Source organism: Pseudomonas sp. P5_B3 (assembly GCF_056400405.1).
Genome location: NZ_JBFULI010000025.1, coordinates 1 through 81,593 on the forward strand (window position 1 = coordinate 1; position 81,593 = coordinate 81,593).

The window sequence follows — 81,593 nt, forward strand, 5'->3', positions numbered from 1 at the left end:
GAATTAGTTAGCCACGCAATCTCCTCATATGGCAGAAATCCGCCCAAAGCCTGGTAAAGAAAAACACCAGTCTGATATACATCCCCAGTAAAGCCATATCGATTTGAATCAATTGATTCAGGAGGCCTATAGAGCATTGAATGCTTCGAACCAGGAACAACTGAATTACCCTCAGGAATTTTCTTTATTGATCCAAAATCCCCAATAACCGCTACACCTTCATCTTTTATGTAAATATTTTCAGGTTTCAGATCTCGATGTAGAAGCCTTTGCTGATGCAGATGAGTTAGACCATTCAGAAGTTGACAGGTAAGGTCCAACGCAGCTAAGCTCCCTACATTTCGCTTTAGGTACTCATCTGCGTCCCCAATTTCATAGTATGGGGTGACAAAATATGCGTAAGAGGTATCAGCGTAACCAGCATCATAAATTTCAATTACATTTGGCGATCGTATTTCAGATAGTGCCTGGGGTTCAACATGCAATGACTTATCACCTCCCCAGTAGTAAAACTTTACTGCGACACGAATACCACTCACCCTATTTCTACCAAAAAATAAATAACCATTCGCACCTTTATTGGACTCTCGCTCTAGCTCTATATTCTGAGCCAACCGAAGCAAACACTCCCTTATCGGTTTCGGGAGAGCGCTACCAATATAAAAACTCATCTTGATGCACACTGAGCTGTAAAATATGCAACCTCCTGATACTTGTTCATACTATCAGGCCGAAGCCAATTATTCTTTTTTTGGTCTTTTGCTATCGTTTTACTGTGAACCACTATCACATCCGCATCCGGGCACAACTGAAATATCGCCTCCATCTTAAAAGTAATTCCGCCCCCAGCAAACCTTCCTGAGTCCTGTCTTTGCTTTATTGCAAATAGCTCTATATGTTGATCACGTGCAAATGCATTAACAGCCTCATAAAAAAACCTAGCCGACCGTCTATCCAAGCTATCACCAAAAGTTATCTTCTTGGTATTACACTCCTGCCAGTTACCGTCATCGACAATCGCAAATATAGCATCACCCCCACTAAGCTCAACCCCACAAATTTTCATTCGCACTCCCTGTATATATTTACATTGCAGTAAACTATATTCTTTCAAACCTCGCTTCCATTCCAATCAAACTAAACGCAACAGCATTTAACCCTGACATTTTACGYACGGCACCAGCCTCCAAACTCGGTGTTTCGATTAAAACTAGCACATTATATGAATACTGCTAGAAACCTACGACTACGCGATACCTGATTGCACATACGCGCGGAACGCAATTTCGAGGTTGCGGGAAAAAGGTCTGCACGATACCCTCCCACCGTCGCTGCCAATTCAGCGACCGGGTGTGGAAACCCGCGTAATTCAAGGCGCAACAGCGCCCCCATCACGTCTGCCGGCGCTTTTTTAATGCCTGCGGCGTGAGTTATGGCGGCTGTGCGTGGGACGTCTTCGGGCGTGCCGGTTTCCTTGATTCCCGGTTTTCCACCCTGCGCACAGCTGTCACCCATTCGTGTGGTAACGAACGTGGCAGCTCCTCGTATCAAGGAGTTGGATAATACGCAGTATCAATCCGTTTGAAATTTGGCTTTCCCCTCTACGCCACTCCCAATCGCGTAACCCCCTCCCCCATTGCCTCTCCATCCTCGGAGGTGGCCAATGACCGAACAACCCGAACTCAAAACCATCGGCCTAACACCGGCCATCTACTGCGCGGATCAAGCGCTGTTCCATGTCACGCGTGATGTTCCCCTTGGGGATGCGTTGGCGATGGCTTCTGATTTTCTGTTTCTGGCCAAGGCGCTGAGCAAGGATGCGGCTTATGCCAGGGATACGGACTATCACGCCTGGGCTGCGCATTATTTGACGGCGATGGGGAAGGCGGTGGTGGATGATGTGGTGAAGGTGCTGACGCGGAATCGTACTTCTACAACGACACCTAAGCAGCCGACGGCGAAATCCGAAGGATAGCGCCTGAGGACCGATGAGCCCCGAGTTATTCGGGGCTTACAAATATGCTGCGCTCGGTGACCAAAAACACGTGACGGCCCCCCTCCCTTGTAGTCAGATACGGCTATCGTTTGAATTGGCTATGTAGAGGCATTTTTGCTGGAATGGTTATGACACCAAAACGGAATCACACATGGAAGCGCTGATTAATCCGGACGTTCTGCGATGGGCGCGTGAGCGAGCATCCCTGAGCACGAGCACCCTGGCCAAAAGTCTTGGTACGCAGGAAGACAACGTGCTGGCCTGGGAGCAAGGCAAGAAAAAGCCCTCCTTCAACCAAGCCATGAATTACGCCCGACAGACGTACATCCCGTTTGGGTACCTCTACTTGTCTCAGCCACCAGTGGAAAGCCTTCCGCTGCCGGATCTCAGAACAATCAATGGAAAACGTGACCACGGATACAGTCTCTCCCTCATGGATACCATCAGGTGGGCCATGGAAAGACAAGAATGGTATCGCGACTACCTGATCAGCCAAGGCGTCACTGAAAATAGAATTGTCGGAAGGTTTTCGGTAAGCGACAGCGTGGCAGTAATCGTTGCAGACATCCGAGCGACCTTAGGCATACCGAACAAACCAACCCGCGGAGATTTTGATGACTACTTCAAGGACCTGATAAGCAGAATTGAAACAGCGGGCATCCTTGTAATGCGTAACAGCATTGTCAACAACAATACGAGCAGGCCATTGTTTGTAGAGGAGTTCCGAGGTTTTGCAATCAGCGATAAATTAGCGCCGGTCATTTTTATCAATACAGCCGATTGCCCTGAGGCAAGACTGTTCACGTTAGCTCATGAACTGTCTCATATCTGGATAGGTCGTTCTGGCGTATCTGACGGTGACCCTGCAAATCATAGATCGGAAGAAATCTTGTGTAATGCGGTAGCGGCAGAGCTATTAACGCCCGAGCGCGAATTCCTCGCCTCTTGGGAGGCTGACATTGAATGGCAAGAAAACATTCCCTCCTTAACAAAATTCTTCCATGTTAGTGGCTGGGTGATAGCCAGGCGCGCCCTGACTTTCAATCTCATAACACCATCCGAATATGGTGCATTTATTGCCAGAAAGATCGCTGAGCACAAAGCTCGCAGCAAGAATGGCACGCCGGCATACAACAGACTGCAGACAGGGCGAGTCAGCAAAACGCTTGCTACAGCAGTGGCAAGTGAAGCATTAAGTGGAAGAATGCTTTATCGAGATGCAGCGCGTCTGATTGGCGTGAAGCCGCACAAGCTATCTGACTATTCTAAAAAGAAACTTGGATTTTGAGTTATTTGCTAGACGCGAATTCCTACATACAGGCGAAAAATACTCATTACCGGATGGGTTTTTATCCTGGTTTCTGGGATTGGTTAGACAACGCTTATTGAGAAGCTGGGGCAGTCAACTTCCATGCTCCAGAAACAAGAAGGCCCGAACGTAATGCCGGACTGAGCCAGCACCAGAGGATCGGGCGCGATTGACATCAATGCTGCCGCAGCCAAATGACCAAGTCAATGTGTACGAAATTTGGCTTTTCCTTTCACACAAGTCCCAATCGCGTAACCCCCTCCCCCATTGCCTCTCCATCCTCGGAGGTGGCCAATGACCGAACAACCTGAACTCAAAACCATCGGCCTGACACCGGCCATCTACTGCGCGGATCAAGCGCTGTTCCATGTCACTCGCGGCGTTCCTCTCGGCGATGCATTATCCATGGCCTCCGATTTCCTGTTCCTGGCCAAAACCCTCACTGAAGATGCCGCCTATGCCAGAGACACTGACCGCCACGCCTGGGCTGCGCATTATCTGACCTCGCTGAGTAAGGCATTGGTGGATGATGCGGTGAAGGTGCTGACGCGGGACCGGACGGTTGTGACGACACAGAAACGGGCCGAGGCGAAGGCTGTGGATTAGTCGCTGTAAGACTGTGAAGTTAGCCCCGAGTCAATCGGGGCTTTCAATGCGCAGTCGGGTGAGCGCGATCATGGGGCGGTTCAAGGTGTGTTGATATGCAGTTTAGTGGCGAGGGAGATGATTCCCCAACAGCTATCACTACCCGAACGCCTCTTTCACCATGCTCTCGAACATGCTGTAGGCTGACCGCGCTTCACGAGAGTGATCTTCCCGAACAGCCTCCAGTGGTGTAATCCGCAAAGTCTCTACTTCAATAATGTTAGTGACGGCGTCATGCCGATAGTCCAGAAACACCGAAATGCCGTAGTCATCTCCACAAAGGCTATAGCAGACATTCATGTAATAGGGTTTCAGCAACGGTAATCCACGTCGCATATGGTGGATTGCCAATGCGCAGACACGTGCCTGACAAGTAGCCGCAAATGCCGACTTCGGCAGTTTCTCGGCATAGGCCGCGTCGCCAATGACATGCACGCCCGGCACCTGTAGCGACTCAAGAGTTTGCGTATTGACTGGACACCAGCCGTGATCCGCCGCCAGACCGTTGCGATGGGCAAAATTATCCGCGCGCTGAGCGGGAATGATGTTTATTACATCACCAGCAACAGGACCTGAGTCGGTCAACAGACGACGTCCCTCCCTGTCCAGCGCCCGCACGGTTCCTCCTTCCCTGGCGCCGATCCAGCGTATAACGCTGTCCTCGCTGCCGTAATCGTAAAGTTGCGTCCACGCCTGTTCGAACTGAGCCTGTTTGGCAAAACGTGGCTTGGCGTCAAGCACGATCACTTGCGACTTCGGCTTGTGGTTTTGCAGGTATTGCGCAATCAGACTGGCCCTTTCGTAGGGCCCTGGCGGGCATCGATAATCATCCTGAGGTGCGGCGATCAATACCGTGGCACCGTCGCGCATTTCCATTAGCTGGCGGTTTAGCAGGCGCAATTGTTCGCCACCACCCCAGGCATGGGGAAACAGTTGCTCATCTGCGGGTTCGTATCCGGCAATCGTGTGATGCCGGAAACCGATGCCCGTTGCCACCACGCAGCGGTCATAACCGAAAATGTGACCCGTACGGGTGTAGACCTGCTGCGTTTGAGGGTTGATCGAAATCGCGTGGTCGTAAACTACTTCTATCCCGCTCTCGACTAGTCTTTGGTAATTGAACTTCAACGATTGTTCGCTGCGTTTTCCGACCAGGAATTCAGCCCCCAAGGGGCAGCTATGGTACTGCGGGTTGGGCTCAACCAGGACGATACGAACTTCGGGGTCAAGCCGCTTCAGTGTGCGGGCAAAGGTCGCACCGGCAAAACCGCCACCGATGACTACAACCGTAAAGTCTCCTCGCCGGGTCGCTCCTGCGCTCATCGCCATCGTATAAAAGGTCGAGAGACCAATCCCCGTCGCCAACCACTTGAGTAGCCGTCTTCTTTCCTGATCCATCAGTGGTCAAGCTCCAGAGTCCAGTTTTCCAGATAGGCCAGAACACTTTGCAGTTCTGTGTCGCTCAATGCCGACACCGCTGCGGTCATGTCTGCTGACATCGTTCGCCTTCCCTTTTGCAAGTCGTCCATGACGGCGCGGGTGTATTCGATATTCTGGCCTCGTAACCGAGGCGAGGAATCAGCCTTGTCGTCATGGCACCCGGCACATTGACGTTTGTAGATAGACTCGCCGGGCGCTGCGTGGACATCGACAGTCGAACGCGCCTTCACGTTGATAGAGCTGAATCTGCTGGCCAGCAACCGCGCATGTTTCTCGTCCACCCGCTCCATTACCCGGTTCATGATGGTGCCCTTGAGGGAGCCGTCGCGGTATTGGGTGAGTGTTTGCAACAGATAGGCATGCGGCTGACCTGCGATCGACGGAATGATCCCGCCCTCCCTCAGCCCGGACGTACCGTGACAATTGATACAGCCGTTGCTGACCATCAGGCTGTCAACGGCTGGCTGCGCCAGTACCTGTCCCCAGAACTGAGTCAGCCAAATCATCACGACAGCGATCATTCTGAACATGGCGAGGCCTAATCTGTCAGCACATTGCTCAGGTACACCTTGCTGCTGGCGAGATACTCTTTGGGAATGTCATAACCACCATAGGCTTTGACATGCCCGTCGATATACCCTGCCAGCGCCTCACGGGACGCAAAAATCTTCTTCGCCCGCTCATAAGCCGCCATGTCCTGATAGATCATCAAATGAATCAGGGGCTCACCCGGCTCCGTCGGCACCAGGTTGATGACTTTCACGCCAGCCTTGGCACTACGGCCGTAGGTTTTCATATAGGTCGCCTGGGATTGGACGAACTGTTCCAGAAACTCTTTTTCCTTGCCTTGTGGTGGCTCGAAAACAATGGTCATCGCCTTACTTGTAACAACAGGCACCTCGACTGAAGTTGCTTGCGCATGACCGAAATGGGTGTAAAAGAACAACAAGCCCAACACTGCAGTAATATTATTCATATTCAATACCTGTCTAAATGGATTGATTGGATGAGCTTTTAATTACTTGTGCAATATGACCGATATCATTCGCCCACCCGATTCGCGGGTCGGATCGTCAGTCTCTCTGACCGCAACTTCAACAGGACTTACTTCTACCCGTCGATAATGTTCATAAATGACCTTCTGATAGAGTTCATCAAGCCATGGGTGAATGCAAAATAACGCCAGGCGTCCACCTTCAAGCAAAAGTGACTGTGCTGCAAACACAATGAATTGCAGGTTTTCTTCAATGACTGATTCGATGTCGTCATTGAAGGGATCGAAGAAAATCGCTGAAAAACGTTTATCCATTCCGTGCAGTTGCTGCCAGTAGCCGGGAATCAACTGCACACCGCTACGCCCTGTTTGCCACGCGTCGGCCCGATCCAGTATCTGCGGATGAGGTTCGACAATTGTGTGGCCGGCCGGCCGCGCTTGCTGAATCATGGTGGCGGAAATGCCCATGCCGAAACCGATTTCCAGCACTTCATCCCGGTCACTCAATGCCATACCATCGACCAGATGCTGGATCAGAGGGCGTTCCCACTCATGCATCACATAGGCGTCACCGATACGCAATGAATCGGTCGAGTAAAAAGCTCGGGCTTCAAGATAGTCTTTTCTGAGCGGTTCCATGAAATCTCCATTTCCTCGTGAACATCCATTTACCAATGGTCATCAAGTGACCAGTCTAAGTTCAGGCCTGGTGTAAAACGCGTCGGCCGCGCGGATATTGGATTGCAGTAACACCCACTGAAATCCTACGCCGAAACAAATGCGGCCAAATATGGCAAGCGCGTGTTCATCCAGATACAGTGAAAATGATTTGAGCAGAGCAACACCTTGCCCACTCAAACAGGCCACCACCAGTTCAAGCATCAACTGGTCGAAGTAAAGCACCATGGTTCGATTTTTTCCGGACTCGAGCATTGCCTGTAACCGGGCGGCGAATTTGTGATAAATCACGGCGAGAGAATCGCTGTTATCCAAGCCGGCGTGCTCATCCAGTAACCAATCCGCCTTGCGCGCTCCAAAGATCAACTCCGGGTCGTAATACTCTTCTGGCCATTCATATGTTTCCAACCCGCATTCAGCGGCCAAAACCAGATCCTGCTGATAACAGCGAGAGCAGCCCGAGACAAACAAGGCATCAGCATGCGCCGCCGCTATCGCTTGAAAGCTCTCAAGACTGGCGGGCATTCGCAGTTGCGAGGCGCGACGCATCAAAATCAGGGTCATCGATACCTCCCGCTGGACGCTTCGAATTTGATCAATTCGGCAATATGTTCCGCACTGCCAGCTCCGACGATGCAAGCCCTGACCCCCACATGGTTCAACGCATAATCCAGCGCCGGCGCCAGTGGAATGATGCCGCCAGCCAGACAGTGCAACGCGTACAGCGGCCAGCGATGTTTGATCGTTTGAAGATGAGCGAGGGTTGCAACGTCATCCATTTGCAGGAGGTTGACAGATGTCAGGACGCCATCGAACCTTAGATGCTCCAGCAGCCACAGGCATTGATCGGTCAGATTGAACGTCAACATCAACCATTGCGTGCCTGACACTGCTCGAGTGATGAGTCCTCGGACAATTTGCTCAATCAACGAGGTATGGCCTTGCGCCAGCAAAATATCGAGCCAGTCACCACCGACGCTGACCAGACGAGGCGCAAAGCGATTGATGATTTCGATGTCCGCGTCGATCTGCTCAAGATCCGGCAGGAATTCGTATTGCGACGATCTATAGTAATGGGTCGGGTTCTGTTGGACTTCACTGACGCTGAGCAGCCTCGCCGACGATTTGTCGATGACTTTAATCAGAAACCGGGAATGGTAGAGATGTCGAAACGTGACGTCCTTCAATGCTTGGCTGAAAGCCTGCGCCGTTACCCAATCGCCACTGCAAAGACCAAGCCCCGAACGCTGCGATACCGTCCTCGCCCAGCTCTCCACTTCTTTATTGGAGTACGGGCTGCCGTAACGCTGAAGGAAGCCGCGATCCCCCAAATAAATGTCGGGGTGTTGCGTGTCAAAGCTATTCGGGGAAGGCATCAGCGGACAATCTCCAGCAAGTCGATGGTGGGATCAAGGTCAAGCCTGTGGTCTATCAGCACCAATGTATTCGTGGAGGATTGGCCATAATTTTGCAGTCGCGTGGCTGCATCGACTGCAGCTGAAACCGTCAGTGACAGAAACACTTCATCCAGCAACACCAGTTGGCTGCCGTCGGCCGGAAGGGCTTCCAGCCATTCCATCAAAGCCCCAACCACATCGTTAGTCTTGAAGATCAGCTCCATGACCGTCGGATTGAAGTACCAGGTCTGTAATGAGTGGTCTGGGATCAAAGAGTCTTGCGCCACACTCTGGACTTCGATCACCCCGGCAATGCCTTTCAGATAATCGCTCTTGCCCGTTCCCGAAGCGCCCCGGAGCAGTTGCAGGCCACTTCTTTGCATTGTCAGTGGGAGGTAACCCCGTCGGGCGCTGAAACCGCTGATATGAATAGTCTTGCCATTGATCCGAACAGGAACCTTGAGTTTGTTCGAACTGAAACTCAGCAATCGATCAACCGAAATGGACTGCGATTTGAACCCAGTAATGGCAAGAAAGACATTGGACAAGTCTGAGCGCACCAACAACAACGCAGTGACAGCCAGAACAAAACCGGCGCCGGACGCCTGATGAAATGCGCCAAGCATGACGATCAAGACAATGGCCATATCGCTGAGCAAGGTACAGCTGGCGGCACAAATGGTGCGCGCAATCACACTGATCATGCATGCCTCATAGAAATGGGCCAGGCCTTGCAGAACGACAGTTTGGCGAGTCTGAGCCAGCCACCCGCCAAGCTTTTCGAGCCCGCTGATGCCTGCACCGGAAAGAGAATGACTGCCCTGCGTCGACCTGATCAGGGCATCGAATCCGGCGACGGTTGCTAATCTCGAGCGGTACAACTCGTTCATTGACAGTCGATAGAGGCAAACCAGTGCGCCAGTAAAAACGCCAGCCAGCATCAACCCCGACAGACCAAAACCGAACCACAGAGCACCGATGCTGCACGTCAGCAACGCACCGACCCACGCCATGTCGTGGGCGTACCAGGCGATACGTTCAAATGCGGTAGTGACATCACGCGACACAACCTGCAGGTGGTTGGTTCTGCCTCCAGCGCGCGTATCCCGCAGTCCTTCCCTGAGTGCCTGCGCCATACGCGCGCGCAGTGACGACTCGATATAAAGGCCGGCACAGATACCTGTTGCGATGCCCGCAATGACATAGGCCAGTATCCAGCCTGCGCCTGGATCGTACTCCGGCAAGGTGAGGTTGCCTGCGTAGCTCATCATCACGGCGGGAACCAACAAAGCGATCACGCCCCAGACGGACCACTTCAGAAGTTGCACGAGGCCGAAATATCCGCTCGATGCAGTCGACTGATTTTTGGGTTTGGGGGCATCCATTGCGCCTCCCTGGTACTCGTCGCTGCGCCGACTATCGAGCGCCTTTGATGCCGTGGTGCAAAAACGTATATCTGCGAAGGCAGACAACGTATCTCTGACAGCTAGTGCCGCGGCGCTGTCCAGTGATGAAAGATCGTTATCGATCAATAAGCACCGACCTTGCAGACGGGCAAGAAAAACGCCCCGAATTAGTTGCAAGCGCAAGCGCTGGCCACTGGAAAGATTGCTGGCGTCGAGATCGATGTATTTGTCTGCGACCTCGCGGGGCGTCTTGCCCAATTCCGGCACGAGCCTGAAATGCGTCATGAGCGCATGGACTTGCGTGGTGTCTTCGGGCAGAACACCAGGAATCAGACCCAGGAGTGTGGAAGGCCAGACTGGCCAGTTCTCATCGAAAAGGATCTCATATCGAGAGTCAGCGACACCGGACCGGGCGGGTGACTCTGAGCAGCAGTCAACGAACAGTGTATCCAGTTCGTCAAGGGATCGACCGACCGTTTTATAGCTTAGGTAAGCTCTTGGCATGCCGAGCATCGCCGACAACAACGGGATGGCCAGCCAGAAAACAGCGCCTTCCCAGGACAACAGATAAGCCGTTGCACCGATACTCGCCAACAGGATAAAAGGCACAAGACGCCCGAAGCCAACGATGTAACTGTCTGCACCGCGCAACAACGTATCTCGATTGCGCAGGCACAGCTCTTCATTCAGGGTGCTGCCAATGCGCTGCTGCTCGCTTTGGTCGGCGAACTGTTTGAGCAACGGCCCATGTTGCAGCCACTGCGAGCACTGTTCCGTTCGCTTGGTCACCTTATCCATGATCTTGTTGTAGTTACGATCAGCAAGCCTGGAGAGTCCGTAGGAGACCGGAATGAACACAGCAATCATTCCGACTACGGCGAGTCCCACAGGGCCGTACATTGCCACCACGCCCAACGTGGCCAACAGCAAAAACGAAGGGATCGCAAACAGATTCAGCGAAGCACCCACTCCGTCCATCACCACGGTGAGGTCACGCGAAGCCAGCCTTTCCAGCACTGGCAGCGCTACGCTGGGTCTCACATGCATCGAAAGCAAATGACCGAAAATGTTACAGAACCGCAAGTTGAAGTATCGTTCGGCATTGATTTGCCCTACTACCACCAGAAATGAACAGCCCCCCAACATCAGCAAGATGACACCATCGCCCACCGCGAAGCTGTCAATACCTTGCCCGCCTACCAGACTCGACAATTTATAGATGAACAGCAGCGCAATGATGTACTGCGAGACGAGCAGCAGCAGGTAAGTCACCGTCGCGAGTGGCGAAAGCCTGAAGGCGACGCGCAGAATGCCGCCACGCAAACGGCAGACAGATGTACTGTCTGTTTGTGTAAACTTGATCGGCGGGGTGAAGCAGTACATCCACTTCATTGGATGGCTCTTTCGACATAGTCGCGATGAGGCGAGAGCGCTTGGACGGCCTGGTAGCAACGGTGAATTTTGCGAAAGTCGTATTCATCAATCGAACAGCCGCGATAGTGACAGTAACGCTGAACGATCCAGGCCAAATCCGGAGCGCACTTCATGTGCGGCAAGATGAAATTTGCCGCCGACATGACGTCGAACCAGACCGTACGCTGCAGCGACCAGGTTTCCAGATCGATGATCCGTACCCCCTCCAAACTGATTATGATGTGTTCCGGCTTTACGTCTCCGACACTCACCGGGTGTCGTTCAAGACCGGAACCGGCCTTTGCGCAACAGCATGAGTCAGGCTCGAACGCTTCCGAAGCCCTAGCCACGGTCAGATTTGAAACAGCGGCCTGATGCATCAAGGCGTAGGCCTGAATAATTCGATCCAGATCCCGGCGTGTCGCTTGCGCGGAACGTCCCGGAACGTGACTGAGCACAACTGCATGCAGCGTCGCATCGTGATGCAGAATTCGAGCAATTGGCCCGCCGCGGAACACCAGGTAGCCTTCGACTTCAGCCTGATAAAGCCGTTTCTCGAGATAGCGCTTGATCACAACCTGCTGTGCGGAGCCAGCGATGCGGCCCTTCCAGACTATCGATTTGCTCGACCCAGCGATTTGTTCAAGGGGCTGAAAAAGCCTCATTCCCGTCAGACTATCCAGCCACGTCTGAGTCTCTTGGGTGAGCTGATGTGCGCAAGCATCCGCCATCGGCTCGAGCGTTACGTTCCGAAAAACGCCTGCGCCACTCATACGCCGTTGACCAGAGAAAATTGATAACTGCGCCGAGCACGTTCCTCATCCACCTGCTCGCTGTAAAACTCAAGCCAAAATGCCAACGGGCTGTCATAGCGATCACAGACGTACCATTGGGATGCTGAGATGTTGATCAGTTCCCACACTTGCAACTCGCCCATGATCAACCGACTGAAATCCGCAAGGTCAACCCGAATGCCAAAGGGATACTGCTTGATCGCCGAGGCGCCCAGGCTTTCGACGCGGACAAACTCGACTCTGGAAACATCCAGGACAAAATCGATGCTTTGCGAGCCCTCTACCACTATTTGAATTACCAGCCTGCGGGCGCCCAATGGACGCCCGAGATAATGTGTCTGCGCCATGAGCACTTGGCCATAGGCCGTAATCGTCCATGTCCTGGCCATCGCGTCGAGATGAACCTTGAGTTCTTGCAGGCTGACTACTTCCCCTGCATTACGGGGGGGACTTTCTTGTTGCTCAGGTGGGTCATCCGTCAGGCTAATCCAGTGTGCGTTGTCACCCGGAAGCGCGGTGTTCACGTCGAAACTGTCGCCTGGCGCCAGCGCATACACCTTTCTGAGAAGCGACATCTGGCTCGCGATCTGCGCCAACTGACGGTTGCTCCACAAATGGTGGATTTTCTGCTTGGGATCGATGTAACCGTTACCGGCAATCAGCAACGTGACAGGCGCCTCAATTCTTCTCGAGGGCCGCGTCACGATCTCGTCCAATAACCTCAGCCCTGATATTCGGCCGTATTTCGGGTCCGCGACCGGCAACAGGTTGTCCAGCCCGATAGAACAACCATCAGCACTGGCCTGAAAGTTGTTGGTGACCACCATCACATTGGGCGGCGCAATGGTTCCGGCGTTGGCCTCGACATAGAAGCTGTCCGCTATTCGCGTGTCAGACTGAATGAACAGCGCCCGATCCCCGCTATCGCGAAGGTAGATTGATGCCACGCGATTGTCCCAGAACAATACATCCGTGCGCGGCATGTAAAAACGACAACGCAGCTCTCCGACTTCGAAATCCTGCTGGGTTTCAATGCAGAAAACGTGAAAACCACACTCTTGGAGCATTTCTCGCGCGACTAGGGGAAACAGTTCAGGCACATACACTCGGGTGCTGTTGAGTTTGTGCCGGTATACATTGTGCAAATGCGCTAGGGTCGCGGGGTGGAAGTGCTGCAGGTGCTCGGTCGTGAAGATGATCGCCTCCACTGCCGGCATCTGCGCGATCGACACCGTCCGTGAGGGGATTATCCGAAAACTGCAATGCGGGTCAGAGCCAAAGCCTTCCCCCAGTACCGGATCAATAAGCACATGTGTGCTGCCGGCGGTTACCGACCAGCTCTGATGGCCGATATTAATCAATTGCATGCCTTGACCTCCAGAGAGCCCATGGCACGGGTGATGATTTTGCCCAGCAATTGCGGGCTGCCGTTTTCACCGTAATAGCTGTAGAAAAATGGAATCAGCCCGTCAAAAATCCCGTGTTCGAACCAGGATTTGATCGAGACGCCCACAACGTCCCAGATCTGCGTATCACCCTCGGCCACGCCCATGAAGTCCACCAGCGGCATGCAGACACCGTAGGGATATTGCGCCATAAGTGCGTCGAGATTGGTCATTGGCTCGGCTTCGAATCTGCCACTGCACATGTCCAATGCATAACTGTGGCGCAGACCAAGCGCCTGCGATAAGAAACTGAAAACTATCCGGCGCTGGCCAAGCTTCTTGCCGCGGTAATGCGACATCTGCAAAGCCTTGCGACCGGTGATAAACAACATCAGGCTTTTCGCCAACCGATCGAGCTCGTCCTGACAACGGCGCAGTGTTTCGAAGTACTGCGCGGGTGAGTCGAAATCGGGTAACACCGAGGTGGCGACCTCGATGCAGCGCTTGCTGTCGATAAAGGTTTCCAGCTCCTCGATCAACAACTTGTGTTGAAGGTGATTGACCTTGATCCAGTCAATTGATTGGCTGACCGGGTCCGGCGCATCGAGCTCGATGTTTTCGCCGGGCAGAAGACCAATGACGTTGACGTCCAGGCTGAGCTGATTGGCCACCTGGCTGAGCATCGGCTGTTCGGAAAAGGGAAACGCGGCAAAACCGTCGAAACGCTTTATGAATCCGCCTCCGCACATGGCGATGTGTTCGGGTTGCGCAGGAAAGTCCTCCAGATAGGTAGTCAGCACCGAATTCAGTACACCAAGCCCTAGCGGGCCGGTCTTTCGATTGCTGTTCGGAGCATTTTTCGCCCAGTTTTCCAGCGATTGAAAAGCCCCCGGTGGCGACACCCGCGAATTGTTGGAAACAATGATCAGCTTCGGCGGCGCCACTTTTTCTTCGACGATATCGTTCTTGAACAGCTCCGACACCAGCGCATCCACCGCGATGAACACACCAGTCACAGGCCCCGCGGCCTCTTGCAGGTGAATCTGCGTGACCCGACTTTCCCAGAACGCAGTCTTCGGATCCGCCGGATAGAACTTCAGGCTCAAGTCCTTGACCACCAACGGTTCGGTGCTGTCGATTTCCGTCAGGCGGAAACCCAGGTCACGAATGCACTGCTTGACCGGTTCCACGATCGTCGCCCCCACCACAAACTGCGCGCTGCGCGGCAACAAATTAAGGGACTGAATATCAAAATGGTCGGAATGCTCGTGGCTCAGAAAAATCAGGTCAACATCCGCGAGGGCGCGATGATCTACGGATCTGGGAGGATAGATGTCGATGCGATACTGATCGACCAGACCAAAATCCTCACACAGCAGAGGGTCGATGAGGATTTTCGTAGCACYGTGCTCAATCAGCCACGTTTGATGGCCAATAAAAGTTGCCCGCATACATCGTTCCTCTCTTAGAGACGATATGACCTTGTGAATAAAAGCGTAATTCTGGAAAAGCAGGAAAATCCCTTCCCGCTTTTCGTTCAATGTCACTCAGCGGTGATAGGCACAGCTTTGTGCTTTGGTTTCCGAGACTTTTACTCGGGACTTTTTGATGGTTTCACGTAGCGCCTGAAGTTCTTCCTTGGTGAAGATTTCCTGGGCTTGTGGGGAGGACTGCGCAGTGGTGGTTTTAGTCATGACAGTTTCCTTGTCGATGTTGCGATGAATGATGGCCAGCGAACGCATCCCGGTTCGCTGTTTCGAATAAATAGCGCCGATCTCTTTCATTGTGCAAATTAGAAATGCGAGGAAACGCACTACAGCGTCCTACACCGCGGGCCGTAGGACCACGCTAACTCATTGATATTTCGGAAAACTTAATTAATCACTGACTGCTGTTTTGAGTAATTACGAAACAACGTGAAATATTTTTCTAAACCGCTCCATCTGCTTGTCTGCTCCCGGTGCTACATCCTTATGTAATTTTGTATTAGTGGGTTCCTGTCTTCAGTGCTAAAGGCGACACCCTTAAATTCGAACTTGATATGGACAGTTGAAAATCAACCAGGTTTTTCGCAGCATGCTGGAACGGCTGCGTCATCATTTGCGTCCATCGCGAGCACGCTCGCTCCTACAGCGTTTTCAGCAGTTCTGAGCCTTGGTTTGCCCTAGGATCTGATGCTTTTTTTGTCATGTAATGCTTGCTATACATCAGCCATCGACAAGCCCTTCGGGCATTAGGCCAGTGTGTGAACGCCCCTTGCAGCGCTCATCTAGACTTAATGATAGTCGTAGACAGAACCGAACACGTCGCTCTGGTGCAGCCGAATCAAGGGCCGCGTGGCAATCTGGCTTTTATGCCCCTTTAGAGGTGCGGCGAAGACCGTGCCGGGCACAACAAGATGCCCGCTCAGGGTGCCCTGGCCGACGGTTTGTAGATGCCACGATACCGTGACGTGGTGTAAATGCCGCAGCCGACACTTTCGGACAACCGACAACCACCTGGTTTGTCCGTGACTGTGAGGATTGCTGAATGCCTGATGAGATGTTGCACCTGCCTGTGGTCAACAGTCTGCTGGAGCGCCACAAGGGCTCTGCGGGTGCGCTGTTGCCCATTCTTCATGATATTCAGGAGAGCATCGGTTACATCCCCGATGTCGCCGTCCCCGAGATTGCCCATGCCCTCAACCTGAGTCAGGCCGAGGTTCGCGGGGTGATCAGTTTTTACCATGACTTCCGTACCGCACCGCCCGCGCGGCATATCCTGCGGTTGTGCCGGGCCGAGTCCTGCCAGAGCCGCGGTGCCGAGCAGTTGGCCGCGCAGTTGCGCGAGCGCCTGCAACTGGACGATCACGGCAGCAGCGCCGATGGCAGCATCAGTTTGCGTCCGGTGTATTGCCTTGGTGCTTGTGCCTGTTCGCCCGCTCTGGAGCTGGATGGCCGGGTGCATGCGCGGCTCAGTGCCGAGCGGCTGGATGCCCTGCTCGACGCTTGCCGGGAGGACGCATGATGCCGACGCTCTATCTGCCTTGTGATTCTCTTGCCTGTGCCGTGGGTGCCGATGAGGTCGCTGTGGCCCTGATCACTCAGGCCCGGGAACGCAATCTGCCGCTGGAGCTGCAGCGCACCAGTTCGCGCGGTCTGTATTGGCTGGAACCGCTGCTGGAAGTGGACAGCCCGCAAGGTCGTATCGGCTTCGGTCCGCTGACGGCGGCCGATGTGCCGTCGGTGCTTGATGCGCTGCAAGGCGAGCCATCCACGCATCCGCTGGCCTTGGGCCTGGTGGAAGAATTGTCTTATCTGAAGTCTCAACAACGCCTGTTGTTCGCCCGCGCCGGCATTACCCAGCCGCTGTCGCTGGAGGATTACCGGGCCCACGGCGGTTTCGAGGGTTTGACCCAGGCCATCGCCATTGGCGGCGAGCAGACCGCGACGGCAGTGTTCGATTCCGGCCTGCGTGGCCGTGGCGGCGCAGCCTTCCCCGCCGGGATTAAATGGCGCACGGTGCGTGGCACTCAGGCTGCGCAGAAGTACATTGTGTGCAACGCCGACGAAGGCGACTCCGGTACCTTTGCCGACCGCATGTTGATGGAAGGCGACCCCTTCCTGCTGATCGAAGGCATGGCGATTGCCGGCATTACCGTCGGCGCCACCTACGGCTACATCTATGTGCGCTCGGAATATCCGGATGCCGTGGCCACGCTGCGTGCAGCGTTGAACATCGCCCGAGATGCCGGTTACCTGGGCGCCGATGTCGGCGGCAGCGGCCAGGCCTTCGACATGGAAGTGCGCGTCGGTGCCGGTGCCTACATCTGCGGTGAAGAAACCGCGCTGCTGGACTCCCTCGAAGGCAAGCGCGGGATCGTTCGCGCCAAGCCACCGATTCCGGCGTTGCAGGGGTTGTTCGGCCTGCCGACGCTGGTGCACAACGTGCTGACCTTGGCCTCGGTGCCGCTGATTCTGGCCAAGGGTGCGCAGTTTTATCGCGATTACGGCATGGGTCGCTCGCTGGGCACCATGCCCTTCCAGTTGGCGGGCAATGTGCGTCGCGGCGGTCTGGTGGAACGGGCCTTTGGCCTGACCTTGCGGGAGCTGGTGGAAGACTACGGCGGCGGGACCGCCAGTGGCCGGCCGTTGAAGGCGGCACAGGTGGGTGGCCCGCTCGGCGCCTGGGTGCCACCTTCGCAATTCGACACGCCGCTGGATTACGAAGCCTTTATGGCCATCGGCGCGATGCTCGGTCACGGTGGTGTAGTGGTGGCTGACGACACACTGGACATGGCCCGCATGGCACGCTTCGCCATGCAGTTCTGCGCCGAGGAATCCTGTGGCAAATGCACGCCTTGTCGTATCGGTTCGACCCGTGGCGTCGAGGTGATCGACCGCCTGCTGGCCGCGCCAGACCAAAACAGTCGTGATGAGCAGGTGATCATCCTCAAGGACCTGTGCGACACCCTGCAATACGGTTCGCTGTGCGCGTTGGGCGGCATGACGTCTTATCCCGTGGCCAGCGCCCTCAAGCACTTCCCCGCTGACTTCGGTCTGCAAGCCTCGGAGGCCGAGCAATGATCACTCTCTTCGACCCGAAAACCGATATCGACCTCGGTACGCCGGCCCGCGACAGTCAGGTACAAGTCACCCTGAACATCGACGGCCGCAGCATCAGCGTGCCCGAAGGCACCTCGGTGATGCACGCCGCCGCGTTGCTGGGCACCACCATTCCCAAACTCTGTGCCACCGACAGCCTGGAACCTTTTGGCTCCTGCCGCATGTGCCTGGTGGAGATCGACGGCATGCGCGGTTATCCGGCGTCCTGCACCACGCCGGTCAGCGAAGGCATGAGCGTGCACACCCAGACGCCCAAGCTCGCGACCCTGCGCCGCAACGTCATGGAGTTGTACATCTCCGATCACCCGCTGGACTGCCTGACCTGCTCGGCCAACGGCAACTGCGAGCTGCAAACCGTCGCCGGCCAGGTTGGCCTGCGGGAAGTGCGTTATGGCTATGAAGGCGAGAACCATCTGGAGGACGTGAAAGACACCTCCAACCCCTATTTCGACTACGACCCGAGCAAGTGCATCGTCTGCAACCGCTGCGTGCGCGCCTGCGAAGAAACCCAGGGCACCTTTGCCCTGACCATTACCGGACGCGGTTTCGAATCCCGCGTGGCCGCTGCCGGTGGCGAGAATTTCCTCGACTCGGAATGCGTGTCCTGCGGCGCCTGTGTGCAAGCCTGCCCCACCGCGACCCTGATGGAAAAAAGCGTGGTCGAACTGGGCCAGCCCGAACGCAGCGTGATCACCACCTGTGCCTATTGCGGCGTGGGCTGCTCGTTCCGTGCCGAGATGAAAGGCGACCAACTGGTGCGCATGGTTCCCGACAAGAACGGCCAGGCCAACCACGGCCACTCCTGCGTCAAGGGGCGCTTCGCCTGGGGCTACGCCACCCACCCGGATCGCATCACCAAGCCGATGATCCGCAAGCACATCAGCGACCCTTGGCAGGAAGTCAGCTGGGATGAAGCAGTGACCTACGCCGCCAGTGAATTCCGCCGCTTGCAGCAAAAATATGGCCGCGACTCCATTGGCGGCATCACCTCCAGCCGCTGCACCAACGAAGAAACCTACCTGGTGCAAAAACTGGTGCGCGCCGCCTTCGGCAACAACAACGTCGACACCTGCGCGCGGGTCTGCCACTCGCCGACCGGTTATGGCCTGAAGCAAACGTTGGGCGAGTCCGCCGGCACCCAGAGTTTCGACTCGGTGATGCAGGCCGACGTGATCCTGGTGATGGGCGCCAACCCCAGCGACGCCCACCCGGTGTTCGCCTCCCAGCTCAAACGCCGCCTGCGTGAAGGCGCGCGGCTGATCGTCATCGACCCTCGACGCATTGATCTGGTGGATACGGTGCATGCCCGCGCCGAGTATCACCTGGCCCTGCGCCCCGGCACCAACGTCGCCATGCTCAACGCCTTGGCTCATGTGATTGTCACTGAAGGACTGCTCAACCAGGCCTTTATCGACGCCCGTTGCGAGGGTAGCGATTTCGCGATCTGGAGTGAGTTTGTCAGCCGTGCGGAAAACTCGCCGGAAGCCCTTGGCCCTGTCTGCGGTGTAGCCGCTGCCGACATCCGTGCCGCTGCGCGCCTGTATGCCACCGGTGGCAATGCGGCGATCTACTATGGCCTGGGTGTCACCGAGCACAGCCAGGGCAGTACTTCGGTGATGGGCATCGCCAACCTGGCCATGGCCACCGGCAACATCGGCCGCGAAGGCGTGGGCGTGAACCCGCTGCGTGGACAGAACAACGTCCAGGGCTCCTGCGACATGGGCTCCTTCCCCCATGAGCTGCCCGGCTACCGGCACGTCTCCAACGAGGTGGTACGAGCGCAGTTCGAACAGGCCTGGAACGTCACCCTGCAACCCGACCCGGGCCTGCGTATCCCCAACATGTTCGAGGCAGCCTTGGGTGGCAGCTTCAAGGGCCTGTATTGCCAGGGCGAAGACATCGCCCAGAGCGACCCCAATACCCAGCACGTCACCGCGGCTCTGTCGGCCATGGAATGCATAGTGGTGCAGGACATTTTCCTCAACGAAACCGCCAAGTTCGCCCACGTGTTCCTGCCGGGCTGCTCGTTCCTGGAAAAAGACGGCACCTTCACCAACGCCGAGCGACGCATCTCCCGGGTGCGCAAGGTCATGGACCCCCTGGGCGGCAAGGCCGACTGGGAAGGCACGGTGGCCCTGGCCAATGCCTTGGGCTACCCGATGAATTACCAGCATCCATCGCAAATCATGGATGAAATCGCCAGCCTGACGCCGACCTTCACCAACGTCAGCTACGCCGAACTTGAGCGCCATGGCAGCCTGCAATGGCCGTGCAACGCCGAGGCACCAGACGGCACGCCGACCATGCACATCGAAGAATTCGTGCGTGGCAAGGGGCGCTTCATGCTCACCGGCTACGTGCCCACCGAGGAAAAGGTCAACAGTCGCTATCCGCTGCTGCTGACCACCGGGCGCATCCTCAGCCAGTACAACGTCGGCGCCCAGACCCGGCGTACCGACAACGTCGCCTGGCATGACGAAGACCGCCTGGAAATCCACCCGAGCGACGCCGAGAGCCGTGGCATCAACGAAGGTGACTGGGTCGGCATCGGCAGCCGCGCCGGGCAGACCGTGCTGCGTGCGCGGATTACCGAACGGGTCGCCCCGGGCGTGGTGTACACCACCTTCCACTTCCCGGAGTCGGGCGCCAACGTCATCACCACCGACAACTCCGACTGGGCCACCAACTGTCCGGAGTACAAGGTCACCGCCGTGGAGGTCAGCCGCGTGTACCACCCTTCGGAGTGGCAGAAGCGCTTCCAGGAATTCAGCGACGAACAACAGCGCCTGCTTGATGCTCGTCGCCAGGAACGCGGGACCAAAGCCGAGGTGCGCCGATGAGTACGGACAACCTGATCAAGATGGCCAACCAGATTGCCCAGTACTTTGCCAGCCAGCCGGACCAGCAACAGGCGGTGCTCAGCGTGCGCAATCATATGCAGATGTACTGGGCGCCCAGCATGCGCAAGGAATTGCTGGCCTGGCAGACGGAGCATCAAGGGGCGGATTTGCACCCGCTGGTGCAGGCGGCGGTGACTGGGGCGGGTTGGGAGGCTTAGTCTTGGACGATCCCGACCGAACAGCTAAACAACTGTAGGAGCGAGCCTGCTCGCGATAGCGGTGTATCAGCCAGCACAAATGCTGAATGTTACGCAGCCATCGCGAGCAGGCTCGCTCCTACAGGGGGATTTGTGTTGTGGTTGGGATTTGCCCTACTCATCCCCCTTCCGCGCCGCCGTCACGGTCACTTCAATCGCCCGCACACTGATCGCCGCGAACGTCGCGGTCATCAGTACGCCGTTGAAACCCAGCAACACTGCCAGCACTCGCGAGACGCCCAATTTGGGCACCAGTTCTCCATAGCCGATGGTCAGGCCCGTCACGAAGGCGAAGTAGACACCGTCATCCGGGCTCCATCCTTCCAGTTGGGCGATGATGAGGCCGAACGCAATGATCACTATCAGCAGTATCGAGAAGATCGGCCACACCACTTTGAAATAGAACCAGACGGCTTTGTAGAACTCGTGGCGGACGTTTGATGCACGGGTGAAGTTCATGTCGTGGGCTTCCTGGGATTTGACTGACCGGCAATTGAATACGCGGCGGTTCAATACCCCGTTCAGCTTGGCACAAGCGCTGAAAACCGCGACCGACGGGGCGTTATCTTTGGCGAGGACTATGACAAAGATGACGCCCCGCAAACTATCCAGAAACCGCCTGGTGACGGTGGATTCTTGTAGGAACGAGCCTGCTCGCGATGGTCGTTAACGATTACGCGTGTTTACTGGTTAAACGCGGCGCTCTCCAGTCCATCGCGAGCAGGCTCGCTCCTACAACAACAGCAGCAGCGGCAGGTTTATCCCTCAGTTCGCTTCAGTTTCCCGGATCAGCTTCTTGTTGATCTTGCCGACGCTGGTCTTGGGGATTTCGGTCACGAACTTGAACTGCTTGGGGATCGCCCATTTGTTGATGCGCCCGCCGTCAACGAAAGCTTGCAAATGCACCTCCAGAATCTTGCGGTCGAGGTAATGCCCCGGTTCGCAGACGACCATGGCCATCGGGCGTTCACCCCATTGTTCGTCGGCAATGCCCACCACGGCGACGGACATCACGCCCGGGTGTTCGCTGATCAGGCTTTCCAGTTCAAGAGAGCTGATCCACTCGCCGCCGGTCTTGATCACGTCCTTGATGCGGTCCTTGATTTCCACGCCGCCCAGCTTGTCGATCGAGGCCATGTCTCCGGTGTGCAACCAGCCGTTGTGCCACAGCTCCGCACCTTTGTCCGGGGCTTTCAGGTAGCCCTGGGTCAGCCACGGCGCGCGCACCACGATCTCGCCCAGGGACTCGCCGTCATGGGCCACGTCATTGCCGTCGGCGTCGATGATCTTCAGGTCGACCATCGGCACCGGCGTGCCGGTCTTGATGCGGATCGGCAGTTGCGCTTCGGCGGACAGTTGCAGGTCTTCATCACGCAGGTACGTCAGGCACAGCAACGGACAGGTCTCGGACATGCCGTAGCCGGCGTGTACCACCATGCCTTTGGCATTGGCTTCGCTGGCCACGCCCAGGGTCAGCGCGCTGCCACCCAGGAGCATTTTCCAGCCGTCGAAACGGGTCGCCTTGCCTTCCTCGCAATTGAGGATCATCTGCAAAATGGTCGGCACGCAGTGGGAGAACGTCACCTTCTCTTCGCGGTACAACCTGACCAGGCTGTTGGGTTCGTAGCGGCCGGGGTAGACCTGCTTGATACCCATCAGGGTCGCGACATACGGCACGCCCCACGCATGCACGTGGAACATCGGCGTGATCGGCATGTACACGTCATCGGAACGCAGCAGCGGCTGGCCCTGATAGGCGCCCAGGGTGCCGACGGCATTCAGGGTGTGCAGGACCAGTTGGCGGTGCGTGAAGTACACGCCTTTCGGGTCACCGGTGGTGCCGGTGGTGTAGAACAGCGTGGCGACCGAGTTCTCGTCGAAATCTGGGAAGTCGTACTGGTCCGGGGCCAGGGACAGCAGGTGTTCGTATTCGCCCAGCACCGGCAGCGAGGTCGTGGTCGCTTCATCGTCGGTGAGTTGCAGGTAGCCTTTTACGGTTTCCAGCCGTCCGTGGATCTGCTCGACCAGGGGCAGGAAATCATCATGCACCAGCACCAGGTCATCCTCGGCGTGGTTCATGGTGAACAGCACCTGCTCCGGCGACAGGCGAATGTTCACCGTGTGCAGCACCGCGCCGATCATCGGCACGGCGAAGAAGCACTCCAGGTAACGGTGGCTGTCCCAGTCGAGCAGCGCCACAGTGTCACCGGCCTTGACCCCGGCCGCCGTCAGCGCATTGGCCAGGCGGCGAATACGCTTGTTGAGGGTCTGGTAGCTGTAACGCAGCTTGTCGGCGTAGACGATTTCCCGACCCGGCTGGTAGCGCACGCCGGACAGCAGCATTTGCTTGATCAGCAAGGGATAGGCATAAGCGCCGTCGGCGGGCGGGATTATTTTTGTCGCCATCATGATTAAGGTTCCTTGTCCTTTCGATCAGAACTGATCGGCTTGCAGCTCGTAAAGGCAGTCGCTGCCGGCCTTGGCCGATGCGCTCAACGAGTGGATACGCGGCAGTAACCGGGCGAAATAGAAACGCGCGGTGGCCAGTTTGCTGATGTAGAAATCGTCCTCGGCATCGCCGCTCATGACGACCTTGGCCATGCGTGCCCACATGTAGGCGTACGCGGTGTAGCCGAACACGTGCAGGTACTCGACCGAGGCCGCGCCGATTTCGTTCGGGTTGTTTTGTGCCCGGTCGAGCAGCCACGCGGTCAGCTCGTCGAGGGTGTCGACGGCGGCGTTCAACGGCTGGGTGAACTCGCCGAGATCAGCGCCAGCGCTGGCGGTGAATTCGCGGATTTCCGAAGCGAACAAGCGGTACAGCGCCCCGCCGCTACCAACGATCTTGCGCCCGGCCAGGTCCAGGGACTGGATGCCGTTAGTGCCTTCGTAGATCTGGGTGATGCGCACGTCACGCACCAGTTGCTCCTGGCCCCATTCGCGGATGTAGCCGTGGCCACCGAATACCATCTGACCGTGCAAAGTGGTTTCCAGGCCCATATCGGTTAGGAAGGCCTTGGCCACCGGGGTCAGCAGCGATACCAGATCCTGCGCGCGTTGGCGTGTCGGTGCGTCTTCGCTGTACTTGGCGATGTCCAGTTGCAGGGCCACGTAGCTGGAGAACGCACGGCCGCCTTCGTTCAAGGCTTTCATGGTCAACAGCATGCGGCGCACGTCCGGGTGGACGATGATCGGGTCGGCCGCTTTGTCCTTGTGCTGCGCGCCGGTCGGTGCGCGGCTTTGCAGGCGGTCACGGGCGTATGCGACGGCGTTCTGGTACGAACGCTCACCCTGCGCCAGGCCCTGGATGCCCACGCCCAGACGCTCGTAGTTCATCATGGTGAACATGGCCGCCAGGCCCTTGTTTGGCGCGTCGACGATCCAGCCGGTGGCGCCGTCGAAGTTCATCACGCAGGTGGCGGAGGCCTTGATGCCCATCTTGTGTTCGATGGAACCGCAGGACAGCGCGTTGTTTTCACCCAGCGAACCGTCGGCGTTGACCAGCACTTTCGGTACCAGGAACAGCGAGATGCCTTTCGGCCCGGCCGGTGCATCGGGCAGGCGAGCCAGCACCAGATGGATGATGTTTTCGGTCAGGTCGTGCTCGCCGCCGGTGATGAAGATCTTGCTACCACTGACCTTGTAGCTGCCATCGGCCTGGGGTTCGGCCTTGGTGCGGATCAGGCCCAGGTCGGTACCGGAATGGGCTTCGGTCAGGCACATCGAACCGGTCCAGGTGCCGGCGTACATGTTCGGCAAGTAAGCCGCTTTCAGTTCTTCGCTGGCGTGGGCCTTGATCGACAGGCAGGCGCCGGCGGTCAGCATCGGGTACAGGCCGAACGACAGACTGGCCGAGTTGACCATCTCTTCGACCTGCGCCGAAATCGCCTTGGGCATGCCCATGCCGCCGTACTGCGGATCACCGCCGACACCCACCCAACCGCCTTCGGCGAAGGCTTGATAGGCCTGGGCAAAACCGTCCGGGGCGGTGACCGCGCCGTCGTTCCAGGTGCAGCCCTGTTCGTCGCTGGCGCGGTTCAGTGGCGCGATCACTTCGCCGCTGATCTTGCCGGCCTCTTCGAGGATGGCGGCGGCGGTTTCCTCATCGATCACCTCGGCCAGGCCGGGCAATTGTGCCCAGAGCCGGGACACCTGGAAAACCTCGTTGAGTACGAAGCGCATGTCGCGCAGGGGAGCTTTGTAATCAGACATCTTGGCTTACTCGGAAGTGGTCACGGCATGGGGCATGCCGGGACGTTCAGTGGATTCAGCGTTTTCGGTTACCGCGACAGAACCGGGCTGAGGGGCCCGTTCGCGCAGCAGGAACCAGGACAGGGCCGGAATCAGGATCAGCGCGCCGAGCATGTTCCACAGGAACATGAAGGTCAGCAGGATGCCCATGTCGGCCTGGAACTTGATCGGCGACCACACCCAGCACACCACGCCGGCGGCAAGGGTGATGCCCACCAGCCCGACCACTCTGCCTGTGAACGACACGGCATTGCGGTAAGCCTGGGACAACGGCAAGCCCTGGCGCTGGAAGTGCAACTGCACGCTGAGCAGGTACAAGGCGTAGTCGACGCCGATGCCCACGCCGAGGGCGATCACCGGCAGGGTCGCGACTTTCACGCCGATGCCCATGGCCACCATCAAGGCTTCGCAGAGGATCGAGGTCAGCACCAGCGGCAACAGCGCCACCAGCGTGGCGCGCCAGCTGCGGAAGGTGATCAGGCAGAACAGCGTCACCGCCGCATACACGTACAGCAGCATGGTGCGATTGGCTTCGCGCACCACGATGTTGGTCGCGGCTTCAATACCGGCAGTACCGGCGGCGAGCAGGAACTGGCGATCCGCGGTGCTGTTTTCCTTGGCGAACTTGTCGGCAATCGCCACCACCGCGTCCAGGGTTTCGGCCTTGTGATCCTTGAGGAAGGTGATCACCGGCATCAGCGAACAATCGGTGTTGAACAGCTCCGGCGAGTTGACCGAGGCCTGTTGCGCGGCGTAGTTGAGCACGTCCTGGTTGCGCTGGATGCTGTTGAGCTTAGGGTTGCCTTCATAAGTGCCGGCGGTGATCTGACGTACCGCGTTGACCAAGGACGCAGTCGCCTGCACACCCGGATACTGTTGCAGCTCCCAGGCCAGGCGGTCGGCGAGGACCAGGGTCTGGTAGTTCAGGCAGCCTTCCGGCGCGGTCTTGATCATCACCGCGAACAGGTCGCTGGACAGCGCGTAATGCTGGGTGATGTAGGCGTTGTCGCGGTTGTAGCGCGAGTCGGCGCGCAACTCCGGCGCCCCGCTGTCGAGGTCGCCGATCTTCAGGTTCAGGCTGACCACATAGCCGCCAATGCCCATCAAGATGGCGACCAGCACGGCACCGGTGGCCCACTTGGCGGTGGTGAAGCGATCGAGCGCGTCCCACAGTCTGCCGAAGCCTTTGTGCGTCTCTGCGCGGTTGTCGATTTTCAGCGCACGCTCGGCGGCCTTGGCGCCGACTCCGACGTAGGACAGCGCCACCGGCATCAGCAACAGCGAGGTGAAGATCAGTACAGCGACACCGATGCTGGCGGTGATTGCCAGGTCCTGGATCACCGGAATGTCGATCAACATCAACACGGCGAAGCCCACGGCATCGGCCAGCAGTGCGGTGACACCGGCGATGAACAGACGGCGGAAGGTGTAGCGCGCGGCGATCAGTTTGTGGGTGCCACGGGCGATGTCCTGCATGATGCCGTTCATCTTCTGCGCCGCGTGGGACACACCGATGGCGAAGATCAGGAACGGCACCAGCACCGAGTACGGGTCGATGGCGTAGCCGAGCCAGGCGACGATGCCCAGTTGCCAGACCACCGCGATCAGCGAGCAGCCGACCACCAGCAGGGTGCTGCGCACGCATCGGGTGTAGGCGTAGATGATGATCAGCGAAGTGACCACGGCCAGGCCGAAGAACATCATCACCTGGATCAGGCCGTCGATCAGGTCGCCCATGAGCTTGGCGAAGCCGATTACCCGGACCTTGTAATGGCCGGTGCCTTCGACCCCGGATTTACGCGCAGCGCTGTCACCGACGTATTCGATCTTGTCGCGCAACTGCTCTTCGAGCATCTGCGAGAAGGCGTGGTAGTTGATGCGTTGGCCACCGGCCGCGGCTTTGTCCATCAGCGGCACGATCAGCATGGTCGACTTGAAGTCGCTGGCCACCAGACTGCCAACGATGCCGGCGCGGGAAATGTTCTGACGCAGCTGTTCAATGTCGGTGGGCGAGCCCTGATAACTGTCGGGCATCACCGGGCCACCCTGGAAACCGTCCTCGGTGACTTCGGTCCAGCGCACGGCCGGGCTCCACAGCGACTTCATCCAGGCGCGGTCGACGCCTTCGGTGAGGAACAGCTGGTCGTTGACCTGCTTGAGCACGTCGAGGTATTGCGGATCGAAAATATCGCCCTGGGTGTTCTCGACCACCACCCGCACCGAGTTGCCCAGACCGCGCAGCGACTGGCGGTTTTCCAGGAAGTTCTGGATGTAGGGCTGGCTCTGCGGAATCATTTTTTCGAAGCTGGGGCGCAACTCCAGGCGAGTCACGGCCATGAAGCCCAGCACCACGGTGGCGAGCGCCATCAGCAGCATGAACAGCGGCCGGTAGTTGAACACCAGCCGTTCGAGGAGGTTGCCGGAGCGCTGGTCGAAATCCCGCAGTTCGCGGATCACCGGCATGGCGTCTTGTTTGATATTGCCCATGTCTGGGTTCTCGCTCTTAGGGTTCGAGGGCTGGGTCGGCGGACAGCGTCCGGGCACCACGGCTGCCGGCCAGCACCAAGGCGCCAGCGGCGGACTGGGCGGCACCGGCGACCGGGGTCGGTGCCGGTTGCCGCACCAGATGCAACTGCGCACCCGTCCCCTGGCTGACCAGCATCTGCCCGCCCTGGGTGAACAAGCGATAGTTGCCACGGGCATCGATCAGGCCCGCGGTGATGCTGACGTGCAGGCCGCTGTCCAGCGCAGTCCAGCTCTGGCCGCCGTCGGTGCTGCGCAGCACGTTGCCGCGCAGGCCGTAGATCAGCACTTCGCCAGGCTTGCCGAGCACGCCGAAGAAGCTGCCTTGATAAGGCGTCGGCATGGCATTGAAGCGTTGGGCGCTGTCGTCCCACTTGAGCAACAGGCCTTGCTCGCCAGCGATGTACACACTGTCACCGGTGGAGGCGATGGCGTTGAGGTGGAAACCTTGCGGGTTGTCAGTGCGGTCCTGGAATGGCGTCCAGGTCAGGCCACCATCGTCGGTGCGCAGGATCAGGTTGAATACGCCGACCACATAGCCGGTTTTGTCGTTGGCGAACCAGACGTCGAGCAGCGGTTTGTCCGCGCCCTGATCGGCTAGTCGTTGGCCTTCCATAGCCAACTGGGGCCATTGCTCATTGCCCGGTTCGGCGCTGGCCAGCGCCGTGTAATGCTTGACCAGCAAGGCGCCGATCTGGCGACCGTCGAGTTGCTTGTGCCAGGTCGCACCAGCGTCAATGCTGTGCAGCACTACGCCGTCATTACCCACCGCCCAGCCCTGGGTGGTGGTCGGAAAATTCACCGCAGTGAGATCGGCACTGACCGGCACGGCGGCCTGCTGCCAATGCTTGCCGGCATCATCGGAAAACAGAATATGGCCACGCTGGCCGACGGCGATCACGCGCCCGCCGGCGCGGGCCATGCCGGACAAAGGGCTGTTGATCGCCAAGGCGCTGACCCTGGCGGGCAGGTCCAGCACATCGACGTAATTGGCCGCCTGGGCGATGCCGTGCGACAGGCCGAGCACGACACCAAACGCCAGCCGCAAAATATTATTTTTATACGAACACATACTGCGTCCTCATCGGAAAACCGCGCCACACCTCGCGCCGTGCAGCTCATGTGGGAGCGAGCCTGCTCGCGATGGACCAGAGGGCGACGCGGGCATCCAGAAAGCACGCGTCATCGTTAACGTCCATCGCGAGCAGGCTCGCTCCCACAGTGGATCGTGCGAGCGTTTGCTTGCGGTTGGCTTAGCGAATGCCGGCGCCGGCCAGGGATTCCGAAGACCACTGCGCCTTGGAGAGCGGCTCGATGTACTTAATGCCGCCGTAAGGGCCGACTACACCGTTGATGTTGTACGAACCACCGACCAGGTCGTAGATCATGAAGGGCGTCGAATCCGGAACCTGCTTGTCGTAGCTCTGGCTCAGGAAGGCAAACGAACCACGATAGAGCTGACCACGGGCGTCATATTGATCCGAGGCCAGAGCGGTCCAGCTGTCTTCGTCGAGGTAGAAGCGGCGCTTGGCGTAGATGTGACGGGCACCGGCCTTGAGGTTGCCTTCGACGACCCATACACGGTGTTTCTCCCAGCGCACGAAGTCCGGTGCCAGGTGATTGGCCGTGGTCAGCGACTTCGGATCCTGCACGTAGGTCAGCTTGTAGGTGTTGTAGGGCACGATCATTTCCTGCTTGCCGACCAGTTTCCAGTCGTAGCGATCCAGTGCACCGTTGAACACGAACACGTCATCGTAGGTGCCCGCACCGGCGGTACCCGGGTTAGGCGTGTCGTAGGCCAGGCTCGGCGCCAGTTTCACTCGACGCTGGCCCGGCAGGTATTGCCAGGCGCGACGCGGCTGCTGCAACGGGTTGGCGGCGTCCTTGAGCATGATCGCCTCACCGGCCCGGCGCGCAGGGCCGGTGTACGCCAGCTTCATCTGGTAGTACACGTCGGCGCTGCTGATCGGCTGCGAGAGGTTTTCATAGATCGGGTAGGAGATGTTCGCTTGCCCGGTGGTCGCCAGGCTTGGCACACCGGCGGAGTCGACGTTCCAGGAGTCGTACTTGGAGCTGATGCTGACGCCTTGGTAGCGCAACAGGAAGTTCCACATCGCTTCGTTGCCCGTCTGCGGAATCGGGAACGGAATGCCCGGCAGCACGTTGTCGATGGCCAGGCCACCTTCCAGGGATTTGGCGCCGCTGGCGTTCTTCACGCCGTTATCCAGAATCGCTTGAGGCAGCGAAACGGTGCGATGCGTCGGGAACACGTCGACACGGAACGTCGGGAAACGCTTGGCCAGTTCTACCGTGGTCGCTGTGAGCAGGCCCTTGTACTGATCGACGTTCTTGCCGTCGATCACCAGCAGCGGCTTTTCACTGGCAAACGGATCCGGGCGCATGCTGTCGCCGGCCTTGAAGCTCGCCGGCGCAGTGGTCAAGCCACCGTTATAGGCAGGAATGGAACCATCAGCGTTCCCGGCTTTTTCAGCCCCTGCCTGTGTCAGGCTGGTGCCCAGCTTGGCAGCTTCCTGGGTTGAAACAGCGGCCTGTGCCTGGGCGGCAAGGACCATGGCCAGCGAAGCGGCCAACACGGTTTGTGCGAATTTCATCTTGTTATTCTCCTGCTTGCATTGAGCAAATCAGTGGTGAATCAAAAGGTTGTTTTCATCGTCAGGTACACGGCGCCACGGTCCTCAGTCGTGGCACCCCCTCCGGAGAAGGACGAGTAGCCACCGGCGAAACAGGCGTAGTTTTCGTTGCCGCTAAAGGCGTTGGGCGTGGAGCCGTCACCGCCATTCGGGCCGGTACTCACACCGCTGACATTGCATTTTTCGGTTTTGCCGAAGGAGTCCACGTACTTCAGGTCAACGAAGTATTTGTTGTACACAACGGCACCCACGCCCACGGCATAGTTGCCGGTGTCCTTGGCACCGCCACCGGAGACCGGCGACACGCCAGCGAGACCGACGTTGACCGACATCGGCGCGTTGAGGTCGACACCGGGAAACACCTGGTACCAGGTCGGCGTGAAGTTGACCGCGATGCCCCAGTTGTCACGGGTCGGCGCGTCGATGCCGCGATAGCTGTCCTTGCCCTTGTAGAGTGCCGAGTTCTTGTCATCGAGCTTGAGCAGGTTGCTGTAGTACAGCTCGGCAAGCACGGTTGCCTGATCGAACACCGGCGTTTTCGGCAGGGTCATCAGACCGTTGAGCGTCCAGTGCAAGGTGTCACCGGTGGCGCTCATGCTGTCGCCGCGGCTCGGGGTGTCGTAGACCACACCGGTGGCGTCGGTACGTGCAGGCAGCAGACCAAGCCCTTGCCCCAGGCCCAGCGGGCTGCGGGTACTGACGATCGCCGGGATACTGGCCAGCGGCATGTTGTGACGGATGTTCAGGTCCGAACCGACGCTGATCCCGCCCACGTCCTTGGACAGGCTCAGGCCAAGGATCTTGATGTTGTCGGCATAGGCCATCTGATAGGTGGCGGTGTCCAGCGAATTGAGGGTGTTGATCACCGCAGGCACTTGCCCTGCCGGCCGGGTGCCGTTGGGGTTGGCCGAGGTGATGCCCCTGGCGTCCAGAAAGGCTTGCGGCAGGATTTCCGAAGTCTCGCGGTAGTAGACGCCGAGGGTGCCATCGAGCCAGGCCGGTGACCACTTGGCCATGACGCCCCAGTCGCCGCTGCTGCCCGGTGTCAGGTCATGTCCGCGACGCACGTTGGTCAACGCATTGCACGGCGCCAGGCCACAACCCAGCGGACTGCCGGGCACCACGCCATTGGTGTTGCCGAGCAGGAACGATTGCGCACCAAAGCCGACCAGATCGGAACCACCGTAGTAAGTACCGGCTTCCGGCAGACGCGCGGCGTCCCAATCGAGGAAGTACTGGGCACCCACGGTCAGCTCGGGATTGACGGTGAACGACATCGACAACTGGTTACGCGGGACAAACAGTTCCTTGGCTTCGGTGCCCGGCGACGCGGCAAGCTTGGCCAGGTCGAGGCCGGACTGACCATAGCTGACCGAGTGCACCGGGTTGAGAATGGTCTCGCCCCAGAACACGTTGTGCTGACCGGCCTTGACGCTGAACATCGACTCCTCGCCCACTTCGGTGCTGTAGAACACGAAGGCATCGAGGATTTCGCCCGAAGGACCGCTGTAGTAGCGCTGGGCATAGTTGCTCAGGTGCGGGCTGCCATTGCCGACGTTGTCATGGGTCACCCCGGCCAGGCGCGGGTCGTTGGCGATCAGGCCCGAACGCGCATCGTTGCCGTTGACGAACGGGTTGGAATTGGAACCGGTGTTGTCATAGGCCTTGTCGTACCAGCTGGCGGCGCTGACGCGAAAACCCATGGCGTTCTTGTAGACCACATCCATTTCGGTCAACAGGTCGATACGGTTGGTGATGTTGGTGCCGGCCTTGCGGAAGTTGAAGTCGCCGTCGTTGTTGTTCGGCGTTCCCAACATGCGTTTGTCAGCGCTTTCGGTGCGTACGCCGTAGTTGTACTTCACGGTGTTATCCAGACGCGCGGTCCAGTCCGGATTGCCCAGATCGAGCTCGAACCCATGGGCCGTCGGCGCGATGACGGCCAGAATGGCCGAGGCCAGCAAGGTGTAGCGTGCTGCAGTGAAGCCGTGACTCTTATTGTTGTGCATTGCGTTGTCTCCGCCTTTTTGTATTTGTTTTAAGCGCAGCCGCCCTCGCGCAAGCCTCTGTGGGTTTGCGTTTAAGGAATGAGGGCAAATGCCGGTTGGCGTACTGCCAGTCCAGCTCCTTGTACTAGCGATCCAGCTCCTGGATGAGTGCCTCGGCTTGCTGCCAATGGCCAAATCCTGCGGCCGGATTGAGATGGCCGACATCGCCCAGATCGAGCAATTCAGCGCCCCAGCCTTCCGCCATGCGGGTGACCGCAGCAAGACTGGCCAGGTGATCGTTGGTGCTGCCGGTCACGATGCTGCGAAATGGCAGCGGGCCCAGGGGCAGAGGATTCCAGCCCTGGCTACGCAGGGTTTCGGAAGAAGGATAGTTTGCCGGCCAGACCGCATCGAGGTCCGGTGGCGCGGCCAGCAAGGCGCCCTTGATCGGACGGCTGTAGTGCGCAGCCCAGTGCGCGACCATCAGCACGCCGGCGCTGTGGGCCACCAGAATCACGGGCCCGTCGATCTGTTCGAGTTCGTGTTGAATCGCCCGCACACGGGCCATGCAATCGAGTTTGTCGGTCGTAAGCGGCGCAACACTGCGCACGTTGCTCAGCCTGGCGGCAAGCAATGTTTGCCAATGTTCGGCCACGTGCTCGCGCAGACCCGGAACGATCAGAATGGTGGCGGCAGTTTGCAGTTTGTCCACGGTCAACACCTTCGCTTTCTCGATAACTCGACTGGCTGTTTTCGCCAGGGGCTTTTTGTAGGGTCGACATTAAAGAGCGCCCACCCGAAGCGCTTTACATTGGACGTCAGGCACTTTTCTTTTGATGACAAATTGTCGGACAGCAGGACAGCGCGACCGCCGGTCGAAAAATCCCCCAGGTTGGCGCAAGGTCACTGTAATCAACGGATGAGCGCTGATGGCTCCCTGCAGCGTAGAAGATTGGTGACCGGACAGCATGAAAACCATCAACGACATGACAACTGTTCAACTGTTGATACGCTGGATATAGTCGCCACGCTCACGCCAACCGCCATCGGCCCAGGGAAGACTTTCGCATGACCAAGCTTGTTCGCGCCGCTGTCTTGACCAACTACCTGGAGGTCACCCAGTACCTGGGTTTCAACCCACGCGACGTGCTGGCCGCTGTCGGCCTGAGCAGAGCCCAACTGCAAGCCCCTGAACACCGTATCCAGATCGATGCCGCCGTGCGCTTGCTGGAAGACTCGGCCGCCGCCAGCGGCTGCCAGACCTTCGGCCTGAGCATGGCCGAGTCGCGCCAACTCTCGGACTTCGGCGTGGTCAGCCTGCTGCTCAGCCACCAGCGCACCCTGCGCGATGCCTTGCAGGTCGTGGTGGATTATCGGCACCTGATGAACGACTCGCTGGCGATCTTCATCGAAGAGGCCGGCAAGATGGTGATCATTCGCGAAGAGGTGGTCACCGAAACGCCCATGCCCAGCCGCCAGGCCACGGAGCTGGCCATCGGCGTGATGTTCCGGTTGTGCTCGGCCCTGCTCGGCTCGCACTGGCACCCCTACAGCGTCAACTTCATGCACCAGCCACCGGACAACCTGCACCTGCATCGCCGCTTGTTCGGCTGCAACCTGGAGTTCGGCAGCGAGTTCAACGGCATCGTCTGCCCGGACGTCAGCCTCGACATGACCAACCCCAACGCCGACCCGGCCATGGCCCGCTACGCCCAGGGCTACCTCGACTCGCTGCAGAACCACGAAGGCGCCTCGATGCTGTTCGAGGTGCGCAAGGCCATCTACCTGCTGCTGCCCATGGGGCGCGCCACCATCGAACAAGTCGCCCAGAGCCAGGGCATGAACGTGCGCACCCTGCAACGCCGCCTCAAGGACGACGGCTGCGCCTTCAACGACGTGATCAACGACGTGCGCCGCGACCTGGTGCTGCGCTACCTGGACAACCCGAACTACTCCCTCAGCCGCATTGCCGACATGCTTGGCTACTCGATGGCGAGTTCGTTTACGCGATGGTTTATCAGCCAGTTTGGAATGCCGCCGGCGACGTGGCGGGCGCAGAAACAGGCGGGGGCGAAGTCGTCCTGACAGCCCGGCAAAAAAAAACGGCGACTGCTGGCACAGTCACCGAAAGCGCGAAATTAAAATGCAATCCCTGTAGGAGCGAGCCTGCTCGCGATGAGGGAGTGTCAGTCGACATCAATGCTGAATCTCGGACCGCTATCGCGAGCAGGCTCACTCCTACAGGTTTTGTGTCTGGCTGAAGACTAGAGCCCCCAGCGCAGCAACAACAGCACCAGCACCACCAGGAACACCGTCTCCCCCACCATCAGCAGAATCGGTTTGATCCCGACCGCCGCCAGCTCCTTGAGGCGGGTCTTCATGCCCAGGGCACTGATGGAAATCACCAGGCACCAGCGCGACAGTTCGTTGACCGATCCCTGCACCGCAGGCGCTATCCAGCCGGTGCTGTTGATGCAGGCCAGAATCAGAAAGCCGACGGCGAACCACGGCAACAGCGGCGGGCGCTTGCCGGTCGGATCGGCGCCTTGCATGCGGGTGATCATCGCCGCGGTGACGATCACTGGCAGCAGCATGGCAACGCGCATCAGCTTGACCACTGTGGCCGTGTCGCCGGTCTCGGTCGACATGCTGTAGCCGGCGCCGACCACTTGGGCCACGTCGTGGATCGTGGCGCCGAGGAATACGCCTGCGACCTGCGGCGACAACTCCAGCCAGTTGGCGATCATCGGGTAGACGATCATCGCCATCGTCGACAACGCCGAAACACCGATGACCGTGAACAGTGTGGCGCGTTCTTTCTGCGGATGGTTCGGCAGCGCCGCCGCCAGTGCCAGGGCCGCCGAGGCGCCGCAGATGGCCGTCGCGCCGCCGGTGAGCATGCCGAACAGGCGCTGGAAACCCAGGGCCTTGGCCGCGACCACCGAAACGCTGATGGTCACCACCACCAGAATCACTACCAGGGCTATCGGCTTCCAGCCCAGCGCCGCCATCTGCTCCAGGGTGATGCGCATGCCCAGCAGCGCCACGCCGATGCGCAGCACCGTGCGCGCAGTGAACTCGATACCGGCCTTGCACGGGCCGTCATCGGCGAGAAAATTCAGGGCCATGCCCAGCAGCAAGGCGAACAGCATGACCGGCGCACCGTAGTGCTCGGACAGGAACGACGCGGCGGCCGCCACGATCAGGCTGACGATAAGCCCCGGTGCCAGTTCGCGCGTGCGACTGTGGATACGGGTAAGAGCAATGGCGCTCATGGCGCGTTCTCCTCGGATGCGATGACGATAAACGCCTGGCCGTCGATGTTCTCGACCGGGTAGTTGGTGACTTTGACCTGGGTGGAATTGAGCATGTAGCCGCTGCGCAAATCGAAGCGCAGGCCATGGGCGCAGCATTGAATCACCCGGCCCTCAAGGCGCCCGCCACACAGCGAGGCGCCCTGATGCGGGCAGCTGTCGTCGATGGCAAACAGCTGCCCGTCGACGTTGAACAGCGCCAGGCTTTTGTCATCGAATTCGAACAGCGCTCGGCCACCGGCCTGCGGGTGTTTGCCGGCAGGTACGGGAATGCGCCGGGTCATGCTGGCTGCCGCTCGCGGTCACTTTCCTTGAGGGCTTCGTTCATGGCCCCGAGCAGCGCCTGGGCAGGTTGCGCACCGATCACCGTCAGGCGACCGTCGAACTGAAAGCTCGGCACGCCACTGGTCGCGCCGGGGGATCCTGCAAATGGCGTGGCGTCGCCCTTCAGGCAATCGAGCACTTCGTTCGTGTCGACGCCGCAGGAGCGGGCAATGGCCAGCAAGGTCTCACGGCAACCGAGGTTTTCGCGTCTCAGGAAATAAGCGGCGAACAGGCGTTCGAGCAACATTTCACGCTGACTGGCATTGCCCAGTGCGCTGGCACGCTCGAACAAACGATGGGCGTCCGCGGTGTTGGGCATCGTCTCGATACGGCTGAGGTCGATGGCCAGTCCAACCGCCCCGGCAGCTTGCTGTACCTGGTTCTGACGCATGGCCACCGCGTCGGCATTGCCCAGGCGCTTGCGGTAGAAATCGGCGAAGGGTTCACTTTGTACCGGTATCTGAGGCAGCAACTGCACCCCGTGCCACGCCGTGGTGATCTGCACATCCGGGTGACGGCTGCGAAACTGCACCTGCGCATGCTCCAGTTGGCGTTTGCCGATCAGGCACCAGGGGCAGATAAAATCGAAAAACACATCAATACGTAAACGACGACTCACAACTTCACCTCTATCCCGGCTTCACGGACAGGGTCAGGCACGCTCTGACCCTGAAGGCGGGCAATATCTTTGTGGTAATGACACTTGGCATAAAAGAACACCGCCGCCGCCGCGAGGCTGACCAGTGGCACCAGTTGAAACGCGGCATGCAGACCGATGAGGTCGGACACACGGCCAGTCAGGAACGGCCCGGGGGCCAGCCCCAGCAGGTTATTGGCCAGGGTCAGCGTGGCGAACGCCGTACCGTGGACGGAGTAATGGGTCAGGTTGGCAACCATCGCACCGGCGGGGCCAGTGGTGCCGGTGGCAATCGCCATGCCCAGACAGATCAGCGCCAGTTGCACAGGCCCTGCCGATAATGCGAACGCTGCCGACAGCAGCAGGCAACTGCCCAGGCAAAAACCAATGGCCAGGCTGACCTTGCGCTCCGGCGAGTTCCGACACAGGCGGTCGCTGAGCATGCCGCACAGGATCATCCCCGCGCCGCTGCACAACACGATGATCGCCGCCATGCCACCGGCCTTGTCGGTAGGCATGTCGTAGTAGCGGTTGAGGTAGCTGGGAATCCACACCATCACTGTACCGCCGACGAACAACTGCAAGCCGCTGGCGACGTAGGTCGCCACCACCGAGCGGCTGGACCACAGCGTGCGCAGCGGACGCTTGACCGCGGCGGCCGTCTTGTTCGCAATCTGCGCGGCACGTTGTGGCGCAATGCGCGCTTCCTTGACGATGAGCGGATAGAGCACCGCCAGCACCAGGCCAAACAGCGACATGCCGGCGAACGACCAGCGCCAGCCCAGCTTGGCGGCAATCGCACCACCCAAAGCCATGCCCAACACCGAACCGAACATCCCGCCGGCCATGAAGGCACTGGCCAGGGTGGCGCGCATGTGTTTGGGGAACACCGAGATCACCACGGCGATGCCCACGCTGCCGTAGGCCGCTTCACCGACGCCGACCATGAATCGCGCGATGAACATCTGCTGGTAGTCCTGCGCCAGCGCGCAACCCAGGGTCGCCACGCTCCACAGGAACGCCATCAGCGCCAGGCTCTTGACCCGGCCGAAACGGTCGGCCATCAACGACAGGGGAAACGTCAGCAGGCCGACCATCAGGGCAACGATGCCGCTGAGCAGACCGAGCTGTCCGTCGCTCAACGCCCACTCAGTCTTGAGCAGCGGGAACACCGCGTTCAGTACCTGACGCGACATGTAATCGGAAATCAACAGGCCGAACGTCAGTGCAAAGACGATCCAGGCATATTGGCGCGCAACGCCGACTCCGCTGGAGTCGTCATCGTCAGCGGCGATTGGGTGAAAGGCCATGCAGCCTCCTCAAGAGCTTTGTTTTATTTTTGTTATCAAGCGTGTAACGGTCAGGCGGACGAGAGGTCACGGCCTCTCGTCCCGACCCTCGGTCAGCCGCGTTGCGGCACGCCTTTCTGCCCGGCCTTGCGGTTGGGGGCCATGCCGTTGGCCAACAGGGTTTCTTCGATGGTTTCGTACTGCACGCCGATGCGGTAGATCTCGCGGGCTTCTTTGCCGGTGGCGATTTCACGTCCCAGCTCATGGGCAATGCGCACGGTTTGCTGGATCTGTGCAACCGAGCCGAAACGATCGCCCTTGTGGTCAATGATAGTGTCTTCATTGCCTACGCGCGGGTGCATGCCCATGGCCATCGACATGGTGTTGAACGGCATGACGTTCTTGAGCAGCGATTCGGAGGTCACAGTAGAACCGTCCGGCGCGCGGTGGAGGAAGTTGAAGAAGTTGAACGGATTCGGACCATCGAAACCGCCGCCGATGCCGATCCAGGTCAGGTTCAACGGACCTTTGTAGACGCCCCTGCGCACCAGACGCTCAAGGGTTTCCAAGGCATGCATGCCGGTCAGCTGGAAGTGCGGCTGGATGCCGTTGTCCATCAGACGCTTGAGGTGCTCGGCAACCCAGGCCGGGCCAGCCGGTACGGTCATCTCGCTGTAGGCAGCCTGGATCATCGGGTTGGCCAGGGAGGTGCCTTCCAGGTATTCCGGATACAGCAGCTCCATGATGTTCATTTGCGTGGTGTTGATCGCGACCGTGACCTGATCCGGTTTCGGCGTCAGCTCGGCCAGCATGTGGCGGGTGTCGTCGGACAGCCACTTGGCCGCTTCGCCATCGCTTTCCGGAGCGAAGGAAATCGAACCGCCGACCTGGATGATCATGTCCGGCACGGCTTCACGTACACCGGCGATCAGCTCGTTGAACTTCGACAGGCGCTTGGAGCCCTTGCCGTCCAGCTCGCGCACATGCAGGTGCAATACGGTGGCCCCGGCTTCGTAGCATTCGACCGCTTTCTGGACTTGCTCATCCATGGTCAACGGGATGTCTTCCGGGAAGTCTTCGGGCATCCACTCCGGGCCGTACGGGGCCACGGTAATGACTACCTTTTCCATGTTTTCCGGGTGCAGGGAATCGTCGAAGAATTGCATGGTTACTCCAGTTCTTATGCCAGTTCTTATGATTGTTCCGTCCACCCGGGGTCGTGCCGGGTAGACGTGTTTACGAGTGCGAATGCTGCGAGTGCGGATGCCGGTGGCGTTCGATCAGAACGTCTTGTCGCCGATGATCCCGGCGCGTTCCATCTTGCGGTGGCACGGCGGGTAATCCATGACGGCGTAGTGCTGGGTACTGCGGTTGTCCCAGATGGCGATGCTGTTGGGCTTCCAGCGCCAGCGCACCTGATACTCGGGGATGTACGCCTGGCTGATCAGGTAGCGCAGCAAATCACCGGCGCCGGGGTTGGCGTCCTGGCCGAAGCGCACCCGCTCAGGGGTGTGGTAGTTGCTGAAGTGGGTGGTGAACGCGTTGACGAACAGCACCTTCTCGCCGGTTTCCGGATGGGTGCGCACCACCGGGTGTTCGGCGTCCGGATACATCGCTTTGAGCGCCAGGCGTTTTTCAATCGGCATGGCGGCACCGAAGCTCGCTTCGATGCTGTGGCGGGCACGCAGATCGGCGATCTTGACCTTCACGTCTTCCGGCAAGTTCGCACAGGCCTGGACCATGTTGGCCCACATGGTGTCACCGCCCACCGGCGGGCATTCCACGCAACGCAGCACGCAACCCATCGGCGGTGCTTCACGCCAGGTGGCGTCGCTGTGCCAGGCGTTTTCGTAGCGGTCTGCCGGCTGGTCCGGTCTCTTGTAGATCTGCACCAGCCCCGGATGATCCGGATCGCTGCCGGCCACCGGATGATCCTCCAGCTCGCCGAAGCGTCGGGCGAAGGCAACATGCTCGGCGCGGGTGATGTCCTGATCGCGCAGGAACACCACGCGGTGCTTGAGCAACTGGGCGCGGATCTCGGCAAACAGGCCGTCGTCATGGACTGCGTCGGCGAGATTGACGCCGATCAGTTCGGCGCCGATGGAGCAGGTCAATTGTTCGACTTTCATGGCTGGCCGCTCCTTAAACGACGAAAATCGATGAGCCGGTAGTCTTGCGCGATTCAAGGTCGCGATGGGCCTGCACGGCGTCCTGCAACGCGTAGTGCTGGTTGATCTCGATCTTGATCCGACCGCTGCCGACGTGGTCGAACAGCTCACCGGCCAGGGCGGCTTTTTCCGCAGGGTCGCTGATGTAGTTGGCCAGGGCCGGACGGGTCAGGAACAGCGAGCCTTTCATCGCCAGCATCACCGGGTCGAACGCCGGGATCGGGCCGGACGCGGTACCCACGCAGACCATCAGGCCACGGGGTTTCAATGAATCCAGCGAACCCATGAAGGTGTTCTTGCCAACGCTGTCGAACACCACGTTGACACCCACACCGTCGGTCAATTCGCGAACGCGAGCGGCGACGTCTTCATGGCTGTAATTGATCGTATGGTCGCAACCGTGAGCCCGGGCGATTTCCGCCTTTTGCTCGGTCGACACCGTGCCGATCACGTTCAGGCCCAGCAACTTGGCCCACTGCGAAACGATCAGGCCGACACCGCCAGCGGCGGCATGCAACAGGATGCTGTCGCCCGGTTTGAAGTCGTAGATGCGGCGCATCAGGTACGAAGACGTCAGGCCACGCATGGTCATCGCGGCGGCGGTCTCGAAGCTGATGGTTTCCGGCAGCTTGATCAACGGCGCGGCCGGGATCAGGCGCTCGGTGCTGTAGGCGCCGAGGGTGTTGAGAAAACCGGTGTAGGTAACGCGATCGCCGACCTCGACGTTGGTGACTCCTTCACCAACGGCCTGGACTACCCCAGAGGCCTCGACGCCCATGCCGTTGGGCAGCGGGATCGCATAGGTACCGTTACGGAAATAGGTGTCGGCATAGTTCAGGCCGACTGCCACATGACGAAGCCGAACCTGGCCGGGACCGGGTTCGCCGACTTCGACGTCCTCATAACGCAGGACTTCGGGACCACCGGTTTCGTAGAAGCGTACGGCTTTTGCCATTTTTCTTATTCTCCAATCTGCAATATGGGCGTGTTGCATCGAATTGCGTTGATTGGACTGTAGGACGAGGCCTGTCGGGACGCTTCTCATCAGACGACAATGGCTTTTCATTTGGTGACAGGCAGAAACAGGATCGCCCTGGCCGGCCCCGCCGCCACCTGCGCTATCATCGCCCGCCTCGATACCCCAAGAGTCTTGAACCTGGATGTCTGACACCCTGCCACTGCCCGACGATCACCAAGCCTTGCCCCCGGTCCTGGCCGGCCCGCTGCTGCGGCGTCTTGAGCCCACGCGGCTGGTGCTGTGGCTGGTGGGTTCCCGGGCGCTGGCGCTGACCTTGCGCTTGCAGGGCGTCGGCGATATTCGTCTGGATGCCGGGCAATGCACGGTGATTGCAGTGGGGGCTCATGCCTATGTGCACTTGATCGATGTGCAACTCGATTGCGCCCTGCCCCGGGACGAGTCGATCGACTATGACCTGCTGATCGATGGCACAGAAAAAGGCATTGCCGACTGGGCGCCGCATCTGCTGTATGGCGATGCCCATTGCCCGAACTTCGTCCTGCGCGCGCGGGTCGACCAGTTGCTGCACGGTTCTTGCCGCAAGCCTCATCACCCGGCGGCAGACGGCTTGCTCTGCGTCGACCGGTTGCTGGCGCAAAAGCACAACGCCAAGGATCGCCCGGCACTGCTGATGATGACGGGCGATCAGGTCTACGCCGACGATGTGGCGGGGCCGATGTTGCKGGCGATTCACGCCTTGATCGAGCGTCTGGGCCTGTTCGGGGAACAGCTCGAAGGCGCCGTGGTCAGCGACAGCGCCAGGCTCTACGAGCATCCGGCCAGTTACTACCACCGTGCCGATCTGCTGCCGGCACTGCAAAGCAATGAAACCCTGCGCGAGCGTTTTTTCGGCGGTGCGCGCAAGCCGATTTTTACCAGCAGCAGCGCCGACAACCATCTGGTGACCTTCGCCGAAGTCATGGCCATGTATTTGCTGGTCTGGTCGCCAACGCCCTGGACCTTGATCGCACCCCAGGCACCGACGCTGACGCCGGAAAGGCTCAAACGCTACGCCCTCGAACAGACGCGCATCGATGCCTTCAAGGCAGGTCTTGGCAACGTCGCCCGGGCACTGGCGCATCTGCCGACGCTGATGATTTTCGACGACCACGACATCACCGATGACTGGAACCTTAGCGCGCAATGGGAGGAAACGGCCTACGGCCATCCGTTCTCCCGGCGCATCATCGGCAACGCGCTGTTGGCGTACATGCTGTGCCAGGGCTGGGGCAACAATCCGGATGCGTTCCGTGCCCTGCTGAAAAAGGCTGGTGGGTTGAGCGCGAGCACACACCAGCGTCATCTCGACAGCACTGTTCAAGATGATTTGATCGGTGATCTGCTGAAGTTTCAGCACTGGCACTACGTGCTGCCAACCACCCCGGCCGTGGTGGTGATCGACACTCGCACCCGGCGCTGGCGTAGCGAGATGAACCTCAAGCAGCCTTCCGGCTTGCTCGACTGGGAAGCCCTGAGCGAACTGCAGCAGGAATTGCTGGACCACCCAAGCGCGATCATCGTTTCGCCAGCGCCGATCTTCGGCGTCAAGCTGATTGAAACCGTGCAGCGAGTATTCAGCTGGTGCGGTTATCCACTGCTGGTGGACGCGGAAAACTGGATGGCCCATCGCGGTGCGGCACAGGTGATCCTGAATATTTTCCGGCACTCGCGCACACCGGGTAACTACGTGGTGCTGTCGGGCGATGTGCACTACTCCTTCGTCTACGAAGTGCTGATCCGCCATCGCAAGGCCGGACCGCGCATCTGGCAGATCACCAGCAGCGGCATCAAGAACGAATTCCCGGCCACCCTGCTCGAGTGGTTCGACCGCCTCAACCGCTGGCTGTACTCACCACGCTCACCGTTGAACTGGCTGACCAAACGACGACGCATGCGCATCGTGCCGCATGTCCCGGAACACGCCGAAGCCGGTGAGCGGCTATGGAACTCGGCGGGGATCGGGCAGGTGTATTTCAATGACCTGGGGCAGCCGCAGACCATCTATCAGCACAACTCGAACGGCTCGCCGAAAACCCGGATGATTGCGCCAGAAGACAATGATTGAGGTAAAGAAGACACCACAAAAAACTGTGGGAGCGACGGTGCGGCGAGCAGGCTCGCACACACTGGATTTCTGGCGTGTACTTTTTCCAGATCCTGTGGGCCTGCTCGCGAAGTGGCCAGTTAAATATTGGGGGAATCCATTCTGTAACCCGCCCCCGGCGCACCTTCATGGAGTGCCACCTGAATGTTCGAATACAGGGCATTCGCCTCAGCAGTGGTGATTGATCGCGAACAATCACGCAGTACAACACGTAGTAGCACATTCTCCTGCCCCGGCAGCAATCCGAGGCGTTCGATGGCCTGCAGAGGCAGTTCTGTGAACGCCCAGCGCCCTTTGATCTGCATTTCCTCGATCCAGTCTGAACAATCGCCAGCTGCCTGCAACATCCTTTCAGTCAACACTTCCTCGCTCAGCCCCGGCGTTACCGCTAACGAAATATCACGAGTAATCGAAGGCAACCGAGAGACGGCGCGCCACGGATTCAGATCATGCATCTGTGCCTGTACTCGTTCGTTCTGATCACGCAGCAAACGAATATCCGGGATGCCTTTGCGCAGCATGGTCAAGCGATCCAATCCCATTCCCAGCGCCAGTCCTCCATGACGCAAAGGATCGATCTTCAGTCGCTCCAATAATGATTTGGCAATTCGACCGCACTCCAGAACCTCTACAGGGACGCCGTCATTCAACAGATTTACTTCAATCCCGCCCTCAGTGTAGTGATGCGGACTATCACTGTAGATCCAAGGCATATCAGGCACGGCGGATTTGAGGATATCGCCGACCAGGCAAAGCAAATGCTCATGCGTCGACAAATCAGGATCACCGAGCACCCAGATATCCATCTGATGCGGTTGCGCACAATGCCAACGATCCCGGCTGTCGCGACGAAAAGTGATACCAGGCGCGGCCAATAATATTGACTGCCCCGGTTGTCGTAGCTTGGCCGCTCGCTGAAGCGCAGACGGAATTTGGCTAGTGGTTTGCGTCCGTAACAGAGACCACTCGTCAACCCATCGTGTGTGTGCACTTCCAAGCGTAATCTCAGATGGGTCATAACCAAGCAATCCGTAGTTTTCTTCAGCGGAGACAATTCTCGGCCCCGTCTGCACTTGCGCTTGTGGCCAGCCTTTATCCGTTAACCCTTGAAGGACCTCCTTGAGTAATAATCGAATGGCGTGATCGGGTTCAGAAGGTTCTGTTAGATCCGCCAGTAACAAGGCTTGGTGTACGGACGTATCTGTCAGATATTTCTTTGATTCCTGCACTACACAACCCCTTATTAATAATTGAATGTAGGTCCCCCGTAAAAAGCCCCCCCATAGACCAAGCTAACGATTTCAGATCGTCCATCACAACCAAATTCGGTGAAACACTAAATTTTCAGAAGAGGACTACAGCCACCGCTCACACAAATAACCAAGGGCCTCTTACAAGACACATAACAAGCATAATTAATTCTAAGAAACTTAAAACCAACTGCGGTTGCAGGAGCTGAGTGCAATACGGTTATTGAATTGCAGCAGGGCCTAGAGACCTCAAGCTGACTGAGTTTGCTATTGGAGTAAACGACACAATCGCAAATAGCATTAACTACAAAATCAACTCTCAATTAAACGAAGGGATTAATGGCGTTCATATCGCAATTAGGGACGGTTCCTCTGGCTATCACATAGATTTCCTGAGCCCGGCAGTAAAGGTAAGCCCAACTCACAACTGAGCCAACCTGATCGCCCTCACTTCAACCTTCCACATCACGGCAATGTCTAAAAACTGACACTATAAAATGGCTTACAGTAATGATGAGCAGTGACGCACGGCAAGTTACCGATGGACCTCAAGGCGCACAGGCCGGCGGATTCTGGTGTACCTGTAGGCTTGTCTGCGATAAGACCAGCACATCCAGCATCAATGCTGACTGAAGCACCGCTTTCGCGAGCAGGTTCACACCCACAATTGATCGGTGTCTCTCATGGACCTCACCCGAACTCTGATCATCGGTAATTCCGGTTCCGGCAAGAGCTGGCTGGCGCAGCGGCTGGCCGAGCAACTGCGTGTGCCCTGGACCGATCTTGACAGGATCCACTGGCTATCCGACGAACACAGCATCGCCCGCCCCCGAAATGAAGCATTGACCATGGCGCGGATCGCAGCCGAACAAGAGCGCTGGGTGATCGAAGGCGTGTATGGCTGGATCGCCTGCGAACTCCTGCCACAGGTGACTACGCTGATCTGGCTGAGCGTCGGGGACGAGGATTGCGTGGCCAACATTCGACAACGCGAGGCCGGGCGCAATGAGCAGGACCTGTTGCTGATCGCCTTGCTGGAGTGGGCGGGCAGTTATCGCCAGCGGCAGGGGTCAAGTGGGTTTGCGGCGCATCAACGACTGTTCGAGGAGTTTTGCGGTGCGAAAATCCGTCTGCGGGATCGGAAGGAGATCGCGGCGCTGGTTCATCACTCGTAAATTTTCGCAGCTGTGGTCTGACAATCCTGATGGATGGCGTGTAGCTCAGAATGGGATTACATCAGTCACGGAAACGTCCTGAGGAACATTCGGCGATACTCGATACAAGCGTGGATGCACTTTCCACGTAACAACCACTCGTAGGTATCGCCTTGCCAACATGTACTCATTTCTGTACGTTCTCTGCATCAAGCGAGGACAATCACATGGAAACCATCAACTACACCAACGCTCGGGCACACCTGGCGCAAACCATGGACCGGGTGAATGAAGATCGCGCCCCGCTACTGGTAACGCGTCAGAAAGGCGAGCCGGTGGTGATGATGTCATTGGCCGAATACAACGCTCTCGAAGAGACGGCGTACCTGCTCCGCTCCCCCGCCAATGCCGAACGCCTGATCAAGTCCATCGCCAACCTGCGAGCGGGCAAAACCAAAACCAGGCAACTGATTGAAGAATGAATATCGAGTTCACCCCTGAAGCCTGGGACGATTATCTCTGGTTCCAGCAGAACGATAAGGCAGGGCTCAAACGTATCAATCTGTTGATCAAAGCTATTCAGCGTGAGCCTTTCGACGGCCTGGGAAAACCCGAACCGCTCAAGCATAACTTGAGCGGATTCTGGTCACGCCGGATTACGGCTGAGCATCGTCTGGTCTACGCCGTTGAAGACGGCGAAATACGCGTCGTGATGTGCAGATACCATTATTGAGATTGAGCAGAGCCTCAGCCCACTTTCACCACCCGACTCACCCCTCTGACAATCATCTCCACCTCCCGCTCATCAATGGTCAGCGGCGGTAGCAGGCGAATGGTTTTGCCCCGCGTGACGTTGATCAGCAAGCCGTGATCCCGGGCGGCGATCAGGCTCAGGTCGCGGATCGGTTGCTTGAGTTCGATGCCGATCATCAGGCCCAGGCCGCGGATTTGTGAGACGTTCGGGTTGCCCGCCAATTCTGTGCGCAATCTTTCGAGCAGACGTTCCCCCTGAAGCCGGGCGTTTTCCAGCAGCCCTTGTTCTTCAACGATATCCAGCACGGTGCAACCGACCCGGCAGGCCAACGGGTTACCGCCGAAGGTGCTGCCGTGGCTGCCCGGCGTGAAGAGTTCGGCCGCCTTGCCACGGGCCAGGCATGCGCCGATGGGCACGCCGTTGCCCAGGCCTTTGGCCAGGGTCATGACGTCCGGGACGATGCCTTCGTGCTGGAATGCGAACCACTGGCCGGTGCGGCCGATGCCGGTCTGGATTTCATCGAGCATCATCAGCCATGAGCGCCGGTTGCACAGTTCGCGCACCGCCTTGAGGTAGCCCGGTGGCGCCAGTTGCACGCCGCTTTCGCCCTGGATCGGCTCCATCAGGATCGCCACGATCCGCGAACCATGGGCCTGATGCACCTTGTCCAGCGCGTCGAGGTCGCCAAATGGCACTTTGACGAAATCCCCCGGCAGCTTGTTGAAACCCAAGCGCACCGCCGGGCCGTCGCTKGCCGACAAGGTGCCAAGGGTGCGGCCATGGAACGCGTTCTCCATGACCACCACCAGCGGCTGCTCGACGCCCTTGTGCCAGCCATGCAGCCGGGCGATTTTCAGTGCGGTTTCGTTGGCTTCGGCACCGGAATTGTTGAAAAACGCCCGGTCCATGCCCGCCAGCCGCGTCAGTTTCTGCGCCAGCCGTTGTTGCCAGTCGATGCTGTAGAGGTTCGACGTGTGCAGCAGCAACCCGGCCTGCTCAGTAATGGCGGCGACGATTTTCGGGTGGGAGTGGCCGACGTTGGTCACCGCCACGCCGGCGACCGCATCCAGGTATTCGCGACCGGCCTGATCCCACAGGCGAGTGCCCAGGCCCTTGTTGAAACTCAAGGCCAAGGGTTGGTAAGTGCTCATCAGGCAGGCGGCGGTCATGACATCAAGCTCCAGCAAGGGTCGGTGTTTTTGCAGTATGGTTAGCCACCAGAGCTGGATAAACACCGTAAAACTTCAATCATTTAAAAGCAGAGCTTGATAATGGATTTGTTCCAGGCAATGACCGTCTACGTCAAAGTGGTAGAGACCGGCAGCATGACCGCCGCCGCTTTGCAGTGCGAAATGTCCACGACCATGGTCGGCAATCACCTCAAGGCCCTGGAGCAACGGCTGGGTGTACGCCTGCTCAACCGCACGACGCGACGCCAGCGGCTGACCGAGTTCGGCGCCGCGTATTACCAGCGCTGTCTGGATGTGTTGGGGTTGGTGGCCGATTCCGAGCGCCTGGCCGAGCAGGCGCTGGACGAACCGAGCGGCATCTTGCGCATCACCGCGCCCTTGACCTTCGGTACCGAGCGCCTGGCGCCGGCACTGAGCGAGTTCAGCCGGCAAAACCCACGGGTGAAACTCGACGTGGTACTGACCAACCGACGCCCGGATCTGTTGGAAAACGGTCTGGACGTAGCGTTTCGCCTCGGCGCGCTGGAACCCTCCAGCCTGATCGCCCGCCCGCTGATCGACTACACGCTGACCATGTGCGCATCACCGGAGTACCTCGCCCGGCGCGGCACACCGCAGACACCTGAAGACCTGCGCCACCATGACTGCCTGTCCTTTGCCTATCCGGCCGGGGATGACTGGCAATCGGTGCAAAAGGAATGGCGCCTGGCCGGTCCCGAGGGCGAAGTCAGCGTGGGGGTCAGCGGGCCGATGCTGATCAACAGTTCGGCCGGACTGCATCAGGCAGCACGAACCGGCATGGGCATCGTGATGATGCCCGACGCCTTGGTCGAGCAGGACCTCAAGGACGGAAAGCTATTGGCCTTGATGCCCGACTACTGCCCGCCCAGCCGGCCGATGCACCTGGTCTATGCCCAGGATCGCCACCGTTTGCCGAAACTGCGGCGTTTCGTCGAATTCGCGGTACAGAGGTGGGGCAAGCACTCGTCGGCCGAATAGAACATGCAGTCGCTGATCGCCATTTACATCCCCGCCTTCACCAGCACCGGTTGTTCCTGATAACGATTGGGGTACAGCTGCTTCAACTGCGCGACCTTCGGTAAGTCATTGATCACGATGTACGGATAGGTCGGATGCTCGGTCAGGAAATCCTGATGTTCCTCCTCCGCCGGGTAGAAACCGTTGAAGGTTTCAAGCTTGGTGACGATCGGCTTGTTGAAGGCATGGGCGGCGTCGAGCTGGGTGATGTAGGCCTGTGCGACCCGTTGCTGCTCGGCACTTTTGGTAAAGATCGCCGAGCGATACTGGGTGCCGCTGTCCGGCCCCTGGCGGTTGAGTTCGGTCGGGTTGTGCGCCACCGAAAAGTAGATCTGCAGCAAGGTGCCATAGCTGACCTGAGCGGGATCGAAAGTGACTTCGACCGATTCCGCATGGCCGGTATTGCCGTTGCTGACGCGCTCATATTGCGCGGTATTGGCCGCCCCGCCCGCGTAGCCAGAGACGGCGTTCTTCACGCCTTTGACATGCTGGAACACCCCTTGGACGCCCCAGAAGCAGCCGCCGGCAAACACCGCGGTTTCGCTGCGGGCCTGGGTGGTTTCGTCGAGGGCCGGCGGTGGAATGATTACCGCCTCTTCGGCACCACCGAAGGAGAAGGCCGAGCATTGGCTGATGATGCCGGCAGCTGCCAGCCCCAACAGGGTACGGCGCCAGGTAAAGAGGGTTTTCATGGGGCGAACTCCTGAAGCGTTGGAAAGTAATCAGCCGAAGGTGAAGGCGTAAGCCGACGCGCCCGGATCAAGAAACTCGATGCTGAAGGTCCGGTCGGTCACGCCGCCGCTCTGGCGCACCAGTTGATACAAGCGCTGGTCGATCACGGTGCCGCTGCCGTCGGGGGCCACGTCCATGCCGTGGTCGTCGCCCGGCGCCTTGCCGTCGATCAGCACCTTGAAGCGCACCGGTTTGCCATCGGCGCCAGGGCCGAGCACCAAATGCAAATCACGGGCGTGGAAGCGATAGACGATGCGGCTGGCCGGTGCGCTGGCGGTGGCCCGTTCCGAGCCGACATGCCATTGGCCACCCAGGCTCCAGTCGTTGAGGGCCAGTTGCGCCGGCGGGTTGTAGGCCGCCACTTTGTCCGGCACCAGCGCGGTTTCCGGCACGAAGTGCTCGGCACGCTGATAGCCGACATAGGTTTCCGGCGACTGCACTTCGTTGTTGTCCGGGGCCATTTGCACGCCATCGGCCTTGGCGTTGATCAGCCCGTCGGCGACCTTGGTCGAACCGGCCTCACGCAGCAATTGCTGGATGACTCGCTCCGACTCGGCGTACGCGCCTTCGCCGAAGTGGTGATAACGAATGCGTCCCTGGGCGTCGGCAAAGTAATGCGCTGGCCAGTACTCGTTGTCGAAGGCGCGCCAGATCTTGAATTCGTTATCGATGGCCACCGGGTAGGTGATGCCCAGGTCTTTCATAGCCTTGGTGACGTTGCTGACGTCGCGTTCGAAGGCAAACTCCGGCGCATGCACGCCGATCACCACCAGGCCCTGATCGCGATATTTTTCGGCCCAGGCTTTGACATAGGGTAGCGAACGCAGGCAGTTGATGCAGGAGTAGGTCCAGAAATCCACCAGCACGACCTTGCCTTTCAATGCCTGGGCATCGAGGGGTGGCGAGTTGAGCCATTGCACGGCACCCTCCAGCGACGGCAGATTGCCTTCGACCGGCAAGGTGCCCGTGGATTTCTCGGTCACTTGCACCGCGCCCCCGGAGGTCGTGTTCTGCGCCATTATCGCCCCACTGTTACGCGGTAACTTGCCGGAAAGTTTCTCCACCAACGCTTGCTCGATACCACCGGTCGAAGCCGTGGAAAACCGCGCCAGAACCCCCGTATCCAGGCCCAGGGCAATCGCCGCCACACCGGCCAGCATTGCAGCGCCCAGACCGCGACGCAGCCATTCGCCAGCGCCAATGGAGCGCTTCATCGCGGTGAAGACTCTGCCGCCCAGCAACAAGGCCAACGCGAGGGAAGTCGCGGCACCCGCTGCATAAGCCAACAACAAAAAGGTGGTTTGAATGCTCGCACCTTGCAGTGCCGCACCGGTCAGCAGCAGGCCCAGGATCGGTCCGGCACACGGCGCCCATAACAGGCCCGTGGCAACACCGATCAGAAACGAAGCGCCAGGACGTGGCCGCGCATCGGCGCCCGCCGCCTCCGACAAACGACTGCCCGCCGCCACCAATGGTCGAGTCAGGCGCTCAGCCAATTGTGGCAGCAACAACGTCAGACCGAACAACGCCACGAAAACCAACGCCAGCCAGCGCCCATACTGGTTGAGCTGCACCACCCAGCCACCGCCCACCGCCGCCAACGTGGCGACCAGCGCGAACGTCAGCGCCATCCCCACCAGCAGCGGCAATCCGCTTTTGACGAAGGGTTGCCCGGTGCGGGCGAAGACAAACGGCAGCACCGGCAGAATGCACGGGCTGACAATCGTCAGCACACCACCGAGATAAGCGAGGACCAGCAGCCACATGGCGATTACCTGCAAAAAGTGAGTGGAATGGAATCACACCGTCTTCGGCACGAACTTCATCGCCAGGCCGTTCATGCAGTAACGCAGGCCGGTGGGTTTCGGGCCGTCGTCGAAGACATGGCCCAGATGCCCGCCACAGCGCCGGCAGTGAACCTCTTCGCGGACCATGCCGAACGCACGGTCCTGGCGGGTCGCCACGGCCTTGTCCAGCGGCGCCCAGAAACTCGGCCAACCGGTGCGGCTGTCGAACTTGGTGGCCGAGGAAAACAACGGCAGGTCGCAACCGGCACAGGTGAAGGTGCCGTCGCGGTGCTCGTTGTTCAGCGGGCTGCTGTAGGCCCGTTCGGTGCCCTCTTCGCGCAGGATGTCGTACTGCTCATCGCTGAGGATGGCGTGCCATTCTTTGTCACTGTGGGTCACTTCGAATGCCTCCGCGGCGCTGGCCTCACTGATCAAAGCCGCGCCTGTGGAAAACTTCGGCAACAGGCCGATCGCCAGGGCCGTCATCCCCAGCCCGCCGCTCGCTACAAGAAATTGCCGTCGTGAAAACATGCTCGTCTCCCAAAAATCCAGGGGTGTTTCATGGAACACAGCCTAGGCTTTGGGTGATCGCCAAATCCTCACGGGAAGTTAAACAATTCGTGATAACTCGGACCCCAAAAAAACCGCACAATGCCTGTGCAAATGTAGGAGCGAGCCTGCTCGCGATGGCGGTGTGTCAGCCTCCATGAATATTGGGTGTGGATCCGCTATCGCGAGCAGGCTCGCTCCTACAGTGGCATTTCGCACAATGCGCCCATTGCACCGAAGGATTGAGCTGGATGGAACAGACCAAACGCGTCCTGGTGGTCGAGGACGATATGCATATCGCCGACCTGATCTGCCTGCACCTGCGTGATGAGCAGTTCGAGGTTGTGCACAGCGCCGATGGCGATGAAGGCATGCGCCTGCTGCAACAGGGCAACTGGGACGCACTGGTCCTCGACCTGATGCTGCCTGGAGTCGACGGCCTGGAAATCTGCCGCCGCGCCCGCGCCATGGCGCGCTACACGCCGATCATCATCACCAGCGCGCGCTCCAGCGAGGTGCACCGGATTCTCGGCCTGGAACTGGGTGCCGATGATTATCTGGCCAAGCCCTTTTCCATGCTCGAACTGGTGGCCCGGGTCAAGGCGCTGCTGCGCCGGGTCGATGCCATGGCGCGCAACCTGAAGATGGATGCCGGCAGCCTGCTCACCGACGGCCTGGCCATCGACCCGATCACCCGCGAAGTGTCCCTCGACGGACGGCGCCTGGACCTCACACCCCGGGAGTTCGACTTGCTGTACTTCTTCGCCCGCCAGCCCGGCAAGGTGTTTTCGCGCATGGACCTGCTCAATGCCGTTTGGGGCTACAGCCACGAAGGCTACGAGCACACGGTCAACACCCACATCAACCGCCTGCGCGCCAAGATCGAGGCCGACCCCGCGCAACCGGTGCGCATCCTTACGGTCTGGGGCCGTGGCTACAAATTCGCCACCGGTGAGGAGCCGCAGCCATGAGGCTGACCCTGACGCAACGCCTGTCCCTGGTGTTCGCCGTACTGCTGCTGGTGTGCTGCGGCACCTCGGCATGGCTGCAGGTGCGCTCCAACCAGATGCACGAGCAGGAAGTGGTGCAAGGCTTGTCCCGGGACCTGGCGCAGCACATCGCCAGTGACACGGTGCTGATGGACACCCAGGGCCTGATGCCCAATGCCGTGCGCGATCTGTTCAGCAAACTGATGCAGGTGAACCCCAGCGTCGAGGTGTACCTGCTCGACTCCGCAGGCAAGATTGTCGGCAGCGCCGCGCCCGAAGGCCGGATCCGTCGCGAACGGGTCGACCTGGCGCCGATCCAGCGCCTGCTGCGGGGCGATGCTCTGCCCATCCTCGGCGACGACCCGCGCAGCGTCGATGCACGCAAGGTGTTCAGCGCTGCACCGCTGAAGGTTGATGGCAAGCCGGCCGGTTATCTCTACGTGGTTTTGCTCGGTGAGGATCACGACCGCCTGGCCGAACGCGGTGCGACCAGCGCGGCGCTCAACACAGCGCTGTTGTCCATCGGACTGGTGGCGCTGTTGTGCCTGATTGCCGGTCTCACCGCGTTTGCCCTGATTACCCGGCCGTTGCGCCGCCTGACCGAAACCGTCAGCCAGTTCGACATCGATGGCGTGCCGGTCACACCGGCCCTGCCCGTCGCGGTGGAAAAAGCCGCCAGCCACGATGAAATCGCCGTGCTCGATGCGGCGTTCCGGCAGATGCAGGCACGCCTGGGCGAACAATGGCGCTCGTTGACCCGCCAGGATCAGGAGCGCCGCGAACTGGTGGCGAACATCTCCCACGACTTGCGCACGCCGCTGGCCTCGTTGCACGGTTATCTGGAAACCCTGTCGCTCAAGGACGCAACCCTGTCCCCCGCCGACCGCCGTCGCTATCTTGGCATCGCGCTGGATCAGAGCCGCAAGGTCGGTGGGCTGGCGCAGTCACTGCTGGAACTGGTGCGCCTGGAGCACGGCTTCGTGCAGCCAGTGCTGGAACGTTTTTCCCTGACCGACCTGGCCCAGGACATCTTCCAGAAATTCGAACTCACCGCCGAAGCGCGCAAAGTCGAACTCAAGGCCACGTTCGCGCCGAATGCCTCGGCGGCCTGTGCGGATCTGGGCTTGATCGAGCGGGTGCTGACCAACCTGTTCGACAATGCCCTGCGCCATACCCCGTCCGGTGGCGAGGTCGAACTGGGCCTGCGCCCGCAAGGGTCATACATCGAAGTCACAGTCAGCGATACCGGCCCCGGCATCGCCCCGGAACTGCGCGAAGGGTTGTTCCTGCGGCCGTTCAATATCGGCGGCGCACGGCGTGATGGCGGGCTGGGGCTGCGGATCGTGCATCGCATCCTGCAACTGCATGGGCGTGAGATTCAGCTGATCGATGTGCCGGGGCGGGGTGCGACGTTTCGTTTTTCATTGCCGATCGATGAGGAGACGGCGACTGCGTTGGCGGAGCGGTCGATGAACCTCAATACACCGCGGCAGGCCTGACGGACTGTGCTGTCTTTCAGTGCCCCATCGCGAGCAAGCTCGCTCCCACAGTATTTTTGGTTGTTCGCAGACCTCCTGTACACCCAAAAAACCTGTGGGAGCGAGCTTGCTCGCGATGACGTCAGCCAATACAACAAAGTTTTTCGATCAGTCGCGACTCCTGCGAAATCGCCCGTTGGCCTGTTGGGTCGTGACAACGCCGCCCCGGTCCAATAGATTAGTCGGCCCGAAAAAGCCCCCGGGCTTTCTCGCCCCTATTCAAGTTCAAAGAAGTAGTGAAATTTCAATGTCCGATTCCAACACCGCTGAATCCGTAGTCACCCTGTCGTCCAAAGCGGAATACGAAAACTCCATCAATCTTTCACAGCACGTGCCCCAGGCCAAGACCATCAGCGAGATGGTGCTGGACGCTTTCCAGTCCACCCGCGAAAGCGACCAGATCCGCGAACTGCGCGCCGCGATCCGCCAGGCCCACGACAGCTTCGACGATGACAAAGCCTACGAACTGATGGGCGAACTCAAGCAGCTCAAGGACGCCGAGGCCGCCGACATCGCCGCCCTCGAAGACCTGAGCAGCAAATTCCCGATCAGCCGCATCCTGTCCAGCTTCAAGGACGACCCGGCGTTCCAGGAAATCGTCTACGGCCTGGCCCTGAAGGTGCTGAACCAGACGCACCAGGCCATCAGCAACCCGAGCGGCGGCAAGAGCAAAGCCGCCAAGGCCAAGAAAGAAATCGAAGTATTCACCATCAGCAAGGACGGCATCAGCGTCACCTTGCCGTTGCGCACCCCGCGCTCGCGCCTGAACGTCGACCGTGAAGCTCTGGAATTCCTCGGTTTCACCTTCGTTGGCGAAGGCGAGGAAGCGGAGCTGGAAAGCGAGACATTCCTGGACAACAGCGGCGCCGAGCAGGCCGTCAACCGCAAGAACATCATCACCGCCCTGCAACAGCAAACGGCGTTCGACGGCTATAGCATCGCCGCGCAGTAAGGCGCCCCTCGCCACAAGGTCCTCAGCGACTGACTCAAGAGCCCCGCCATCAGTGCGGGGCTTTTTATTGCCCGTGATTCGGGCAAAACCGCGATTACTCTTCCAGTATCGACGCCAGAACCACACTTCCCTTCACCCATGAGCACCACGGGTCCGCCAGCGGGGAGCGTCAACTCACTTTCCAGCCCAGACCTCGGTGGTGCAACTGCTGAGGTCATCATGAACACGCCCCCCTTGTATCGCCAATTGGCCAACCACTACCTGGACGCTATCCGCAGCGGCACCTTGAAAGCCGGCGAGCGCTTGCCCTCGATCCGGTTGATGATGGAAAAACACGCCGTCAGCCTGTCGACCGCCGTGCAGGTGTGCCGCGAGCTGGAAGACTACGGTGTGCTGGAAGCCCGGCCGCGCTCCGGCAACTACATTCGTCAGCCCGACACCGTGCCCAGGCTCGCCCCGATTGCCCTGGCGCCAACGCTGGATACCAGCATCTATGTCGGCATCCATGAACAGGTCTCAGCGGTGCTCAAGGCCAGTCAGCGCGCATCGATCAAGATCAATTTCGCCAGCGCCTATTGCGCGCCCGAGCTGTATCCGCTGAAAACCTTGCAAGACAACATGATCAGATCACTGCGCTTGGACCCCTGCCTGCTCGGCGTCGCGGGCGGCGCCTGCGGCAACAGCGCATTGCGCAACATCCTGGCCCGTCGGGCACTTGCCAGCAGGACCCACCTGGACCCCGAGCGGATCGTGATCACCAACGGCGCCACCGAAGCGATCAATCTGGCCTTACGCGCGGTCACCCGCCCCGGCGACACCGTGGCCGTGGAGTCGCCGACGTTCTACGGTCTGCTGCAAATTCTCGAAAGCCTGAACCTGCGGGTGCTGGAGGTCCCGGCCTCGGCCCACACCGGGCTCAATCTGGCGGCCCTGCAATTGCTGCTGCAAGGCCCCGAGCGGATCAAGGCATTGATCGTCATTCCCAACCTGCAAAACCCGTTGGGCAGCATCATGCCCGACGCCAACAAGGCACGGCTGGTGAAACTGTGTGCCGAGCACAACACCGTGCTGATCGAGGACGACACCTACGGCGACCTGGTGGACAGCGAGCAGCCGCTGTCCACGCTCAAACATTGGGACCGCACCGACAACGTGATCTATTGCGCTTCGCTGAACAAAACCCTGGCACCGGGCATGCGCCTGGGCTGGATCAGCGCCGGCAAATGGCATGACCGCGTGGAGATGCTCAAGCATGCGCAGTCGCGGGGGTGCGAGGTGTTATCGCAATTGGCGGTCAGCGAATTCATGCGCACACCGTCCTACGAACGTTACCTGCGGCGTTTGAGAAAAACCCTGACCCAACAACGTCAACAGATGAGTGAGGCGATTACTCGCTACTTCCCCCTCGGCACCCACGTGACCACTCCCCAGGGCGGCACGTTGTTATGGGTTGAACTGCCTCGCCGGCATTCGTCCATCACGCTTTTTCATGATGCGTTGAACGTCGGTATCCAGATTTCGCCTGGGGATATCTTTTCCAATGCCAGGCGTTTCGATCACTTTGTGCGAATTGGCTGTGGCGCGCCGTATTCGCCGCGGATTGATGAGGCACTGCAGACCCTGGGGCGCTTGCTACATCAGGGTTGAACGCGATCCTGTGGGAGCGAGCTTGCTCGCGATGGCGGTTTGTCAGACACATCAATGCTGGATGTGCTGCCCCCATCGCGAGCAAGCTCGCTCCCACAGGGGACTTTCGATGAGCACAAATTTCTGTGCAGCAGCAATCAACTGTGGGAGCGAGCTTGCTCGCGATAGCGGTGTATCAAGCACATCAATGCTAAATGTGCCGTCGTCATCGCGAGCAGGCTCGCTCCCACAGGATTAGAGGTGATCTTCAGAGCGGATTCTGGTGCAGGCAAATGATATGCGGGTCGTCATTCCAGTGCGGGAACCGCTCGGCGATCAGCGGGTCGTGGCCGGGGACGACGTGGTCTACGCCGTCGGCCAGGCGGTCGATCTCGGTGAAGGCTTCGAGGGTTTGCGCCAGGTCATCGAGAATCGGAAACGGGCTGCGCTCACGAATGTTGACCCACAGGTGCGCAGCATCCGAGGCCAGCACGATCCAGCCACGCTCGGTATTGACCCGCACCACCTGACTGCCCGGCGTATGTCCGCCCACCGGGTGCAGGGTCACGCCGGGAAGCACCTCGACAACGCCTGTGTGCAAACGCATCCGCCCTTCGAACAACGGCGGCAGCGCCGACATCACATCCTCGACCTCGTAGGTTTTGTTCACCGTGCGATGGACCATTTTCGGCCCGGTGCAGAAACGCAATTCCGCTTCCTGCAGATGCACGGTCGCCTTCGGGAACAGCCCGAGGTTACCGGCATGATCCCAGTGCAAATGGGTCAGGATCAGGTGCTCGACCTGCGCCGGATCGATGTCCAGTTGCCGCAGGGATTCTTCCGGCAGGCGATACATCTGGCGATTGCGCCGCTGCGCCGTGGCCGGTTGAAAACAGGTGTCGACCACGATCACCTGCTGCGCGTTGCGGATGACCCAGAAGTAGTAATCCAGTGGCATCGGCGCGTTCGGATCACCGCAGCAGGCGTCGTAAAGAAAATTCTCCCTGGCGGTGCGCTGGGCATTGGCGCCGACACGGATAGCGAACACTTCGTACTCGGGAACTGACATACACACCTCCGGATTCAGGCCGCTGCGCTAGTTTTGAGGGTCGGACGGAAGTCGAAATCGATCTGCTCGCTGATACCCAGGTCTTGAGCCAACTTATGCAGGCCACTGTAGTCACGCATGATGGTCGCGTTCTTGTTGCTCTCGCGGGTGTCGGCAATGATCAGCGCCGCCTCCTCGACCCCAAGCTGCGTCAGAATCGCCTCCCACATGGAGTAGTCCTGAGCGATAAAAGCACTCAGCGCCACCGACAGGTTGCGTGCGAAAAATTCCTGCTGGGCCGGCTGCATGTTCGCGTACATGACCTTCGCCACTTCGGCCAGCACCTTGCTGTGCGCATATTCGTCGCGATTGTGCAGTTCGGCCACACGGCGGTTTTGCGGCTGGATGGTCTGATCGTCCGCCAGCAAATCCAGATAGGCGTTGACGCTGATCTCAGCCACCACCGCAAAGGTGATCGCCGCCAGATCCTGCTGCCATTGCTCGGGCAGAGCTTCACGCTGGGCTTTAAGGCGCAGGTAAGTGACGGAGGGTGGCAAGTCCAGGTCCTGATCCAGCGCCCGATCCAGCCTGGTCCGCTCGATGGCCCGCAAGTGCATCAGCGTGTGGTAGTGCTCGTCGATCAGGGTCTGTTGCATGGCTTCGCGAAAATGCCAGTCGTCCTTGCCCAGGTACTGATCGGCGATGACGCTGAGTGCCGGGTTGACCACATGTTCTTCAGCAGTGACGGTGCGCAGGTTGTAGCCGATCCAGCCCCAAGTCACCACGCTGCTTTTGAGCTCTTCGCTCAGGGACTGGAATTTCGGGTGATGGAAAAACGGCACCATGCACTCCGGGTAATCCGGGCGCGCCGGGTCGAACACTTCTTCGACCTGGCCCCTGTCCGGCGAACACACTGTGGCGCGCTTGGTCCAGGCCTGGTTGAGCCGCACGATCAGTTGATGATCGACCTGGGCGATCTCGATTGCTGTTTGCATGACGCGATACCTGTAAGGCGCGTACCCGCCAAGGGGTACGCCAAAAAATTGAAGGTCGACGGAAAAATCAGGCCAGCCAATAGCGGGTCAGGTGGCGCGCCGGGTCAGTGTAACGACTGCGCGCATGAATCATTCGCCAGTTATCCCAAATCAGCAGGCAACCGTCGGGAATCAGCACCGGAACGTTGTGCTCGACGAAGTACGCTTCGCCGAGCACGGCAAACCTGGCCAGTGGAGAGGTGTTGTTGGTGACCAGCGACTGCTGCAAGGCTTGCTTGGACGGATTCACGTCGCCGTAGTGAAACTGGTTGTAGCTGAAGCGAAAAATATCCCCGTCCTCTGTAGGCGTGAGGATGTATTCCTTGACCCGCCGTTGTTCCGGTTCGCCCGGTTTGGCGGTGGCGACAAACTCTACCGGCGTGTCCTTCAGCCACTCACGCAGTTGCGGTTCGCTGTGTTCGAGGGACTTGAGAAATTCGTAGCCGTCCACCAATCCGGTGTGCCCGCCACCGCACGTAGCCTGTTTATGGCAATGCAACGCCAGGTAGCGAGGTGGCGGTCCGTACACCGGCGCTTCAGTGTGCGGGCCGATGCCGTTCATGCTCTGGGAATACGGCAAGTCTTCGTAACCCGGCTTGCGGGTAATGGCAAAGGCCATCTGGCCGTTGAACTGCGGAATGATCGGGCCGAACTCCAGCAAGGTGCCTACGACATCATCGGCAAATTCGTCCGGAGTCAGCACCGTCCAGCCCAACGTCGACAGCTCTTCGTGACGATGGCCGAGCGAAATGCAATTTTGAGACGCAACAATCCCTTGGTCTGACATGGTGAGATTCCTGGCGGGTTATCCGGCGTTGACGGTGGAGGTGTACGCAGCGATGAAGTCGCGGCAGGCGCCACCCGGTCGATAGTGCTGCTCATTGATGCTCTGCACCGGGGTGATTTCGGCGGCGGTGCCGGTGAGAAAACACTCGTCGAAGTCGCCAAGCTCCGTAGGCAAAATCGTGCGCTCGACGACCTGGTAGTCCAGCGCTTTGGCCAGTTCGATCACGGTCTGCCGGGTAATGCCATTGAGAAAGCAGTCCGGGGTCGGCGTGTGCAAAGTCCGGCCTTTGACGAAAAACACATTGGCGCTGGTGGCTTCGGCAATGTGGCCGCGCCAGTCGAGCATCAGCGCATCGTGGTAACCCGTGTTCTCGGCATCGTGCTTGCTCAGCGTGGCGATCTGATAATGCCCGGAGGCCTTGGCTTCGAACGGGCTACTGCTCGGTGGCGGGCGACGCCAGGCCGCGGTTTTCAAGCGGATGCCGGCCATGCGCGCCGCCGGGTCGAAATAGCTCGGCCACTGCCAGCACGCGATGGCCACGTGCACACGGTTAAAACGCGCCGAGGTGGAAATCATCTCGCTGCCGCGCCAGGCCACCGGGCGCAGATAACCGTCGACCACCTTGTTGCGTTGCAGCAGTTCCTGGCTGGCCGCCTCCAGTTCAGCCAGCGCATAGGGGATGGCAAAATCCATCATTTGCGCCGAGCGGTACAAGCGCTCGCTGTGCTCGCGCAGCTTGAAGATCCTGCCGTTGTAGACCCGCTCGCCTTCATACACGGTGCTCGCGTAATGCAGGCCATGGGTCAGCACATGCAACTGCGCCCGGGACCACTCGACGAACTCGCCGTCGAGCCAGATAACACCCTCGCGTTGATCAAACGGGATACTGCTCATATCCATATCTCCCCATTGTTCATGATTTTTCCTACGCCGTTTCCAGCAACACGGGTATCAATTCCGGCACGGCGGTGAGCTCGGTCTGAAAGAAGAACGCTCGCTCGCCGAAGGCCGGTTGCAGGTCGTCGAACCAGGTCACTTGCGGATCGAAGCGCGCGTAGAACGTGCGCAACACCCATTGCGGATTGCGTGCCTGGAGGAACTGCAAGACGAAGACTCTTTCCCCGGCGACGGTCTCGATGCCGTTGATTAACACCTTGCCGTAGAAGGTGCTCATGGACGGCCCGCGCACCGTGCGCGCAAGCCCCGACACCGTGCGGTACGCGGCCTGGAAGATCTCGAAGGCCCGGGCCAGCGGCATCGCGAAGTAGTGACTGGGGCCGGTGTCACGCTCGACGAACATGTAATAAGGCACCGCCCCGAGCCGTACACCTTCGGTCCACAGCGCGGCCCAATCAGCGGGGTTTTCGTTGATGTGGCGGATCAGCGGCGCCTGCATGCGCACCGTCGCGCCCGTCGAGCGAATGCGCTCGACGGCTTGGCGGGCGATGGTCTGGCGGATCTCCACCGGGTGGTTGTAGTGACCCATGATCGACAGGTTTTTCCCCGCCGCGACGATGCGTCGGAACAGCTCCAGCAGTTCGGGCGCATCCTGGTCGCTGACAAAACGCTGCGGCCAGTACGCCACGGATTTGGTGCCGATGCGGATGTTCTTCAGGTGTGGCAACTCCAGCAGCGGCTCGATGTAACCGGCCAGCGAGCGGGTGTTCATGATCATCGGGTCGCCGCCGGTAATCAGCACGTCGGTCACTTCGGTGTGCACCTTCAGGTAATTGACCAGCTCCCGGGATTCACGGGCGTTGAACTTGAGTTCTTCTTCGCCAATGAACTGCGCCCAGCGAAAACAGAAAGTGCAGTACGCGTGACAAGTCTGCCCGGCACCAGGGAAAAACAGCACGGTCTCGCGGTACTTGTGCTGGATGCCCGGCAGGACTTTGCCATTGAGGGTGACACCGTTGTGGGTCAACTGCCCGGCCGGATGCGGGTTCATGCGCCGCCAGATCGCCTCGATCCGACGCTTGATCGCCGCGCTGTCATCCAGCTCGATCAGTTGCTTGAGCGAGGCATACTCCTCCGGCAGCAACATGTCCTTGTGGGGAAAGGTCATGCGGAAAACCGGATCGTCCGGAATGTTGTTCCAGTCGATCAGCTTGCCCAGCACGTATTCGTTGGTGCGAAACGGCATGACCCGGGCCACCACGGTCATGGCCTCCTGCAATGCCGGCGTCAGCTTGTGCCAGTAGGGTGAGTCGCGGATGGTGCGCGAGTTATAGGGTTTGTAGCGTTCGTGCTCCGACAGTCCTTGCATGGCCGCGCTCCTGGTGATTGCCCTGAGTGTTGTTAGGCGATGGCCGGCGCTTTGCGCTCTATGTCCATCCACGCCCGGACGCTGTCGCGATCCCACTGGCGACGCACATACGCCGCGAGCCGTGCCGGCACCGGATCGCCGTTGGCAACCAGTCGGTTGAGCATGATTGCAAGGTCAGTGTCGGCAATGCTCCAGTCACCGAACAGATGCTCGGCGCCCTCTTCCAGCAAACGGTCGGCCACATGGAACAGACGGTCGGTAGCAGCCCGGGCTTCGTCGGACAGCGGCGTGTCCTTCTTGCCGAAATACACCAGATCAAACGGACGCTCTTTGCGCACCACCAGCAGATCGCTGCGCAGCCAGGCCTGCAGTTGACGGGCACGGGCACGCTGCTTGATGTCTTGCGGGTAAATTCTTTTTGAAGCAGGAGCGAGTTCTTCCAGATACTCGGCAATGGCTGAGGATTCCGACAGCGCAAAACCTTCGTGAACTAACACAGGAATTTTGCACGTCAGCGATAGATCGCGGTAACTTTCCAGATAGTTTTCACGCGACTTCAAGTCCAGCGTTACCAGATCAAAGGAAAGTTGCTTTTCCTTTAAAGCCACAAAAGCCGACATGGCAAAGGCACTGACATAGTCCGCCCCCAGATACAGCTTTAACTTCGCACTTCCCATAGAACACTCCATTTGCACTAAACACATTAATCCGTTGCATGTGAAGCGATCGTAGTAAGTTGCTTAAGCGCTGAACAGATACAGAAATTATCTATTTCTATCGATACAGAAATCAGAGTGTCAAATCGCCAGAGGGCATTTTTCAGGTGCGCAAAAACCAAAAAAGGGAGTCAGCGTATGCGGACTCCCTGGTGTGCAGCAGAAAGGAAATTACAGCGGGCGGGGGATCAGCCCAACGTTGTCGGCGTGGTTGGAGAGCAATGCCATCTGCGGCATGTTGCTGAGGTTGAGCATTGCCAGCGGCTCGGTGGCGCTGGTGTTGACGAAGCCGTGACGGGTCCAGGCCGGTACCAGCAATACATCCCCGGGGCCGACGATTACCTCGTCTGCATCGCCCAGTGACAAGACGCCGCTGCCGCACTGGATGACGAACAGATGCCACCAGGCATGGGCATGACCATCGAGTGTTGAACCCGGCACCAGCCATTGCATGGACACCGCCATGCCGGGCGTCAGTTGGCAACCTTCGAGAGTATTATCGTGGGCCAGCGCAATAATATCGACGTCGCTGGCCTCAAGAATCTGGCGCATATCGCTAAGTTCGGCGCCTTTCCATACGCGAGGTTTGATCGGCTGCCGATCCAGACTCTGGCGAAAATCCTTATATGAAAAAAACGCACCCTGAACGTTAGTCATCTTCTGCTTCCAACTTATTCTGCCGAATTGAGTTACCCGACCTTAGGCGAACCCTTCAACAGTGTAAAGCCGAACAACTTCATTTATAACACCGACGGTCGCAACGCCACGATCATATCAACTTCAATCGCCGCATTTTTCGGCAACTGATAAACACCGACTGTAGTGCGTGTATGTTTCCCGGCATCTCCCAGTACGTGACTGAAAACATCCGATGCGCCATTGGCGACTTCACTGAGGTCGACAAAATCTTCCGTGGATCTCACATACACCGTGACCCGAATCAACGACTTGATCTTGTCCAGCGAACCAATGGCATCAACGATCAGCGCCAATCCGCGCATCGCACTGATACTGGCGGCCGCTTGCGCATCCGCCATGTCTAGGTCCAGTCCGACCCGCCCCGGATAGTGGATTTTGCCGTTCATGCGCGGCACCAGACCGCTGATATACAGTTCATCGTGATGACGAATCAGCGGCGCGTAATGTCCGCCAGCGGTGTTCTCGCCGTAGATGTCATAGTTGAATTCCCGTGCCAGAGCGATGAAACGCTCATCACAGGTCATGTGTGCATTCATTTACGTAACCCTCTTGATCAATACTGCAAAAAACATCGATCGCTGCTGCTTGATCCACGACTCAGCCCACAGCCCTCGCCGGTGCTGCCAGGCTGGAGATCCCGACCCTTGATTCAATGGCCTCGGCCAGACGCGTCAGGTCCAGGCTGAGGCGTTCGTACTGCTCGTTGAACAACACGATGTGGCCGATGAACGAGAAGTTGTCTTTCACCAGTGCGCTGACCGAATCGCCAATGCGCTTGGTCAGCACCGCTTCCACCAATTCGATGTTCAGCGACCGGGCCAGGGCCTGGATGTCCGGTATGTCCCGCAGGATGCCGCCGGTGTTCGCTCGCAACAGGCGTATGCCGCAGTAACCGCGTGGAACTGGATCATGGTTGGCGATGTAGCCTTCCACGGCCCAGCGGACCCAGCGCTCCCACGGGTCGAAGTCGATGAACGCCTTACGGGCCAGGTCCCAGATGTGCATGCCACCGGGGCGCATGTTGGTTTCCACGGCCGAAGTGCGGTGATTGGCCCTGTGGAAAACTTCGTTGTGCCAGGCTCCGTTGTCCTGCGACACCAGCCCCGCCATGTGTCGACCGGCGGCCATCAGCCGCGCTTGTGCGTCCGCCGCCAAGGGCGCGGGCACCACTTGCTGGATCTCGGCGCGGTAGGCGCCATCGGTGGTGGTTTTTTCGGTGATCCAGGTACTTCCCGCAACATGGTCCCAGCTGTATTCACGGGCGTTCTGGATCAGTTCTTCAAGCACGATGCCGCCCTCGCGATAGGGTTTGAGGGCCTGCCATGCCTCGTCGCATTCGGATGGGTGCCGAATGACCCGGCAGCCGCGGCTGGCACCTTCGCAGGCAGGCTTGATGAACGCCTTGCCACCCAGTTCGATCACGCGCTGACGCAGTTCCGGCAGGCTCTCGATCCGGGTGGAAACGATCGGCCGGTAATCCTCGGGTGCCGCAGTGGCAGTCGCTTCGAGTTGGCGGAAAACCTGTTTGTCCAACCCCGCTCGCGCCTCGGCCGGGGTAATGCCGGGCAGGCCGAAATGGCTGGCCAGCGCCGCACCGAGCAGCACGCCGCGATCCGAAAACGGCAGCACGCCGATCAGTTTCCAGCAATCGGCATTCAGGCAACCGACCACCAGTTCGAGAGAGGCCGGTACGTCTTTCTCGGCCAGCGATGTACTGCAAACGTGATCAGCGACCTGATCGTCCTGGGGCTGAACCTGCTCGACCAGCAGGATCAGCCTGGCGTTGTACAGCGACTTGCACAGATCGCGCAGCTTCTGGATATCGTGAACCCGACTGCCGTTGTACCCCACCACTACTACGCACGAAGTCGTATCCATAAAACCCCCGACTTGCAAAGTGAAAACCGAAACGGCGATGACTCAGTCATGCAGCGACACGATTGATTTACGGTTGAGCCAGTACCAGACCAGAATCCCGCCAGCACCTATGGCTGCCAGCACCAGCGCGTTGTAGGGAGGCGGCATGACCCGCATGATCAACACGGTCAATCCGGCGCCGACGCCCAAAGACACTTCCTTGACGAACATGTTGTTCTGCTTGACCGAGAAGTAATCGAGGTGACTGAACGCGCACTCGGCAATGGACAGCAGCGCCACCCAGACCAGTGCGCCGACCAGGGTTTCGACGTGGAACGCAGCCGGTGAAGACAGCACCGCAAAACCGCCGACGATGATCCCGATGACCGTCAACACCTTGAAGCGCCCGGTGCTCTCGATCAGTTTCATCACCGGCACTTGCGCGAATACCACCACGGCGCTGTTGAGGATCAGCATCAGGCCGTACCAGGCCGGCAACTCGCCGGTCTTGAGCAGGATCGCTTGCGGCAGGATCGAGAACACCCCAAACAGCTTGATGCCCATGATGACGCCGGCGATCACCCACGGCAGTTTGTTGCGCCAGCCGCTGCCTTCCTGGCTGGCCGGGCGTGCCACCGCGGCTTCGGTGGTGAAAGTCGCCCCCATGGCGATGGGCAGGCACAGCAGGACAAAACCGGCGGCGCCGAGAAAAAACATGGTTGGGGTCAATAGCGGCGATAGCAGGATCAAGCCAGCCAACAGGCTGCCCATGTTCATGGCCACGCGGTTATAGGCCGCGCCTTCCTTGGTCTGCGCCGCTTCGCTCTTGATCAGGTAACCGGCAATCGCGATGCCGTAGGCAAACAGCGCCGCGGCAAACATGACGACGCCCTGGTTGCGGGTGACCGCCAGCAGCACCAGGCCCATGGCGGCACACAGCAGCGTGACACTCAAGGAGCGGCGACCGAGTACCAGCAACGTCAGCGGCAGCAGTAACAACAAGGCCCGATACCCCAGGGCCAGAATGCTGTTGGTGGCGGTATCGAGCCAGACGTTGGCCTTGCCCAACACCGCGAACAGCGCCACGGCCGTGATGATTCGAATGGTGAACAACCGCAGGTTGATCACCGGTTTCGCCACGACGGCGGTCGTTTCTAAACTCATGCAGCACCTCATGAACCTTGGCGACTGAACGACCGGCAACAGGTCGACAATCCGAAAACACTCCAAAGCGATAGTAGAAAGAGATGCTTGTCTTGGTCAGAGCAAGTTCGTATAGAATCAAACGAACTTTACTGCCGGAGAGACCAGTAAAATGCAGGCTCAGCGAGCAGTGATCGCCGCTATCGAGTTCCAGCCGGGTGTGCCGCTGGTCCAGCAGATCGTCGATCAATTAACGGTGGCGATCAGTCAGGGCGGCCTGCCCCACGGCTCCAGGCTGCCGCCGATTCGCGAACTCTCCGACTTGATGCACGTGGGCAAGTCCACGGTGGTCGACGCCCTGGACCGCTTGCGGGCCAAGGGCCTGGTGGTTTCACGCCAGGGTTCCGGGCACTACGTGCACCGCTCCAGCACCACCCTGCCGGCCAACGCCGGGCCGGACCTGCTCCCGCAAGACACCCTCAGCGTGGTCCGCCGCGCGGTGCTGCTGGACAATGGTGCGCTGCGACCGGGGGCTGGTTTTTTGCCGTCCTCGTGGCTGCCTGCCGAAGAATTGCTCAAAGCCGTGCGCGGCACTCTTCGCGCGACAACCTTACGCATGGGTGAATACGGCAACGCCAGCGGTTACCTGCCATTGCGCCAGGCCTTGCGGGTCAAGATGTCGACCTTGGGCATCGAGGCGCCGGTGGAACAGATCATCACCACCGCCAACACCGTACAAGCCATCGACATGCTGATGCGGCTGCTGGTCAAACCCGGCGACACAGTGCTGCTCGACGATCCGTGTTACTTCACGATGCACACCAATCTGGCCTGGCATGGCGCCAAGGTCATCACCATCCGCCGCGACTGCGACGGCATGGACCTGGACGCGTTCGAGCAATTGCTGATCGCCCATCGTCCCGTGCTCTACATGACCAACAATGCCCTGCACAACCCGACCGGGCACTCGTTCACCTCGGCGCAGGTTTACCGCTTGGTGGAGCTGAGCCATCGCTACAATTTCCACATTCTCGAAGACGATTTGTACTGCGACATGCAGCAACGCCGGACGCCGCGCCTGGCCGCAAGCGGGCTGGACAATGTCTCTTACATCTCCGGGTTCTCCAAGACCCTGACCGCCAACAGCCGCGTCAGCTTCGCGGTGCTGTCACCGCTGCTGGCGGCGCGGATGGTGACGCTGAAAATGGCCTGCGGCGGCATGACCTCGGAAATGGCCGAGCAGATTATCTGCACCATGCTCAGCGACGGCAGCTACGCCAAACACATGCGCCGCACGGTGGACCGGCTCTACGAGTCGAACAGCCGGGTGGCCGCGTGGCTGAGCGAGGCCGGGTGTTCGGTGTCGTCGTTACCGGGGGAAGGGTTGTACATCTGGACGCGATTGCCAGAGGGGTTCAAAGCCGAGTGCCTGGCCAGAAAGGGTCTGGAAATAGACCTGGTACTGGCACCGGGAACCTTGCTCAGCAAGGCGGCGGATGCCAATCAGTTTCTCAGGTTCAACGTGGCGCACAGTGATCATGTGCAGGTGCGGGAAAGGTTTTTCCGATTGCTGGACAAGTCCCAAAAATAATCGACCACCGCCTATCCCTGTAGGAGCGAGCCTGCTCGCGATGAGGCCGTCACATCCAGCATCAATGTCGCCAGACACACCGCCATCGCGAGCAGGCTCRCTCCTACAGGGGTTTGCGGTGTCCAAACACATACCGACCAGCACAAGGCCACGATTGTGCATTCCGATAGCCACACGCTAACTTCGACCCGTCGCTGCCAATTCAGCGACCGGGCCTGAGAACCCGGGTAATATATCGGTGCCTCAATGTCGAAACACGATTACAGACTTTTTGATCTGAGTTCGTGCAATGGCGGCTGTGCGTGGGAGACMTTCGGGTCTGCCGGTTTCTATATTTCCCGGTTCTCAGCCTGCGCATAGCTGCCACCCATTCGCCTGAGAACGAATGCAGCAGCTCCACTGAAATATAGGAGTTGTTCAATGACCAATCCCCAAGACCTGAAAACCATCGGCCTCACCCCTTTCTCCTACCTCGCTAACGAACCACTGTTTCGCATCAACGCCGGTGTCCCGGTCATCAACGCCCTCTCCCACGCCTCCGACCTGCTCCACCTCGCCAAACTGCTCGCCTCAGACGCCGCCATGGTTCGCGAGTCCGACCGACACGCCTGGGCCTCGCATTTTTTGCAGGACATGAGCAAAGCAATCATCGACGACGTGGTGAAGGTGCTCAATGCACCGTGTAACAACCGCACGTAAATGAAAAAGCCCCGCGATTCTTTTGAATGCGGGGCTTTCAGTTCACAGACAGGCGCACTAATCCCAATATTGGGTCTGACCGCGCACTTTTTCTTAAGCGGGCCAAGAAAATCTTAATATTTCGGGATTTTCTCAATTTTTTCTTAAGCGGACAGATATCGAATCCGCCTGTTAGTCCGCGTCGCCGCCATCGCGAGCAGGCTCRCTCCTACAGGGATCGGTGTGCACTCAATCCAATGTAGGAGYGAGCCTGCTCGCGATGGCGGCAACTCGGTCCAGCAGAAAGCACCCAACAAAAAGCCCCGTTCTTCTCTCGAAGGCGGGGCTTTTCTTTACAGCATCCGACGCTTAAGGCGCGTACGTCAGCAGCAACTCGCTCGGCACTTTGAAGTCCAGGGACATCATCACGCTCAACGCGGTAATGGTGAAGATCGAGAACACGAACAGCTTGCGTGCCCAGACCGTGTCATCCACTGCCTTGTAGCCGGTCCAGGCCATGTACAGCCAGTACATGCCCATGGCCGCGGCGACCGCGAGGTAGCTCATGCCGGCGTAGCCGCTGAAGGTCAGCATCAAGGTCGCCACGAGGAAGGCCAGGATGTAGATCAGGATGTGCTTCTTGGCCACCTGGATGCCGCGCTTCACTGGCAGCACCGGAATCGATGCGGCCAGGTAATCGTTGAAGCGGAAGATCGCGATGGCGTAGGAATGCGGCATCTGCCACAGGCTGAACATCACCAGCAGGGTCAATGCGGCCATGTCGAAGGTGTTGCTCACCGCGACGTAACCAATCACCGGCGGCATGGCGCCCGACAGACTGCCCACCAGCGTGCCGTGAACCGACTTGCGCTTGAGGTACAGGCTGTAGAAGCCGACATAGATCACGAAGCCGATGACTGCGAACAGCGCGGCCAACGGGTTGGCCACCTTGTACAACAGGGCAACGCCGGCGACACCCAGGACGGTCGCATAGATCAGGGCCAGTTTCAGGGAGATCAAGCCCTGGACCAGCACCCGGTTCTTGGTGCGCTCCATCTTCAGGTCGATGTCGCGGTCGATGCAGTTGTTGAACACGCAACCGGAGGCAACCACCAGGGACGTGCCGATCATGGCGGCCAGGAAGATGGCCAGATCGACATGCCCTTTGGAGGCCAGGAAAAATCCGCCTGCCACAGAAAGCACGTTACCGAAAATGATCCCCGGTTTGGTGATTTGGATAAAGTGCTTGAGGGACATGCGGACTTACCTCACTTCGCCATCATGAACGTGTGGATGCTGAACATGATCCACAACGACAGGCCAACCAGCAGGACGATCACGATCGCGGCGAAGACAAACGCAATCACGTTGTTTCGTTGCGCGGCCGAACGGTCCAGGTGCAGGAAGTACACCAGGTGCACCAGCACCTGGATGACGGCCATCGCTACGACGATCATCAGGGTGATCGACTTCGGCAGCGTCGGGTACATCACCAGACCGAACGGAATCAGGGTCAGGATCACCGACAGGATGAAACCGATGCCGTAGGACTTGACGCTGCCGTGACCGGCGTCGTGGCTGTCATGGCCATTTTGGGAATGAGCTGCGTTAGCCATTTACATAGTCCCCATCAGATAAACAACGGTGAATACGCAGATCCACACGACGTCCAGGAAGTGCCAGAACAGGCTCAGGCAGCTCAGACGGGTCTTGTTGGTCGCCGTCAGGCCGTTTTTCTGCACCTGATACATCATGATCGCCATCCAGATCAGACCGCTGGTCACGTGCAGACCGTGGGTGCCGACCAGGGTGAAGAACCCGGACAGGAAGCCGCTGCGGCTAGGGCCGTAGCCTTCGGAGATCAGCATGTGGAACTCGTTGATCTCCATGCCGATGAAGCCGGCACCGAACAGGAAGGTCATGGCCAGCCAGCCCAGGACCTGCTTCTTGTTGCCGCGGAAGAACGCCAGCATGGCGAAGCCGTAGGTGATCGAACTGAACAGCAGCAGAGCGGTTTCGCCCAGTACGTATGGCAGTTCGAAGATGTCGTGGCCCGACGGGCCACCCGCTACGTTGTTAACCAGTACCGCGTACGCCGCGAAGATCGACGCAAACAGAATGCAGTCGGTCATCAGGTAGAGCCAGAAACCGTATACGGTCATCTCGCCCGAGTCGTGGTGATGGTCATCATGCCCATGTCCATCGACATGGGTGTGTCCAGCATTGGTCACTAAGTTCGACATGGTTTAAGCCTGTTCCAACGAGGTTTCAACACGGGTGGCGGTGGCCGGGATTTTCCCTGCCGCTACCAGACGCTTGTGCTGCTCGGCTTCGATGCGCTCGATCACGTCGACCGGCACCATATAGCCTTGATCATCACGGGCCGCGTGGATCACGAAGTAGATCACGGTGCCGGCCAGGCCAGCGATCGCCAGCCACCAGATGTGCCAGATCATCGCGAAACCGAACACGGTCAACAGTGCGCCCATGACCACACCGGTGGCGGTGTTGTTTGGCATGTGGATCGGCTCGTACTTGGCCGGGGCCTTGTACGCGGTGCCGTTTTCCTTGGCTTCGGTGAACGGGTCGACAACGTCGGCTTTCGGCAGCACAGCGAAGTTGTAGAACGGAGGTGGCGACGAGGTCGACCATTCCAGGGTGTGTGCATTCCACGGGTCACCGTGTTCGCACATGTTTTCCGGCTTGTTGCGGTCACGCACGCTGACGTACAGCTGGATCAGCTGGCAAGCGATACCCACGGCGATCATCACCGCACCGAACATGGCGACGTACAGGTACGGCACCCACTCAGGGTTGGTAGTGGCGTTCAGACGACGGGTCATGCCCATGAAGCCCAGTACGTAGAGCGGCATGAACGCGACGAAGAAGCCGGTGATCCAGAACCAGAATGCAGCCTTGCCCCAGCCTTCGTGCAGCTTGAAGCCGAACGCTTTAGGGAAGTAGAAGCCGAAGCCTGCGATGTAGCCGAATACCGCGCCGCCGATGATCACGTTATGGAAGTGCGCGATCACGAACAGGCTGTTGTGCAGAACGAAGTCAGCACCCGGGATGGCCAGCAGTACACCGGTCATGCCGCCGATGGCGAAGGTCACCATGAAGCCCAGGGTCCACATCACCTGGCTGGTGAAGCGCAGACGGCCCTGGTAGATGGTGAACAGCCAGTTGAACAGCTTCACACCCGTCGGGACGGAAATCAGCATCGTCGCCAGACCGAAGAAGGCGTTGACGCTGGCACCCGAACCCATGGTGAAGAAGTGGTGCAGCCAAACCATGAAGCCCAGGATCGAGATCGCGCCCGATGCGTAGACCATCGAGTGGTGGCCGAACAGTTTCTTGCCGGTAAAGGTCGAGATGACTTCGGAGAAGATACCGAACGCTGGCAGGATCAGGATGTACACCTCAGGGTGACCCCATGCCCAGAACAGGTTCACGTACATCATTGGATTGCCACCAAGTTCATTGGTGAAAATGTGGAAATCCATGTAACGGTCAAGCGTCAGCAGTGCCAGGGTAGCGGTCAGGATCGGGAACGAAGCCACGATCAGGACGTTGGCCCAGGTGCAGGTCCAGGTGAAGATCGGCATGTCCATCAGCTTCATGCCAGGGGTACGCATTTTCAGCACGGTGGCCAGGAAGTTGACCCCCGTCAGCGTTGTCCCCAGGCCCGATAGCTGTAGCGCCCAGATGTAGTAATCCATCCCCACGCCAGGGCTGTATTGCAGGCCCGACAGCGGCGGATAGGCAACCCAGCCGGTCTTGGCGAATTCGCCGACGCCCAGGGACAGGTTGATCAGCACTACGCCGGAAACCAGCAGCCAGAAGCTCAGGGAGTTCAGGAACGGGTAGGCAACGTCACGCGCGCCGATCTGCAGCGGCACTGCAAGGTTCATCAGGCCGGTGAAGAATGGCATTGCCATGAAGATGATCATGATCACACCGTGAGCGGTGAAGATCTGGTCATAGTGTTCAGGTGGCAGGTAGCCAGGCGAACCCTCGGTGGCCATGGCCAACTGGGTACGCATCATGATGGCGTCGGCAAAGCCGCGCAGCAGCATGACCATGGCGACGACGATGTACATCACGCCGATTTTCTTGTGGTCGACCGACGTCAGCCACTCGGTCCACAGATAGGTCCACTTCTTGAAGTAGGTGATTGCAGCGAACAACGCCAGACCGCCGAGCGCGATCATGGAGATGGTCACCATGACAATCGGCTCGTGGAACGGGATCGCTTCCCAACTTAATTTACCAAACATCGTTTACTCCTCTGCCCCGGCAGCTGAATGCGAACTCATGTCCATCCCTTCCATTTGGGCCACTTCTTTCTCTGCTTTCTCGTGCTTGACCTTAGGGCCCGGTTTCATGCCTTCGTACTTGTCGACGATGGCCTGGAACATGCCTGGGGTAACCGAGGAGTAGAGCTCGACTGGGTTGTTCTGGCTTGGCTTGGAAAGGGCTGCGTATTCAGCTTGTTCAAGCTGTTTAGGTGCCTTTTTGACTTCACTTACCCAGGCGTCGAAATCTTCCTGGGAAGTTGCGATCGCTTTGAATTTCATACCGGTGAAACCAGCGCCGCTGTAGTTGGCGGAGATACCGTCCATTTCAGCGTTCTCGTTGGCGATCAGGTGCAGCTTGGTCTGCATGCCCGCCATCGCGTAGATCTGGCCACCCAGAGCAGGGATGAAGAACGAGTTCATCACGGCGTCGGAAGTGATCTTGAAGTTGACCGGGGTGTGCGCCGGGAACACGATCTTGTTGACCGTGGCGATGCCTTGTTCCGGGTAGATGAACAACCACTTCCAGTCCAGCGCGACCACTTCGATGGTCACAGGCTTAACGTCGGACTCCAGCGGCTTGTACGGATCCAGGGCGTGGGTCGACTTGTAGGTGACGTAACCCAGGGCAATGATGATCAGCACTGGAACAGCCCACACCGCGATCTCGATCTTGGTGGAGTGGTTCCATTTCGGGGTGTAGGTGGCATTGGTGTTGGACGCGCGGTATTTCCAGGCGAACAGGAAGGTCATGACGATGACCGGCACCACGACCAACAGCATCAGCAGCGTTGCGGTGATGATCAGGTTTCGCTCGTCCAGACCAACCTGGCCCTTGGGATTGAGCAAGGTCATGTTGCAGCCTGACAGCAACAACGTGCCGATCAGCGGCAATAAGCCTAGTAGTCTGGGGTACCTGTTTTTACTCATCTCACGACCTCTAAAGCAGCTTGCGCAATGCAGTTGGGTTTTGATCGCCAACACTTCACCCTGCCAAGGGTTGGCATTTTTCTTGGATTGAATAAGGGCATGCCCGTCGCGCGTCAGACGCTTTACGACAAATCCCGGGCCTGCGGTGAGTTCTTATTCGAATTCGTGGTCAAAGGCCTTGTTACAGACCAATTCCATTTGGTGCGGGTAGTTGGAGACTCCGACACCTGGGCATCGCATGAAGCCACCAGACCTCTCGACACCCTGTTTCTGCTCACGTCTGGTTAAGATTTGAGCAGTGCCGGGGATTCAGTGCGGGCGATTGTAGATATGTAACGCCCTATAAACCATGTCTCATCCCGAAATAATTTTTATCCGAACCGGCAACAATCATTAACCGTTCTCGCAAAAGTGGCGCATCTTATCGAAATTAATTCTCAACAAAAACACCATAATAAGTAGGTCTTCCACCCACAGTTCAGACAGTATCGGCCCCCTCTTCACTGCCCTTTACCTTGCCCGAGGCCCGATATGACGGGGGCTCCGGCCGTTCGTCAGCCCCTGTTAAAACTGCCTGCTCGCGTTCGGAATGGAAAAAACCGCAAGCCTGTAAAACAGCCCGATTTCGTTACGTTTCCATGCACCAATCCGGCTTCCTCGAACGCCCTGCGACACTGACTCTGTGACAACATGTCGCACATGTGTCGCACCCTTGATTGCCACCCGTCACAGTCTTTTTACCCGACCTCTGAAATGTGCTCTGCACGACAAAAAAAGCCCCGGCCCTCTCTGCGAGGACCGGGGCTTTTTTGTCCGACAATGCGTGGCGGCAGATGACCTCAGCGCAGCGCTTTGCGGTTACGCGATGTTAGCAAAGGCACCAGCACCACGATCAGCACGAAGGCGACCAGTGCCCACTGTGCCAGCGACAGACCGAGGATCGGCGGGTATGGCGTGGAGCAGAAACCATCGACCTGGAAACCCAACGGAAAGATCTTCGCCAGCGGCAAATCATCGACAATCGGTTGCAGCACATCGATGCCGCAACTGACCGCCGGATAGAACTGCGTGAAGACGTGATGCCCGGCGACGCCTGCGCCGGCCAGCGCACAGATCACCACCAGGGTTTCGAACACCGTGATACTGCGACGGCTGCGCATGGCGGCGCCGATGAAGGCGAAGATCGCGATCAGCAGCAACGCGTAACGTTGCAGGATGCACAGCGGGCAAGGGGCCTCGCCCAGAACAATTTGCATGTACAGCGCACCGCCGATCAGCGCCAGGCAAATGATGCCCAACAACACCAGATAGCGCCGTTCACGCCCCAACCGCATGGATTCATCGCTCATCGCGTTTCCCTTGAAAATTTCGAGTGCCCGCCAGTCTACACGCTGGCCCGGACCTTTGAGAGTCTGGTGCATGTGAGGGGGATTCGGGGGAATAGACGATAAGGCGGTTAAGGAGGGATTAACTTTCTGGTGTTTTTTTCAAATCAATACCGAGGTGAAGCAATCGCKGGCAAGCCAGCTCCCACAGGGATTTGTATCGATCCAGATTGATGTGGACGACACAAAACCTGTGGGAGCGTGGCTTGCCCGCGATGAAGGCGACGCGGTGAGGCTGGCTCACCGCCGCAACCCCTTACTCCAGCGCCGCTGCCGGCCCGAAGAACTCATAACGGCTTTGCTTCTCCGGCACGCCAAGGGCTTTGAGGTGGCGCTTGATGGACGCCATGAAACCTTTCGGTCCCAGGAAGTAAGCATCCAGGTCACGCTGCTCCGGCAGCCATGCATGCAACTGCTGCTGACTCAACAAGCCAACCTTGTGCGCCGCCGGACTCACGCCATCATCCTCGGCGTAGCAGTAGAAGCGCTTGAGCTGCGGGTGACGCTCGGCCAAACCATCGATCCAGTCGCGGAACGCGTGAACGCTGCCATTGCGCGCGCAGTGGATGAAATGCACCGGCCGCCGAGTCTCCAGCGCCGCTTCGAGCATCGCCAGGGTCGGGGTGATGCCGACGCCGCCGCTGATCAGCACCAGCGGCTTGTCGCTGGCGGTCAGGGTGAACTCGCCCGATGGCGGGAACAACTGGATGCTGGCCCCGACATGCATCTGGTCATGCAGGTAATTCGAGGCGCGGCCACCGGCTTCACGCTTGACGCTGATGCGGTATTGGCCTTTGTTCGCCAGCGCCGACAGCGAGTAGTTACGGCGGATCTCTTCACCGTCGAGGATCAGTTTCATGCCGATGTACTGGCCGGGTTCCGCCACCAGAATCGGGCCTTTGTCCGCCGGTTCGAAGTAGAACGAGGTGATCTCGGCGCTCTCCTCGACCTTACCGGCCACGATGAATTCCCGCGCCCCGCGCCAGCCGCCGGGGGCCTGTTCCTTCTGGTCGTAGATGCTGGTTTCGGCACCGATCAGGATATCCGCCAGTTGGCCGTAAGCCGCGCCCCAGGCCGCGATCACTTCAGGGGTGGCGATCTCTTCGCCCAGCACTTCGGCGATGGCCCGCAGCAGGCAGGTACCGACAATCGGATAGTGTTCCGGCAGGATCTGCAGGGCCACATGCTTGTTGATGATCTTGGCCACCAGGTCGCCCAACTGGTCGAGTTGGTCGATATGGCGCGCATACATCAATACGCCGTTGGCCAGGGCACGCGGCTGATCACCGCTGGTCTGGTGAGCCTGGTTGAACAGCGGGCGGACTTCCGGGTATTCGGAGAGCATCATGCGGTAGAAGTGGGTGATCAGCGCTTCACCACCGCTTTCGAGCAGTGGCACGGTGGATTTGACGATGGCACGATCTTGAACGCTCAGCATAAGGTGACTCCTGGTCTTCTTGGGTTGCTAACGAACTACCCTATGACTATCAGCTTCCATGCCAACTATTTAGTCCTTATAAATCAATAAGTTAATAACTTAATAGTCATTTAGACACTGCCTGATTTATAGTCATACCGACTACACGGAGTCACTATGACTGCAAAACCCCTGCTCACCGCCCTGTTGCCCCTGGTCTCCGACCTGTCCCGCGAACTGCCTGAAGGCGAGCGTTATCGCCGCCTGCTGGAAGCCATGCGCGCCCTGCTGCCATGCGACGCCGCGGCTCTGCTGCGTCTGGACGGTGAATGGCTGGTGCCGCTGGCCGTCGACGGCTTGAGTACCGATACCCTCGGTCGGCGCTTCAAGGTCAGCGAGCACCCGCGTTTCCAAGCGCTGCTCAGCGGCCCAGGCCCGACCCGTTTCGCTGCCGACAGCGACTTGCCCGATCCGTATGACGGTCTGGTCGATGGCCTGGATGATCATCTGGAAGTCCACGACTGCATGGGTTGCCCGTTATTCATCGACGAGCGCCCATGGGGCCTGCTGACCCTCGATGCCCTCGATCCGGAGCGCTTCGAACCGATCGAGCTGGATGCCCTGCAAGCCTTCGCCAGCCTCGCGGCCGCCACGGTCAACGCCGCCGAGCGCATCGAGCGGTTGAACAACCGGGTCGAAGACGAGCATCAGCGCGCCGAGGTCTACCGCCAGGCCAGCGGCCAGCAGACTCGCGAGATGATCGGCCAGAGCAAGGCCCACAAGCGTCTGGTCGAAGAAATCAGTCTGGTGGGCGGCAGCGACCTGACCGTGTTGATCACTGGCGAAACCGGGGTCGGCAAGGAGTTGGTGGCCCAGGCCATCCATGCCGCCTCGCCCCGCGCCGATAAACCGATCATCAGCCTCAACTGCGCCGCGTTGCCCGATACCTTGGTGGAAAGCGAGTTGTTCGGTCATGTTCGCGGCGCCTTCACCGGAGCGATGAACGACCGCCGCGGCAAGTTCGAACTGGCCAATGGCGGCACGCTGTTTCTCGATGAAGTCGGTGAGTTGTCGCTGACCGTGCAGGCCAAGTTGCTGCGAGTATTGCAGAGCGGTCAATTGCAGCGACTGGGCTCGGACAAGGAACATCAGGTCGACGTGCGCCTGATCGCGGCGACCAACCGCGACCTCGCCGAAGAAGTGCGCAGCGGCCGTTACCGCGCCGACTTCTACCATCGCCTCAGTGTTTATCCGCTGCTGGTGCCGGCCCTGCGCGATCGCGGGCGCGATGTGCTGCTGCTTAGCGGTTACTTCCTGGAGCAGAACCGCTCGCGCATGGGCCTCAACAGCCTGCGCCTGAACAGCGATGCCCAGGCTGCGTTGCTGGCCTACGACTGGCCCGGCAACGTGCGCGAGCTTGAACACCTGATCGGCCGCAGCGCCTTGAAAGCCCTGGGCAACTGCAAGGAGCGGCCGAAGATTCTCAGCCTGAGCGCAGCCGACCTGGACTTGCCCAATGCCAGCGTTGAAGCCGCCGCCGAGCAACCTGCCGCCAGCGTCATGCAACTGGTGACCGGCGATTTGCGCGAGGCCACCGAGCGTTATCAGCGTCAATTGATCGGTGCCTGCCTGGAGCGGCACAACCACAACTGGGCAAGCGCGGCCCGTGAGCTGGGCCTGGATCGGGCGAACCTGGGGCGGATGGCCAAGCGGTTGGGGATGAAGTGATGGCCCCATCGCGAGCAAGCTCGCTCCCACAGGTGGCCGAGGTGAACACAAATGTTGTGTCCCCTGAAATCCACTGTGGGAGCGAGCTTGCTCGCGATGGCGTTCTACCACTCACTGAATTACTAAAGCCTGCCCCAAACAAGTCGATAACCCGGCATCGAAGTCATTGGCAATCCCGGGATTGCCCGTCACCTTTTTCCAGAGAAGGTTCCTATGTCCTCCACCAAAGCCCGCGCAGACTCACTTTCGCTTCTGCTGTTTACCTTGCGCAGCGGCAAGCTGATGGCGATCAACCTGCTCAAGGTCAGTGAAATCATTCCCTGTCCGCCGCTGACCCGGCTGCCGGAGTCGCACCCCCACGTCAAAGGCATCGCCACCCTTCGCGGTGCCTCGCTGTCGGTGATCGACCTCAGCCGTGCCATTGGCGAGCGCCCGCTGGAGGACCCGAACGGCGGCTGCCTGATCGTCACCGACGTCAGCCGCTCCAAGCAGGGCCTGCATGTGCAGGCCGTGAGCAAGATCGTCCATTGCCTGACCACCGACATTCGTCCGCCGCCCTTCGGCTCCGGTGGTTTGCGTGCCTACATCACCGGCGTGACGTCGGTCGATGGCACCCTGGTTCAGGTGTTGGACATCGAAAAAGTCATCCACGGCATCGCCCCGGCACAAATCGAAATGGCACCGACCGAACTGAGCATGGAAGACGCCGAACTGCTCGGCAACGCGCGCATCCTGGTGGTCGATGACAGCCAGGTCGCCTTGCAGCAATCGGTGCACACCCTGCGTAACCTCGGCCTGCAATGCCATACGGCCCGCAGCGCCAAGGAAGCCATCGACTGCCTGCTGGACCTGCAAGGCACCGCGCAACAGATCAACCTGATCGTCTCGGACATCGAAATGTCGGAGATGGACGGCTACGCCTTCACCCGCACCCTGCGGGAAACTCCGGATTTCGCGCATCTTTATGTACTGCTGCACACCTCGCTGGACAGTGCGATGAATGCAGAGAAAGCACGAGTGGCGGGAGCAAATGCGGTGCTGACCAAGTTTTCATCGCCGGAACTGACCCAGTGTCTGATCACCGCGGCCAAGGCTGTCGCCGAACAAGGTTATTGAGTGTTGACCGAAGATTACTGCTGGCTGATGCGACGCGACCTCTCTGTCGTCATACCGCCTCCCGATTGGCCGGTCGGCCTGCAACTGAGTGAATACCGCCCCGAACTGGGCGCCGCCGTGCACCGCCTGATGGAGCTCGGTTATCTCGACGGCGGTGGGCGCGTAGCCGCACTGGACATGTGGCAACGGCAGTTCGAAACCGATCCGGAATATGACCCGGCCCTGTGCCTCATTGCCCAGGATGCCGAAGGTGTGGTGGGTGTGTGTCAATGCTGGACCAGTGCCTACATCAAGAACCTGGTGGTGCATCCGCGGTTTCAAGGCCGGGGATTGGGGCGTGCGCTGCTATTGCAGGCGTTCAAGGTGTTCCAGCAGCGGCGTGAAAGTTTCGTGGACCTGAAGGTACGTGAAGACAACCTTCGGGCGCGGCGCTTGTATGAAAGCGTCGGGATGCGCGCAGTCCGCCGGGAGCCGGTTCCGCTCTGATACGACGCCATCGCGAGCAAGCTCGCTCCCACAGGTTACCCGTCGTACACAAAATCCGTGGCCACACTCGACCACTGTGGGAGCGAGCTTGCTCGCGATGGGGCCTGCACATCCACTTCAAAACCTTGAGGCATACTCACCCTTCGGCCACAGCACCAAGGATGCCTGAACCATGAAAGTAGCAACCCTGACTATTCTCTGCCTCACCGCCCTCGCCACCCAAGCCCACGCCTCCAGCCCCGACGCCTGGGCAACCTACGACAAAGCCGTACTCGCCAGTTGCACCAAGGCCAGCGCCCTGAAGGACAGCAAACCGGTCGGCACCGCCGCGCAGTTCGATGACCGGGTCGGCTACACCGCGCTGCTGCTCCAGGGCCAGTACCCGCAAAAACACATGAAAGGCGCGCAAGGCACTGAATTGTGTCTCTACAACAAAAAGAGCAAAACCGCGTACGTCGCCGAATGGGACTCCATCCGCCCGGCCGGCAAGGCCAACTGAGTGGCGCATAATTTGCTTCGATAGCGGCTTTTGTGGCGGCATTCTGTCGCCGTTTCATGCCCTGTGATGCGAATCAACGCTCAATGAATACGACGTTTTCCTGTGTAGGCTGCGGCAAATGCTGCAACGACCACCATGTACCCCTGACCTTGAGCGAAGCCCGGATGTGGGCCGCCGACGGTGGTCAGCTGATCGTGCTGGTGGAAGCGTTTCTGGGCAACGGCCTGGGTCTGCCGATGCAACAACGGGAACACGCCAAACGCCGTTCGGCGGCGGTGCGCAGCGGCGAATCCGACGCGTACGTGGCCATCACCTTCGCCGCCTACAATGTCGGCCCCTGCCGGAATCTTGACGAAGACAACCGCTGCCGCATCTACGAACGCCGGCCGTTGGTGTGCCGCATCTATCCGATGGAAATCAATCCGCACATACCTCTGAACACCGCCGTGAAGGAATGTCCGCCTGAGTCGTGGGAAACAGGGCCGGAGCTGATTGTCGGCGGTAATCTGGTCGACCAGGAGCTGGTGCAACTGATCCAGCGCTCACGCGAGGCGGATCGCGACGATATTCAGACCAAGGATGCAGTTTGCGCGCTGCTGGGTATTCGCACGACGGCCCTGAAGGGTGACGGGTTTACCGCTTATCTGCCCGATATGGCGGAGTTTGCTGCAATCGTCGACGACCTGGCCGGGCAAACGTTGCCGGAGTGGGGCAGCGAATGGCTGTTTCATGTGTCGGACGATGATATTGCGGAGCAAGTGCTGGCCGCCGGTGCGCAAGTGGTGGCGGATGCGCCGGCGAATTATGCGTTTATTTCGTTGCGGGCGGCTTGATCAGGAAGTTGCATCGCCCTGAATGGCCTCATCGCAAAGTCCGGATTTAGCGCTTACCCATCGACCGACGAGTCCCCGGCGGTGCCATGCCTGGGGTCTTGGTG

76 protein-coding genes and 1 pseudogene are annotated in these 81,593 nt (G+C 59.2%); 27 read left to right on the top strand and 50 right to left on the bottom strand.

The window, feature by feature from the left end; genetic code table 11:
* Positions 1-671, bottom strand: a 671-nt coding sequence (locus AC1DRN_RS15910) for a protein kinase domain-containing protein (RefSeq protein ID WP_477786746.1), incomplete at its 3' end; no start/stop codon positions are given.
* Entirely contained in the window at positions 668-1,114 is a 447-nt protein-coding gene (locus tag AC1DRN_RS15915) for a DUF3010 family protein (RefSeq protein WP_223460221.1), read from the bottom strand. The genes AC1DRN_RS15910 and AC1DRN_RS15915, both read right to left, overlap by 4 nt.
* A 549-nt stretch (positions 1,115-1,663) precedes the next feature.
* Here AC1DRN_RS15915 and AC1DRN_RS15920 point away from each other — a divergent pair.
* From AC1DRN_RS15920 to AC1DRN_RS15935, 4 genes are all read left to right on the top strand, one after another.
* On the top strand, positions 1,664-1,975 hold the full coding sequence (locus tag AC1DRN_RS15920; protein WP_223460219.1) for a DUF3077 domain-containing protein: 312 nt from the start codon (positions 1,664-1,666) through the stop codon (positions 1,973-1,975).
* A gap of 172 nt (positions 1,976-2,147) precedes the next feature.
* Positions 2,148-3,284, top strand: a complete 1,137-nt coding sequence (locus AC1DRN_RS15925) for an ImmA/IrrE family metallo-endopeptidase (protein WP_223460217.1) — start codon at positions 2,148-2,150, stop codon at positions 3,282-3,284.
* Positions 3,285-3,289: 5 nt separating this feature from the next.
* Positions 3,290-3,385, top strand: coding sequence for a DUF4411 family protein (locus AC1DRN_RS15930; protein WP_263289711.1), 96 nt, complete (start codon positions 3,290-3,292; stop codon positions 3,383-3,385).
* 214 nt (positions 3,386-3,599) lie between these two features.
* The gene (locus AC1DRN_RS15935) at positions 3,600-3,911 is read left to right on the top strand and encodes a DUF3077 domain-containing protein (RefSeq protein WP_223460212.1); all 312 of its coding nucleotides are present in this window, start codon (positions 3,600-3,602) and stop codon (positions 3,909-3,911) included.
* A 138-nt stretch (positions 3,912-4,049) separates the two neighbouring features.
* On the opposite strand, the gene AC1DRN_RS15940 is transcribed toward AC1DRN_RS15935, so the two are convergent.
* Genes AC1DRN_RS15940 through AC1DRN_RS15990 form a run of 11 tightly spaced genes read right to left on the bottom strand, consistent with a single transcriptional unit; the run spans position 4,050 to position 15,271 of the window.
* Positions 4,050-5,348: an FAD-dependent oxidoreductase gene (locus AC1DRN_RS15940; protein ID WP_223460210.1), complete on the bottom strand. Its 1,299-nt coding sequence runs from the start codon at positions 5,346-5,348 to the stop codon at positions 4,050-4,052.
* On the bottom strand, positions 5,348-5,920 hold the full coding sequence (locus AC1DRN_RS15945) for a c-type cytochrome (protein ID WP_223460208.1): 573 nt from the start codon (positions 5,918-5,920) through the stop codon (positions 5,348-5,350). The genes AC1DRN_RS15940 and AC1DRN_RS15945 overlap by 1 nt, the downstream gene beginning before the upstream one ends.
* An 8-nt stretch (positions 5,921-5,928) precedes the next feature.
* Complete coding sequence (locus AC1DRN_RS15950; protein ID WP_223460206.1) at positions 5,929-6,366, bottom strand: hypothetical protein; 438 nt, start codon at positions 6,364-6,366, stop codon at positions 5,929-5,931.
* A 42-nt stretch (positions 6,367-6,408) separates the two neighbouring features.
* Positions 6,409-7,023, bottom strand: a complete 615-nt coding sequence (locus AC1DRN_RS15955; RefSeq protein WP_223460204.1) for a hypothetical protein — start codon at positions 7,021-7,023, stop codon at positions 6,409-6,411.
* Between the two features lie 42 nt (positions 7,024-7,065).
* A complete protein-coding gene (locus tag AC1DRN_RS15960; RefSeq protein WP_223460202.1) occupies positions 7,066-7,626 on the bottom strand; it encodes a hypothetical protein in 561 nt (186 codons plus the stop codon).
* Positions 7,623-8,438: an aldo-keto reductase family protein gene (locus AC1DRN_RS15965; RefSeq protein WP_223460200.1), complete on the bottom strand. Its 816-nt coding sequence runs from the start codon at positions 8,436-8,438 to the stop codon at positions 7,623-7,625. The genes AC1DRN_RS15960 and AC1DRN_RS15965 overlap by 4 nt, the downstream gene beginning before the upstream one ends.
* Positions 8,438-11,257, bottom strand: coding sequence for a hypothetical protein (locus AC1DRN_RS15970; protein WP_223460198.1), 2,820 nt, complete (start codon positions 11,255-11,257; stop codon positions 8,438-8,440). The genes AC1DRN_RS15965 and AC1DRN_RS15970 overlap by 1 nt, the downstream gene beginning before the upstream one ends.
* Positions 11,254-12,051, bottom strand: a complete 798-nt coding sequence (locus tag AC1DRN_RS15975; protein WP_223460196.1) for a hypothetical protein — start codon at positions 12,049-12,051, stop codon at positions 11,254-11,256. The genes AC1DRN_RS15970 and AC1DRN_RS15975 overlap by 4 nt, the downstream gene beginning before the upstream one ends.
* On the bottom strand, positions 12,048-13,439 hold the full coding sequence (locus AC1DRN_RS15980) for an MBL fold metallo-hydrolase (protein WP_223460194.1): 1,392 nt from the start codon (positions 13,437-13,439) through the stop codon (positions 12,048-12,050). The genes AC1DRN_RS15975 and AC1DRN_RS15980 overlap by 4 nt, the downstream gene beginning before the upstream one ends.
* Complete coding sequence (locus AC1DRN_RS15985; protein WP_477786747.1) at positions 13,430-14,998, bottom strand: MBL fold metallo-hydrolase; 1,569 nt, start codon at positions 14,996-14,998, stop codon at positions 13,430-13,432. Before AC1DRN_RS15985 ends, AC1DRN_RS15980 begins: the two co-directional genes overlap by 10 nt.
* Before the next feature lie 6 nt (positions 14,999-15,004).
* Entirely contained in the window at positions 15,005-15,271 is a 267-nt protein-coding gene (locus AC1DRN_RS15990) for a hypothetical protein (RefSeq protein WP_223460190.1), read from the bottom strand.
* A gap of 715 nt (positions 15,272-15,986) precedes the next feature.
* Between AC1DRN_RS15990 and AC1DRN_RS15995 the strand changes: the two genes are divergently transcribed.
* Genes AC1DRN_RS15995 through AC1DRN_RS16010 form a run of 4 tightly spaced genes read left to right on the top strand, consistent with a single transcriptional unit; the run spans position 15,987 to position 21,119 of the window.
* Entirely contained in the window at positions 15,987-16,463 is a 477-nt protein-coding gene (locus AC1DRN_RS15995) for a formate dehydrogenase subunit gamma (protein ID WP_223460188.1), read from the top strand.
* The gene (locus AC1DRN_RS16000) at positions 16,460-18,022 is read left to right on the top strand and encodes a formate dehydrogenase beta subunit (RefSeq protein WP_223460186.1); all 1,563 of its coding nucleotides are present in this window, start codon (positions 16,460-16,462) and stop codon (positions 18,020-18,022) included. The genes AC1DRN_RS15995 and AC1DRN_RS16000 overlap by 4 nt, the downstream gene beginning before the upstream one ends.
* Positions 18,019-20,901, top strand: coding sequence for a formate dehydrogenase subunit alpha (fdhF, locus tag AC1DRN_RS16005; protein WP_223460184.1), 2,883 nt, complete (start codon positions 18,019-18,021; stop codon positions 20,899-20,901). Before AC1DRN_RS16000 ends, fdhF begins: the two co-directional genes overlap by 4 nt.
* Entirely contained in the window at positions 20,898-21,119 is a 222-nt protein-coding gene (locus AC1DRN_RS16010) for a formate dehydrogenase subunit delta (protein ID WP_046040259.1), read from the top strand. The genes fdhF and AC1DRN_RS16010 overlap by 4 nt, the downstream gene beginning before the upstream one ends.
* Positions 21,120-21,272: 153 nt before the next feature.
* Here AC1DRN_RS16010 and AC1DRN_RS16015 read toward each other — a convergent pair whose 3' ends face one another.
* From AC1DRN_RS16015 to AC1DRN_RS16050, 8 genes are all read right to left on the bottom strand, one after another.
* Positions 21,273-21,617 (bottom strand): potassium channel family protein, encoded by a 345-nt coding sequence (locus AC1DRN_RS16015; RefSeq protein ID WP_223460182.1) that lies wholly within the window; start codon positions 21,615-21,617, stop codon positions 21,273-21,275.
* A gap of 306 nt (positions 21,618-21,923) precedes the next feature.
* Positions 21,924-23,567, bottom strand: a complete 1,644-nt coding sequence (locus AC1DRN_RS16020; RefSeq protein ID WP_223460180.1) for a fatty acid--CoA ligase — start codon at positions 23,565-23,567, stop codon at positions 21,924-21,926.
* Positions 23,568-23,591: 24 nt separating this feature from the next.
* Positions 23,592-25,370, bottom strand: a complete 1,779-nt coding sequence (locus AC1DRN_RS16025; RefSeq protein WP_223460178.1) for an acyl-CoA dehydrogenase C-terminal domain-containing protein — start codon at positions 25,368-25,370, stop codon at positions 23,592-23,594.
* Between the two features lie 6 nt (positions 25,371-25,376).
* On the bottom strand, positions 25,377-27,896 hold the full coding sequence (locus AC1DRN_RS16030; protein WP_223460176.1) for an efflux RND transporter permease subunit: 2,520 nt from the start codon (positions 27,894-27,896) through the stop codon (positions 25,377-25,379).
* A gap of 16 nt (positions 27,897-27,912) precedes the next feature.
* Positions 27,913-29,004: a WD40/YVTN/BNR-like repeat-containing protein gene (locus AC1DRN_RS16035; RefSeq protein ID WP_223460174.1), complete on the bottom strand. Its 1,092-nt coding sequence runs from the start codon at positions 29,002-29,004 to the stop codon at positions 27,913-27,915.
* Between the two features lie 181 nt (positions 29,005-29,185).
* Positions 29,186-30,544, bottom strand: coding sequence for a DUF1329 domain-containing protein (locus AC1DRN_RS16040; RefSeq protein WP_223460172.1), 1,359 nt, complete (start codon positions 30,542-30,544; stop codon positions 29,186-29,188).
* Positions 30,545-30,585: 41 nt separating this feature from the next.
* On the bottom strand, positions 30,586-32,589 hold the full coding sequence (locus AC1DRN_RS16045; RefSeq protein WP_223460171.1) for a DUF1302 domain-containing protein: 2,004 nt from the start codon (positions 32,587-32,589) through the stop codon (positions 30,586-30,588).
* Between the two features lie 124 nt (positions 32,590-32,713).
* Positions 32,714-33,280: an RBBP9/YdeN family alpha/beta hydrolase gene (locus tag AC1DRN_RS16050; protein ID WP_223460168.1), complete on the bottom strand. Its 567-nt coding sequence runs from the start codon at positions 33,278-33,280 to the stop codon at positions 32,714-32,716.
* A gap of 356 nt (positions 33,281-33,636) precedes the next feature.
* Here AC1DRN_RS16050 and AC1DRN_RS16055 point away from each other — a divergent pair, with 356 nt between their 5' ends.
* Entirely contained in the window at positions 33,637-34,653 is a 1,017-nt protein-coding gene (locus tag AC1DRN_RS16055) for an AraC family transcriptional regulator (RefSeq protein WP_223460166.1), read from the top strand.
* Positions 34,654-34,832: 179 nt separating this feature from the next.
* Here AC1DRN_RS16055 and AC1DRN_RS16060 read toward each other — a convergent pair whose 3' ends face one another.
* The 7 genes from AC1DRN_RS16060 to AC1DRN_RS16090 form a co-directional block, all read right to left on the bottom strand.
* On the bottom strand, positions 34,833-35,843 hold the full coding sequence (locus AC1DRN_RS16060) for a YeiH family protein (RefSeq protein ID WP_223460164.1): 1,011 nt from the start codon (positions 35,841-35,843) through the stop codon (positions 34,833-34,835).
* Positions 35,840-36,166, bottom strand: coding sequence for a Rieske (2Fe-2S) protein (locus AC1DRN_RS16065; RefSeq protein ID WP_223460162.1), 327 nt, complete (start codon positions 36,164-36,166; stop codon positions 35,840-35,842). The genes AC1DRN_RS16060 and AC1DRN_RS16065 overlap by 4 nt, the downstream gene beginning before the upstream one ends.
* Positions 36,163-36,825: a DsbA family oxidoreductase gene (locus AC1DRN_RS16070; protein ID WP_223460160.1), complete on the bottom strand. Its 663-nt coding sequence runs from the start codon at positions 36,823-36,825 to the stop codon at positions 36,163-36,165. Before AC1DRN_RS16070 ends, AC1DRN_RS16065 begins: the two co-directional genes overlap by 4 nt.
* Positions 36,822-38,153, bottom strand: a complete 1,332-nt coding sequence (locus AC1DRN_RS16075) for an MFS transporter (RefSeq protein WP_223460158.1) — start codon at positions 38,151-38,153, stop codon at positions 36,822-36,824. The genes AC1DRN_RS16070 and AC1DRN_RS16075 overlap by 4 nt, the downstream gene beginning before the upstream one ends.
* A gap of 92 nt (positions 38,154-38,245) precedes the next feature.
* The gene (locus AC1DRN_RS16080; RefSeq protein WP_223460156.1) at positions 38,246-39,298 is read right to left on the bottom strand and encodes a beta-keto acid cleavage family enzyme; all 1,053 of its coding nucleotides are present in this window, start codon (positions 39,296-39,298) and stop codon (positions 38,246-38,248) included.
* Positions 39,299-39,412: 114 nt separating this feature from the next.
* Positions 39,413-40,261, bottom strand: a complete 849-nt coding sequence (locus AC1DRN_RS16085) for a TauD/TfdA dioxygenase family protein (protein ID WP_223460153.1) — start codon at positions 40,259-40,261, stop codon at positions 39,413-39,415.
* A gap of 13 nt (positions 40,262-40,274) precedes the next feature.
* Positions 40,275-41,255: a quinone oxidoreductase family protein gene (locus tag AC1DRN_RS16090; protein ID WP_218429410.1), complete on the bottom strand. Its 981-nt coding sequence runs from the start codon at positions 41,253-41,255 to the stop codon at positions 40,275-40,277.
* Between the two features lie 205 nt (positions 41,256-41,460).
* Here AC1DRN_RS16090 and AC1DRN_RS16095 point away from each other — a divergent pair, with 205 nt between their 5' ends.
* Positions 41,461-43,383 carry an alkaline phosphatase D family protein gene (locus AC1DRN_RS16095; protein ID WP_477786748.1) on the top strand — a complete coding sequence of 641 codons (1,923 nt, stop codon included), beginning with the start codon at positions 41,461-41,463 and terminating at the stop codon, positions 43,381-43,383.
* 119 nt (positions 43,384-43,502) lie between these two features.
* Here AC1DRN_RS16095 and srmL read toward each other — a convergent pair whose 3' ends face one another.
* Positions 43,503-44,651 carry a PheS-related mystery ligase SrmL gene (srmL, locus tag AC1DRN_RS16100; RefSeq protein WP_223460149.1) on the bottom strand — a complete coding sequence of 383 codons (1,149 nt, stop codon included), beginning with the start codon at positions 44,649-44,651 and terminating at the stop codon, positions 43,503-43,505.
* A gap of 248 nt (positions 44,652-44,899) precedes the next feature.
* Here srmL and AC1DRN_RS16105 point away from each other — a divergent pair.
* The 4 genes and pseudogenes from AC1DRN_RS16105 to AC1DRN_RS16120 form a co-directional block, all read left to right on the top strand.
* Positions 44,900-45,103: pseudogene (locus AC1DRN_RS16105) on the top strand (CgnE/CgnB domain-containing protein); the annotation flags it as partial.
* 252 nt (positions 45,104-45,355) lie between these two features.
* A complete protein-coding gene (locus AC1DRN_RS16110; RefSeq protein WP_223460147.1) occupies positions 45,356-45,847 on the top strand; it encodes a P-loop NTPase family protein in 492 nt (163 codons plus the stop codon).
* A gap of 206 nt (positions 45,848-46,053) precedes the next feature.
* The gene (locus AC1DRN_RS16115; protein ID WP_218429407.1) at positions 46,054-46,308 is read left to right on the top strand and encodes a type II toxin-antitoxin system prevent-host-death family antitoxin; all 255 of its coding nucleotides are present in this window, start codon (positions 46,054-46,056) and stop codon (positions 46,306-46,308) included.
* The gene (locus tag AC1DRN_RS16120) at positions 46,305-46,559 is read left to right on the top strand and encodes a Txe/YoeB family addiction module toxin (protein WP_015093589.1); all 255 of its coding nucleotides are present in this window, start codon (positions 46,305-46,307) and stop codon (positions 46,557-46,559) included. The genes AC1DRN_RS16115 and AC1DRN_RS16120 overlap by 4 nt, the downstream gene beginning before the upstream one ends.
* Positions 46,560-46,573: 14 nt before the next feature.
* Here the strand turns inward: AC1DRN_RS16120 and AC1DRN_RS16125 are convergent, their stop codons facing one another.
* Positions 46,574-47,749 carry an aspartate aminotransferase family protein gene (locus AC1DRN_RS16125; RefSeq protein WP_223460145.1) on the bottom strand — a complete coding sequence of 392 codons (1,176 nt, stop codon included), beginning with the start codon at positions 47,747-47,749 and terminating at the stop codon, positions 46,574-46,576.
* Between the two features lie 102 nt (positions 47,750-47,851).
* Here AC1DRN_RS16125 and AC1DRN_RS16130 point away from each other — a divergent pair, with 102 nt between their 5' ends.
* Positions 47,852-48,769 (top strand): LysR family transcriptional regulator, encoded by a 918-nt coding sequence (locus AC1DRN_RS16130; protein WP_223460142.1) that lies wholly within the window; start codon positions 47,852-47,854, stop codon positions 48,767-48,769.
* Between the two features lie 23 nt (positions 48,770-48,792).
* On the opposite strand, the gene msrA is transcribed toward AC1DRN_RS16130, so the two are convergent.
* From msrA to msrB, 3 genes are read right to left on the bottom strand one after another with little or no spacing between them, the layout of a single operon-like run.
* The gene (msrA, locus tag AC1DRN_RS16135; RefSeq protein ID WP_223460140.1) at positions 48,793-49,500 is read right to left on the bottom strand and encodes a peptide-methionine (S)-S-oxide reductase MsrA; all 708 of its coding nucleotides are present in this window, start codon (positions 49,498-49,500) and stop codon (positions 48,793-48,795) included.
* 30 nt (positions 49,501-49,530) lie between these two features.
* A complete protein-coding gene (locus tag AC1DRN_RS16140) occupies positions 49,531-51,306 on the bottom strand; it encodes a cytochrome c biogenesis protein DipZ (protein WP_223460138.1) in 1,776 nt (591 codons plus the stop codon).
* A gap of 33 nt (positions 51,307-51,339) precedes the next feature.
* Positions 51,340-51,858 (bottom strand): peptide-methionine (R)-S-oxide reductase MsrB, encoded by a 519-nt coding sequence (msrB, locus tag AC1DRN_RS16145; RefSeq protein ID WP_223460136.1) that lies wholly within the window; start codon positions 51,856-51,858, stop codon positions 51,340-51,342.
* A gap of 269 nt (positions 51,859-52,127) precedes the next feature.
* On the opposite strand from msrB, the gene AC1DRN_RS16150 reads away from it, so the two are divergent.
* The 4 genes from AC1DRN_RS16150 to AC1DRN_RS16165 all read left to right on the top strand — a co-directional run bounded on the left by AC1DRN_RS16150 (position 52,128) and on the right by AC1DRN_RS16165 (position 57,002).
* Positions 52,128-52,847 carry a response regulator transcription factor gene (locus AC1DRN_RS16150; RefSeq protein WP_008000098.1) on the top strand — a complete coding sequence of 240 codons (720 nt, stop codon included), beginning with the start codon at positions 52,128-52,130 and terminating at the stop codon, positions 52,845-52,847.
* On the top strand, positions 52,844-54,364 hold the full coding sequence (locus AC1DRN_RS16155; RefSeq protein WP_223460134.1) for a sensor histidine kinase: 1,521 nt from the start codon (positions 52,844-52,846) through the stop codon (positions 54,362-54,364). The genes AC1DRN_RS16150 and AC1DRN_RS16155 overlap by 4 nt, the downstream gene beginning before the upstream one ends.
* A gap of 286 nt (positions 54,365-54,650) precedes the next feature.
* Positions 54,651-55,355: a hypothetical protein gene (locus AC1DRN_RS16160; RefSeq protein WP_223460132.1), complete on the top strand. Its 705-nt coding sequence runs from the start codon at positions 54,651-54,653 to the stop codon at positions 55,353-55,355.
* 219 nt (positions 55,356-55,574) lie between these two features.
* Positions 55,575-57,002 carry an aminotransferase-like domain-containing protein gene (locus AC1DRN_RS16165; protein ID WP_457266254.1) on the top strand — a complete coding sequence of 476 codons (1,428 nt, stop codon included), beginning with the start codon at positions 55,575-55,577 and terminating at the stop codon, positions 57,000-57,002.
* Between the two features lie 247 nt (positions 57,003-57,249).
* Here the strand turns inward: AC1DRN_RS16165 and AC1DRN_RS16170 are convergent, their stop codons facing one another.
* From AC1DRN_RS16170 to AC1DRN_RS16215, 10 genes are all read right to left on the bottom strand, one after another.
* Positions 57,250-58,050, bottom strand: coding sequence for an N-acyl homoserine lactonase family protein (locus tag AC1DRN_RS16170; protein ID WP_223460127.1), 801 nt, complete (start codon positions 58,048-58,050; stop codon positions 57,250-57,252).
* A gap of 14 nt (positions 58,051-58,064) precedes the next feature.
* Positions 58,065-59,024 carry a diiron oxygenase gene (locus AC1DRN_RS16175; RefSeq protein ID WP_223460125.1) on the bottom strand — a complete coding sequence of 320 codons (960 nt, stop codon included), beginning with the start codon at positions 59,022-59,024 and terminating at the stop codon, positions 58,065-58,067.
* 67 nt (positions 59,025-59,091) lie between these two features.
* Positions 59,092-59,850, bottom strand: a complete 759-nt coding sequence (locus tag AC1DRN_RS16180) for a TauD/TfdA family dioxygenase (RefSeq protein WP_223460123.1) — start codon at positions 59,848-59,850, stop codon at positions 59,092-59,094.
* Between the two features lie 18 nt (positions 59,851-59,868).
* The gene (locus tag AC1DRN_RS16185) at positions 59,869-60,744 is read right to left on the bottom strand and encodes a branched-chain amino acid aminotransferase (protein WP_223460121.1); all 876 of its coding nucleotides are present in this window, start codon (positions 60,742-60,744) and stop codon (positions 59,869-59,871) included.
* Between the two features lie 31 nt (positions 60,745-60,775).
* Positions 60,776-62,116 carry a KamA family radical SAM protein gene (locus AC1DRN_RS16190; protein WP_223460118.1) on the bottom strand — a complete coding sequence of 447 codons (1,341 nt, stop codon included), beginning with the start codon at positions 62,114-62,116 and terminating at the stop codon, positions 60,776-60,778.
* Between the two features lie 32 nt (positions 62,117-62,148).
* Positions 62,149-62,793 carry a glutathione transferase gene (gene yfcF / locus AC1DRN_RS16195; RefSeq protein ID WP_218429395.1) on the bottom strand — a complete coding sequence of 215 codons (645 nt, stop codon included), beginning with the start codon at positions 62,791-62,793 and terminating at the stop codon, positions 62,149-62,151.
* A 210-nt stretch (positions 62,794-63,003) separates the two neighbouring features.
* Positions 63,004-63,489: a cupin domain-containing protein gene (locus AC1DRN_RS16200; protein WP_223460115.1), complete on the bottom strand. Its 486-nt coding sequence runs from the start codon at positions 63,487-63,489 to the stop codon at positions 63,004-63,006.
* 83 nt (positions 63,490-63,572) lie between these two features.
* On the bottom strand, positions 63,573-64,067 hold the full coding sequence (locus AC1DRN_RS16205; protein ID WP_218429393.1) for a RidA family protein: 495 nt from the start codon (positions 64,065-64,067) through the stop codon (positions 63,573-63,575).
* A gap of 61 nt (positions 64,068-64,128) precedes the next feature.
* Positions 64,129-65,409: an ATP-grasp domain-containing protein gene (locus AC1DRN_RS16210; RefSeq protein ID WP_223460113.1), complete on the bottom strand. Its 1,281-nt coding sequence runs from the start codon at positions 65,407-65,409 to the stop codon at positions 64,129-64,131.
* 42 nt (positions 65,410-65,451) lie between these two features.
* The gene (locus AC1DRN_RS16215) at positions 65,452-66,552 is read right to left on the bottom strand and encodes a hypothetical protein (protein ID WP_223460111.1); all 1,101 of its coding nucleotides are present in this window, start codon (positions 66,550-66,552) and stop codon (positions 65,452-65,454) included.
* 151 nt (positions 66,553-66,703) lie between these two features.
* On the opposite strand from AC1DRN_RS16215, the gene AC1DRN_RS16220 reads away from it, so the two are divergent.
* Both AC1DRN_RS16220 and AC1DRN_RS16225 read left to right on the top strand, forming a co-directional pair.
* Positions 66,704-68,122, top strand: a complete 1,419-nt coding sequence (locus AC1DRN_RS16220; RefSeq protein ID WP_223460109.1) for an aminotransferase-like domain-containing protein — start codon at positions 66,704-66,706, stop codon at positions 68,120-68,122.
* Positions 68,123-68,542: 420 nt separating this feature from the next.
* Complete coding sequence (locus AC1DRN_RS16225) at positions 68,543-68,821, top strand: DUF3077 domain-containing protein (RefSeq protein WP_223460107.1); 279 nt, start codon at positions 68,543-68,545, stop codon at positions 68,819-68,821.
* Between the two features lie 348 nt (positions 68,822-69,169).
* On the opposite strand, the gene cyoE is transcribed toward AC1DRN_RS16225, so the two are convergent.
* Genes cyoE through cyoA form a run of 5 tightly spaced genes read right to left on the bottom strand, consistent with a single transcriptional unit; the run spans position 69,170 to position 74,025 of the window.
* The gene (gene cyoE / locus AC1DRN_RS16230; protein WP_223459108.1) at positions 69,170-70,057 is read right to left on the bottom strand and encodes a heme o synthase; all 888 of its coding nucleotides are present in this window, start codon (positions 70,055-70,057) and stop codon (positions 69,170-69,172) included.
* Between the two features lie 11 nt (positions 70,058-70,068).
* Positions 70,069-70,416 carry a cytochrome o ubiquinol oxidase subunit IV gene (gene cyoD / locus AC1DRN_RS16235; protein WP_110660133.1) on the bottom strand — a complete coding sequence of 116 codons (348 nt, stop codon included), beginning with the start codon at positions 70,414-70,416 and terminating at the stop codon, positions 70,069-70,071.
* Complete coding sequence (locus tag AC1DRN_RS16240) at positions 70,417-71,043, bottom strand: cytochrome o ubiquinol oxidase subunit III (RefSeq protein ID WP_223460105.1); 627 nt, start codon at positions 71,041-71,043, stop codon at positions 70,417-70,419.
* A 3-nt stretch (positions 71,044-71,046) separates the two neighbouring features.
* Entirely contained in the window at positions 71,047-73,077 is a 2,031-nt protein-coding gene (gene cyoB, locus AC1DRN_RS16245; RefSeq protein ID WP_223460103.1) for a cytochrome o ubiquinol oxidase subunit I, read from the bottom strand.
* A gap of 3 nt (positions 73,078-73,080) precedes the next feature.
* The gene (cyoA, locus tag AC1DRN_RS16250) at positions 73,081-74,025 is read right to left on the bottom strand and encodes a ubiquinol oxidase subunit II (RefSeq protein WP_115948065.1); all 945 of its coding nucleotides are present in this window, start codon (positions 74,023-74,025) and stop codon (positions 73,081-73,083) included.
* A gap of 27 nt (positions 74,026-74,052) precedes the next feature.
* On the opposite strand from cyoA, the gene AC1DRN_RS16255 reads away from it, so the two are divergent.
* Entirely contained in the window at positions 74,053-74,313 is a 261-nt protein-coding gene (locus tag AC1DRN_RS16255; protein ID WP_223460101.1) for a hypothetical protein, read from the top strand.
* 551 nt (positions 74,314-74,864) lie between these two features.
* On the opposite strand, the gene AC1DRN_RS16260 is transcribed toward AC1DRN_RS16255, so the two are convergent.
* Positions 74,865-75,374, bottom strand: a complete 510-nt coding sequence (locus AC1DRN_RS16260) for a disulfide bond formation protein B (protein ID WP_223460099.1) — start codon at positions 75,372-75,374, stop codon at positions 74,865-74,867.
* Positions 75,375-75,666: 292 nt separating this feature from the next.
* Positions 75,667-76,848, bottom strand: a complete 1,182-nt coding sequence (gene hmpA / locus AC1DRN_RS16265; RefSeq protein WP_223460097.1) for an NO-inducible flavohemoprotein — start codon at positions 76,846-76,848, stop codon at positions 75,667-75,669.
* A gap of 156 nt (positions 76,849-77,004) precedes the next feature.
* Between hmpA and norR the strand changes: the two genes are divergently transcribed.
* The 5 genes from norR to AC1DRN_RS16290 all read left to right on the top strand — a co-directional run bounded on the left by norR (position 77,005) and on the right by AC1DRN_RS16290 (position 81,489).
* Positions 77,005-78,555 carry a nitric oxide reductase transcriptional regulator NorR gene (gene norR / locus AC1DRN_RS16270; RefSeq protein WP_223460095.1) on the top strand — a complete coding sequence of 517 codons (1,551 nt, stop codon included), beginning with the start codon at positions 77,005-77,007 and terminating at the stop codon, positions 78,553-78,555.
* A gap of 213 nt (positions 78,556-78,768) precedes the next feature.
* On the top strand, positions 78,769-79,671 hold the full coding sequence (locus AC1DRN_RS16275) for a chemotaxis protein CheV (RefSeq protein WP_223460093.1): 903 nt from the start codon (positions 78,769-78,771) through the stop codon (positions 79,669-79,671).
* Positions 79,672-79,698: 27 nt separating this feature from the next.
* Complete coding sequence (locus AC1DRN_RS16280) at positions 79,699-80,157, top strand: GNAT family N-acetyltransferase (RefSeq protein ID WP_223460322.1); 459 nt, start codon at positions 79,699-79,701, stop codon at positions 80,155-80,157.
* A gap of 172 nt (positions 80,158-80,329) precedes the next feature.
* A complete protein-coding gene (locus tag AC1DRN_RS16285; RefSeq protein WP_223460091.1) occupies positions 80,330-80,656 on the top strand; it encodes a hypothetical protein in 327 nt (108 codons plus the stop codon).
* A gap of 83 nt (positions 80,657-80,739) precedes the next feature.
* Positions 80,740-81,489 carry a YkgJ family cysteine cluster protein gene (locus tag AC1DRN_RS16290; RefSeq protein WP_223460089.1) on the top strand — a complete coding sequence of 250 codons (750 nt, stop codon included), beginning with the start codon at positions 80,740-80,742 and terminating at the stop codon, positions 81,487-81,489.
* The last annotated feature ends 104 nt before the right edge of the window (positions 81,490-81,593 follow it).

Excerpts from the sequence above, each read along its gene's own strand:
- norR (WP_223460095.1), top strand. The coding sequence starts at position 77,005 with ATGACTGCAAAACCCCTGCTCACCGCCCTGTTGCCCCTGGTCTCCGAC.
- AC1DRN_RS16155 (WP_223460134.1), top strand. The coding sequence starts at position 52,844 with ATGAGGCTGACCCTGACGCAACGCCTGTCCCTGGTGTTCGCCGTACTG.
- AC1DRN_RS15925 (WP_223460217.1), top strand. The coding sequence starts at position 2,148 with ATGGAAGCGCTGATTAATCCGGACGTTCTGCGATGGGCGCGTGAGCGA.
- cyoD (WP_110660133.1), bottom strand. The coding sequence starts at position 70,416 with ATGGCTAACGCAGCTCATTCCCAAAATGGCCATGACAGCCACGACGCC.
- AC1DRN_RS15960 (WP_223460202.1), bottom strand. The coding sequence starts at position 7,626 with ATGACCCTGATTTTGATGCGTCGCGCCTCGCAACTGCGAATGCCCGCC.
- msrB (WP_223460136.1), bottom strand. The coding sequence starts at position 51,858 with ATGTTTTCACGACGGCAATTTCTTGTAGCGAGCGGCGGGCTGGGGATG.
- AC1DRN_RS16010 (WP_046040259.1), top strand. The coding sequence starts at position 20,898 with ATGAGTACGGACAACCTGATCAAGATGGCCAACCAGATTGCCCAGTAC.
- AC1DRN_RS15970 (WP_223460198.1), bottom strand. The coding sequence starts at position 11,257 with ATGAAGTGGATGTACTGCTTCACCCCGCCGATCAAGTTTACACAAACA.
- AC1DRN_RS16055 (WP_223460166.1), top strand. The coding sequence starts at position 33,637 with ATGACCAAGCTTGTTCGCGCCGCTGTCTTGACCAACTACCTGGAGGTC.
- AC1DRN_RS16025 (WP_223460178.1), bottom strand. The coding sequence starts at position 25,370 with ATGTCTGATTACAAAGCTCCCCTGCGCGACATGCGCTTCGTACTCAAC.
- AC1DRN_RS16045 (WP_223460171.1), bottom strand. The coding sequence starts at position 32,589 with ATGCACAACAATAAGAGTCACGGCTTCACTGCAGCACGCTACACCTTG.
- AC1DRN_RS16130 (WP_223460142.1), top strand. The coding sequence starts at position 47,852 with ATGGATTTGTTCCAGGCAATGACCGTCTACGTCAAAGTGGTAGAGACC.
- AC1DRN_RS16060 (WP_223460164.1), bottom strand. The coding sequence starts at position 35,843 with ATGAGCGCCATTGCTCTTACCCGTATCCACAGTCGCACGCGCGAACTG.
- AC1DRN_RS16065 (WP_223460162.1), bottom strand. The coding sequence starts at position 36,166 with ATGACCCGGCGCATTCCCGTACCTGCCGGCAAACACCCGCAGGCCGGT.
- AC1DRN_RS16075 (WP_223460158.1), bottom strand. The coding sequence starts at position 38,153 with ATGGCCTTTCACCCAATCGCCGCTGACGATGACGACTCCAGCGGAGTC.
- AC1DRN_RS16290 (WP_223460089.1), top strand. The coding sequence starts at position 80,740 with ATGAATACGACGTTTTCCTGTGTAGGCTGCGGCAAATGCTGCAACGAC.
- AC1DRN_RS16190 (WP_223460118.1), bottom strand. The coding sequence starts at position 62,116 with ATGCAAGGACTGTCGGAGCACGAACGCTACAAACCCTATAACTCGCGC.
- AC1DRN_RS16280 (WP_223460322.1), top strand. The coding sequence starts at position 79,699 with ATGCGACGCGACCTCTCTGTCGTCATACCGCCTCCCGATTGGCCGGTC.
- AC1DRN_RS16205 (WP_218429393.1), bottom strand. The coding sequence starts at position 64,067 with ATGAATGCACACATGACCTGTGATGAGCGTTTCATCGCTCTGGCACGG.
- AC1DRN_RS16215 (WP_223460111.1), bottom strand. The coding sequence starts at position 66,552 with ATGAGTTTAGAAACGACCGCCGTCGTGGCGAAACCGGTGATCAACCTG.
- AC1DRN_RS16035 (WP_223460174.1), bottom strand. The coding sequence starts at position 29,004 with ATGTGTTCGTATAAAAATAATATTTTGCGGCTGGCGTTTGGTGTCGTG.
- AC1DRN_RS16000 (WP_223460186.1), top strand. The coding sequence starts at position 16,460 with ATGATGCCGACGCTCTATCTGCCTTGTGATTCTCTTGCCTGTGCCGTG.
- AC1DRN_RS16175 (WP_223460125.1), bottom strand. The coding sequence starts at position 59,024 with ATGCAAACAGCAATCGAGATCGCCCAGGTCGATCATCAACTGATCGTG.
- yfcF (WP_218429395.1), bottom strand. The coding sequence starts at position 62,793 with ATGGGAAGTGCGAAGTTAAAGCTGTATCTGGGGGCGGACTATGTCAGT.
- AC1DRN_RS16030 (WP_223460176.1), bottom strand. The coding sequence starts at position 27,896 with ATGGGCAATATCAAACAAGACGCCATGCCGGTGATCCGCGAACTGCGG.
- AC1DRN_RS16140 (WP_223460138.1), bottom strand. The coding sequence starts at position 51,306 with ATGTGGCTGCTGGTCCTCGCTTATCTCGGTGGTGTGCTGACGATTGTC.
- AC1DRN_RS16085 (WP_223460153.1), bottom strand. The coding sequence starts at position 40,261 with ATGAAAGTCGAACAATTGACCTGCTCCATCGGCGCCGAACTGATCGGC.
- cyoE (WP_223459108.1), bottom strand. The coding sequence starts at position 70,057 with ATGTCCCTCAAGCACTTTATCCAAATCACCAAACCGGGGATCATTTTC.
- AC1DRN_RS16180 (WP_223460123.1), bottom strand. The coding sequence starts at position 59,850 with ATGTCAGACCAAGGGATTGTTGCGTCTCAAAATTGCATTTCGCTCGGC.
- AC1DRN_RS16225 (WP_223460107.1), top strand. The coding sequence starts at position 68,543 with ATGACCAATCCCCAAGACCTGAAAACCATCGGCCTCACCCCTTTCTCC.
- AC1DRN_RS15965 (WP_223460200.1), bottom strand. The coding sequence starts at position 8,438 with ATGCCTTCCCCGAATAGCTTTGACACGCAACACCCCGACATTTATTTG.
- AC1DRN_RS15940 (WP_223460210.1), bottom strand. The coding sequence starts at position 5,348 with ATGGATCAGGAAAGAAGACGGCTACTCAAGTGGTTGGCGACGGGGATT.
- AC1DRN_RS16110 (WP_223460147.1), top strand. The coding sequence starts at position 45,356 with ATGGACCTCACCCGAACTCTGATCATCGGTAATTCCGGTTCCGGCAAG.
- hmpA (WP_223460097.1), bottom strand. The coding sequence starts at position 76,848 with ATGCTGAGCGTTCAAGATCGTGCCATCGTCAAATCCACCGTGCCACTG.
- AC1DRN_RS16210 (WP_223460113.1), bottom strand. The coding sequence starts at position 65,409 with ATGGATACGACTTCGTGCGTAGTAGTGGTGGGGTACAACGGCAGTCGG.
- AC1DRN_RS15950 (WP_223460206.1), bottom strand. The coding sequence starts at position 6,366 with ATGAATAATATTACTGCAGTGTTGGGCTTGTTGTTCTTTTACACCCAT.
- AC1DRN_RS16260 (WP_223460099.1), bottom strand. The coding sequence starts at position 75,374 with ATGAGCGATGAATCCATGCGGTTGGGGCGTGAACGGCGCTATCTGGTG.
- AC1DRN_RS15955 (WP_223460204.1), bottom strand. The coding sequence starts at position 7,023 with ATGGAACCGCTCAGAAAAGACTATCTTGAAGCCCGAGCTTTTTACTCG.
- AC1DRN_RS16080 (WP_223460156.1), bottom strand. The coding sequence starts at position 39,298 with ATGCAATTCTTCGACGATTCCCTGCACCCGGAAAACATGGAAAAGGTA.
- AC1DRN_RS16185 (WP_223460121.1), bottom strand. The coding sequence starts at position 60,744 with ATGAGCAGTATCCCGTTTGATCAACGCGAGGGTGTTATCTGGCTCGAC.
- msrA (WP_223460140.1), bottom strand. The coding sequence starts at position 49,500 with ATGAAAACCCTCTTTACCTGGCGCCGTACCCTGTTGGGGCTGGCAGCT.
- AC1DRN_RS15945 (WP_223460208.1), bottom strand. The coding sequence starts at position 5,920 with ATGTTCAGAATGATCGCTGTCGTGATGATTTGGCTGACTCAGTTCTGG.
- AC1DRN_RS16275 (WP_223460093.1), top strand. The coding sequence starts at position 78,769 with ATGTCCTCCACCAAAGCCCGCGCAGACTCACTTTCGCTTCTGCTGTTT.
- AC1DRN_RS16040 (WP_223460172.1), bottom strand. The coding sequence starts at position 30,544 with ATGAAATTCGCACAAACCGTGTTGGCCGCTTCGCTGGCCATGGTCCTT.
- AC1DRN_RS16165 (WP_457266254.1), top strand. The coding sequence starts at position 55,575 with ATGAACACGCCCCCCTTGTATCGCCAATTGGCCAACCACTACCTGGAC.
- AC1DRN_RS16150 (WP_008000098.1), top strand. The coding sequence starts at position 52,128 with ATGGAACAGACCAAACGCGTCCTGGTGGTCGAGGACGATATGCATATC.
- AC1DRN_RS16120 (WP_015093589.1), top strand. The coding sequence starts at position 46,305 with ATGAATATCGAGTTCACCCCTGAAGCCTGGGACGATTATCTCTGGTTC.
- AC1DRN_RS16200 (WP_223460115.1), bottom strand. The coding sequence starts at position 63,489 with ATGACTAACGTTCAGGGTGCGTTTTTTTCATATAAGGATTTTCGCCAG.
- AC1DRN_RS16020 (WP_223460180.1), bottom strand. The coding sequence starts at position 23,567 with ATGATGGCGACAAAAATAATCCCGCCCGCCGACGGCGCTTATGCCTAT.
- AC1DRN_RS15920 (WP_223460219.1), top strand. The coding sequence starts at position 1,664 with ATGACCGAACAACCCGAACTCAAAACCATCGGCCTAACACCGGCCATC.
- cyoB (WP_223460103.1), bottom strand. The coding sequence starts at position 73,077 with ATGTTTGGTAAATTAAGTTGGGAAGCGATCCCGTTCCACGAGCCGATT.
- AC1DRN_RS15975 (WP_223460196.1), bottom strand. The coding sequence starts at position 12,051 with ATGAGTGGCGCAGGCGTTTTTCGGAACGTAACGCTCGAGCCGATGGCG.
- cyoA (WP_115948065.1), bottom strand. The coding sequence starts at position 74,025 with ATGAGTAAAAACAGGTACCCCAGACTACTAGGCTTATTGCCGCTGATC.
- AC1DRN_RS16285 (WP_223460091.1), top strand. The coding sequence starts at position 80,330 with ATGAAAGTAGCAACCCTGACTATTCTCTGCCTCACCGCCCTCGCCACC.
- AC1DRN_RS16015 (WP_223460182.1), bottom strand. The coding sequence starts at position 21,617 with ATGAACTTCACCCGTGCATCAAACGTCCGCCACGAGTTCTACAAAGCC.
- AC1DRN_RS15935 (WP_223460212.1), top strand. The coding sequence starts at position 3,600 with ATGACCGAACAACCTGAACTCAAAACCATCGGCCTGACACCGGCCATC.
- AC1DRN_RS15980 (WP_223460194.1), bottom strand. The coding sequence starts at position 13,439 with ATGCAATTGATTAATATCGGCCATCAGAGCTGGTCGGTAACCGCCGGC.
- AC1DRN_RS16090 (WP_218429410.1), bottom strand. The coding sequence starts at position 41,255 with ATGGCAAAAGCCGTACGCTTCTACGAAACCGGTGGTCCCGAAGTCCTG.
- AC1DRN_RS16160 (WP_223460132.1), top strand. The coding sequence starts at position 54,651 with ATGTCCGATTCCAACACCGCTGAATCCGTAGTCACCCTGTCGTCCAAA.
- AC1DRN_RS16255 (WP_223460101.1), top strand. The coding sequence starts at position 74,053 with ATGCAGTTGGGTTTTGATCGCCAACACTTCACCCTGCCAAGGGTTGGC.
- AC1DRN_RS16240 (WP_223460105.1), bottom strand. The coding sequence starts at position 71,043 with ATGTCGAACTTAGTGACCAATGCTGGACACACCCATGTCGATGGACAT.
- AC1DRN_RS16220 (WP_223460109.1), top strand. The coding sequence starts at position 66,704 with ATGCAGGCTCAGCGAGCAGTGATCGCCGCTATCGAGTTCCAGCCGGGT.
- fdhF (WP_223460184.1), top strand. The coding sequence starts at position 18,019 with ATGATCACTCTCTTCGACCCGAAAACCGATATCGACCTCGGTACGCCG.
- AC1DRN_RS15995 (WP_223460188.1), top strand. The coding sequence starts at position 15,987 with ATGCCTGATGAGATGTTGCACCTGCCTGTGGTCAACAGTCTGCTGGAG.
- AC1DRN_RS16115 (WP_218429407.1), top strand. The coding sequence starts at position 46,054 with ATGGAAACCATCAACTACACCAACGCTCGGGCACACCTGGCGCAAACC.
- AC1DRN_RS16170 (WP_223460127.1), bottom strand. The coding sequence starts at position 58,050 with ATGTCAGTTCCCGAGTACGAAGTGTTCGCTATCCGTGTCGGCGCCAAT.